120 protein-coding genes, 1 tRNA gene, 3 pseudogenes and 1 other annotated feature (1 of these 125 cut by a window edge) are annotated in these 109,960 nt (G+C 61.8%); of the genes and pseudogenes, 51 read left to right on the top strand and 73 right to left on the bottom strand.

The window, feature by feature from the left end; translation table 11 throughout:
- Window positions 1–190: 190 nt before the first annotated feature.
- The 10 genes and pseudogenes from C1A13_RS13920 to C1A13_RS15155 all read right to left on the bottom strand — a co-directional run.
- A complete protein-coding gene (locus C1A13_RS13920; RefSeq protein WP_101553026.1) occupies window positions 191–1,135 on the bottom strand; it encodes an L-lactate dehydrogenase in 945 nt (314 codons plus the stop codon).
- 291 nt (window positions 1,136–1,426) lie between these two features.
- The gene (locus tag C1A13_RS13915) at window positions 1,427–2,572 is read right to left on the bottom strand and encodes a DUF6070 family protein (RefSeq protein ID WP_101553024.1); all 1,146 of its coding nucleotides are present in this window, start codon (window positions 2,570–2,572) and stop codon (window positions 1,427–1,429) included.
- Between the two features lie 138 nt (window positions 2,573–2,710).
- Complete coding sequence (locus tag C1A13_RS13910; protein ID WP_101553022.1) at window positions 2,711–4,033, bottom strand: pyrimidine-nucleoside phosphorylase; 1,323 nt, start codon at window positions 4,031–4,033, stop codon at window positions 2,711–2,713.
- An 84-nt stretch (window positions 4,034–4,117) separates the two neighbouring features.
- A complete protein-coding gene (locus C1A13_RS13905) occupies window positions 4,118–5,293 on the bottom strand; it encodes a phosphopentomutase (RefSeq protein WP_101553020.1) in 1,176 nt (391 codons plus the stop codon).
- A gap of 309 nt (window positions 5,294–5,602) precedes the next feature.
- Complete coding sequence (locus C1A13_RS13900) at window positions 5,603–6,160, bottom strand: hydrolase (protein ID WP_347295209.1); 558 nt, start codon at window positions 6,158–6,160, stop codon at window positions 5,603–5,605.
- 141 nt (window positions 6,161–6,301) lie between these two features.
- Window positions 6,302–7,264, bottom strand: coding sequence for a ketopantoate reductase family protein (locus tag C1A13_RS13895; protein ID WP_101553016.1), 963 nt, complete (start codon window positions 7,262–7,264; stop codon window positions 6,302–6,304).
- Entirely contained in the window at window positions 7,261–7,527 is a 267-nt protein-coding gene (locus C1A13_RS13890; protein WP_101553014.1) for a TfoX/Sxy family protein, read from the bottom strand. The genes C1A13_RS13895 and C1A13_RS13890 overlap by 4 nt, the downstream gene beginning before the upstream one ends.
- The gene (locus tag C1A13_RS13885; RefSeq protein ID WP_101553012.1) at window positions 7,511–8,386 is read right to left on the bottom strand and encodes a patatin-like phospholipase family protein; all 876 of its coding nucleotides are present in this window, start codon (window positions 8,384–8,386) and stop codon (window positions 7,511–7,513) included. The genes C1A13_RS13890 and C1A13_RS13885 overlap by 17 nt, the downstream gene beginning before the upstream one ends.
- Before the next feature lie 182 nt (window positions 8,387–8,568).
- Window positions 8,569–9,114 carry a GNAT family N-acetyltransferase gene (locus tag C1A13_RS15160; RefSeq protein ID WP_172439321.1) on the bottom strand — a complete coding sequence of 182 codons (546 nt, stop codon included), beginning with the start codon at window positions 9,112–9,114 and terminating at the stop codon, window positions 8,569–8,571.
- Between the two features lie 81 nt (window positions 9,115–9,195).
- Window positions 9,196–9,447, bottom strand: a pseudogene (locus C1A13_RS15155) (GNAT family N-acetyltransferase); the annotation flags it as partial.
- Window positions 9,448–9,643: 196 nt separating this feature from the next.
- Between C1A13_RS15155 and C1A13_RS13875 the strand changes: the two are divergent.
- A complete protein-coding gene (locus C1A13_RS13875) occupies window positions 9,644–10,399 on the top strand; it encodes an exodeoxyribonuclease III (RefSeq protein WP_101553007.1) in 756 nt (251 codons plus the stop codon).
- A 42-nt stretch (window positions 10,400–10,441) separates the two neighbouring features.
- Here the strand turns inward: C1A13_RS13875 and C1A13_RS14965 are convergent, their stop codons facing one another.
- Window positions 10,442–10,600, bottom strand: a complete 159-nt coding sequence (locus tag C1A13_RS14965) for a hypothetical protein (RefSeq protein ID WP_158595580.1) — start codon at window positions 10,598–10,600, stop codon at window positions 10,442–10,444.
- 119 nt (window positions 10,601–10,719) lie between these two features.
- On the opposite strand from C1A13_RS14965, the gene C1A13_RS13870 reads away from it, so the two are divergent.
- Window positions 10,720–11,025, top strand: coding sequence for a helix-turn-helix domain-containing protein (locus C1A13_RS13870; protein ID WP_101553004.1), 306 nt, complete (start codon window positions 10,720–10,722; stop codon window positions 11,023–11,025).
- Between the two features lie 49 nt (window positions 11,026–11,074).
- Here the strand turns inward: C1A13_RS13870 and C1A13_RS13865 are convergent, their stop codons facing one another.
- From C1A13_RS13865 to C1A13_RS14960, 10 genes are all read right to left on the bottom strand, one after another.
- Window positions 11,075–12,109 carry a polyamine ABC transporter substrate-binding protein gene (locus C1A13_RS13865; RefSeq protein ID WP_101553003.1) on the bottom strand — a complete coding sequence of 345 codons (1,035 nt, stop codon included), beginning with the start codon at window positions 12,107–12,109 and terminating at the stop codon, window positions 11,075–11,077.
- Window positions 12,110–13,170: 1,061 nt separating this feature from the next.
- Complete coding sequence (locus tag C1A13_RS13860) at window positions 13,171–13,950, bottom strand: ABC transporter permease (RefSeq protein WP_101553001.1); 780 nt, start codon at window positions 13,948–13,950, stop codon at window positions 13,171–13,173.
- Window positions 13,947–14,807 (bottom strand): ABC transporter permease, encoded by an 861-nt coding sequence (locus C1A13_RS13855; protein WP_101552999.1) that lies wholly within the window; start codon window positions 14,805–14,807, stop codon window positions 13,947–13,949. The genes C1A13_RS13860 and C1A13_RS13855 overlap by 4 nt, the downstream gene beginning before the upstream one ends.
- Complete coding sequence (locus C1A13_RS13850; RefSeq protein WP_101552997.1) at window positions 14,791–15,882, bottom strand: ABC transporter ATP-binding protein; 1,092 nt, start codon at window positions 15,880–15,882, stop codon at window positions 14,791–14,793. The genes C1A13_RS13855 and C1A13_RS13850 overlap by 17 nt, the downstream gene beginning before the upstream one ends.
- A gap of 33 nt (window positions 15,883–15,915) precedes the next feature.
- On the bottom strand, window positions 15,916–16,587 hold the full coding sequence (locus tag C1A13_RS13845; protein ID WP_101552995.1) for a pentapeptide repeat-containing protein: 672 nt from the start codon (window positions 16,585–16,587) through the stop codon (window positions 15,916–15,918).
- A complete protein-coding gene (locus tag C1A13_RS13840; RefSeq protein WP_101552993.1) occupies window positions 16,584–18,179 on the bottom strand; it encodes an N-acyl-D-amino-acid deacylase family protein in 1,596 nt (531 codons plus the stop codon). The genes C1A13_RS13845 and C1A13_RS13840 overlap by 4 nt, the downstream gene beginning before the upstream one ends.
- A 5-nt stretch (window positions 18,180–18,184) precedes the next feature.
- Complete coding sequence (locus C1A13_RS13835; RefSeq protein WP_101552991.1) at window positions 18,185–19,129, bottom strand: DMT family transporter; 945 nt, start codon at window positions 19,127–19,129, stop codon at window positions 18,185–18,187.
- Complete coding sequence (locus C1A13_RS13830; RefSeq protein ID WP_101552989.1) at window positions 19,126–20,163, bottom strand: threonine aldolase family protein; 1,038 nt, start codon at window positions 20,161–20,163, stop codon at window positions 19,126–19,128. The genes C1A13_RS13835 and C1A13_RS13830 overlap by 4 nt, the downstream gene beginning before the upstream one ends.
- Window positions 20,164–20,200: 37 nt before the next feature.
- Window positions 20,201–20,749, bottom strand: coding sequence for a GNAT family N-acetyltransferase (locus tag C1A13_RS13825; protein ID WP_172439298.1), 549 nt, complete (start codon window positions 20,747–20,749; stop codon window positions 20,201–20,203).
- Window positions 20,746–20,910, bottom strand: a complete 165-nt coding sequence (locus C1A13_RS14960; protein WP_172439297.1) for a hypothetical protein — start codon at window positions 20,908–20,910, stop codon at window positions 20,746–20,748. The genes C1A13_RS13825 and C1A13_RS14960 overlap by 4 nt, the downstream gene beginning before the upstream one ends.
- A gap of 108 nt (window positions 20,911–21,018) precedes the next feature.
- On the opposite strand from C1A13_RS14960, the gene C1A13_RS13820 reads away from it, so the two are divergent.
- The gene (locus C1A13_RS13820) at window positions 21,019–21,678 is read left to right on the top strand and encodes an HD domain-containing protein (protein ID WP_101552984.1); all 660 of its coding nucleotides are present in this window, start codon (window positions 21,019–21,021) and stop codon (window positions 21,676–21,678) included.
- Here C1A13_RS13820 and C1A13_RS13815 read toward each other — a convergent pair.
- Window positions 21,656–21,985 carry an MGMT family protein gene (locus tag C1A13_RS13815; RefSeq protein ID WP_101552982.1) on the bottom strand — a complete coding sequence of 110 codons (330 nt, stop codon included), beginning with the start codon at window positions 21,983–21,985 and terminating at the stop codon, window positions 21,656–21,658. The two genes, C1A13_RS13820 and C1A13_RS13815, sit on opposite strands and share 23 nt — an antisense overlap.
- Window positions 21,986–22,064: 79 nt before the next feature.
- On the opposite strand from C1A13_RS13815, the gene C1A13_RS13810 reads away from it, so the two are divergent.
- Together C1A13_RS13810 and C1A13_RS13805 are read left to right on the top strand one after the other, a co-directional pair.
- Window positions 22,065–22,634: a tRNA (mnm(5)s(2)U34)-methyltransferase gene (locus C1A13_RS13810; RefSeq protein ID WP_101552979.1), complete on the top strand. Its 570-nt coding sequence runs from the start codon at window positions 22,065–22,067 to the stop codon at window positions 22,632–22,634.
- 259 nt (window positions 22,635–22,893) lie between these two features.
- The gene (locus C1A13_RS13805) at window positions 22,894–23,709 is read left to right on the top strand and encodes a MerR family transcriptional regulator (RefSeq protein ID WP_101552977.1); all 816 of its coding nucleotides are present in this window, start codon (window positions 22,894–22,896) and stop codon (window positions 23,707–23,709) included.
- 63 nt (window positions 23,710–23,772) lie between these two features.
- Here the strand turns inward: C1A13_RS13805 and C1A13_RS13800 are convergent, their stop codons facing one another.
- The 7 genes from C1A13_RS13800 to C1A13_RS13770 form a co-directional block, all read right to left on the bottom strand.
- Complete coding sequence (locus C1A13_RS13800; protein ID WP_207654198.1) at window positions 23,773–24,489, bottom strand: alpha/beta fold hydrolase; 717 nt, start codon at window positions 24,487–24,489, stop codon at window positions 23,773–23,775.
- 164 nt (window positions 24,490–24,653) lie between these two features.
- Window positions 24,654–24,995, bottom strand: coding sequence for an arsenate reductase family protein (locus C1A13_RS13795; RefSeq protein ID WP_101552975.1), 342 nt, complete (start codon window positions 24,993–24,995; stop codon window positions 24,654–24,656).
- A complete protein-coding gene (locus tag C1A13_RS13790) occupies window positions 24,992–26,143 on the bottom strand; it encodes an alanyl-tRNA editing protein (RefSeq protein ID WP_101552973.1) in 1,152 nt (383 codons plus the stop codon). The genes C1A13_RS13795 and C1A13_RS13790 overlap by 4 nt, the downstream gene beginning before the upstream one ends.
- Window positions 26,140–26,496, bottom strand: coding sequence for an arsenate reductase family protein (locus C1A13_RS13785; protein ID WP_101552971.1), 357 nt, complete (start codon window positions 26,494–26,496; stop codon window positions 26,140–26,142). Before C1A13_RS13785 ends, C1A13_RS13790 begins: the two co-directional genes overlap by 4 nt.
- Window positions 26,493–26,699 carry a YwbE family protein gene (locus C1A13_RS13780; RefSeq protein WP_101552969.1) on the bottom strand — a complete coding sequence of 69 codons (207 nt, stop codon included), beginning with the start codon at window positions 26,697–26,699 and terminating at the stop codon, window positions 26,493–26,495. Before C1A13_RS13780 ends, C1A13_RS13785 begins: the two co-directional genes overlap by 4 nt.
- Window positions 26,700–26,804: 105 nt before the next feature.
- Entirely contained in the window at window positions 26,805–27,818 is a 1,014-nt protein-coding gene (locus C1A13_RS13775; RefSeq protein WP_101552967.1) for an ABC transporter ATP-binding protein, read from the bottom strand.
- Window positions 27,815–28,813, bottom strand: coding sequence for an ABC transporter ATP-binding protein (locus tag C1A13_RS13770; protein WP_101552964.1), 999 nt, complete (start codon window positions 28,811–28,813; stop codon window positions 27,815–27,817). The genes C1A13_RS13775 and C1A13_RS13770 overlap by 4 nt, the downstream gene beginning before the upstream one ends.
- A 462-nt stretch (window positions 28,814–29,275) precedes the next feature.
- Here C1A13_RS13770 and C1A13_RS13765 point away from each other — a divergent pair, with 462 nt between their 5' ends.
- The 7 genes from C1A13_RS13765 to C1A13_RS13735 all read left to right on the top strand — a co-directional run bounded on the left by C1A13_RS13765 (window position 29,276) and on the right by C1A13_RS13735 (window position 38,007).
- Entirely contained in the window at window positions 29,276–30,829 is a 1,554-nt protein-coding gene (locus C1A13_RS13765; RefSeq protein ID WP_101552962.1) for an ABC transporter substrate-binding protein, read from the top strand.
- 119 nt (window positions 30,830–30,948) lie between these two features.
- Window positions 30,949–31,866: an ABC transporter permease gene (locus C1A13_RS13760; RefSeq protein ID WP_101552959.1), complete on the top strand. Its 918-nt coding sequence runs from the start codon at window positions 30,949–30,951 to the stop codon at window positions 31,864–31,866.
- Window positions 31,867–31,871: 5 nt separating this feature from the next.
- A complete protein-coding gene (locus C1A13_RS13755; protein ID WP_101552957.1) occupies window positions 31,872–32,771 on the top strand; it encodes an ABC transporter permease in 900 nt (299 codons plus the stop codon).
- 67 nt (window positions 32,772–32,838) lie between these two features.
- Window positions 32,839–33,843, top strand: a complete 1,005-nt coding sequence (locus tag C1A13_RS13750) for a proline racemase family protein (protein WP_101552955.1) — start codon at window positions 32,839–32,841, stop codon at window positions 33,841–33,843.
- A gap of 35 nt (window positions 33,844–33,878) precedes the next feature.
- Entirely contained in the window at window positions 33,879–34,904 is a 1,026-nt protein-coding gene (locus C1A13_RS13745; protein ID WP_101552953.1) for a dipeptidase, read from the top strand.
- A gap of 25 nt (window positions 34,905–34,929) precedes the next feature.
- Window positions 34,930–37,035, top strand: coding sequence for a CocE/NonD family hydrolase (locus C1A13_RS13740; RefSeq protein ID WP_101552951.1), 2,106 nt, complete (start codon window positions 34,930–34,932; stop codon window positions 37,033–37,035).
- A gap of 150 nt (window positions 37,036–37,185) precedes the next feature.
- A complete protein-coding gene (locus C1A13_RS13735; RefSeq protein ID WP_101552949.1) occupies window positions 37,186–38,007 on the top strand; it encodes a MerR family transcriptional regulator in 822 nt (273 codons plus the stop codon).
- A 55-nt stretch (window positions 38,008–38,062) separates the two neighbouring features.
- On the opposite strand, the gene C1A13_RS13730 is transcribed toward C1A13_RS13735, so the two are convergent.
- The 7 genes from C1A13_RS13730 to C1A13_RS13700 all read right to left on the bottom strand — a co-directional run bounded on the left by C1A13_RS13730 (window position 38,063) and on the right by C1A13_RS13700 (window position 42,522).
- Window positions 38,063–38,830, bottom strand: a complete 768-nt coding sequence (locus C1A13_RS13730; protein WP_101552946.1) for an AAA family ATPase — start codon at window positions 38,828–38,830, stop codon at window positions 38,063–38,065.
- Window positions 38,831–38,862: 32 nt separating this feature from the next.
- A complete protein-coding gene (locus C1A13_RS13725; RefSeq protein ID WP_101552944.1) occupies window positions 38,863–39,570 on the bottom strand; it encodes an MBL fold metallo-hydrolase in 708 nt (235 codons plus the stop codon).
- A 3-nt stretch (window positions 39,571–39,573) separates the two neighbouring features.
- Window positions 39,574–39,828 carry a helix-hairpin-helix domain-containing protein gene (locus tag C1A13_RS13720; RefSeq protein WP_101552942.1) on the bottom strand — a complete coding sequence of 85 codons (255 nt, stop codon included), beginning with the start codon at window positions 39,826–39,828 and terminating at the stop codon, window positions 39,574–39,576.
- The gene (locus C1A13_RS13715; protein WP_101552940.1) at window positions 39,825–40,157 is read right to left on the bottom strand and encodes a winged helix-turn-helix transcriptional regulator; all 333 of its coding nucleotides are present in this window, start codon (window positions 40,155–40,157) and stop codon (window positions 39,825–39,827) included. Before C1A13_RS13715 ends, C1A13_RS13720 begins: the two co-directional genes overlap by 4 nt.
- A 187-nt stretch (window positions 40,158–40,344) precedes the next feature.
- Window positions 40,345–41,436 (bottom strand): FAD-binding protein, encoded by a 1,092-nt coding sequence (locus C1A13_RS13710; RefSeq protein ID WP_101552938.1) that lies wholly within the window; start codon window positions 41,434–41,436, stop codon window positions 40,345–40,347.
- 4 nt (window positions 41,437–41,440) lie between these two features.
- Window positions 41,441–41,854, bottom strand: a complete 414-nt coding sequence (locus C1A13_RS13705; protein WP_101552936.1) for a DUF3842 family protein — start codon at window positions 41,852–41,854, stop codon at window positions 41,441–41,443.
- A gap of 155 nt (window positions 41,855–42,009) precedes the next feature.
- Window positions 42,010–42,522 carry a COG2426 family protein gene (locus C1A13_RS13700; protein WP_101552934.1) on the bottom strand — a complete coding sequence of 171 codons (513 nt, stop codon included), beginning with the start codon at window positions 42,520–42,522 and terminating at the stop codon, window positions 42,010–42,012.
- Between the two features lie 187 nt (window positions 42,523–42,709).
- On the opposite strand from C1A13_RS13700, the gene C1A13_RS13695 reads away from it, so the two are divergent.
- A complete protein-coding gene (locus tag C1A13_RS13695) occupies window positions 42,710–43,333 on the top strand; it encodes a DUF4190 domain-containing protein (protein WP_101552932.1) in 624 nt (207 codons plus the stop codon).
- Between the two features lie 66 nt (window positions 43,334–43,399).
- Here the strand turns inward: C1A13_RS13695 and C1A13_RS13690 are convergent, their stop codons facing one another.
- The 11 genes from C1A13_RS13690 to C1A13_RS14695 form a co-directional block, all read right to left on the bottom strand.
- Window positions 43,400–44,146 carry a hypothetical protein gene (locus C1A13_RS13690; RefSeq protein WP_101552930.1) on the bottom strand — a complete coding sequence of 249 codons (747 nt, stop codon included), beginning with the start codon at window positions 44,144–44,146 and terminating at the stop codon, window positions 43,400–43,402.
- Window positions 44,147–44,379: 233 nt separating this feature from the next.
- Window positions 44,380–44,853, bottom strand: coding sequence for a thioredoxin-dependent thiol peroxidase (gene bcp, locus C1A13_RS13685; protein ID WP_101552928.1), 474 nt, complete (start codon window positions 44,851–44,853; stop codon window positions 44,380–44,382).
- Window position 44,854: 1 nt separating this feature from the next.
- The gene (gene yaaA, locus C1A13_RS13680; protein ID WP_101552926.1) at window positions 44,855–45,604 is read right to left on the bottom strand and encodes a peroxide stress protein YaaA; all 750 of its coding nucleotides are present in this window, start codon (window positions 45,602–45,604) and stop codon (window positions 44,855–44,857) included.
- Between the two features lie 10 nt (window positions 45,605–45,614).
- Window positions 45,615–46,115, bottom strand: a complete 501-nt coding sequence (locus C1A13_RS13675; RefSeq protein ID WP_101552924.1) for a DUF6933 domain-containing protein — start codon at window positions 46,113–46,115, stop codon at window positions 45,615–45,617.
- Between the two features lie 4 nt (window positions 46,116–46,119).
- The gene (locus tag C1A13_RS13670) at window positions 46,120–46,578 is read right to left on the bottom strand and encodes a metallophosphoesterase family protein (RefSeq protein ID WP_101552922.1); all 459 of its coding nucleotides are present in this window, start codon (window positions 46,576–46,578) and stop codon (window positions 46,120–46,122) included.
- Between the two features lie 133 nt (window positions 46,579–46,711).
- A complete protein-coding gene (locus C1A13_RS13665) occupies window positions 46,712–47,122 on the bottom strand; it encodes a peptide deformylase (protein WP_101552921.1) in 411 nt (136 codons plus the stop codon).
- 45 nt (window positions 47,123–47,167) lie between these two features.
- Complete coding sequence (locus C1A13_RS13660; protein ID WP_101552919.1) at window positions 47,168–47,611, bottom strand: DUF2871 domain-containing protein; 444 nt, start codon at window positions 47,609–47,611, stop codon at window positions 47,168–47,170.
- A 1-nt stretch (window position 47,612) separates the two neighbouring features.
- Window positions 47,613–48,275 carry a hypothetical protein gene (locus tag C1A13_RS13655; protein WP_101552917.1) on the bottom strand — a complete coding sequence of 221 codons (663 nt, stop codon included), beginning with the start codon at window positions 48,273–48,275 and terminating at the stop codon, window positions 47,613–47,615.
- A 70-nt stretch (window positions 48,276–48,345) separates the two neighbouring features.
- Window positions 48,346–48,873 (bottom strand): TetR/AcrR family transcriptional regulator, encoded by a 528-nt coding sequence (locus C1A13_RS13650; RefSeq protein WP_101552915.1) that lies wholly within the window; start codon window positions 48,871–48,873, stop codon window positions 48,346–48,348.
- A 206-nt stretch (window positions 48,874–49,079) separates the two neighbouring features.
- The gene (locus tag C1A13_RS13645) at window positions 49,080–49,829 is read right to left on the bottom strand and encodes a hypothetical protein (RefSeq protein ID WP_101552913.1); all 750 of its coding nucleotides are present in this window, start codon (window positions 49,827–49,829) and stop codon (window positions 49,080–49,082) included.
- 353 nt (window positions 49,830–50,182) lie between these two features.
- Window positions 50,183–50,761, bottom strand: coding sequence for a hypothetical protein (locus C1A13_RS14695; protein ID WP_146021734.1), 579 nt, complete (start codon window positions 50,759–50,761; stop codon window positions 50,183–50,185).
- Window positions 50,762–51,481: 720 nt separating this feature from the next.
- Here C1A13_RS14695 and C1A13_RS13630 point away from each other — a divergent pair.
- Window positions 51,482–51,838, top strand: coding sequence for a hypothetical protein (locus C1A13_RS13630; RefSeq protein WP_146021733.1), 357 nt, complete (start codon window positions 51,482–51,484; stop codon window positions 51,836–51,838).
- Window positions 51,839–52,229: 391 nt separating this feature from the next.
- On the opposite strand, the gene C1A13_RS13625 is transcribed toward C1A13_RS13630, so the two are convergent.
- The 6 genes and pseudogenes from C1A13_RS13625 to C1A13_RS13600 all read right to left on the bottom strand — a co-directional run bounded on the left by C1A13_RS13625 (window position 52,230) and on the right by C1A13_RS13600 (window position 57,543).
- The gene (locus C1A13_RS13625) at window positions 52,230–52,808 is read right to left on the bottom strand and encodes an AAA family ATPase (protein WP_101552905.1); all 579 of its coding nucleotides are present in this window, start codon (window positions 52,806–52,808) and stop codon (window positions 52,230–52,232) included.
- Window positions 52,801–54,219, bottom strand: a complete 1,419-nt coding sequence (locus C1A13_RS13620) for an MATE family efflux transporter (RefSeq protein ID WP_101552903.1) — start codon at window positions 54,217–54,219, stop codon at window positions 52,801–52,803. Before C1A13_RS13620 ends, C1A13_RS13625 begins: the two co-directional genes overlap by 8 nt.
- Window positions 54,216–54,836 (bottom strand): TetR/AcrR family transcriptional regulator, encoded by a 621-nt coding sequence (locus tag C1A13_RS13615; protein WP_101552902.1) that lies wholly within the window; start codon window positions 54,834–54,836, stop codon window positions 54,216–54,218. Before C1A13_RS13615 ends, C1A13_RS13620 begins: the two co-directional genes overlap by 4 nt.
- Before the next feature lie 170 nt (window positions 54,837–55,006).
- On the bottom strand, window positions 55,007–55,588 hold the full coding sequence (locus C1A13_RS13610) for a LysE family transporter (RefSeq protein ID WP_101552900.1): 582 nt from the start codon (window positions 55,586–55,588) through the stop codon (window positions 55,007–55,009).
- A 33-nt stretch (window positions 55,589–55,621) separates the two neighbouring features.
- Window positions 55,622–56,990: pseudogene (locus C1A13_RS13605) on the bottom strand (sodium-dependent transporter).
- A 16-nt stretch (window positions 56,991–57,006) separates the two neighbouring features.
- Entirely contained in the window at window positions 57,007–57,543 is a 537-nt protein-coding gene (locus C1A13_RS13600; protein WP_418427972.1) for a hydrolase, read from the bottom strand.
- Window positions 57,544–57,714: 171 nt separating this feature from the next.
- Between C1A13_RS13600 and C1A13_RS13595 the strand changes: the two genes are divergently transcribed.
- A complete protein-coding gene (locus tag C1A13_RS13595) occupies window positions 57,715–58,257 on the top strand; it encodes a helix-turn-helix domain-containing protein (protein WP_367379713.1) in 543 nt (180 codons plus the stop codon).
- Between the two features lie 748 nt (window positions 58,258–59,005).
- Here the strand turns inward: C1A13_RS13595 and C1A13_RS15275 are convergent.
- Window positions 59,006–59,230: a helix-turn-helix domain-containing protein gene (locus C1A13_RS15275; RefSeq protein ID WP_101552894.1), complete on the bottom strand. Its 225-nt coding sequence runs from the start codon at window positions 59,228–59,230 to the stop codon at window positions 59,006–59,008.
- Window positions 59,231–59,374: 144 nt separating this feature from the next.
- Between C1A13_RS15275 and C1A13_RS13585 the strand changes: the two genes are divergently transcribed.
- The 5 genes from C1A13_RS13585 (at window position 59,375) to C1A13_RS13565 (ending at window position 65,597) form a co-directional block, all read left to right on the top strand.
- Window positions 59,375–60,553: an AIPR family protein gene (locus C1A13_RS13585; protein WP_101552892.1), complete on the top strand. Its 1,179-nt coding sequence runs from the start codon at window positions 59,375–59,377 to the stop codon at window positions 60,551–60,553.
- Window positions 60,554–60,657: 104 nt separating this feature from the next.
- Window positions 60,658–61,725 (top strand): DNA sulfur modification protein DndB, encoded by a 1,068-nt coding sequence (gene dndB, locus C1A13_RS13580; protein WP_101552890.1) that lies wholly within the window; start codon window positions 60,658–60,660, stop codon window positions 61,723–61,725.
- Window positions 61,726–61,730: 5 nt separating this feature from the next.
- Entirely contained in the window at window positions 61,731–63,095 is a 1,365-nt protein-coding gene (gene dndC / locus C1A13_RS13575; RefSeq protein WP_242970880.1) for a DNA phosphorothioation system sulfurtransferase DndC, read from the top strand.
- On the top strand, window positions 63,085–65,223 hold the full coding sequence (locus C1A13_RS13570) for an AAA family ATPase (RefSeq protein ID WP_101552888.1): 2,139 nt from the start codon (window positions 63,085–63,087) through the stop codon (window positions 65,221–65,223). The genes dndC and C1A13_RS13570 overlap by 11 nt, the downstream gene beginning before the upstream one ends.
- Before the next feature lie 2 nt (window positions 65,224–65,225).
- A complete protein-coding gene (locus tag C1A13_RS13565) occupies window positions 65,226–65,597 on the top strand; it encodes a DndE family protein (protein WP_172439296.1) in 372 nt (123 codons plus the stop codon).
- Window positions 65,598–65,849: 252 nt separating this feature from the next.
- Here C1A13_RS13565 and C1A13_RS13560 read toward each other — a convergent pair whose 3' ends face one another.
- Window positions 65,850–66,896 (bottom strand): DUF6076 domain-containing protein, encoded by a 1,047-nt coding sequence (locus tag C1A13_RS13560; RefSeq protein ID WP_101552884.1) that lies wholly within the window; start codon window positions 66,894–66,896, stop codon window positions 65,850–65,852.
- Between the two features lie 136 nt (window positions 66,897–67,032).
- On the opposite strand from C1A13_RS13560, the gene C1A13_RS13555 reads away from it, so the two are divergent.
- From C1A13_RS13555 to mobP3, 4 genes are all read left to right on the top strand, one after another.
- Entirely contained in the window at window positions 67,033–67,242 is a 210-nt protein-coding gene (locus tag C1A13_RS13555; protein ID WP_101552882.1) for a helix-turn-helix domain-containing protein, read from the top strand.
- Window positions 67,239–67,832, top strand: coding sequence for a helix-turn-helix domain-containing protein (locus tag C1A13_RS13550; protein ID WP_101552880.1), 594 nt, complete (start codon window positions 67,239–67,241; stop codon window positions 67,830–67,832). The genes C1A13_RS13555 and C1A13_RS13550 overlap by 4 nt, the downstream gene beginning before the upstream one ends.
- Window positions 67,833–68,143: 311 nt before the next feature.
- Window positions 68,144–68,545 carry a hypothetical protein gene (locus tag C1A13_RS13545; protein WP_101552878.1) on the top strand — a complete coding sequence of 134 codons (402 nt, stop codon included), beginning with the start codon at window positions 68,144–68,146 and terminating at the stop codon, window positions 68,543–68,545.
- Window positions 68,545–70,506 (top strand): MobP3 family relaxase, encoded by a 1,962-nt coding sequence (mobP3, locus tag C1A13_RS13540; RefSeq protein WP_101552876.1) that lies wholly within the window; start codon window positions 68,545–68,547, stop codon window positions 70,504–70,506. Before C1A13_RS13545 ends, mobP3 begins: the two co-directional genes overlap by 1 nt.
- A gap of 18 nt (window positions 70,507–70,524) precedes the next feature.
- On the opposite strand, the gene C1A13_RS13535 is transcribed toward mobP3, so the two are convergent.
- Window positions 70,525–71,262: a metallophosphoesterase gene (locus C1A13_RS13535; RefSeq protein ID WP_101552874.1), complete on the bottom strand. Its 738-nt coding sequence runs from the start codon at window positions 71,260–71,262 to the stop codon at window positions 70,525–70,527.
- A 193-nt stretch (window positions 71,263–71,455) separates the two neighbouring features.
- Here C1A13_RS13535 and C1A13_RS13530 point away from each other — a divergent pair, with 193 nt between their 5' ends.
- Window positions 71,456–72,658, top strand: coding sequence for a tyrosine-type recombinase/integrase (locus C1A13_RS13530; protein WP_101552872.1), 1,203 nt, complete (start codon window positions 71,456–71,458; stop codon window positions 72,656–72,658).
- A complete protein-coding gene (locus tag C1A13_RS13525; RefSeq protein WP_101552870.1) occupies window positions 72,622–74,052 on the top strand; it encodes a site-specific integrase in 1,431 nt (476 codons plus the stop codon). Before C1A13_RS13530 ends, C1A13_RS13525 begins: the two co-directional genes overlap by 37 nt.
- Window positions 74,053–74,107: 55 nt before the next feature.
- On the opposite strand, the gene C1A13_RS14955 is transcribed toward C1A13_RS13525, so the two are convergent.
- The 4 genes from C1A13_RS14955 to C1A13_RS13510 form a co-directional block, all read right to left on the bottom strand.
- Entirely contained in the window at window positions 74,108–74,269 is a 162-nt protein-coding gene (locus C1A13_RS14955) for a hypothetical protein (protein ID WP_172439295.1), read from the bottom strand.
- A gap of 48 nt (window positions 74,270–74,317) precedes the next feature.
- The gene (locus C1A13_RS13520; RefSeq protein WP_101552868.1) at window positions 74,318–74,776 is read right to left on the bottom strand and encodes a hypothetical protein; all 459 of its coding nucleotides are present in this window, start codon (window positions 74,774–74,776) and stop codon (window positions 74,318–74,320) included.
- Window positions 74,777–75,158: 382 nt separating this feature from the next.
- Window positions 75,159–75,623, bottom strand: a complete 465-nt coding sequence (locus tag C1A13_RS13515) for a YaiI/YqxD family protein (RefSeq protein WP_101552866.1) — start codon at window positions 75,621–75,623, stop codon at window positions 75,159–75,161.
- Window positions 75,624–75,641: 18 nt separating this feature from the next.
- Window positions 75,642–76,370: an NERD domain-containing protein gene (locus C1A13_RS13510; RefSeq protein WP_172439294.1), complete on the bottom strand. Its 729-nt coding sequence runs from the start codon at window positions 76,368–76,370 to the stop codon at window positions 75,642–75,644.
- Window positions 76,371–76,484: 114 nt separating this feature from the next.
- Here C1A13_RS13510 and C1A13_RS13505 point away from each other — a divergent pair.
- Window positions 76,485–76,670 (top strand): annotated as a pseudogene (locus C1A13_RS13505) (glutamine amidotransferase); the annotation flags it as partial.
- A gap of 109 nt (window positions 76,671–76,779) precedes the next feature.
- Here the strand turns inward: C1A13_RS13505 and C1A13_RS13500 are convergent.
- From C1A13_RS13500 to C1A13_RS13490, 3 genes are all read right to left on the bottom strand, one after another.
- Window positions 76,780–76,855 (bottom strand) — tRNA-Pro (locus tag C1A13_RS13500).
- 317 nt (window positions 76,856–77,172) lie between these two features.
- Complete coding sequence (locus C1A13_RS13495) at window positions 77,173–78,564, bottom strand: glycine--tRNA ligase (protein WP_278277676.1); 1,392 nt, start codon at window positions 78,562–78,564, stop codon at window positions 77,173–77,175.
- Between the two features lie 126 nt (window positions 78,565–78,690).
- On the bottom strand, window positions 78,691–80,214 hold the full coding sequence (locus C1A13_RS13490) for a phosphomannomutase/phosphoglucomutase (protein WP_172439293.1): 1,524 nt from the start codon (window positions 80,212–80,214) through the stop codon (window positions 78,691–78,693).
- Window positions 80,215–80,405: 191 nt separating this feature from the next.
- Here C1A13_RS13490 and C1A13_RS13485 point away from each other — a divergent pair, with 191 nt between their 5' ends.
- From C1A13_RS13485 to C1A13_RS13475, 3 genes are read left to right on the top strand one after another with little or no spacing between them, the layout of a single operon-like run.
- Window positions 80,406–80,933 (top strand): phosphatase PAP2 family protein, encoded by a 528-nt coding sequence (locus C1A13_RS13485; RefSeq protein ID WP_101552860.1) that lies wholly within the window; start codon window positions 80,406–80,408, stop codon window positions 80,931–80,933.
- A gap of 4 nt (window positions 80,934–80,937) precedes the next feature.
- A complete protein-coding gene (locus tag C1A13_RS13480; RefSeq protein WP_172439292.1) occupies window positions 80,938–82,464 on the top strand; it encodes an ASKHA domain-containing protein in 1,527 nt (508 codons plus the stop codon).
- Window positions 82,465–82,479: 15 nt separating this feature from the next.
- The gene (locus C1A13_RS13475; protein ID WP_101552856.1) at window positions 82,480–82,941 is read left to right on the top strand and encodes a pyridoxamine 5'-phosphate oxidase family protein; all 462 of its coding nucleotides are present in this window, start codon (window positions 82,480–82,482) and stop codon (window positions 82,939–82,941) included.
- Between the two features lie 63 nt (window positions 82,942–83,004).
- Here C1A13_RS13475 and C1A13_RS13470 read toward each other — a convergent pair whose 3' ends face one another.
- From C1A13_RS13470 to C1A13_RS13460, 3 genes are all read right to left on the bottom strand, one after another.
- Window positions 83,005–83,532, bottom strand: coding sequence for a DUF6125 family protein (locus C1A13_RS13470; protein ID WP_207654197.1), 528 nt, complete (start codon window positions 83,530–83,532; stop codon window positions 83,005–83,007).
- A gap of 17 nt (window positions 83,533–83,549) precedes the next feature.
- Complete coding sequence (locus tag C1A13_RS13465; protein WP_101552852.1) at window positions 83,550–84,377, bottom strand: MYG1 family protein; 828 nt, start codon at window positions 84,375–84,377, stop codon at window positions 83,550–83,552.
- 88 nt (window positions 84,378–84,465) lie between these two features.
- Complete coding sequence (locus C1A13_RS13460) at window positions 84,466–84,756, bottom strand: GIY-YIG nuclease family protein (RefSeq protein ID WP_101552851.1); 291 nt, start codon at window positions 84,754–84,756, stop codon at window positions 84,466–84,468.
- 129 nt (window positions 84,757–84,885) lie between these two features.
- On the opposite strand from C1A13_RS13460, the gene C1A13_RS13455 reads away from it, so the two are divergent.
- The 4 genes from C1A13_RS13455 (at window position 84,886) to C1A13_RS15210 (ending at window position 87,616) form a co-directional block, all read left to right on the top strand.
- On the top strand, window positions 84,886–85,887 hold the full coding sequence (locus tag C1A13_RS13455) for a helix-turn-helix transcriptional regulator (protein ID WP_101552849.1): 1,002 nt from the start codon (window positions 84,886–84,888) through the stop codon (window positions 85,885–85,887).
- A 41-nt stretch (window positions 85,888–85,928) separates the two neighbouring features.
- Window positions 85,929–86,186, top strand: a complete 258-nt coding sequence (locus tag C1A13_RS13450) for a DUF1905 domain-containing protein (protein ID WP_101552847.1) — start codon at window positions 85,929–85,931, stop codon at window positions 86,184–86,186.
- 1,120 nt (window positions 86,187–87,306) lie between these two features.
- Window positions 87,307–87,438, top strand: coding sequence for a hypothetical protein (locus C1A13_RS15215; protein ID WP_256153209.1), 132 nt, complete (start codon window positions 87,307–87,309; stop codon window positions 87,436–87,438).
- A 49-nt stretch (window positions 87,439–87,487) separates the two neighbouring features.
- Window positions 87,488–87,616, top strand: a complete 129-nt coding sequence (locus C1A13_RS15210) for a hypothetical protein (RefSeq protein WP_256153210.1) — start codon at window positions 87,488–87,490, stop codon at window positions 87,614–87,616.
- 87 nt (window positions 87,617–87,703) lie between these two features.
- Here the strand turns inward: C1A13_RS15210 and C1A13_RS13445 are convergent, their stop codons facing one another.
- Window positions 87,704–89,086, bottom strand: a complete 1,383-nt coding sequence (locus C1A13_RS13445) for an MATE family efflux transporter (protein WP_242970879.1) — start codon at window positions 89,084–89,086, stop codon at window positions 87,704–87,706.
- A gap of 171 nt (window positions 89,087–89,257) precedes the next feature.
- On the opposite strand from C1A13_RS13445, the gene C1A13_RS13440 reads away from it, so the two are divergent.
- Genes C1A13_RS13440 through C1A13_RS13430 form a run of 3 tightly spaced genes read left to right on the top strand, consistent with a single transcriptional unit; the run spans window position 89,258 to window position 90,807 of the window.
- Window positions 89,258–89,674 carry a secondary thiamine-phosphate synthase enzyme YjbQ gene (locus tag C1A13_RS13440; protein ID WP_101552846.1) on the top strand — a complete coding sequence of 139 codons (417 nt, stop codon included), beginning with the start codon at window positions 89,258–89,260 and terminating at the stop codon, window positions 89,672–89,674.
- Window positions 89,675–89,678: 4 nt separating this feature from the next.
- Window positions 89,679–90,428: a nitroreductase family protein gene (locus tag C1A13_RS13435; protein ID WP_101552844.1), complete on the top strand. Its 750-nt coding sequence runs from the start codon at window positions 89,679–89,681 to the stop codon at window positions 90,426–90,428.
- Window positions 90,418–90,807 (top strand): secondary thiamine-phosphate synthase enzyme YjbQ, encoded by a 390-nt coding sequence (locus tag C1A13_RS13430; protein WP_101552842.1) that lies wholly within the window; start codon window positions 90,418–90,420, stop codon window positions 90,805–90,807. Before C1A13_RS13435 ends, C1A13_RS13430 begins: the two co-directional genes overlap by 11 nt.
- Window positions 90,808–90,870: 63 nt before the next feature.
- Here C1A13_RS13430 and C1A13_RS13425 read toward each other — a convergent pair whose 3' ends face one another.
- Both C1A13_RS13425 and C1A13_RS14690 read right to left on the bottom strand, forming a co-directional pair.
- Window positions 90,871–91,131, bottom strand: a complete 261-nt coding sequence (locus C1A13_RS13425) for a sporulation transcriptional regulator SpoIIID (protein WP_101552840.1) — start codon at window positions 91,129–91,131, stop codon at window positions 90,871–90,873.
- Between the two features lie 32 nt (window positions 91,132–91,163).
- A complete protein-coding gene (locus C1A13_RS14690; protein ID WP_146021732.1) occupies window positions 91,164–91,382 on the bottom strand; it encodes a hypothetical protein in 219 nt (72 codons plus the stop codon).
- Window positions 91,383–91,530: 148 nt separating this feature from the next.
- Between C1A13_RS14690 and C1A13_RS13420 the strand changes: the two genes are divergently transcribed.
- The 6 genes from C1A13_RS13420 (at window position 91,531) to C1A13_RS13395 (ending at window position 99,648) form a co-directional block, all read left to right on the top strand.
- Window positions 91,531–92,925, top strand: coding sequence for an ABC transporter substrate-binding protein (locus C1A13_RS13420; protein ID WP_101552838.1), 1,395 nt, complete (start codon window positions 91,531–91,533; stop codon window positions 92,923–92,925).
- A gap of 89 nt (window positions 92,926–93,014) precedes the next feature.
- Entirely contained in the window at window positions 93,015–93,860 is an 846-nt protein-coding gene (locus C1A13_RS13415) for a carbohydrate ABC transporter permease (RefSeq protein WP_101552836.1), read from the top strand.
- Complete coding sequence (locus tag C1A13_RS13410; protein ID WP_101552834.1) at window positions 93,860–94,717, top strand: carbohydrate ABC transporter permease; 858 nt, start codon at window positions 93,860–93,862, stop codon at window positions 94,715–94,717. Before C1A13_RS13415 ends, C1A13_RS13410 begins: the two co-directional genes overlap by 1 nt.
- A gap of 42 nt (window positions 94,718–94,759) precedes the next feature.
- Window positions 94,760–95,764 (top strand): LacI family DNA-binding transcriptional regulator, encoded by a 1,005-nt coding sequence (locus tag C1A13_RS13405; RefSeq protein WP_101552831.1) that lies wholly within the window; start codon window positions 94,760–94,762, stop codon window positions 95,762–95,764.
- Window positions 95,765–95,825: 61 nt separating this feature from the next.
- Entirely contained in the window at window positions 95,826–97,301 is a 1,476-nt protein-coding gene (gene malQ, locus C1A13_RS13400) for a 4-alpha-glucanotransferase (RefSeq protein ID WP_101553289.1), read from the top strand.
- A gap of 13 nt (window positions 97,302–97,314) precedes the next feature.
- A complete protein-coding gene (locus C1A13_RS13395; RefSeq protein ID WP_101552829.1) occupies window positions 97,315–99,648 on the top strand; it encodes a glycogen/starch/alpha-glucan phosphorylase in 2,334 nt (777 codons plus the stop codon).
- 253 nt (window positions 99,649–99,901) lie between these two features.
- Here the strand turns inward: C1A13_RS13395 and C1A13_RS13390 are convergent, their stop codons facing one another.
- Window positions 99,902–101,179 carry an adenylosuccinate synthase gene (locus tag C1A13_RS13390; RefSeq protein ID WP_101552826.1) on the bottom strand — a complete coding sequence of 426 codons (1,278 nt, stop codon included), beginning with the start codon at window positions 101,177–101,179 and terminating at the stop codon, window positions 99,902–99,904.
- 154 nt (window positions 101,180–101,333) lie between these two features.
- Here C1A13_RS13390 and spoVAC point away from each other — a divergent pair, with 154 nt between their 5' ends.
- The 6 genes from spoVAC to C1A13_RS13360 all read left to right on the top strand — a co-directional run bounded on the left by spoVAC (window position 101,334) and on the right by C1A13_RS13360 (window position 106,310).
- A complete protein-coding gene (gene spoVAC / locus C1A13_RS13385; RefSeq protein WP_101552825.1) occupies window positions 101,334–101,777 on the top strand; it encodes a stage V sporulation protein AC in 444 nt (147 codons plus the stop codon).
- A gap of 11 nt (window positions 101,778–101,788) precedes the next feature.
- A complete protein-coding gene (spoVAD, locus tag C1A13_RS13380; protein ID WP_101552823.1) occupies window positions 101,789–102,817 on the top strand; it encodes a stage V sporulation protein AD in 1,029 nt (342 codons plus the stop codon).
- A gap of 11 nt (window positions 102,818–102,828) precedes the next feature.
- Window positions 102,829–103,185 (top strand): stage V sporulation protein AE, encoded by a 357-nt coding sequence (gene spoVAE / locus C1A13_RS13375; protein ID WP_101553288.1) that lies wholly within the window; start codon window positions 102,829–102,831, stop codon window positions 103,183–103,185.
- Window positions 103,186–103,330: 145 nt separating this feature from the next.
- Window positions 103,331–104,581 carry a DUF1311 domain-containing protein gene (locus tag C1A13_RS13370; protein ID WP_101552821.1) on the top strand — a complete coding sequence of 417 codons (1,251 nt, stop codon included), beginning with the start codon at window positions 103,331–103,333 and terminating at the stop codon, window positions 104,579–104,581.
- Window positions 104,582–104,664: 83 nt separating this feature from the next.
- Window positions 104,665–105,831 carry a DUF6070 family protein gene (locus tag C1A13_RS13365; protein ID WP_101552819.1) on the top strand — a complete coding sequence of 389 codons (1,167 nt, stop codon included), beginning with the start codon at window positions 104,665–104,667 and terminating at the stop codon, window positions 105,829–105,831.
- 14 nt (window positions 105,832–105,845) lie between these two features.
- A complete protein-coding gene (locus tag C1A13_RS13360; protein ID WP_101552816.1) occupies window positions 105,846–106,310 on the top strand; it encodes a cupin domain-containing protein in 465 nt (154 codons plus the stop codon).
- Window positions 106,311–106,366: 56 nt separating this feature from the next.
- On the opposite strand, the gene C1A13_RS13355 is transcribed toward C1A13_RS13360, so the two are convergent.
- The 3 genes from C1A13_RS13355 to C1A13_RS13345 all read right to left on the bottom strand — a co-directional run bounded on the left by C1A13_RS13355 (window position 106,367) and on the right by C1A13_RS13345 (window position 108,746).
- Window positions 106,367–107,251 carry a MetQ/NlpA family ABC transporter substrate-binding protein gene (locus tag C1A13_RS13355; protein WP_101552814.1) on the bottom strand — a complete coding sequence of 295 codons (885 nt, stop codon included), beginning with the start codon at window positions 107,249–107,251 and terminating at the stop codon, window positions 106,367–106,369.
- Between the two features lie 83 nt (window positions 107,252–107,334).
- On the bottom strand, window positions 107,335–108,003 hold the full coding sequence (locus C1A13_RS13350) for a methionine ABC transporter permease (RefSeq protein WP_101552812.1): 669 nt from the start codon (window positions 108,001–108,003) through the stop codon (window positions 107,335–107,337).
- On the bottom strand, window positions 108,000–108,746 hold the full coding sequence (locus C1A13_RS13345) for a methionine ABC transporter ATP-binding protein (protein ID WP_101552811.1): 747 nt from the start codon (window positions 108,744–108,746) through the stop codon (window positions 108,000–108,002). The genes C1A13_RS13350 and C1A13_RS13345 overlap by 4 nt, the downstream gene beginning before the upstream one ends.
- Window positions 108,747–108,866: 120 nt before the next feature.
- On the opposite strand from C1A13_RS13345, the gene mscL reads away from it, so the two are divergent.
- Both mscL and C1A13_RS13335 read left to right on the top strand, forming a co-directional pair.
- On the top strand, window positions 108,867–109,292 hold the full coding sequence (gene mscL, locus C1A13_RS13340; protein WP_101552810.1) for a large-conductance mechanosensitive channel protein MscL: 426 nt from the start codon (window positions 108,867–108,869) through the stop codon (window positions 109,290–109,292).
- 113 nt (window positions 109,293–109,405) lie between these two features.
- Window positions 109,406–109,653 (bottom strand) — a binding site (T-box leader).
- A 176-nt stretch (window positions 109,654–109,829) separates the two neighbouring features.
- Window positions 109,830–109,960 carry the 5' portion of a prolyl-tRNA synthetase associated domain-containing protein gene (locus C1A13_RS13335; RefSeq protein ID WP_101552809.1) on the top strand. Its footprint extends 358 nt past the window's final position, so the window shows 131 of its 489 coding nt (coding positions 1–131); the start codon lies at window positions 109,830–109,832; its stop codon lies beyond the right edge, outside the window.

Raw genomic sequence — 109,960 nt, 5'->3', positions numbered from 1 at the left:
TTTTCGCGTTGTTTAACCCAACTCACGAGTTCTGCGAATGTTGCGGCACATGGCGATCATCTTCTTTCCCGGCGCCCGTGCCCGGCGCTCGTTCTTGTTTCATTGGCCTTAGTATAACCCGGGATTGTTACAAAGCAATGCATCATTTATGAATAAACTGTGAATTTTTAGCACTCACGATATAAGAGTGCTAATTCGGCTCAATCTCCGCCAGCACGTCGGAAAGCGCCGCCGCGGACGCCTCCAGCGCCCGGTGCTCCGCCTCGTCGAGCGGGAAGTCAAGGATCTGCTTGATCCCCTCCCTGCCGACGATCGCCGGCAGGCCGAGGCAGAGGTCATGCAGCCCGTAATGCCCGTCCGCCAGCCCCGAAACGGGCAGCACCGAGTTCTCGTCCCGCACGATCGCCTCCGCGATCCGCCGCACCGCTTTGGCGATCGCGTAGTTGGTCGCGCCCTTGCGCTCGATGATCCGGTAGGCGCTGTTCTTGACCTCCTCGTAGATGCCGTGCAGCCCCGCCATGTCGGCGCACTTGCCGCACACCTTGCAGAAATCCGCGAGGTCGATGCCCGACACGTTGGCCGAGCTCCACACGGGCAGCTCGGTGTCCCCGTGCTCGCCGATGATGAAGGCGTGGATGTTGCGCGGGTCGACCTCGAGGTGCTCCCCGAGCAGGTATTTGAACCGCGCGGTGTCCAGCACGGTGCCCGAGCCGATCACCCGGGAGGCGGGGAAGCCGGACAGCTTGAGCGTCACATAGGTGAGGATGTCAACCGGGTTGGCCACCACCAGCAGGATGGCGTCCCGGTTGCAGCGGACGATCTGGGGGACGATCGACCGGAAAATCTTCACGTTCTTGCGTACCAGGTCGATGCGCGTCTCGCCGGGGGACTGCGCCGCGCCCGCCGTGATGATCACCAGCCCGGCGTCGGCCAGGTCGGGGTAATCTCCCGCGTAGACGTTGACGGGACGCACGAAGGGGACGCCGTGGGCGATGTCCATCGCCTCTCCCTCCGCCTTCTTCTGGTCGATGTCGAGCAGCACCAGCTCGGAAAACAGTCCGCTGCCCAGCAGGGTGTAGGCGGTGGTCGCGCCCACCGCACCGCAGCCGATGACCGCGCATTTCTGTAGATTCATGAGGGTTCCTCCTTTGGGATGGTTAATATATACCGTTTTAGTATATTATAGCGCCTTCTGGGAGATCTGGCAAGCGCCGCCAATTGCTATTGTAAACGCCGCCCGCCCGAATATACCGCGCCCCGGCCCCGCGCGTCAAAAAGCGGCCGCGTGCCCCGGCCCCCGCGGCGAAAAAGCAGGGGTCCAAACGACGAACGTCGTTTGGACCCCTGTGCGCGTCTCCGACGCGCAAACCCGCCGTCCCGGCCGGAGGGCCGGGACGGCGGGTTCTTTTTCGCCGCGCGGGGCGGTTTACTCCGCGAAAAACGCAATGGGTTCGGGCGGCCAGCTGTGCACGATCTCATAGGAGCGGTAGAGGAAGCCGCCGCCCGGCTTCTTTTCAACCGTGAGGCGCCCGACATGCATCGGGTGGTCGGGCTGGTCGTCGGGTCCGTAGGACCCGACCGCGAGCTCGATCACGCCGTCCTGCTCCGCATAGTCCAGGACGGAGAGTCCGCCGCCCCCGCCGAAGCCGCCGATCATCTCGTAGCAGTCCCCGTCGGCGTGGTAGAACTGGGAGGTGCGCAGGTATTCCACGGACACGTCGAAATACTCCCGGATTGCCGCCTCCACCTCGGCGGCGGGAGCGGTCGCGCCCGGCGCGAAGCAGCCCTCGAAATCCTTCTCCATCCCCAAAAGGTTATTGAAGCAGAGATAGAAGAAGAGGTGGTCGGCCTCCATCTCCTCGGGCGAGCTCCAGTCGTATTGCAGGAGCCTGCCGCTGGGGATCATCGGATAGACGTAGGTTTCCGCGAGCTGCTCCCGCGTCTGCCCGTCGCCGCCGACGGGATAGAGCGGGTAGCGCATCTCGTTCTCCTCGTACTTCCAGCCGCCGTCGGGGGAGAGCCGGATTTTGACCGTGCCGCTCCAGATGACGGTGCCGTCCTCCCGGGGGCCGCAGACGTCGTAATCGAGCGTCAAAAGGCCGTCCTCGAGGGAGGCCTTATTCACCTGCGCGGTGCAGGTCGCGCCCAGCCCCTCAAAGCGGTAGGCGTTGGCCGCCTCGTCGTAGCGGACGTGGATGCGCATACACGAGGCGGGGTCGACGTCGAAGTACCGTCCGATGTATTCCTCGACCTCCCCGGCCGGGAATTCGGCGGGCGCCTGCTCGCCGAGGTCCTCCATGCAGTGCAGGGCGTAGTAGTCCACCAGCGCGTCCGCGCCGATGTTGAAGGGCGTCGACCAGGTGCGTCCCGCCGCCCCGGAGGCGAGCAGGCGGTCCACATACCGTTCGGTCAGGGCCGGGTAGTCCGACAGGTCGGGGGCGGCCGGTTCGGCCGGTTCGGCGGAAACGGCGGAGCTCTCCGCCGCGCTCTGCGGCTGCGGAGCCGCGGCCGGTTCCCGCGCGCACCCCGCCAGAAGGGCGAGCGCGACGCATAAAACAAGAGCCTTCTTCATTTCAATCCTCTCCTTTCCCTCTATAACCACCGGGGAGGCCGAAAAGGGACCGGCGTCCCTCCAAAATTCCCGTGCGCATGAAAAACCCGCCTCCCCAGCCGGTCAGCCGGGGAGGCGGGCGCCGTTATGCCGCGTCGGTCAGAATTTTTCCACCGCGTCCTTGGTGACGCGCGCGAGCACCAGCTTTTCGGGCGCGGGCCGCGCGTCGGAGAAGGTGACCGCCTCCAGAAGCAGGCGCTCCCCTTCGGGGACCAGCTCCTGCCGGGAGGTCAGCAGCCGCGCGATGGGCTCGCCCTTTTTCACCGCGTCGCCCGTCTTCTTGAGGAGCAGGATGCCCGCCGACAGGTCGATCGCGTCCTCCTTGCTGGCGCGGCCCGCGCCGAGCGCCACCGACGCGATGCCGCACAGCTCGGTCTGCATGTGGGAGATGTAGCCGTCCGCCGGGGAGAGCACCTCGTGCACGACCGGCGCCTTGGCGAATTTATCGGTGTCGTCGAGCACCGACACGTCGCCGCCCTGCGCGGCGACCATCGCCCGCAGCTTCCCGAAGGCCGCGCCGCTTCGGAGCGCCTCCTCCGCCATCGCGCGGCAGGCGGCGAGCTCCCCCTTGCCCGCCAGCACGAGCATGTTGGAGGCGAGCTGGAGGCAGACCTCGGTGAGGTCCGCCGGCCCCCGCCCGCGCAGCGTGTCCACCGCCTCGATGACCTCCAGCGAGTTTCCGATCGCGTGGCCGAGGGGGAGGTCCATATCGGTGATGAGCGCGATGGTGCGGCGGCCGTTGTGCTCGCCGATCGACACCATCGCCTGCGCGAGACCGATCGAATCGTCGAGCGACTTCATGAACGCGCCGCTGCCCGTCTTGACGTCAAGCACGATCGCGTCGGAGCCCGCCGCGAGCTTTTTGCTCATGATCGACGAGGCGATGAGCGGCAGGCTGTCCACCGTGGCCGTCACGTCGCGAAGCGCGTAGATCTTCTTGTCCGCGGGCGCGATGTTGCCCGTCTGGCCGATGACCGAGAGCCCGGCGTCCCGCACGATCTGGAAAAACCGCTCCCGCTCCACCGAGGTGCGGAAGCCCGGGATCGATTCGAGCTTGTCGATCGTGCCGCCCGTGTGTCCCAGCCCGCGCCCGCTCATCTTGGCGACCGGCGCGCCGCACGCCGCCACGACGGGCGCGACGATCAGCGTCGTCTTGTCGCCCACGCCGCCGGTGCTGTGCTTGTCCACCTTGATCCCGGGGATCGCGGAGAGGTCCACCATGTCGCCCGACCGCGCCATGCAGTCGGTGAGCACGGCGGTCTCGTGTTCGTCCATGCCTTTGAACCAGATCGCCATCAGCAGGGCGGAGGCCTGGTAATCGGGGATGCGGCCGGCCGTGTAGCCGTCGATGAAAAAGGCGATCTCCTCGTCCGAGAGGGTCCCGCCGTTGCGTTTTTTCATGATCACGTCGTAGATGCGCATGTTGCTCCTCCTTGTTCGTTCAGGTTATCGGGGCCCAAACCGCACGGCGGCCCCCGGTGGTATCCCGTTTTCGCTTCCGCGCGGTCAGCCCCGCGCGAGGACCAGCGGGCAGAGCGATTCGCCGTCGCAGCCCGCGTCGACGCCCAGCAGCGCCGCCGCCGTCTCGCCCGTGTCCGCGAAGGTCGGGCGGGTGCCGAGGTCCCGTCCCGCCGCGATCTCCTTCCCATAGAGGAGCAGCGGCACATATTCGCGCGAATGGTCGGTCGAGGGGGTGGAAGGGTCGCAGCCGTGGTCGGCCGTGATCATCAGCACGTCGTCCTCCCGCAGCAGGGGCAGCAGCTCGCCCAGCTGCCCGTCGAAGCGGTTGAGCGCCGCCGTATACCCCGGCACGTCGTTGCGGTGCCCGTAGACCATGTCAAAATCGACGAGGTTCACAAAGCAGAGCCCGTGGAAGTCCTTCTTCGCCCAGGCGATCGTCTGCTCCATGCCGTCCTCGTTATTTTGGATGCGGCTGGTCTGGGAAATCCCCTTGCCCGCGAAGATGTCGTAGATCTTGCCGACCCCGATCGTATCGAGGCCGGCCGCCCGCAGCTTGTCGAGGATGGTGTCGCGCGGCGGGGTCAGCGAAAAGTCGTGCCGGTTGGAGGTGCGCCTGTAATCGGGCCAGCTGCCCTCGAAGGGGCGCGCGATGACGCGGCCCACCCCGTGCTCGCCCTGGAGCAGCTTGCGGGCCGCCTCGCAGTACTCATAGAGCTGCTTGACCGGCACGACGCGCTCATGCGCCGCGACCTGGAAGACGCTGTCCGCGCTCGTGTAGACGATGAGCGCGCCCGTCTCCTCATGCTCGCGGCCGAAGTCGTGGATGACCTGCGTGCCCGAATAGGGCCTGTTGCAGAGCACCCCCCGCCCCGTCAGCCGTTCGTATTCGCGGATGATCTCGGGGGGGAAGCCGTCGGGGTAGGTCGGCATCGGCTTGGGGGAGATGATGCCCGCGATCTCCCAGTGGCCGATCGTCGTGTCCTTTCCGGCGGACGACTCGCGCATGCGCGCGAAGGCCCCGAGCGGCCGCTCCACCACCTCGCCGCAGCCGACCCCCTCGATGTTATAGAGCCCCAGTCTTTGCAGATTGGGCACCGAGAGCTTTCCCGACTGCCAGCAGGCGCGCAGCGTGTTGCTGCCCTCGTCGCCATAGGCGGCCGCGTCCGGTTCCTCGCCGATGCCCACGCTGTCCAGCACGATCAAAAACACCCGTTTTGCCATTGTTTTTCCCACCTTTCCAAGGCGGCCGCCGCGCTTGCCGGGCGGAAAACCGGCGCGCCCCGCGCGCCGCCCGCGCGGAGCGCGGGACAAATCCCGCCTGCGCGGATTTGGGTTTTCCGCCCTCCGCGCCCTCCCGCCGGCGGATACCGGGGATGGAGGGCCGCGCCGGGCCGCCTGATTCCTGTCCCCATTTTACCACACCGCGGCCCGCCGCACAAGGAAAGATGGCCGAAAACGGTCTCCCGTTTCCGGCCATCTTCAAGGGCGGTTCCCGCGGGCCCGAAGGCTGTCTCCCATCGCCCGGGCGGTTCAGATATCCATCGTGTCCATCAGGCTGCGCATGGCGAGGATCGTCCGCTCGATGAGCTCGTCGAGCTCCCATCCGAGCATCTCCGCGCCCTGCGAGATGACCTCGCGTGAGCAGCCCGCCGCGAATTTCTTGTCCTTAAACTTCTTTTTCACCGATTTGGTCTCGAGGTCGACGACGCTTTTGGAGGGGCGCATGATCGCCGCCGCGCCGATCAGTCCGGTGAGCTCGTCGGTGGCGAAGAGGATCTTCTCCATGACGTGCTCCGGCTTGATGTCGCAGCAGAGCCCGTAGCCGTGGCTCGCCGTGGAGCGGATGATCCCCTCGTCGAGGCCCTCTTCGCGCATCAGCTCCTGCGATTTGACGCAGTGCTGCTCCGGGTACGCTTCAAAGTCGAGGTCGTGCAGCAGGCCGACCACCTTCCAGTACTCCACGCGGTCGGGGTCGTACTCCTTGGCGAAATACCCCATCACGCCGCTGACGATCGCCGCGTGACGCAGGTGGAACGCCTCTTTGTTGTACTTTTCGAGCAGGGCCTGCGCCTCTTCCATCGTCGGGATCATAACACAGACTTCCTTTCCGTTTTTTCCCCATTATACTCCGCGCGGAAAAAAACGGCAAGCCGCTTTCTCACGCGGCGAACCCCTCCCCGCCCTCCTCACGGGACGCGCCCATGACGGCGCGGGTGCGGCCGGCCTGAATCAAAAGCTTTGAAGGGGGGCCGGGGGGAACTTTCTCGAAAGTTCCCCCCGGCTCGAAAGTTCCCCCAGGCGGTCCGCCGCCCGCTCGTAGCCCGGGGCGGAAAGCCCAAGCGCGCGGGCCATGCGCACCGGCTCGAAGACGAGCCCGTCGAGCTCGCTCGCGCCGCCCTTTTTGAGATCCTTCTGCATGGAGGCGGTCGTGTCGGGGCTCATGCCGTCGATGCGGCGCAGGCCGTCGGCGAGCATATCCACGGGATAGCGGTAGCCCTTGGCGTCCGCGATGGCCGCGAGCTCCCGCACGAGCGACTTGAAGAATTCACGCGGTTCCCCCGGCGCCTGCAGGCCGCCCATCGGCAGGTCGAAATAAGCGCCCGCAGCCGCCATCGGGGAGACGAGCATGAATTTGCGGAAGGCGTCGCGGCGGATGTCGTCCGACACCACCGCGTCGATGTCCGCGCCGCGCAGCTCCTCGGCGATCTCCTGGAGGCGCACCGCGCGGGCGTTCCCCTCCCGCTCGCCGTAGACGATCCGGAAGACCTCCCCCGACTGGGTGATCTCCCCGGGCGAAGAGATGTAGCCCACAATGTAGATGCAGCCGTCCGTCACCGTGCGGCCGGGCAGCCGGGCGGCCATCCGCTCCCCGGTGCCCAGGACGTTCAGGATGGGGATCACGACGGTCCGCTCATCCGACGCGCGTTCGACAAGCGGCAGGATCTCCTCCACCGAGTAGCCCTTGACGCAGACAAAGATCACGTCCGCGCGTCCGGTAAATTCCCCGGCGGTGCAGGCGGGGACCCGCACCCGCAGCTCCCCGCGCCGGGTGCCGTGCAGGACCAGCCCGTCCCTTCGGATCGCCTCCAGGTGCTTGCCGCGCGCGATCAGCGTCACGTCGCGGCCCGCGTCGGCCAGGTACCCGCCGATGCAGCCGCCCGTACCGCCCGCGCCGATCACCAGATACTTCATTTCCCCGCCCTCCCGAGCGATTTGTGAAAGGCCCTCAGCTCCGCCTTCACCTCTTCGGGCAGGGCGGTGTCCTTGACGCCGCGGATCGCGCCCTCGAGCGCGTAGAGCTCCCGGACGCACGCGCCCGGATCGGCTTTGCGCAGGCGGACAAGCGCCTCGCGGCTGCCCAGCTCCCGCAGCGTTTCGGGCGTGTCCACCCCCGCCTCGACAAGCCGCGCCTCCAGCACCTTCCCGATATTTTGCAGATCACTCAGCTTTGCCATCTTCCGCGCTCCTTTCCTGAACCCACTTTTGCAGGCGGGGCATCGCGAGCTGTGCGTCGAGCATCCCCGTCTTGTAGAGGTCCTCCAGCTTTTTCATATCCTTCTCAAACCGCCCGATCGTCACGGGCCGGTCGGGCGCGATCACGATCGCCCTGCCCTCCCGCTCGAGCCGCCGCACCTTGTCGAGCTCCCGGTTATAGACCTCGTGGCGGGTGTCGAGGGTGCGCACCATGCCCGGCGAGTCGTGGAAGATATGCCGGTAGACGGGGCGGATGCCCTCGGGCGATTTCTCGTAGGAGCGGTCGCGGGTCAGCACCACGACCACCCGGTCACAGCCGTCGTCCAGCGCCTTCTGCACCGGGATCGGGTCGGAGGTGCCGCCGTCGAGGTAGCGTCCCCCCATGAATTCCACAACGGGCGAAAACACCGGAATCGACGAGGAGGCGCGCAGCAGGGTGCTGTCCCCCGGCCGGACGGCCTCCTTGGTGAAATAGACCGGCCTTCCGGTATCCGCGTCGGTCACGCCGGTGACAAATTCCATCGGCGAAGCGAGAAACGCCTCGTAGTCGAAGGGGTCAAGATGATTCGGAATCTCGTCGAAGATGAAATCCATTCCGAACATCGATTTGGTTTTAACAAGGCTCTCAAAGCCCACATACCGCTTGTCGTCCACGTAGCCGGTATTGACCCGGTAGCTGCGCCCGCGCTGTCCCGACACGTAGCTGACCCCGCTGCACGCGCCCGCGGACACGCCGATCACGTAGTCCGCCTCAAAATGGTTGTCCATCAGGCAGTCGAGCACGCCGTTCGTATAGAGCCCGCGCATGCCGCCGCCCTCCAGGACCAGTCCGATCTTCATCACACTCTGCCTCCCCGCATGTGGAACTGATTCACCGCCCCGCGCCGCCGTCCGCCGCGCAGGGACCGCCCCGGGCGGAAAACGGCGCCCCGATGGGGCGCCCGCGCGAAAGCGCCGCTTTCGCGCGCGTGCGGCTTTGCCGCACGGTTTTCCGCCTCCCTGTGTTATGCACGCGCCCCGCGTCAGCCGTCCGCCGTGTCCGCGAGCGCCCTCATGGCGTCCCCCGTCAGGCGGTAGACGGTCCAGTCGTCCATCGCCTGCGCGCCGAGCGAACGGTAAAACCCGATCGAGGGCTTGTTCCAGTCGAGGCACCACCATTCGACCCGGCCGCAGCCGCGTTCGACGGCGAGCGCCGCCAGCCGCGCGAGCAGGGCCTTCCCGATGCCGGCGCCGCGCAGCGCGGGCAGTACGAAGAGGTCCTCCAGGTAGAGCCCCGCGCGCCCGAGGAAGGTGGAGAAGTTGTGGAAGAAGAGCGCGAACCCGGCGGGAGCCCCGTCCTTTTCCGCGATCAGCACCTCCGCCTTTTGCTTTTCAAAAATCCATTCGCGCAGCAGGTCCTCGGTGGCGACCACCTCGCCGAGCATCCCTTCGTATTCCGCGAGCTTTTTGATAAAGTCGAGGATGAGCGGCAGGTCGCCGATGCCGGCGAAGCGGATGCGGCAGCCCGCAATCCCCGTCTCATAGCCTTCTGCGGCGCGTTCCCCCTTCACCTGCGTGAGGTAAAGCATGTCGACGAGTTGACAGTCCCCTTCATAAATCGGCTCGGGGTAGTGGTCGGTAAAGAAATTCTTGACGACATGGCTGCGTTTAAATCCGCAGGACTCGTAAAACCCGACCGAGGAGGGGAAATCGCCCGTGCCGACCCACACCGCGGCGCCGTCCGGCAGCCGCGCGATCGCCGCGCGCACCAGCGCGCCGCCGATCCCACGGCGGTGGAAGGGCTCGGCGACGGCGAGGTTTTTGATCTCCCAGCCGCCCGCGGCCGGCACCGTCACGATCTCGCCGAGGACGGCGTCCCCCTCCCGCGCCGCGAGCATGAACCCGTGCGGCAGATAGCGCATGACCATCTCCCACGAGGGGTCCGCGAACAGCAGCAGGTCCCGGTAGCGTTCCCGTTCCCCGCGCACTTCAAAAATCTCCATTGCGACACCTCTTTCGGTAGACTATCATAACAGATTTTCCAGCCAAAGTAAATTGCGTTTTACCGCGGATTCTGTTATGCTGGGGGAAAGAAATCCCCCGAAAGGACTTTGCCATATGAAACTGATCTCCTGGAACGTCAACGGCCTGCGCGCCTGCCTGGGCAAGGGCTTCCTCGACTTTTTCAACGCGGAAAACGCGGACGTCTTCTGCCTGCAGGAGACGAAGATGCAGCCCGGCCAGGCCGACCTCGACCTGCCCGGCTACGAGCAGTACTGGAACAGCGCGGTGCGCAAGGGCTATTCCGGCACGGCGGTGTTCACCCGGATCCCGCCCCTCTCGACGGCCTACGGCATCGGGCTTCCCGAGCACGACGGCGAGGGCCGCGCCATCACCCTCGAATTCGAGGACTTCTACCTCGTCACCGTCTACACCCCCAACGCCCAGCGGGAGCTGACCCGGCTCGATTACCGCATGGAGTGGGAGGTCGCCTTCCGCGCCTATGTGAAGGCGCTCGACGAGAAAAAACCGGTCGTCATCTGCGGCGATCTCAACGTGGCGCACGAGGAGATCGACTTAAAAAACCCCAAGCCCAACCGGGGCAACGCGGGCTTTACCGACGAGGAGCGCCAAAAGCTCACCGAGCTGCTCGCCAGCGGCTTTGTCGACAGCTTCCGCGCCCTCTACCCCGACGCGGTGGGCGCCTATTCCTGGTGGTCCTACATGTACCACGCGCGCGCCAACAACGCGGGCTGGCGCATCGACTATTTCCTCGTCTCCGAACGCCTGCGCGGCGAAATCCGCGACAGCAGGATCCGCGCGGAAATCTTCGGCAGCGACCACTGCCCCGTGGAGCTCGACCTCTTCCAATAATCTCCGAGGGAACGACAAAGCGGCCGCCATCTGGCGGCCGCTTTACATTTCGTCGGGCGGAAAGAGCTCTTCGATCCGTTCCAGTTCCTTTTTCAGGTGCTCCGCCTGTTCGCCGACCAGCAGGCTCAGAATTTCCAGCGCGTCGGCGGCGGCAGCCGTTTTCCGAACGAGGGAAAAATACAACTCCTTATAGTCAGGCATAAAGTTCGCTCCCTCTGTGCACATTAACGACTGATCGTTAATATTATACGTCTAATTATTAAAGATTTCAACGCCTAATCGTAATAATATTAACGCATAAGCACAGAAGGAGGGGTTGGATGGACATCCTCGGGAAGATCCGCCGGCTGCAGGAGGAACGCGGCTGGAGTGAAAACCATCTCGCGGAGCAGGCGCATCTCAGCCAGTCCACCATCAATTCGCTCTACCGGAAGGGAAACGTCCCCACCATCCCGACGCTCGAAGCGATCTGCCGGGCCTTTGGGATGACGGTCTCCCAGTTCCTCGCGGAGGACAGCCTGCCGCCCGACCTCACCGGGGAGCAGCGTGAGCTGCTGTCCTGCTGGGACGCCCTCGCCCCGGAAAAGCGAAAAGCCCTGCTTGCCTTGATCAAGGTCCTCTGCTGAATAAAAGAAAAAGCGGCCGCCCGGAGGGCGGCCGCTTTTTTATGGGGGTTCAGCTCTGCTTGAATTCCGTCCAGATGTCGTTGAAGAGGGCGGTGGCCTCCTCGCCGACGTCTTTGATCGACTCGCCGCTGCGGATCGCATCGTCGGGGATGACCAGCAGGGGATTGGTGATATAGGGAGTCGCAGCCGAGTTGCAGCTCCCGTAGAAGGTCTGCTCGGTGATGCGCGCCGAACGCTCGCCGTCGAGGATGAAATCGAGGAAGGCGTGCGCATTGTCGGCGTGGGGGGCCTTGGCGGGGATAAAGACCGCGTCGATGCCGAATCCGACGCCCTCGGCGGGATAGACCGTCTTGAGCTCGGGATTCGCGTTGAGGGCGGTGATCACCTGGGAGGTGAACATGTAGCCGACCGCCGTCTCGCCCGAGATCATGAGGTTGTAGGGGGTGTTGTAGTCAAACGCCCGGATGTTCGGGCGCAGGGTCATCAGCTTCTCCTTGGCCTGCTCCAGCACGGCGGGGTCGGTCTCGTTGAAGCTCTTGCCCATCGTTTTGAGGGTGATGCCGATGATGTTGCGCGCGTCGTCCATCACGACGACCGAGTCTGCGAACGCCGGATTCCACAGGTCTTCGTAACCCTTGATCTCCACGCCGCCCGTCATGGCAGGGTTGTAGATGATCATTGGCACGCCCGCCGAATAGGGGACGACATACTGGTTATCCGGATCGAAGAAGGTGTTCTGGTAGGTCGGATTGATGTTTTTGAAGTTGGGGATTTTTGATTTGTCGAGCTCCATCAGCAGGCCCTGTCCCCGCGCGATATCGATGATGTAATCGCTCGCGAGCACGATGTCGTATTCGCCGCCCGATTCGAGCTTCATGAGCATCTCCTCGTTCGACTCAAAGGTGCTGTAATTCACCTTGATGCCCGTCTGCTCGGTAAACTCCGCGAGGATATCGTCGGGGAAGTAGGTCGCCCAGGTGAAGACGTTGAGCACCTTTTCATCCGCTTTTTTCCCGCAGGCGCCCAGCGAAAGCGCCAGCACTGCCGCAAGCAGCAGCGCGAGCGCACGTGTCCATTTCCGCATGGTAAGTCCCTTCTTTCTTTTCTGTTCACTCTGATCTATGATTGCAACCGCCGTTTGCGGTGAATCGGCTTCTGATTTTGCCGCCCGGCGGGGCTATCGCGGGAATTGCCGCTTTCCAAGCGGCAAGAAATACGAGCGCGTTCCGCCGCGCGGCAGTTTTAGATTTTCCGCCCAGCGGTCGGAGGGCCTTTTACGCGCCCCTCTGGGGCGCTTTAGGGGAGCCGCCTTCGGCGGCATAGATCGCCGGGTCCCGCCCCGGCAGGCGGGCCGACTTCTTGCGCGCCCAAGAAGTCGGCGGAAGAAGGGCGCTCAAGGGGGGCTTCAAGCGGCCTGCCCGGGCTACGCCCGGAGCGCGCTACGCGCGACGGCCGCTCAAAGGGCCTCGCCGGCCCTTTGGAACCCGCTTTGAGCCGCCTACGGCGGAATCTTTTGTAAGGAAGCGGGGCGCAAAGCTCGCCCCCCTTGAGAATCCCCCCACCGCTCACGTCCAGCCAGCCGCGAGTAGAAGGCTGGTACCGCTGCACCCAACAATCCTGCTGTCGGATGGCTCGCCGGGGACACCCGGCGGAAAACAACGCCCGGAACGGGCGTTCGCGCGCGCTGCGCGCGTGCGCGGCGAAGCCGCGCAGTTTTCCGCCTCCGCGTGGGCACTGCGCGCCACGCAAAAGCGGCCGTGCCTCCCCAGGCGCACTTCTGGTACGGTTCCGGAGACTCTCGGGCAGAGGCATTGCGCCTGCGGCGCGGCGGCTGGCGGGATGCTGTAAGCTCGTTCGCTGATCCGTGAAGAGGGCGCCGCCGACTTTGGCCGCAGGCCAACCGGAGGCGGCGCGGGGGTCAAGGGGGCGCAGCCCCCTGCGGCTTCTTTCCCCCATTTCTTGTCCGTACAAGAAATGGGGCCGCCTGCCGGGGCGGGACCCGGCAAACTATACCGCTCACTGAGCGGTGAACCTAAGGTCCACCGTCGGTCGACTACCGACAGGCCCTCCGCCCCCCGGGGCGGAATATCTAAAACGGCCGTCGGCCGTCCACCGACAAGCTCCGCCGCTCACTGAGCGACACACCTAAGCGCGCCTCTGCCGCCGGGCGGAAACAAGCCTCCCGACGGCGACGATCAGAAACACGGCGCCGAGCATGAGGGTGCACAGGGCATTGATTTCAGGGGTGACGCCCATCTTGAGCATCGAATAGATTTGCAGCGGAAGGGTGCTCGTCTGCGCGCCGGTGGCAAAAAAGCTGATGACCACGTCGTCCATGCTCATGGCAAAGGCGAGCAGCGCGCCCGACAGGATGGAAGGTGCGATGAGCGGCAGGGTGATGTCAAAGAAGGCGCGCGGCGCGGACGCGCCGAGGTCGCGGGCGGCCTCTCCGATGGCGGGGTCGAGCCCGGCGAGCCGCGCCTTGACGTTGATGAAGATGTACGGCACGCAGAAGGTGGTGTGCGCGAGCACGAGCGTCAGCATGCCGAAGGGCAGGCGCAGGAAGGAGAAAAACGCGAGGTACGCCATGCCGAGAATGATCTCGGGGACCATGATGGGGATGAGGGAAAGATTTTCGAGCGCGCCGCGGCCGCGGAAATGCCTGCCCGCGATGCCCACCGCGCCGACGGTGCCGAGCACCGAGGCGGACAGGCTGCTGAGCGCCGCGAGCTCGAGGCTGTTGAAGAAGGCTGTAATGATGTTTCGGTTGTGGAGCAGCTTTTGGTACCAGGAGAAGGTGAACCCCTCCCAGCTAAAGAGCTTGGTGTCGTTGAAGGAGTAGACCACGACGACCAGGATCGGCAGGTACATGAGAATGAGCAGGAGCGTCACATAGATTTCGGGGATTTTGGACCGCCGCCTCATACGATCCCCTCCAGACTCTTTTCACCTGACAGCTTCTGGTAGAGGCCGATCACCAGCAGGGTGGCGGCCATCATGACGACCGAAAGCGCCGCGCCCATCGGCCAGTTGCGGGCGGTGAGCAGTTCGTTTTTGATGAGGTTTCCAAGCAGCATCGTCTTTGCGCCGCCGAGCAGGTCGGAGATGAAGAAGAGCCCGACCGACGGGATGAAGACGAGCACGCACCCGGCCATGATGCCCGCCCGGGTCATCGGCACGGTGACGCTCCAGAAGGCGCGCCACTTGCCCGCGCCCAAATCGCGCGCCGCTTCGGTGAGCGACGGGTCGAGCTTGGAGATCGAGTTGTAGACGGACAGGATCATGAAGGGCAGCAGGGCATACACCATGCCGACCAGCACGGCCCCAAAATTATACAGGAGTTTAAGCGGCGTGTCAATGACGCCGAGCGCGATGAGCAGGGCGTTGACGACCCCCTGGCTGCGCAGGAGGATCATCCACCCGTAGATGCGCACGAGCGAGTTGGTCCAGAAGGGCACGATGACGAGCAGCAGCGCGAGGGAGCGCCGCTTGGGGGAGAGCTGCGCCGTGAAATAGGCGAACGGATAGCCGAGCAGCAGCGTAAAGCCGGTGGTGAGCACCGACAGCCAGAGGCTTTCCCCGAAGACGCGCAGGTAGGCGGGGGAGAGCATCTTGGCGTAGCTGCCGAGCGAAAACTCGGCGACGACCCCCCAGGTGGCCGCGCGCTTCATGAAGCTCATGCAAAGGATATAGATGAGCGGGATGGCGACGAAAAACGCCGTCCACAAGAGGAACGGGACGCCCGCGGCGGGAAAGCCGCGCCCCTTACGCGCGCGCTTCATGCTGGTCGCCCCTTTCCACGATGGCGGCGCAGGCGGGCTTCCAGTAGATGTGCACCGTCTCGCCGACCTCGGCGCGGTCGCCCCCGCCGCCCATGCCGCTCACGATCAGCTCCTGCCCGTCGGAAAGCCCGAGGGTCGTGCGCAGCATGCCTCCGGTATAGCTGTGCGCCCGGACAATGCCGGTGAGCGCGAACCCGTAGCGGCATTCCTCGCCGAACCGGATGCGCTCGGTGCGCACCGAAAGGGTCACCCTTTCGCCCGGCGTCCCCTCGCCGCACGCCTTGACGACGCCGCCCGCGTAGAGCAGCGTCAGCGTGCCGTTCGGCTCCCGCCCCGCGACCTCGGCGGTGAAGATGTTGCTCTGCCCGATGAACTCGGCGGCGAACCGCGTCTGGGGCCGCTCGTAGATCTCGTCCGGCTTGCCGAGCTGGAGGATGCGCCCCTCGTTCATGATGCCGATCCGGTCGCTCATGTTGAGGGCCTCCTCCTGGTCGTGGGTGATGTAGATGAAGGTGATGCCCAGATCCTTTTGCAGCGATTTGAGCTCGGTCTGCATCTGGCGGCGCAGCTGCAAATCGAGCGCGCCGAGCGGCTCGTCGAGCAGCAGCACCGCCGGGTCGTTCACGATCGCGCGCGCGATCGCCACCCGCTGCCGCTGCCCGCCCGAAAGCTGGTTGGGCATCCGCCCGCCGAAGCCGGGAAGCTGCACGAGGCCGAGCATCTCGTCCACCCGGCGGCGGATCTCCTCCTTGGGCGTCTTTTTGAGCCGCAGGCCGTAGCCGATGTTTTTCGCCACGTTCATGTGCGGGAAGAGCGCGTAGCTCTGGAACACCGTGTTGACCGGGCGGCGGTTGGGCTCCCAGCCGGTCATGTCCTCCCCCCGCAGCAGCACGCGGCCGCTGTCGGGGCTTTCCAGCCCCGCGATGATCCGCAGGGTGGTGGTCTTGCCGCAGCCGGAGGGCCCGAGCAGCGTCAGGAATTCCCCCTCGCGCACATCGAGGCTGACCCCCGCGAGCGCCTCGGTCTCCCCAAACGCCTTGCAGATCTCCTGTAATGATAATAGTACGTCCTCCATGCTGTTCCTCCTGTATGGTATCCGCAGATATCGCTATTTGATGATGATGCCGAGCAGCCTTGCCAGCCCCACCGCCTGCGCGGCGGTAAAGACGCCGCCCCGCAGGTCCTCCGCCGCGACGACGAGCCCGTCCGTCTCGCAGGTGGTGAAGTCCACCCCCGCGAGCTTCGTGTGGAAGAGCTCGGCCCCGGCGAGCTTACATTCCGAAAGGGTGAGGTCCCGCAGCTTCAGCTCCTGCATCGCCGCGCCCGAGAGGTCGCACCCCTCGAACCGCACCGCGCGCAGCCCCGCCTGGAAAAACTGCGCGTACCGCAGGCTGCACCGGGAAAAGCGCACGTCCCGCAGCACCCCCTCGGAGAAGTCCGCGCCCACGAGCTTGCAGTCGTCGAACCGCACCCGCGTGAGCGCCGCCTTTGAGAAGCTGGCGTTCGAGAGGTCGCACCGCCGGAAAACCAGGTCGGTGAGTCCCGTTTTGGAGAGGTCCGCCCCGGTCAGCCGCATCCCCTCGAAGACGCAGCCCTCGAAGCTCGCCTCCTCGAAGTCGAGCCCCGGAAAAACGCCGCGGAAGAGAAGCCCGCTCACCGCGTCTGCCTCCCCCGAGGCGTACCTTCCCGGTTCCTCCTCGAGCAGGCCCTCCGAAAGCTCCCGTTCCAGCTTCGGCTCCGCCGGCAGGGCCGGCGGCCGCTGTTCCCGCGCCGCCCTCATGCCCGCCTCAGCAGCCTGCCCGCGGGCGCGCGGGTCAGCTCGTCGTGGTCGACGGCGGCCCGGCCGTTCACGAACACATAGTCGAAGCCGGACGCGTACTGCGCGGGGTGCTCATAGCTGGCGGGGTTTTTCAGGTTTTCAAGGGAGAAAACGTTGATGTCCGCGTCAAAGCCCGCCCGCAGCAGGCCCTTGCTCCCGAGGCGGTAGACCCCGGCGGGCTTGGCGGTCATCTTGTGGACCGCCTCCTCGAGCGTCAGCAGCGGGCTCTCCCGCACATAGTCGATCAGCACCTTGGGAAAGGCGCCGTAGAGCCGTGGATGGGGCACCCCCCGCGAGGGGTAGACCGAATCGGAGATCACCGAGCTCATGGGAGAGCGCAGGATCGTGCGGACGTCCTCCTCCGAGGTGATGAAGTCGATCATCGCGACGTCGCACTCTTCGGCGGCCAGCAGGTCGCAGGCGCAGTCGCAGGGGTCCTGCCCCCTCCTCCGGGCGATCTCCGCCACCGATTTGCCGATGAACGGCTGGTTTTCGGGACGGCGCATCGAGGTGCAGCGGATATTCTCCCACCCGACCAGGTAGACGAGGTTTTCAAATCGGTCGGACGGGCCCGCGAAAATCCCCCGCAGCTCCTCCCGGCGCGCGGGCTCCCGCAGGCGGCGGATGATGCCGGGCGCGCCCCCCTCAAGAAAGTGGGGCGGGAGGATCTGGAGGAGCTGGGTCGACCCGGCGGTGTAGGGGTAGACGTCGCAGTCCGCCCGCAGCCCGCGGGCGCGCGCCTCCTCGAGGATCTCCAGCGCGCGCTTCGCCCCGCGCCCCCAGTTGCGCCTGCCGATGCACTTGAGGTGGCTGACGTGCAGCGGCGTCCCCAGCCGCCGCGCGATCCCGATGACCTCGCGCAGCGACTCGTGGAGGAGGTCCCCCTCCCCGCGGACGTGGGCGGCGAGCGGCACGGGAAATTCCCGCATCGGGGAGAGCACCTCGGCAAAGCCGTCCGCGTCGTAGTTGTATTCCGGCGCGTAGACGACGCCCAGCGTCACGCCGAGCGCGCCGTCCGAAAGCGCACCGCGCAGGAGGTCCCGCGCGGCCGCGAGCTCGCCGGGGGAGAGCGGCCCCTCCCCGTAGCCGCGCACTGCGGCACGCACCGTTCCGTTGCCGACGCACATGCCGACGTTCAGCGGGAGCGGCGCCCGCTCCGCCAGCGCCATGTATTCCGCGAAGCCCCCGAAGCGGGGCGCGCCGTCCGCGTCCCCCACGACCGGCGAAAGGAAATGCAGAATCTCCTCCCGCCGCGCGGCGGGGCAGGGCACGGCCGACAGCCCGCAGTTGCCGTTGACGATCGTCGTGAGCCCCTGCCGCAGCTCGGGCGCGCCGAAGCCTTCGGTAAAGAGGTTCAGGTCGGCGTGCCGGTGGATGTCGATGAAGCCGGGGGTGACGAGCCGCCCCGACGCGTCGACCGTGCGCGCGGCCGGGGCGGAAATCCCCGGCGCCACCGCCGATATCACGCCGCCCGACACCGCCACGTCCGCCGGGAAGGCGGGCGCGCCGCTGCCGTCGACGACGGTTCCGTTTTTGATGAGCAGGTCGAACATGGCTTTCACGCTTTCACAGAGGATGCGGGGCCGGGCGCGCCGTTCACGATGCAGATGCCCGCGCAGACGAGCAGCAGCGCCGCGAGGTTCCGGACATTCCAGATCTCCTCGCCCAGGAAGAGCCCCGAACAGAGGGTGCCGAAGACGGGGATGAGGGAGTTGAAGATGCTCACCCGCGCCACCGAATGGTATTTGAGCAGCAGCGTCCAGATGGTGAAGGCCACCGCCGAGAGCGCCGCCAGATAGAAAAGCAGGAGCCAGGCCGCGCCGCCGGTGGGGCGGATGCGCCCGCCGCCGAGTGCGCCGATGAGGAAGAGCACGCCGCCGCCGGCCAGCAGCTGCCAGCCGGTGACCGCCATCGGGTCGTTGCCGGGCGCGACGCGCGCGCTCACCACCGCGCCGAGCGCGGAGGAGGTGGCGGCCAGCAGCATGAACCCCTCGCCGGTAAAGGCGAACGCCCCGTCCAGCCCGCCGCCGAGGTTGAGCACGACCACCCCGGCGAACCCGGCCGCACAGCCGAGGGCCTTGCGGCGGGTCATGCGGTCCCCCCGGCAGAGAAAGTGGGCGAGGATGACGCCGATGAAGGCGGCGGACGCGTCGATGATCGAGCCGCGGCTGCCCGTCGTGTTGGCGAGGCCGACATAGAAGAAGACGTACTGCGCCGTCGTCTGCACGAGCCCGAGCAGCAGGACGCCGCCGTAATTCCTCCGCGCGGGCAGCGGCGCGCGCCGGCCCGCCGCGGCGCCGAACACGAGGGTCAGCGTCCCCGCCAGCAAAAACCGCGTCCCCGCGAAGAGCATCTGGGAGGCGGTCCCGCCGCTTTCGATCGCAAAGAGCCGGTACCCCAGCTTGACGCAGGGGAACGCCGTGCCCCACAGGAAGGTGGCGAGCACCGCGAGCGGCACGACCGCCCCGGCGCTTTGCAGGCGGCCTTTCGGCTGTGCGGTCATTCCGCCCCGCTCGCCAGCCGCCGCAGGTCGGCGGCGAACCGCTCGACCGCCGTCTCGTCGGTCGCCCACGAGGTCACGAACCGCACGACGGTGTGTCCGGCGTCCGGCTTGCCGTTTCGTTCAAACTTGTAGTGCCCGCCGAGCGCCTCCACCAGCGCGTCGGGCAGAACGGCGAACTGCTGGTTGGTGTACGAGTCGCTCGCGAAGGAAAAGCCCGCCTCGGAGATCGCCCGCTTCATCCGCATCCCCAGCCGGTTGGCGCGCGCGCCGAGCTCGAGGTAGAGGCCGTCCTCGAAGAGGCTTTCAAACTGGATGCCGAGCAGCCGCCCCTTGGCGAGCATGCCGCCCCGCTGCTTGATGAGGTAGCGGAAATCGGGCTTCAGCGCGTCGTTCACGATGACGACCGCCTCGCCGAAGAGCGCCCCGCACTTGGTCCCGCCGAGGTAGAAGACGTCGCACAGCCGCGCGAGGTCGGGCAGGGAGAGGTCGTTCGTCTCTGCGGTGAGCGCCGCCGAAAGCCGCGCCCCGTCGAGGAAGAGGTAGAGCCCCAGCGCCCGGCAGGTATCGTGCAGCGCCTCGAGCTCCGCCTTCCGGTAGAGGGTGCCCACCTCTGTCGAATCGGAGATGTAGACCATCTTCGGCTGGACCATGTGTTCGTCGGTGTGAAGGCCGCACGCCTCCTCCACCATGGCGGGGGTGAGCCTGCCGTCGGGCGAGGGCATCGACACCACCTTGTGGCCGGTCGCCTCGATCGCGCCCGTCTCATGCACGCACACATGTCCCGTGTGCGCCGCGACCACCGCCTGGTAGGGGCGCAGCGCCGCCGCCACGACCGTCAGGTTGGCCTGGGTGCCCCCCACGAGGAAATGCACGTCCGCCTCCGGGCAGGCGATCTTCTCCCGGATGAGCGCCCGCGCGCGTTCGCAGTGCGGGTCGGTGCCGTAGCCGTCCGTCTGGTCGAGGTTGGTGTCGAGCAGCGCCTGCATGATGCGGGGGTGCGCGCCCTCGCTGTAATCGTTCTTAAAGCTGTACATGTCCCGTCTCTTCCTCTCCTGAATTGAATCTCTACCATTATAGTACGGTTTCCCGCGAAAAACAACCTCTGCCGGACAAATCTTCCCGGGAAACGAGCCAGAGCCCATGCGGCGCCCCCCGGAATTCCATCTCCCGGACATACCGCATCCCGAGCCGACGGGCCACCCGCTCCGACGCGGCGTTCCCCACACGGATCATCGCGCAGGCGCGGGGCAGCCCAAGCGTCCCGAACCCGTATTCCAGACAGGCGCGACCCGCCTCGGACGCGTAGCCGCGTCCCCGCCGGTCGGCGCGCAGGATGTAGCCAAGCTCGTGCAGCTCCCCGAGCGGGGTGGGCATCCGGGCGAAGCCCGCCAGCCCCGCCGGCGTCCCCGTCTCCCGCTCCTCGACGGCCCAGCAGGCGGGCTCCCCCGTCCGGTACCGGCCGATCTGGCGGCGCAGCCAGGTCAGCGCCTGCTCCCGGTCCATCGCCCCGCCGAGCGCCGCCATCGCCTCGGCGTCCATCAGCGTCCCACCGAGCGAGCCGAGGTCCTCCTCCGAAAGCTCCCGCAGGAGCAGGCGAGGCGTCCGCGCGATCACCTTCATTCGGCCGCCCGGTAGGTGAAATTCTCCCATACGAGCCGCACGCCCTCGTCCGTCTCGGGCGGAAGCAGCGCCATCGCCACCGTGTTTTCGATCCCTTCGTCGGTCACCATGACCGCGTAATCCCCGTCGATGCGGGTCACCGTGTAACAGGTCGGTCCCATCGTTCGCCCTCCTGTAAAATTTTTATAAAATCCGCGCCGCCGCAATTGTATTTGCCCCGCATTCGGGATAGAATGATTCCATGAAACAAAAAACGAAAGGACGTAACCATGGTAACATTCGACCAGATCGCCCATAACGAATCCATCAAGACCTACATACGCAAGGCGGACGACGCGCTGCGGGTGCTGGGCTATACCGAACACAGCTTCGCGCATGTGACCAAGGTGGCCAGGAAGGCGCGGGAGATCCTGCTGACGCTCGGCTATCCCGAGCGCACGGCGGAGCTCGCACAGATCGCGGGCTACCTGCACGACATCGGCAACGTCATCAACCGCGCCGACCACGCCCAGAGCGGCGCGGTCATGGCCTTCCGCATCCTCGACAAGCTGGGCGCGGACGCGGAGGACACCGCCACGATCATCAGCGCCATCGGCAACCACGACGAGGGCACCGCCGTCGCGGTCGACGCGGTGGCCGCCGCGCTCATCCTGGCCGACAAGACCGACGTGCGCCGTTCCCGTGTGCGCAACCGCGACATGGCCACCTTCGACATCCACGACCGGGTCAACTACGCCGTCGAGGAGGCCTCCACCGAGATCTCCCCCGACAAGTCCATGATCACGCTGCGCATCCGCATCGACACCGCGAGCGCCGCGGTGATGGACTACTTTGAGATCTTCCTCCAGCGCATGCTCCTCTGCCGCAAGGCGGCCGAGCGGCTCGGCCTGCGGTTCGGGCTCGTCATCAACGACCAGGTGGTTCTGTAGGCCCGTACCACGCGTACCGTTCCATATCCACAAAGCCCTCATCGTCCACCGCGACGCCCTCCGCCTCGAGCAGACTCCGCTGGGCGTCCGGCCCGCCGAACGCGAAGGCGGGCGCGAGCCGCCCTTCGCGGTTCACGACCCGGTGGCAGGGGATCTCCTCCCCCGGGGCGGGGTTGCGGCGCAGCGCCCAGCCCACCGCGCGGGAGGCGCGCGGGTTGCCGCAGAGCAGCGCGACCTGCCCGTAGGAGGCCACCCGGCCGCGCGGGATCTGCCGCACGACGGCGTAGACCAGCTCGTCGAAGCGCATATTTGTTCCCTCCCCTCGGTTCTTTTTTATTGTAATGCCTTTTCCCGAATCCTGCAACTACATAGAAAGGGAGTTTCCCATGTCAAGACCGTTCGGCGCCCTTCAGGTGGCGCACCAGTTCATCGAATCCCATGTGAGGCCGGGCGCCTTCTGCATCGACGCGACCGCAGGGCGCGGCAACGACACCGTCTTTCTCGCCTCCCTCGTCGGGGAGACGGGGAAGGTGCTCGCCTTCGACATCCAGCCCGAGGCGGTGGAAAGCACCCGCGCCCTCATCGGGGAACGCGGGTGCTCCGGTTTTACGCGCGTCGTCCTGGACAGCCACGCCAATATGGCCCGTTACGCCGCGCCGGGGTCGGTCGACTGCATCGTCTTCAACTTCGGCTGGCTGCCCGGCGGCGACCACAGCGTCAACACCCGCGCCGAAAGCAGCATCGCCGCCATCGAAGCGGGGCTTACGCTCTTAAAGCCGCGCGGGGTCATGAGCCTCATCATCTATTACGGCCGGGATACCGGCTACGCCGAGCGGGACGCCCTGCTCGCCTACCTGCGCACGATTGATCACCGCGCCTTTACGGTGGTCGTCGCCGACTTCTGCAACCGCCCCAACGACCCGCCCCTGCCCGTCTTTCTCATAAAGGATGCGTGAGGAGGGGAACTTTTGTAAGGCGGGGAACTTTTGGAAAAGTTCCCCGCCACCCTTCAAAACGTTTGATCCCGGCCGGCCGCCGCCTTTTAACGGTGGTCGCGGGAGTGGGGACGCGGGGCGGGAAGGGAGCGGAACGAGGGATGAAGAGGAAGCAGGGACGCGGGGCGGCTTGAAAAAATTTTGTTTTTCCCTATTGACTCTCCCACTGTGGGATGGTGTAAGCTGACGGTGAGCTCAAAAACAGACGGGAGGACGTAACATGTTCAAGATCGGCGAATTTTCCAAGCTGACGATGATCAGCATCAAGATGCTGCGCCACTACGATGAGATCGGTCTGCTGGCCCCCGAGACGGTGGATTCCTTCACCGGCTACCGCTACTACAGTGCAAGGCAGCTGGAGGCGGCGGGTAAGATCCAGGCCCTCAAGTCGATGGGGTTCGGGCTGGCGACGATCCGGGAGATCCTCGCGCAGTACGACAATGCGGAAAGCCTTCGCCGCTACCTGGCGGTACGCCTCTCCCAGATGCGGGAGGAATCGCGGGACCTCGGCGCCCGGCTCGCGATCCTCGAAAACACCATCGAACGATTGGGAAAGGACGATAACAGTATGAAGTACGATGTAACCCTCAAGGAAATCCCCGCCATGCAGGTTATGAGCCTGCGCGACACGATGCCCTCCTACGACCGCGAGGGCGACCTCTGGCAGCGGCTCTACGGCGAAACGGCCGGCCAGCATGTCCAGATGGCCTCCCCGGCCTACGCCATCGCCGTCTTCTTCGACGAGGGGTTCAAGGAGTCGGACGTCGACGTGGAAATCCGCACGGCGGTCACCGGCAGCTATCACGACACCGAGCACGTCCGCTTTAAGGAGGTCCCGGCCGTGAAGGTCGCCTCCTGCGTCATCCGCGGCAGCTACGCCAGCGTCTCCGACGCCTGCGCCGCGATCGGCGAATGGATTGACGCGGGCGGCTGGCGGATCAGCGGCCCGATGTTCAATATCTACCATGTGAGCCCCGCCATGGACCCCAACCCCGAAAACTGGGTGACGGAGATCTGCTTCCCGGTGGAAAAGTAATCTGCGAGGAAAAATAGTCCGCGAGGACATGCGAAAGCGCCCCGGCTTTGCCGGGGCGCTTTTTTATCCGAGGAAGGCCAGAATTTCCCGGTTGACCCGTACCGGCTGGCGGTCGAAGATCCAGTGGTCGGAGCGGGGGATCGTCACGAGCTTCGCGTGCGGGAGCGACGCGGCGATGAGCGCCGTATGCGCCGGCCTGATGAGGTCGCGGTCGCCCGCGAGCACCAGCGTGGGCGCGGTAATCGCGCCGAGCATCCCGGGGGTATAGCGGGGCTCCTCGACCATGAGGCCGACGATCTCCGCGCGGCGGCGCAGCCGCTCGCTGAACCTCCCGCAGAGGCGCAGCGCGCGGTATTCCAGCTCGGCGGGGAGCTGGAACCGGGGCTTCACCCCCGCCGGGAAGAGGTTCGCGCCCGCGAGCGCCAGCTTTTCCACCATGCCGGGGTGGGAGAGCGCGAGGCCGAGGGCGGCGTTCGCGCCGTCGCTGAACCCCACGACCGACGCGCGTTCAATACCCAGCGCGCCGAGCACCGCCGCCGCGTCCTCCGCGATCTTCGCGATCGTCACGCCGCTGCCGGCGGACGACTCCCCATGTCCGCGGCTGTCCATCGCGATCACCCGGAAGCGCCCGGAAAAGGCCGCGACCTGCTTTTGAAAGCAGGTGTGGTCCTCGCCGTTGCCGTGCAGGAGCAGCAGCGCGCGCTCCCCGCCGCCGAAAATCCGGCAGACGATCCGCGCGCCGTCCGCCATGACCGCCTCGAACCGTTCGGGCGTTCCCATTCCGATTCCCTCCTTTTACACCGGCGGCCGCCCAAAGGGGCGGCCGCAAGGCTCCCCCGGTATTCGCCGCGGGGCCGGGGCGGAAAACCGCGCGGCTGCGCCGCGCACGCGCGCAGAGCGCGCGAACGCGCCCACGGGCGCGTTGTTTTCCGCCCGGAGCGCCCTCAGGTCCACTCCTTCCACACGTCGGGGCAGTAGCCGACGGTGGCCTGCTTTCCGTTTCGGACGATGGGGGTCTTGAGCACCGAGGGGTATTCCATCAGCTTGTCCGCGATGTTCTCCTCCCCGGCGAGGTAGGCGATGAAGGACTTGTCGTAGTCCTTCGACTTCTCGTCGACGAGCGCCTTCACGCCGCCGACGGCGCGCCGGACGCTCTCGAATTCCCCCCTGCTCATGCCATAGCGGATGAGGTCGACGCTTTGGAATTTGACGCCGCGCTCCTTAAAATAGCGCTCGGCCTTTTTGGTGTCGAAGCACTTGGCCTTGCCGAAAATCTGAATGTTCATACCCTGCTCCTGAAAAAGTTTTCGATCTCCTCCCGGCTGCCCGAGAGGGTCCCCTGCACGAGCTCGGGGCTTCCGCCGCCGCGCCCCGAGAAGGCGGCGTTCAGCTCCCTGCCGAGCGGGCGCACGTCGCTGTGCGCGCTGCCCGCCGCGTATTTCCAGCCCTCCCGTTCGCTCCCCGAGAGGACCGCTGCCACCCCGCACCGCTCACAGAGCGCGAGGCAGAACCGCCGCAGCGCGGGCGGCTCCATCGCGTCCTCGAAGAGGAGGGCGTAGGTCGCGCCCTCCTCGACCTCGCGGGCGCGGTAACGGAAGAGCTCCTCCTGAAGACGCGCGGCGCGCAGCTTCAGCGCGTCGTTTTCCGCCTGCATCCGCTCCACCGCCCCGGCGAGCTCCCCGACCCTGGCGGAGAGCATCCCCGAGACCGCGTAGGCCTGCGCGTTCTTCTCGTTGTAATCGGTGAGCGCGCGGTCCCCGCAGAGCAGCCACACCCGCACGCCGCCCTTGTACCTCTGGCTCGTCAGCAGCTTGATGACGCCGATTTCGCCCGTGCGCCGCACATGGGTGCCGCAGCAGGCGCACACATCGCTGCCCGGCACCGTCACGATGCGCACCCGGCCGGTGAGCTCCTTCTTGCTGCGGTAGTCGAGCGCGGCAAGCGCCTCGGGGGCGGGGTATTCCACCCCGACGGGCAGGTTTTCCCACACCGCCTCGTTGGCCAGCCGCTCGACCCGCGTAAGGTCGTCCGCCGTCAGCTCGCCGTTTAAATCGATCGTCACGGCGTCGCGCCCCATGTGGAAGCCGACATTGTCCAGCCCGAAAAGCCGGTGGATGACGCCCGAGACGATGTGCTCGCCGGTGTGCTGCTGCATCCGCGAAAAACGCGCCTCCCAGTCAATCGCGCCCGCCGTCCGATCGCCCACCGGAAGGGGCGCGTCGGTCGTGTGGAGGATTTCGCCCTCCTTTTCATGTACGTCGAGCACCCGCGCGCCGCCGAGGGTTCCCGTGTCGGCGGGCTGGCCGCCCCCCTCGGGGTAGAAGGCCGTCCGGTCGAGGGTCACGAGCCAGCCCCCCTCTGCCGGGACGCAGCCGGTCACCTCCGCCTCGAATTCGCGCAGGTAGGCGTCCTCCTCGTAGAGCTTGTCCGTCATGTTAACAGCCTCTCCCATTCCGCCGGACGGAAACCCGCCAGCAAAAAATCCGCTCCCACGACGAGCGGGCGTTTGACGAGCATCCCGTCGGTCCCGAGCAGGGCGAAAAGCGCCTCCTCGTCCATCTCCGGCAGGCGGTCCTTGAGCCCCAGCTCGCGGTATTTCATCCCGCTCGTGTTGAAGAGCCTTTTGACCGGCACGCCCGCGCGCGCCGACCACTCCCGCAGCTCCTCCGCCGTGGGATTCTCCCCGACGATGTGCCGGTCGGCGTAGTCCACGCCGTTTTCGTCGAGCCACCGCTTCGCCTTTTGGCAGGTGCCGCATTTGGGATATTCCAAAAACAGAACGCTCATTCGCTCTCCTCCCCGATGATCTCCTGCACCCGGCCCACCTGGCCGTCCTCCAGCATCACCTTGATGCCGTGCGGATGGGTGCCGCTTTTGGTGAGCAGCCGCCCGACCCGGCCGCGCGTGCGCCTGCCGGTCGGCTGGTCCTTTTTGAGCACGATATCCACCAGCATCCCCGGCCGGATATCCGCCCGCCTGTGTCCGTCCATCCTTCCACCCCCGTTTCACTGCCCTCTAGTTTACCACGGAAACGCCCCGCGCACAATGATTCCGCGCGCAAAAAGCGCCCCCTTCCCGGAAGGGGGCGCTTTCTCTCAGATCTCCCCGCGGACCGCCCGGTGGCAGGCCACCTGGCATCCGGGCGCCACCTCGGTGAGCGCCGGTTCGGAGGCGCGGCATTCGTCGGCGGCGAAGGGGCAGCGGGTGTGGAACCGGCAGCCCGCCGGCGGGTTCTTGGGGTTGGGCAGGTCGCCCTGCAATAAAATCCGCTCCCGGCTGACGGTCGGGTCGGGGATGGGGATGGCGGAGAGCAGCGCCCGCGTATAGGGGTGGCGGGGGGTGGTGTACAGCTCCTTCACCGGCGCCAGCTCCACCAGCTTGCCCAGGTACATCACGCCCACCCGGTCGGAGACGTAGCGGACCACGTTGAGGGCGTGGGAGATGAAGATGTAGGTGAGCCCGAACTCCGACTGGAGACTGCGCAGCAGGTTGAGGATCTGCGACTGGATGGAGACGTCGAGCGCGGACACCGGCTCGTCGCAGAGGATGAGCTTGGGCCGCAGGGCCAGCGCCCGGGCGATGCTCACCCGCTGGCGCTGCCCGCCGGAAAACTCATGGGGATAGCGGTGGTAATACCCGCGCTGGAGCCCCACCATCTCGAGGAGTTCCTTCACCTGCCGCTCCCGCTGGGCGGCGTCGGCCTCCCCGTGCACCCGCAGCGGCTCGCCGATGATCTGTCCGATCGTCATGCGCGGGTCGAGCGCGGCATAGGGGTCCTGGAAGACGATCTGCAAATTGCGGCGCAGGTGCCGCAGCTGGGCGGCCTTCATAGCCTGCATATCCTGCCCCTCAAAGAGAATCTGCCCTTTGGTGGGCTTTTCCAGCAGCAGGATGCTGCGGATGAGGGTGCTCTTGCCGCAGCCCGATTCCCCCACCAGCCCGAGCGTCTCGTGCTGGTTCACCGTAAAGGAGACGCCGTCCACCGCGTGGACGTAGCCCTTGACGGTGGAAAGCGCGCCGCCGTAGACCGGGAAGTAGGTGCTCAGGTCCCGGACCTCCAGCAGGGGCGCCTGCGCCCCCTGCCCGGCGGCGGAGTTTTGTGCCGTCATAATGCCCCCTCCTCTCTCCTGACGCGTTCCCCGGGGAGGAAGTGGCAGGCCACCAGCCGGCCGTCCGCCTCCCGGAGCTCGGGGGAAATTTCCTTACAGATCTGCTGGCGGTAGGGGCAGCGGGGATGGAACCGGCAGCCCTTGGGGAAGTCCGCCGGGTTGGACACCTGCCCCGGGATCGTGTAGAGCTCCTCCTCGTCCTGGTCCACGCGCGGCAGGCAGGCGAGAAGCCCCTCGGTGTAGGGGTGCAGCGGGGCGCGGAAGAGCGCGCCGACCTCCCCCTGCTCCACCACCTTGCCCGAGTACATCACCAGCACCCGCTGGGCCATCTCCGCCACGACCCCCAGGTCGTGGGTGATGAGCAGCACCGTCATGCCGGTCTTCTCCTTGAGCTGGCGGATGAGGTCGAGGATCTGCGCCTGGATGGTCACGTCAAGCGCGGTGGTCGGCTCGTCGGCAATGAGGATTTTGGGCTCGCAGGCCAGCGCCATGGCGATCATGGCGCGCTGGCGCATGCCGCCCGAAAGCTGGTGCGGATAGGACGCGGCGCATCGGGCGGGATCGGGGATCCCCACGAGGGAGAGCTTCTCCTCCACCTGCGCGCGGATCTCCCGGGCGGAGAGGTCCCTCCGGTGGATCTCCAGCACCTCCCCCACCTGGCTTCCGATCGTCTTCACCGGGTTCAGGGAGGTCATCGGCTCCTGAAAGATCATCGACATCTCATGCCCGCGGATGGGGATCATTTCCTTCGTGGAGAGGGGGAGCAGGTCCCGCCCCTCCAGCAGAATTTTCCCGCCCGCGTATTCCCCCGGAGGGGTGGGCACCAGCTTCATGACGGCCTGGACCGTGGCGCTTTTGCCACAGCCCGACTCCCCCACGATGCAGAGGGTCTCCCCCTCCTCCACCTGAAAGCTCACGTCGTCCACCGCGGGCACGTCCCCTTGCTGGGTGTGGAACAGCACCTTCAAATGCGAGACTTCCAACAGGCTGCTCATGGTCAGGACCTCCTACCTCCCGCGCCGGGCGTGTCCGCGAGGGAACGCGCCGGCCGGTATATATGCACGCCGGGAGCGTACATTTATGCATTTTATATTGTCCATCATTATAGCAAGGCGGCGGGATTTCGTCAACTAAAGCCCTAAAACTTTTGCAAAGCATTTCGGGGATTTCCTTCAATTACAATGCGCAATATGCTTCATATTGGTATTTTTGTAAATTTATGTCATATAATGTTTTCCCAATTGCAGGAACCAATTTTTTCACATGCATTGTTAAAACCCCATAACAGCACCCGAAACGTCCTCCCGCCGCGCCTCCCATTTGCAGAAATCCCGTATATTTATTGACAGTTTTCCGGCGGGAGGGTATAATCACATCAAAGTGGAAAAGTGTAAGGACCCGGCCAACGCGCCTTCGTTTTTCAACTCAAAACAAAATTGTGGAGGAGAGAAAGCCCAATGAAGAGACTTCTCAGTTTAGCTCTGGTCGTCATGCTCGTTCTTTCCCTGTTCACCGCCTGCGGCGGGGACAGCGCCGGAACCAATCCCGGCGGGGAGGCCGCTCCCGCGGCGCCCAGCGGCGAAAAGGATTCGGTCATCGTGGCCATGAACGCCGACCCCACCGGGTTCGACCCGCAGGTCACCCTGGACGCCACGGCCATGATGGTCATGTACAACATCTACGACACGCTCGTCGAGAGCGACGGCGCCTGCTCCAGCGACATCCGGCCCGGATTGGCCGAAAGCTGGGACATCAGCGACGACAACATGGTCTATACCTTCCACCTGAAGAGCGGCGTCAAGTTCCACAACGGCGAGCCCTTCACCGCCGCCGACGCCAAGTTCACCATCGAGCGCGCCATGGTGGAGCCCGCCACCGCCTCCTACTGCGCCTCGATCGACAAGGTCGACGCCCCCGACGACTCCACGCTGGTCGTGACCCTCAAGGTCCCCTTCGCCAATTTCCTCATGAACCTCGGCGGCAGCTTCTTCGGCGTCGTCAATGAGAAGGCCGTCACCGAATCGGGCGAGGACTACGGCCGCAACCCCGTCGGCACCGGCCCCTACAAGTTCGTCAGCTGGTCCTCCGGCGACAATGTGGTGCTCGCCTACAACGAGGATTACCACGGCGAGGCTCCCGCGATCAAGAACGTCACCTACCGGGTGCTCCCCGACACCAGCACCGCCCTGGTCGCGCTCCAGAACGGCGAGATCGACGCGCTGCCCAACAGCGCCCCCATCGACGCCCCGACCATTGAGGCGGACCCCAACCTGAACCTCTATTCGGCCCCCGGCGCCACCATCGCCTACATCGGCTTCAACACCCAGGCGGCCCCCTTTGACAACGAGAAGGTCCGCCAGGCGGTCAAATACGCGATCAACAAGGAGGAGGTCTTCATGGGCGCGCAGGACGGCGACGGCGTCCTCGCGAACAGCCCCCTCAACGAGGTCATGGACGGCTACAACCCCGACGACCCCGTGATGAACCCCTACGACCTCGAGAAGGCCAAGGCCCTGATGACCGAGGCGGGCTATGCCGACGGCTTCTCCTGCTCCATCAAGCTGGCCGCCGGCCAGAACCGCGAGAAGGTCGCGCAGGTGGTCCAGGCCCAGCTCAAGGAGATCGGCATCACCGCCAGCATCGAGACGCTCGAGAAGGGCACCTACTTCGAGCAGATGGCGGTGGGCAACTATGAAGTCTACGTGGGCGGCCTCAACTGGCCGGACGCGGACGACATGCTCACCTACCTCTTCGCGTCCGACGGCCCCTTCAACTGGGGAAGCGTCTATTCCAACCCCACCATCGACGAGCTGCTCGTCAAGGCCCGCCAGGAGAACGACGCGGCCAAGCGTTCCGAGATGTACCAGCAGATCGTGAAGATTACCGACGAGGACGCCAACAAGATCCCGCTCTATTTCCCCAACCAGTACTTCGCGGCCAAGAACAGCCTCAAGGGCGTCCGGGTCATCGACAACTGCTACTATCCCGTGGCCAGTTGGAGCTGGGAATAACCCCCTCGCCTGAACCCCTTCCCTGAGAAGGACCCATGAATTTATCGGGGATGCCGGCCGGGGCCCTGCTGTGAAGCGGGCTCCCGGACGGCGTCCCCCCGTTGTATAGGTGTGATGACATGCTGAAATTTGTCCTGAAACGGATACTGATGCTGATCCCCGTCATCCTGGGGATCGTCCTCATTGTCTTTACCATCATGTATCTGACCCCGGGGGACCCCGCCCGCCTCATTCTGGGCGAAAAGGCCCCCCAGGAGCAGGTGGACGTCCTGCGGGACCAGATGGGCCTCAACGACCCCTTTGTGGTGCAGTTCGCGCGGTATGTGGGGAACATGCTCCGCGGGGACTTCGGGCGGAGCTACGCCACCAACATCCCGGTCGCGGAGACCATCGCCGAGCGGTTTCCCAAGACGGCGGAACTGGCTCTGGCGGGGATGTTCCTGTCGGTGCTGATCGGCATGCCCATCGGCATCCTGTCGGCGGTGAAGCGGTACTCCATCCTCGACAACATCAGCATGATCTTCGCCATGCTGGCCACCGCCATCCCCGCCTTCTGGCTGGGCATGATGCTCATCATCGCGTTTTCCCTCAACCTCAAATGGTTCCCGTCCAGCGGCTTTGACACCTTCCGGCAGATGGTGCTCCCCACCATCACGCTCGCCGCCGTCAACGCCGCGGTCATCATCCGCATGACCCGGTCCTCCATGCTCGAGGTGGTCCGCCAGGACTACATCCGCACCGCGTGGGCCAAGGGCGCGGACCAGAAGCGGGTGGTGCTCGGCCACGCGCTGAAAAACTCGATCATCCCGGTCATCACCGTCATCGGCATCAACTTCGGCTCCCTGCTGGGAGGCGCGGTGGTCACCGAAACGGTGTTCGGCATCCCCGGGCTGGGGACCGCCATGGTCAACGCCATCCGGATGAAGGACAACCCCCTGGTGCTGGGCAGCGTGGTGTATATCGCGATCGTGTTCAGCCTGGTGAATCTTGCCGTGGATATCATCTATGCCCTGATCGATCCGCGGCTGAGGGAGTGAGGTGTATGACCGTGAAAACAGAGAAGCCGCTTTCCGCCCGCCCCGAGGGGGAGGAGAAGAAGGAGAGCCCGTTTAAGGAATTCTGCCGCCGGTTTTTCCGCAACAAGCAGGCGGTGATCGGGCTGGTGATCTTCGTGATGCTCGTGTTCGTCGCCGTCTTCGCGGACGTGCTGGTGGACTACGACAACCAGGTCATCAAGCAGGACATCGTCAACAAGCGCCAGCCCCCCAGCTCGGAGCACCTGATGGGCACCGACGACTACGGGCGGGACATTCTGGCGCGGGTAATCTACGGCACCCGCATCTCGCTCACCATCGGGCTGACGACGGTGGCCTGCGCCATGGCGGCCGGTATCGTGATCGGCGCCGTGTCGGGTTATTTCGGCGGGAGGCTGGACAACGTCATCATGCGGGTGATGGACGTCTTCATGAGCATCCCCTCGATGCTGCTGGCGATCGCCGTGGTCGCCAGCCTCGGGCCGGGCATCGTCAACATCATGATCGCGGTGGGGCTCGCCCTCGTGCCCGGCTATTCCCGCGTGGTGCGCTCGGCGGTGCTGTCGGTGCGCAATAAGGAGTTCGTGCAGGCGGCCAAGGCGGTGGGGGACAGCCATTTCAGCATCATCCTCCACCACATCATCCCCAACGCCCTCGCGCCCGTCATCGTGCAGGCGACGCTGGGCGTGGGCGAGGTGATCATCACCGCCGCGGGCCTGAGCTTTTTGGGGCTGGGCATCGCCCCGCCCATGCCCGAGTGGGGGGCCATGCTCTCGGAGGGCCGCGAGTTTATCCGCTACATGCCCCATCTCGTCCTCTTCCCGGGGCTGAGCATCATGATCACCGTGCTCGCCCTGAACCTGCTCGGGGACGGCCTGCGCGACGCGCTCGACCCCCAGATGAAATAACGACCGCCGACCTTCCGGCCGCCGCAGCCGCGGCGGCCGGACCGTTTTGGAAAAGAGGAAGCAGTTTATGATAGCAAGCCGGATGTTTACCGCCGTGGACACCCACACCGAGGGGGAAGCCACCCGCATCGTCACCGGCGGGATGCCCGCCGTCCCCGGCGCGACGATGGCGGAAAAGCGGGCCTATTTGCAGGAGCGCCTGGACCATGTCCGCCGGATGCTCCTTTTCGAGCCGCGCGGCCACAAGGACATGTTTGGCGCCTTCCTGCTGCCGCCCTGCCGCCCGGAGGCGGACGCCGGGGTGGTCTTCATGGATTCGGGCAGCTACCTCAACATGTGCGGCCACGGCAGCATCGGGGTGGTCACCGCCCTGCTTGAGACGGGCATGGTCCCCTGCGCGGGGGAGGAGGCGGACGTCACCCTCGACACCCCGAGCGGCCTCATCCGCGCCCGCGCGAAGCTCCACAACGGCCGGGTGCGGGAGGTGACGGTGCGCAACGTCCCCGCCTTCCTCTACCGGGAGGGGGTCCCCGTGGCCCTTTCGGACGGGCGGACGGTCCACGCCGACATCGCCTTCGGCGGAAACTTTTTCGCGCTGGTGGAGGCGGAGGAGGCCGGGGTGGCGCTCGACGCCGCGGACAAGGACCGGCTCACCGCCCGCGGGGCGGAGATCCGGGACGCGCTCAACGCGGCCGGCGGGATCGCCCATCCGCTCCTGCCCCACATCCGCACGGTCGACCTCGTGGAATTCTGCGGCCCCGCGCGGGACCCGCGCGCCGACGCGCGCAACGTCGTGGTCTTCGGGGACGGACAGATCGACCGCTCCCCCTGCGGCACCGGGACGAGCGCCAAGCTGGCCCTCCTGCGCGCCAGGGGGGAGCTTCCGCTGGGGAAGCCCTATGTGCACGAGAGCATCCTCGGCACCCTCTTCACCGGCGTGGCCGCCGAGGACACGGCGCAGGGCGGTTACCCCGCGATCGTCCCGGAGATCACCGGGCGGGCCTATGTCACCGGCCTCGCCCAATACCTGCTCGACCCGGAGGACCCGCTCGGCGGCGGGTTCCTGCTTTAACGGTCCGGCGAATTTGAAAAAAGGGAGAAACAGCTATGGAATCTTTGGAGGCCCTGCATCAGCGAATCCCCATCGTCGACGCCCACCTCGATCTGGCCTACGACCTCTACGCCAAGCGGCGCGACGGGCGCACCCATGTGATCCGCGACGAATATCTGGAGGACTTTCGGAAGGGCGGCGTCCGCGTGGTGGTGTCCTCCCTCTTCGTGGACGGCAGGGACCTGCCCGAGGGGGCCCTGCACCAGGCGCTGGGTCAGGTCGGCGCCCTCTACGCCGAGCTCCGGGAGACCCCCGAGCTGGCCCTCTGCCGCAGCTATCCCGAGATCGAAGCCGCGCTGGGCGCGGGGAAGATCGCCCTGCTCCTCTCCTTCGAGGGGGTGGAGCCGCTCGGGAACGAGGAGGAGCTGCTGCCGGTCTTTTATGCGCTGGGCGTGCGGATGGTGGGGCTCTGCTGGAGCCGCCGCAACCTTGCCGCGGACGGCGCCCTCTACAGCGACGAGCCGCAGGGGCAGAAGTCGGGGCTCTCCCCCTTCGGCTACCGGCTGGTGGAAAAGGCGCTCTCCCTCGGGATGCTGATCGACGTTTCCCACCTGAACGACGAGGGCTTCGCGGATGTGATGAAGCTCTCCGACCGGCCGGTCATCGCCTCCCACTCCAACACCCGCAGCCTCCTGCCCACCCCCCGCAACCTCTCCGACCGGCAGATCGAGGCGATCGCCGCCACCGGCGGGGTCATCGGCATCAACGGGGTCAGCTCCCTCGTGGGCGCGTCGGCGGAGGAGGCCACCCTCGGGCGGCTGGCCGACCACATGGAGCAGATCGTCCGGGTCGGCGGCGAGGACTGCCTCGGCCTGGGCTTCGACTTTGCGGAGAAGATCCTCGCGCCCGGGGCCTCCTTTGTCGTGGGCGGCAACGACGTGCGCGCCTTCGACATCCTCGGCACCCACGCCGGGCTTCCCAGGCTGACGGAGGAGCTGCTCCGCCGGGGCTGGAGCGCGCGGCGGATCGAAAAGGTCTACGGCGGCAATTTCCTGCGGGTCTACCGCCAGTGGTTCCAATAACGGACGGCCGGAAAGGGGCACGGATATGACAGAGCGCAGCTATACTTATTATAACCTCGGCGTCGCGATCGCCGGGTTCCTCACGCGCGGCGGGGAGATCCTCTGCCGCACACGGGATTTGGAGACGATGGAGTGGGGCCCCTACGCCCCCTTCGCGCCCCAGAGGGAGAGCTTTTCCTACCCCGACCGCATCGCAGCGTGGGAGTTCCTCTCCGCCGCCGCCAGGGGGGAGCGGCCGTTCGACCCGGCGGATTACGCCGAGGTCGATTCCCCCTACACGGCGGGCTCCGGCGCCCGGCTGTGGGTCCGGCGGCTGGGGGTCCACCCGGTCGACTACGTCCTCTGCGAAGGGCGGGCGGTGGCCGCGATCGGCGTCCTCCAAAAGCGGATCGACGTGCTCGTGGAGGACGGCTTCGAGGGGGTCACCCCCCTGCGGGACCACCGGGACCCGCTGCTCTCCCAGCCGGTCTGGGGCAAGCGGTGCCTTGGGACCTTCGACGTGCCCATGCGGGACGGCGTCACCCTCTCCACCGCGGTCTACCTGCCGCAGAACGGCCCCGCCCCCCAGACGCGCTTCCCGGTGGTGCTCATCCGCACCTGCTACGGCAAGCCCCGGGAGATCATCATGCACCCCTTCATCCACTACGGCTACGCCCTCGTCATTCAGGACACCCGCGGCCGGGAGGAGTCGGGCGGGGAGTGGAGCCCGATCGTCAACGAGATGGACGACGGCAAGGACACCCTCGACTGGATCGCCGCGCAGGACTGGTGCGACGGCAGCATCGGCATGATCGGCGCGTCCTATCTGGCCATCGTCCAGTGGAACGCCGCCGCCAGCGGCCACCCGAACCTCAAGGCCATGATCAGCCAGGTCACGGGCGGAACCCCCACCTATGAGTTCCCCCACCGCAACGGCATCCTCTGCTCGGGGACGCTGGCGTGGCTCTTCTCGATGTCCGGCCGGCGGATGGAGCAGGCCCAGATGGACCGGGACGACTGGGCGGACGTGGTAAAGCTCCTGCCCATCCGGGAGATCCCCCAAAGGGCGCTGGGGAAGGAGATCCCCTGCTGGCGGGAGTGGATGGACCACGAGAGCATGGACGACTATTGGGAGCGCTCCAACTGGGAGCGTTTCGCGGACAGGATCAACGTCCCCACCCTCTATGTCTCCGGGTGGTTCGACGACGTGGGCACCGGCACCAGCCAGGCGTGGCGCATGAACCGGCGCATGGGCCGGCCCGACCAGCGGATGATTCTCGGGGCGTGGCGGCACCAGTTCAACGTCTCGCGGGACATCCACGGGATCGACTACGGCGTGCGCGCGGTGCGCTACGACCTCTTCTACCAGTATATCCGCTGGTTCGACCGCTTCCTCAAGGGGGTGGAGAACGGCGCGCGGCAGGACCCGAGGGCGGAGTACTACGTCATCGGCAGCAACCGCTGGGCGCAGTCGTGCGACTGGCCGCCGAAGGAATCCGCCCTCGTCCCCTACTACCTCTCGGGGGGCGGCTCCGCCAACACCCGCCTGGGGGACGGCGTCCTGCGGGACGCGCCGCCCGCGGCGGAGGAGCCCGCCGACCACTACCTCTTCGACCCGAACGACCCGGCCCCCCACCTCATCGACATGAGCGAGAACGAGTGCATGGTGCCGGAAAACTACCGGGAGATGGAGCTGCGCCCCGACGTGCTCGTCTACACCTCCGCGCCGCTCGAAAAGGATTTGACGGTGGCGGGGGAGCTCTCCTTCGTCCTCTACGCCGCGACCGACCGGCCGGACACCGACTGGGTGGCCCGGCTCACCGAGGTGGACGGGGAGGGCAACTCCCTGCGGCTGAGCGACGGGGTGCTCCGGGCGCGCTACCGGGAGTCCCTCAAGGAGCCGAAGCTGCTCACCCCCGGCGAGGTGGTGCGCTATGAGATTCCCATGAGCTGGGTGGCCAACACCTTCCGGGCGGGGCACCGCATCCGGGTGGAGGTCACCAGCGGGGCGGAAAATTCCATCTTCCCCAACCACAACACCGGCAAACCGATTGCCGACGACACCGAGATGCTCGTCGCGAGCCAGACCGTCTTCCACGACGCGGCCCGGTGCAGCCACATCCTCCTGCCGGTGATCCCCGGCGAGAACTGATTCCGACGCAAACGGAGCGCCCTCCGGCAATTGGAAGGCGCTCCGATTTCTTTTTTTCAAAAAAGGGGTTGACTCTGCCCCAGGGGGAAGGCTTATGATGGACCTGTCGACAAGCTGCGCGCACTTTGAGGCGAAGAAGGAGAAAAAACTATGTACAGCATCGGAATGTTTTCCCAGATCTGCCGCGTCACCCCCAAGACGCTGCGCCACTATGATGAAATCGGCCTGCTCCGGCCAGCCCGCATCGACCGGTTCACCGGCTACCGCTACTATACGACCGGCCAACTCCCGCGGATGAACCAGATCCAGTCGCTGCGGCAGATGGGGTTCTCCCTCACCGAGATCATCGCCCTGCTCGACGGCGGCGCGGAGCCGGAGACGATCCGCGCCCTGCTGGAGCTGAAGCGAGGGGAGCTCGCGGCGCGCATCCGGGAGGACGGCCAGCGGCTGCGTCTGGTGGAAAACATCCTGCGGAAAGGAACCCTGATGATGGAAAATTACAACGTTACGATCAAGGAGCTTCCCGAGGTCATCGTCGCCTACCTGCGCACGGTCATCCAAAGCTACGACGACCTCTTCCACCTCATGCCCGAGGTGCTCGGGCCCGAGATGGAGCGCCTCGGCTGCAAATGCGCCGAGCCGGAATACTGCTTCAACGTCTACCACTACGAGGAATACCGCGACCACGACATCGACGTCTCCCTCTGCCAGGCGGTCACCGAGCGGAAGGAGGACAGCGACGTCGCCAAATTTCAGACAATCGCGCGGGTGCCGCAGGCGGCCTGCCTCCTCCACAAGGGGCCCTACAGGACCCTGCGGAACGCCTACACCTTCGCCGCCCAGTGGATCGAGCAGAACGGCTACCGGCTCGCCGGCCCGCCGCGTGAGAGCTACATCGACGGCATCTGGAACAAGGAGAGCGAGGAGGACTGGCTCACCGAACTGCAGTTCCCCGTGGAAAAGGCCGAATGATCCGTTCGGCCCAGGCCGCGGGACGGCCAAAAAAAACAGGAGCCCGGCGGGACGGTCAGCCGTCCCCGCCGGGCTCCTCTGCGAGCAGGTACCGCAGCATCCGCTCGGGATTTTCCAGAAAGGCGCGGGTGAGGCGGTAGTTTTCCGTCTCACGGTAGGGGGTGCGCGTAAAGCCCTCCCCCGTCAGCTGGTAGATGTCCGCGCCGGGACAGGCGGTGAGGATGGGGGAATGGGTCGCGATCACGAACTGCGCCCCCTCCCGCGCGAGGGCGTAGATCCGCGCGAGCAGGGTCATCTGCCCGGTGGGGGAGAGGGCCGCCTCCGGCTCGTCGAGCAGGTAGAGCCCCTGCGGGGAAAAGCGGTTGAGCGCCAGCGCGAGGAAGCTCTCCCCGTGGGACTGCTCGTGCAGCGACCTGCCGCCGTAGTAGTCGATGAGGCTGCGGCGGCCCGCCTTGATTTTATTGAGCTCGTCGAGGTTGGTGGCGACGTTATAGAAGCTCTCCGCCCGCAGGAAAAAGCCGTCGCGCGGGCGGCGCGGCCCTTTTGCAACGGAGAGGTATTTCCACAGCGGCGAGTGGGAATCGCTCGTCGAAAAGCTGAAGTTGCGGGTGCCGCCCTCGGGGTTGAAGCCGCTGCCGACCGCGACCGCCTCGATGAGCGTCGACTTGCCGGCGCCGTTCTCCCCCACGAGGAAGGTCACCTGCTTTTGGAATTCCAGCCGCCCGAGGCGCCGCACCATCGGGAGGGAAAAGACGTAGCTCTCCTCCCCCTCCGGGATCGCGCGCAGCTCCACCGAACGGAGATAGAGCGCGTCCTCCCACATGCCCCCGCCTCCATCCTCCGGCGCCGGCCTTTTCACAGCGTCACCCGCTCCCCGCGCCGGGAGTAGCCCGCGATCCGGGCGCGGTAGGGCGCGGCCGTCTCCTCCGCGCGCAGGCGGCCGATGAGGCCGTACTGTTCCCACAGGTGCATCGGCACCGCCATATCGGCGCCCGCCGCGCGCATGAAATAGTCGATCCCCCAGAGGTACTTGTCCTCCAGGCGCGGGTCGACGGGCAGGAAGGCGAGGTCGATCTTCTCCCCGCGCAGGGTGTCGATCTCGCGGCGGTAGTCGCGCGCCATCCGCGCGTTGTAGGAATCCGTCTCGCCGTTCCAGTGCCACCAGTTGAGGTCGCCCGCGTGAAAAATCGTCTTTCCGTCCGTCCTGACGAGGAAGGCGGCCCCCGCGTCGGTCGAGCGCAGCGCGCGCACCGAGAGGTCCCCGAGGTCGAGCGTCTCCCCGGGGCCGATCCGGAACGCCTCCTCCCGCGTCCGGATGTCGTCCGACAGGACGTACCGCACGCGGGGGAGCGCCCCGCGCCAGCCGAAGATGACGGGGCTGTAGTGGTCGCCGTGGCTGTGGGAGGCGAACACGACGACGTCCCGGCCGGAAATCTCCGCCGGGTCGATCACGCCGTCCGCGAGCTTCCCGCCGCGCGGCGTGTCCTTGTAATAGTCGAAAATCAGCAGGTGCGCGCCCGTGTCGACGGCGAACCCGCTGTGAAAGAGGTATCGGATTTCCATCGGCTACACCTGATCCTTCCAGTACCACCAGCTGCATTTCTCCCGTTCGGGACAATCGGTTTCCGCGAAGTAGACGGCACAGCGGTAGACGTAGAGCACGCAGCGGTCGAGCACGCCCCCGTGCAGCACGCAGTCCCGCTCGTAGAGCTCCTCCGGGTCCTGTCCGCGCAGCGACGCGACCGAGGAGACGCCCAGCCGCAGCAGGTGTTCCTCCATGTTGGACCCGACGCCGGGGATTGTCCGCAGGTCGCTTTTCATGCGACGCCCTCCCCCTGGTCCCGCTGGTACTGCCGGCCCCACACGGACATCGCGTCGAGCACCGGGCGCAGGCTTTCGCCCGTTTCGGTCAGCGAGTATTCCACCCGCGGCGGCACCTCGGCGTACACCTCCCGGTGCACCAGCCCGTCCGCCTCCATTGCGCGCAGCTGCTGGGTCAGCATCTTCTGGCTGATCGCCGGGATGCTCCGGCGCAGCGCCCCGAACCGCTTGGTCCCGGTCATCAGGTCGCGCAGGATCATCACCTTCCACTTGTCCCCGATGAGCAGGAGCGTCGTCTCCACAGGGCAGCAGGGCAGCGGCTTTGTCATAGGAATTCCCCCAATGCTTTCGTTTTGATACCAGAATTTCAAACTGCATGCAGTATTCGGAATCTTCTGTTGCTCCCATAGTAACCCATAGGCGCAAAAAAGTCCAGTCCCGGGGGAACGTTCCGGGAGGGCTTTGAAAAGCCCCCCGGCCCCCAAAACGTTTGACGCGGGCAGGGCGCCGCGCGCGTCAACGCCCGCCGGCCGTGGGGTGGGCCTGCTCGGGCCGCTCCACGCCGATCGCCTCAAGGCCGCTTTTCATCACGAGCCGCCGCAGGCCGGGGTCGTAGAGGAAGGGGCATTTGAGCAGCTTCAGCCACAGCTTGCGGCGCAGCGCGCGGCAGCCGCGCGCGTAAGCGCGGACCGGGTCGCCGTCCCCGTTCAGGGCGCGGGCGAGCCGGGAGCCGCTGAGGATCGCGCTGCTGATCCCCTCCAGGGAGCTCGGGCTGACAAAGCCCGCCGCCTCCCCCGCGAGGAACACGCCGTCCCTTCCCGTGCAGAATTGCCGCCGCCCGGCGGGCCGCAGCAGCAGGCAGGCCTCGGTTTTGACCGGCTCGCCGAACTGGAAGCCGAGCGCCGCGAGCTTTTCCTTCTGCCGCTCGAACCGCGCGCGGCATCCCCGGGCGGGATAGGCGCCCCCGAAGATGAACGACCCGTCCTTGCAGATCGACCAGGAGTAGCAGTCGGTGTTCTCCGGGTCGAAGACGCAGGAGTAGAAGGGGTTGGGGTTTTCGTCGGGGAACCACTGCTGGATCGCGACATACCTGCGGATGGAGACCTCCGGGAAGAAGGCCCGCCGCACGAGGGAACCCGCCCCGTCCGCGCCCACGAGGTAACGCGCGGTGATTTCGCGGAGCGCGCCCTCCTTTTCGTAGAGGACGCAAAAGCCCCCGGAGGTCCGCTCGACGCGCCTGCACACGCAGCCCTCCTCCACGCGCACCCTGGCGGGGATGAGCGACCGGAGCCAGCGGTCGAACCGGTGCCGGTCGAGGTTGAGGTACATCCGCTGGTAGTGGCGGGTGAGTCCCGATTTCAGGTCGATGGTACGCACCGCGAAGATCTGCGGGTCTACGAGCACCTCCTTGGGAAGGGTCAGGTCGAACCGCGCGAGCGCCTTCTGTGCGTCGGGTGCGAGCAGGCCGCCGCACGGCTTTTGGAAACCGCCCGCCGCCTGTTTTTGATCAATTGCGATCACCCGCAGGCGGCTGTCGAGCAGCCGCGCCGCGGTCGCGCCCGCCGGGCCCAGCCCGATGATCGCGACGTCGTATGGTCCCTCTGGCATACCGTCAATCCCTCCCGCAGAAATCCCGCACGCAGGCGACCGCCTCGTCGATATAGCGGGAGAGGGGCAGGTCCTCGATGCCCACGATCGTCATATGCTGCTTGGCGGCGGGGATGAGCACCTTTTTGGCGCGGCTGGCCGCCACGGCGCAGGCCATGCGCGGGGTGATCTCCCCGAGCATCGCGTCGGCCAGAATGATGCCGAGCGGCCCGACGATCACATCGGTGCGCGAGCAGTTGAAGACGACGGCGTTTTCCCCCGTCGCCCCCACGTTGGCGCCCGCCCGCATCATGTTCGCGGTCGCGGCCGAGTTGGTCCCCACCGCCACGAGCTCCGCCTCCGGCAGCTCCGCGCGCAGCTTTTCCGTCAGGCTGCGCCCGATGCCGCCGCCCTGTCCGTCAATCACAATAATCCGCATCCCGTATCCTCCGTTCAACGCTTCTCCGCCGGGCCCGCCCCCCGCGGGCGCGGGCCCTCGCAGGTCATAACAGCTCTGCGGATATTATACAACATTCGCGGGGAAAGAAAAAGGGCCGCTTCCCCATTTGGGGAAGCGGCCCTCCGCCTCAAGATTCATGCGGCCCGGGTGACACACCGGAAGAGCGTTTTCACGCCGACGATCACCCCGTAGGTGCACGCGGTGGTAAAGAGCCCCGAGATCACCGTGCCGACGAGGATGGCGGCCATCGAGCTGCGCCGGTCGAACCCGAGCGCGCCCGCGACGAAGGAGGCGATCCACACGCCGATCCCTGTGAAGGGGATGCCGACGAAGACGGCAAGGATGAACACGGAGCCGTTGCGGAAGAGCCCGGGGTGCTTTTGGGCGAACCGTTCGACCCGCCCGAGTCCGCGCTCGACAAAGCCGACCCTGCGGGCGCGGTCGGCCAGCGGCCCGCTGCCCTTCATCACATAGGGCACGGGCAGGAAGCTGCCCGCCGTCGTGCAGAGGAACGCCTGCTGCCACTTGAGGCGCAGCGCGGCGGCGACCGGGATGGCCAGGCGGTTCTCGGCGATGGGGACCATCGAAAGGAGCAGGACAAAGAGGTCTTTGAGCCAGATTCTCAGCGGCGTCAGCGCAGCGGCCATGATTGTTTCCCTCCCCGTTTTTGGATGGGCGGTGTCCCCTTTGGGCCCGCCGGAAGGTTTTCAGATTGTACCACCGTCATTATAGCATATTCCCGCGGGCAAACCAACCAGAAGGGAAAGATTCCATTTCGCGGGGAATTATGCTATGATTGACAGCAAGGTTCCATCAAAAAGAGGAGGCGTACATATGTCCAGATTCATTGCGGATTACCAGAGCGGCAAGCCCGACGACTTCATCAAGTTCGTCTCGGAGGACTTCTTCGCGAAGGAAGGCTTCCGGCAGGTCAACTACAAAGGCGAGACGGTCTGGAAAAAGGGCGTCGGGTTCCTGACCGCGCCGTCCTTCATCAGTTTTCGCTACTCGCAGGGAAATATTCACCTCGAGGCGTGGATCAAATCGTTCGGCGAGCACGGCCTCGACGGGTTTTACGGCGCGGTTCCCAAAAAGGCGCTCAAAAACCGCGTTGACGCGCTCATGAGCCTGCTCTCGCAGGACGTTCCCGTCCCGGAGGGCGGCGCCGCGCCGCAGCCGGACGCCGCCGCGGCCCCCGCGGCCCCCGTCCCCGTCGAGGTCCACAATCCCACCGGCAAGGCGACCGTCGCCCTCGTGACAGGCATCCTCGGCGTGCTGCTCGCCTTCTTCATCCCGCTGATCGGCGTCATCCTCTCGGCCGTCGCCGTCTCGAGCGGCGCGGTCGGGCGCAAGAGCACGAACAGCGGCCGCGCGACGGCGGGCTATGTCCTCGGCATCATCGGCGTCGTGGTCTCCATCCTGATGTGGCTGCTGAACATCGTCCTCACCGTCCTCTGATCTGATCCGCAAAGGGCGTCCCCGCCATACGGCGGGGACGCCCTTTTCTATTTGGAGGCACCCGTGTCAGACTGCGCGGACCTCGTCCGCCGCCTGCGCCTCCTCCCCGTCCGTCCGCGTCCCGCCGGGAGCCCCAAACGGCCAGCCCGCGTATTCCACCTCGCTGATCGCGTCCAACAGGTTCTGGTCCTTGAAATACCCGTCGGAATAGTAATCAATCTTGCTGAACAGCTTCGCCAGCCCGAAGACCAGCAGCCCCAACAGCAGCACCGACGCCGTTGCCACAGGCACCACACCGCTGTCCTGATAGATCAGGCCGGTGATCAGGGCGGCCACGGGCACGCTGATCAGCATGTCGGTGATGACCCGGTGAAACCTTGCGTATTTTTCTTCCCGCGCCTTCAAAAGCGTTTCGCATTCGGCCTTCAGCTTTCGCAGCTTCTCCGACCCGTCGATTCCGTGCTTGATCAGGACGGCCCGGATGCCCGCAAGGTATTCGATGTAGTCGCGTTGCTGCTCCGCCAGCTCCTTTTCCCGCGCGGGGAGGTGGTAAAAGAGCTTTTCCCGCGAAAACGACGCGACCAGCGACAGAAAAAGTACGATGACGGACAGTACCGGCACCAGCGGGCTTTGGGGCATGGTAAACAAAAGCCAGAGCAAGTAGACCGTCAAGCAGATACCCCCGATCCCCATGACCCACAGGGGCCACCTGATCAGCCGGGACATTTCCGACGGGCTCCGGAAGGACTTCAACCTTTTCGCGGGGTTGGCTTCGTACAGCTCCCGCCGGATATAACGGTATTTGTAGGTCATAAGCGCGCCTCCTCAATCATTCTGAAAACAGTCTACCATAAATTGACCGTCACAAACAGCCCGTCCAAAGCGGCTTTAATAATAAGCCCGGTACGCCCGGGTTTCGCCCCGCTTCCCGGGCTTTTTGCATCCGATTTGCAAAAATTGGACAGAAAAACTGTTGACTACACGACGCCGGAGGAATGCCGGCGGAAAGGCGGGAGGGGGCTGACGCGCCCTCCCGCCTGTTCTTTTTATTTCCCGCCGCGGCGATCCCGGAGATACGCGAGGATTTCCTCCGCGTTGGTGTCCGGCTTAACCTTCGGCATGGCCCTTTCGATCACGCCCTCCCCGTCGATGAGGTAGGTGCTCCGCACGACCCCCATGCTCACCTTTCCGTAGAGCTTCTTCTCCTGCCAGACGCCGTAGGCCTGCAGGACGGTCAGCTCCGGGTCGGAGAGAAGCAGGAAGGGCAGGCCGTGCTTTTCGGCGAATTTCCGGTGGGAGGCGGCGGAATCCCTGCTCACCCCGATGACCACCGCGTCCAGCTCCCGGAACGCGTCGTAGGCCGCCGCGAAGGCGCAGGCCTGACGGGTGCAGCCGGGGGTGTCGTCCCTGGGATAAAAATAGAGCACGACCTTTTTCCCCCGGAAGTCCGACAGGGAGACGGGCCGTCCGTCCTTGTCCGGCAGGGTGAAATCGGGCGCTTTGGTTCCGGCTTCCAGCATATCAGCCATCCTCCTTGATGAATACATAGTGATTTTCCCCGGAACAGCCGGCGTTATACCGGTATCCCAACTCGCGGAACTCCCGGATGTCCCCGGCGGCGGTGACGTTGTTTTCCGCCAGCCACCGCACCATCCGTCCCCGCGCCATCTTGCAGAGCGTCCCCTTTTCGATCACCCGCCCCTCCTTCCACTCCCCGAAGGTGCAGGTGAGGAACCGCACCCGGGGCGGCAGATGCGGCTTCACCGCCCGGCTGTACTCCGCCGATGCGAGGTTGACCAGAAGGTCCGTCTCCCCGGCCAGCGCCCGCGCGGGCTTGTCCCCCCAGAAGCCGTAAAGGTCCCGGTGCCCGTCGACCGGGAGCCTGGCCTGCATCTCGAGCCGGTAGGGGACCACCCCGTCGAAGGGCCGCAGCAGGCCGTAAAAGCCCGAGAGGATGCGCAGGTGCTCCTGAAGGTAGGCGAACTGCCCCGTCTCAAAGACGCCGGGGGCCATGTACTGGTACTGGATGCCCTCGTAGGAGAGGACCGCCGGGGTCAGCCGCCCGCGCAGGTCCATGCGGCGCAGCCGCTTCGCGTTGAGGGCGGCGATCGCGTCGCTGCACTGCCAGAGGGCCTTCAACTCCCGCAGCGGCATCGGGCGCAGGACGGACAGCAGGCGTTCCGCCTCCGGCAAAAACCGGGGCGGGCCGAGAGGTTCGAGACTGTCGGCGTCCTCATGCATTTTTTTCGCGGGGGATATGATGATCCGCATAGGCGCCTCCTTATCGCAGGCTCCGCGCCAGACGCTGCCGCGCCGGGCCCGTGCCGTCGCACCCGGCGCAGCGGCTGGGCTTTGCGTTGACTTCGCGGTCCAGAAGCGGCTGTTCCCGGCGGGCGGGGTCCAGCGCATGGTCCAGCGCCGTCACATCCTCCCACGCCCGGTTGAGAAAGGCGACCTCCCGCCGCCCGTGCGTCCTCGTCAGCCGGATTTCCCCCGCGCGGCGGAGGTACTCCCCGGCGGTCTCCGGCTCGACGCCGGCGGCGTCCAGGCTCCTGCGAAGCCCCTCGAGGAAGGTCGCGGGCAGCGCCTCCCACTCGGCGCCGCTCAGGCCGAAGAGGACGAAGGCGTAGCGGCTGCGGCAGTGGACCGCGAGCAGGCTCTTCCGCCCCCGGAGGGTGATGACGTGCAGGTCCCAGCAGGCCCCGCGGTCGGGCGTCTCTCCGTGGGGGAGGCTGTTCATCTTCAAATGCCGCCGCAGCGGGATCGTCAGTCCCAGTTCCATCGTTTCATCCCTCCCGGGGAAGAAAAATCTTTTCCACGCGGTAACGGCCCGCGTCAACCTCCATCAGGCAGAGGGTGAGCTCCAGGCCGAACCGCCGCCTGCCGCAGCCTCCGGGGTTGAGCCACAGCACCCCGCCCCGGTCCTCCGAGGCGTACTTGTGGGAGTGCCCGCAGACCACCACGTCCACGCCGTTCAGCCCGCGCGGCACGTCCCTCCGGTTGTGCGCCAGGAAGAAGCGCACCCCCTCGATGGTGAACGCGAGCGTCCGGGGAAGGTCCTCCGCCCACGCTCCGTCGTTGTTGCCCCGGACGAGGTGGGGCTCCGCGCAGGCGCGCAGCGCGTCCGCGACTTCCGGGGTGTCGAAATCCCCGGCGTGGACGACGGCGTCCGCCTCGGCCAGCAGGGCCCTGACCTCCTCCCGCAGGAGGCCGTGGGTGTCTGATAACAGGACGATTTTTTTCATGGCCGCCTCCCGCTCCGCAAGGTTCCCGCCGTTATTCTACCATATTCCGCGTTTTTTTGGAACGCCCCGCGTCCCCCGCCGCGGACAAAAAAACGCACCGCGGAAGCGGTGCGTTTTTCCGGGCCCGGAGACCTCAGATGAGGATCCCCTCGCAGTGGTCCACCTCGTGCTGGATGATCTGGGCGGTCCAGCCGGCGAAGGTCTTCAGGCGCGTCTGGAACGATTCGTTCTGGTAACGCACCTTGATGGATTTCCAGCGCTTGACCTTCCGGGTGCCGGAGAGGGAAAGACAGCCCTCCTCCGTCTCATAGGGCTCGGAACGCCTGATGATCTCGGGGTTAAACATCACCGTGTAGTTTCCCTCGTTTTCAAAGGCGATGATGCGTTTGCTGACGCCGATCATATTGGCCGCCATGCCCACGCAGCCCTGTCTGTGGGCCTCCAGCGTGTCCAGCAGGTCCCTCGCGGCGGGCAGGTCGGCCTCCTCGGCCGGTTCGGCCTTCCGCGCCAGGAACGCTTCGTCCCTCATGATTTCCCTTACCATCGGTCTTTCCCCTTTCTCTCCACGGATTCCCGCGCGCCGCGCCCGCTAACGGCGGCCCTGCGCCGCGGTCTCCGCGTGCCGCGCCGCTTTTTTCAGCGACAGAAGGAGCAGGACGACGCCCGTCCCGAGGAGGATATGCCCGATCCCGGCAATCCCGGAGATCGCCGCGTCCATCCCCTTGGAAAGCGGAAGCGCAAGCACCTGAGGGATCCCGCGCGCCACCATCATGACCGCCGTGAGCGGGAGCCCCACGTTGTAGAGATACAGGAAGGCGCGGAAGGATTTGTAACGCTCCAGGCCGTCCCCGCGCCCGGCAAAGAGCGCGACGATCAAAAAGAGGAACATCCCCAGGATAAACAGGTGGGTGTGCACCTTGCCCAGGGCCGTCGCGCCCGTAAAGGCGTTCCACTTGGTAAATTCGCGGTAAAATACGCCGCCCGCCATGGCGAGGATCGCATAAGCAAACGCGAAATTCAGGTATTTTTTCATATCAGCGTTCTCCTTTCATCGCCCGGAAACCCATTACGACCATCCAGACGTAGACGCAGGTTTTGGGGATCATCAGCATGCCGACCGGCGGCAGGGCGTCGGCAAAGAGCACGACCGGAAGGTAGAAGGCGAAGCTGAGCAGAACGGCGAGCCACAAGAAGCGAAACGCGCGGTCCCCGTGCCGCTTGGCGCTCCGGTAAAAGAGAAGCACGATCAGCAGCCCCAGCAGCGCGAAGGGGATGTTGCGGTAGATCCCCCAGCTGAGCGGCGCGTCGGCGCTGGTCCAGCGGTTCTGCGGCGCCAGGCAGAGGAGGATGCGGGAGAGCGAAAGCGCCCAGACGGCCGCCGTCAGCCCGGCCCGGCCGGTGATCCGGTACCGTGCCCGCCACACATAATAGAGCAGCAGGTAAAAGACGGTCATAGTGATCGAAGTGACCAGCTTCCCGATGCCCAGCGCCGCGGGATAGGATTCCAGCCCCGTGGTGCAGAGCGCGACGGCGCGGGGGATCAGATGGAAGGCGTCCCCGCAGCCGAGGACGACGGCCATGATCCCAAACAGCAGGTACTGTTTTTGACCTTTGCCGCCGCGGATCATCCGATATCCCAGCGTGATGACGGTGGACAGGTAAACGATGTCGAAGAGGGTTTCAAATACTGCCTGCATCGCGGCATCTCCTTTCAAGTTGAACGGCGTTCACAATAAGCGCTTTGAAAACCCGTCCTCAGACGGGCTTTCAGGCCGGATACAGGACCCGGCGGATCACTTCAAGCAGCACCTCGCAGTCGTCCTCCTGCCGGGCCAGCAGCGTCAGAAGGTTGGACAGCACGAAATCGATCAGGTCCGATTCCGAAAACGACGCGGAAAACGCGTCCCTTCTGACGGCCGGGTCCGCCCGGAGCGACTGCGCCATTCCCGCCTTCATGTGGGAAAAATACTGCTCCATGGTTTTGCGTGCCTGTTCCTTGGCGGAGCTGGCGACGCTGATGGAATGCGCCGTGAAAAAATGGGGATACTCCCTGGTCCCCTGCCGGACGCTGTCGAAGATCCAGCGGACATATTCGGGGAAGGGCTTCTGTTCGCAGCACTGCTCCATGTGGAAAATATCCTGCCAGACGCTCTCGATGGTCGCGGTGACCAGGGCGTCCTTCGAGGGAAAGTAGTTGTAGAGCGACCCGAGCGCCACATGGCACGCCTTTGCGACCGAACGCATGTCCAGGGCGGACAGGCCCCGTTCGGACACCATATCCCGGCAGGTTTTCATAATCGCTTCTTTCGACGTCACCACCGTGTTGACCGCAATCACCCCGCTTTCGTAACTGAACAATGTTCATTATAGCGCGCCGCCAGCCGTTTGTCAAGGCGCCGGAATGATTTGCCTCTTTTTTATCCGGTTTCGGGTACGCGGGCCTGTGTCGGAAAACCAGAGGAAGATTATCGTATACGAGAAAAGAATAAGCCGGAAATCCTTTAAGGCGTATCATTGCGCATCGGCTTCCAGCAAAGGTCGGCCGGTTTGACTGCCAGGTACGGCTCGGTCAGCTTGTCCCATTCCTCTTTTGAGATCCATTTGCCCTTATAGATATAATCATCCCGCTCATCATAAATTCCGTTTTCGTCTGTATCGCCTTTCGTGAACTCTATATAAAACTGTATATCGCCCCAAAAATCCAATACCCTATATTGATAGTCGATATGCGTGGGGGCCGCCCCATATCGGATATATCCCATCGCGCGGTTTTCAAGCGGATAGTTGTAATCGACTCCACGATACCAGAGCATGACCTCCTGATTATAATAAGTATAGATTTCGTAGCTGTTTCCATGACCGGTGGATAGATGCAGCTCGGGAATCCCATCCCCGTTCATGTCGAAAAAGGCATATTTCTCCCATTCGTAAAATTCCCCATCCTCCGTGCGATTGAATAAATCCTCAAAAGGGATCTCTCCTTCGTCGGACCTTGCGTTTCTGCTCCCATTCAAAACCTCAGCATATGCCGCCATCGACTCCTCCAATGTCGGCCATTCGACCTTGGCCCCGCCCTTTGGAGGCGCCTTTTCCGCGGGTACGGCGGGGGAGGCACTTTCCGGCGCTGTCGCCTCCAAGGATGGGCCGCTGGCGAACGGCGGCTCCGCCTGCGGCCCATCGGCGGGCGCAGCGCACGCGCCCAGCAAACAGATCAGTGCCAGAACCGGCACACCGTTCTTTACATGAAGCATGCACAGGCCGCCTTTCCATGCTTTTCTGTGATAATCCCAAATTGCCGCAGTTTGCGGTCAGCGAACTTCCAATCGCTCTATAAAATAATAACATTATAAATTGGTTCTGTCACTATCCACCCTCTTGCTCAGTTGCGGGTATGACGTGGCGGCATAAGTCAGCAAAATATAGTGCGTAGGTGCGGCGTAAGAGTCGGTTCCCCTGTGCTTGATCAGCTCAAAGTAAATCTCCAGCATTCCCTTCACCTGCCCCCGGAAGCGGAGGCTCTCCGGGAAATACTCCAGACCATTCAGAAATTTCTGAAATGCAGCATATCCCTCGGAGTTTACATCCAGCACTTCGGTCCCAAGTCTCATGGTTTACCGTAAGTTTGGGCATATATTTTATCCACATAATTTTTTGCAGCGATTATTTCTTTTTCATGTTCGTCATAGTCGTTAACTAAAACGCGGAGAATATCAAGCGGATCCAAATCCTGCCCGAGTATATCCTTTTTTAAAACAGCCAGAATTCTACACCATAAATAAAGTTCAGTTTCGCGCGGTTTGTCATCGTAAAATTTTTGTTGTAACTTGTTCTGTAATGCAAGTATTCGTCCAGTTTCTCTTCCGCCATATTTTAAGGTGTTCATTTTATACTGCGCAATTTTATCAACATAAACTAACTCGCTAAATTTTTTATTATACTTTTGACGTTCTTGTTCTGTTAAATGTAAGTTGTCTTTGATATGAGTAATTCTAACTACATCAAACCAATAATCAAAAATTCCTTTCAAATCTTTCTCATAGTTACTTTTATAGAATTCTAATTCTTTCATCTGATATAAGAATTCTCTATTGCGACTTTCTTCAATCTGCGAGACTTTAATTTGAACACCTGCGACCACTTGTTCTATTGCAGTGCTGATTAGACCCTCACCTGGGATTTCCATTATTTCACCTCCACATTCTAGCTATACCAGTAAAAAAATTTTCTTTGGAAAAGTATATCACATAAAAATAAAGAAAAAAAGGGTAAGTCTCATATGGACTTACCCTTGCAGCAATGCGGTAAAATCACTATTCAGGCAACAAGTTATCGGAGGGAGGAGGCGTGTCTGGGGGAACCGTCAGGGTTCCTACCGCACGCCGGGCGAGCGCAGCGAACAGAGTACCCGCCCGCACACCGAGCCACAGCGAGGCGTTTCGGAGGCCAACCGCCCGCAGGGCGGCTCTTAGGCCGGAGATGCGGCACCAACGGATTTTGAGTGCCTTTAACGAAAGAGAAGATAGCAGAACTGGTCGGAATCCAACAACCACTAAAAGTCTTTTCAACCCGCATGACATAAGGATTTCTGGAAAAACTGGGGGGTTCTCAAGTTCTTATCTTTTTTCAAAATCTCCAGCAGACAATGGTTCTAATGGCATAGCCGCTACGGATTTGACAAATCGAAACCCTATCTTCTTTAAGGCACCCGATTTCGGGTGCCTATTCTTTTGACAGCGAAGGCCGGAGAGGTGATAGAAATGCCTGACCTAATCAGCATCAATTCCAAAGGATACGGAAAAATCCATAAGGCGGTGATGCGCAATTCGGTGTTCCCCCTTCTCGCCAAAACCATCTACGCTTACATCTGCGCCTATGCCGGTTGCGGCTGCATGGCGTTCCCCAAGTGGGACAAAATCGTGAGAGACTTGCAGATCAACAAGGTACCTATACCAAGCACATGAGCCGCCTGGTGGAGAACGGGTACATCAGCAGGGAGCGTACCGCGAGCGGGAATCTCTATACCGTTCGGCTGTCCGTCCCTACTTACGCTTCCGCCGCTTCGACGGAAAGCGGCATGACGGGTCTTCTGGTATTTGAAAGCGTGGCGGCCCGCGGCTTCGACACCGTACCGAGGCTGGTCATGCCAGATCGGGACCTTACCGCCCAGGCGAAAGCAATCTACGTCTATTTCGCCTCGTTTGCCGGCGCCGGCATGACGGCATTTCCCCAAAGGGCCGCAATCATGTGGGAGACGGAATGAGATCCGGTGTGCCAAGGCCCATGTGGCTGCTTCGCTCAAAATCCTGCCCAATCAATCGCTTTGTCTCGGCCCCGTCTTGATCGAGGTACCGTTGTCATCGGAAACATTTTGGGGTAAAATGAAAAAAGTTAGTAATCGGAGAGGAGCGGAGCAGATCAAAAAGCTGCCCCCGTTGGAGAAAGTTAACGGTTGTCGTAGAGCGATAAAAGGAAATTCATTTGTAAATTCTATATTTGCGCCGAAAAAAGAACCCAGACAGCCCAAAACGCTGCCTGGGTTTGTTTTACCATGGTTTTGTCCGCGCAGACACCGCCTGCCGCTCCAGCATGGGCGGGACGGTGTGCAGAATTGCCCCAACTGATTTTCCGTTGCCAAAATGTTGCCGCAGAATTTAACGGTAGGCCGATAAAATAACCTGAACGGCCCCGTCGATTCCAAGGCTGCCGCTATCAATGCAGATGTCGAAATACTTTGCCCGTTCTTTTTCTTTCTTTTCATAAAAAGAATAATATGCCATGCGCTTTTTGTCGACCGCATAGAGCCGCTTCTCTGCATTTTCCGGTAGCTCCTGATATTCTTCCACCACACGCTGGATTTTTGTTTCCATATCCGCATAAATAAATACGCGCAGCAAAGGAAGTCTGCCCTTCAGCACCTCGCAGGCGCCGCGGCCCACGATCACGCAAGGCCCGCCGGCAGCCAAGTTACAGATCGCTTCGCGTTGGGCGAGGTACAGCGTATCTTTTACCGGCAGTTCAAAGGGTACGCCCGGGACAATCGAATAAAGACCGTTTCCCGCTCCCCTTAGATCTGCGCCGTCAAACTGTTCCGCGCAGAGGCCGCTTTGACAGACGGCCTCCTGGACGATCTCCTTGTCATAAAAGGGGATATGCAACTGTTCGGAGACAAGTTTTCCAATTTGCCTACCGCCGCTGCCGTGTTGCCGGCTGATCGCAATCACTTTATCCATCTTCACCGCGCCTCCTGGGGTCTGTTTCTTCCTGTCTATTCTCCGCCATTTTTCTTGACGCCGCGCGTTTCATCGGCCTTATCAAAATGACGCAGGTAAGTATCGTCAGTGCGTCGGCGGCCGGCTGTGAAAGGTAGATGCCCGACACGCCGAAAATGCGGGGCAAAAGCAGGATGAACGGGATATAGAACATCCCTTGCCGAATCAAGGATAGGAACAGCCCCATTTTAGAGGAGCCGATTGTCTGAAAGGTAATCGTCATCATGTAGCACAAACCGAAAGCGGGGTACAAAATCACCTGCGAAATCAGCAGCCATTTCCCGAACTCCACCACCGCCGGATTGCGGTTAAACAGCAGTATGAGCGGCTGGGCCAGCAGGATATACGCCGCCGCCACCGCCACGGTCAGCAGCAGCGAGCCTCTGAGCGCAAACCGCGCCGACTGATGAAACCGCTCCTCATTTTTTGCGCCGAAAGCGTAGGAGGCCACCGGCTGGTAACCCTGCATAAAGCCCATGACCACATAGCAGCCGATGAGGATCAACCGCTGCACCACGCCGTAGGCCGCAATGATGAGATCGGAATCCGGCAGGGGCTTTGCCGCGATATTGGTGAGCGAGGTAGCCACTGCAAGACAAATTTGGATGACCGCCGTGGGGATACCGATGGAGATCACACTCCATACCAGACCGCCGGAGGGCTTAAAATAACGGGGCTTCACTTTGATGATGGAACGGCCGCTCAGATAGAACCACAGCAGAATGCCAAAGGTCACAAACTGGGAAAGGGTGGTAGCGAGGGAAGCGCCCTCCACTCCCATGCCAAACCCCCAGGAAAACATGAACACCGGGTCCAGCAGCACATTCAGAAGCGCGCCGGCGATCACGGCGACGGAAGAAATTTTTACCGAGGATTCCGCTCTGGCCGCGCAGTTGAGGCTTTGGGCGGGAAGATTGAACAGCGCGGCGATAAACATCCAAAACGCATAGTCCTTTGCCTGGGGCAAGACCGCGTCTGAGGCGCCGAAAGCCCGCAGCAGCGGTTCCATAAACAGGAGCCCCAAAATGCAGAGGCCGACGCCGATCAGCATAGATAGCCCGACGATGGTGGTCACCGTTCGGTTGGCGCTCTCCCTGTCATTCGCCCCCAGCTGCCGGCCCGCCAATACCGCCGCGCCCGCCGCAAAAATGTTTTCCACCGAAACCATAATCAGCAGCAGAGGTAAGGTGACGCCCACGGCCGCGAGGGCGATGTCGCTGTCCAGCATCCCGATATACGCGGTGTCCACGATGTTATAGACCGCCTTTGCCAGAAGGGCCAGCGTTGCGGGTACGGCAAGCTTTACGATTGCCTTTTCGGGCGTTGCATCCGATAAAATGGATTCCCGGCCGTTCGTGGCTGTCCCGCTCATATCTCTTCCCCCCGCTCCACCACGCCGTACAGCAAAATATGCAGCGACCGCTTACAGACTTGCTCATGCTGTTTCCACCCGTCGGAATCAAGGTTCTCCATCCGGTACCGAGCGTTGATAAAATCTTGGTACAGCCGGAACACCCCCACCACCTCGTCCACTGTGACGCCGGGCTGGAGAGGTACCTTTTCCAGCAGTGCGGTCAGCACGAAAACATTCAGCGCGTCAAATTCCGCTTTGATTTCCTGAACGGCATTCTGCAAATGAGTGGGCGGCGAAATGACGGCTTCGCAAAAAAGAGGAAGCAGCTGGGGATTCTTTTCAAAGAAAGCCAGCCGTGTGTCAAAGTAAGATTCCAGGCACTCGCCGGCGGAGCCCTGGAGATCCGCGGCGCCTTCTCTCAGCGCGGCGGTCAAACGGTCAAAGCATGTCTGCAGGCAGGCCAGATAGAGTGCGTCTTTGTCTTTGAAATAGTGATAAAGGATCCCTTTTGAAATGCCGCCTGAATTGCAGATGGTATTGACGGAACTCAGGCCGTAGCCCTGCCGCGCAAACTCTTGCGTAGCGGTATCTAAAATTCTTTGCAGGCTGATGAAATTCTTTTCTTCGCGCTTCATAATGGATACTCCTTAAAGAAATAGACTTATTGGTCTGTTTTTAGCAGCATAACACAAACAGACCAATAAGTCTATTAAGTTTCTGTAAATCTTTTCAGCGGTGGGCCAATGTCTCCCAGGCTTTGGGCAATCTACGGGAAGCTCTCGCCCCTATGGTCGGCCCAGGCATTTTACAGGAACAAAGCGACTGCGCAGTAGACAAGCAGTAGAGCCATCACAAGATTGACCGCTTTTGTATGCCTTGAAAAGAACTTACAGAAGGCCGACCCGAACAGCGCCCATACGAAGGAGCCGGACGCCCCGATCAGCGCCAGGAGGACGGTAAATCCAATCACCGCCCCGGTGGAGTGGTAGACCGGCAAAATGTAGAGCGTCATGGCGGTGATCGCGTAAATATAGATCTTGGGATTGGCGAATTGCAGGAGCATACCGGAAAGAAAGCTGGCCTCTTTCCCGCTGTCCGCCTCTATGTTGGCGGAGCTTTTCCACACCTTCCAGGCAAGATACAGCATATAAGCCGCCCCTGCGAGCTGCATAAATATCTTCACTTTTGGGAGGTAGGCATACAGCGTGGTGCTGAACAGGGTGCAGACCGACATCACGACTGCAAACCCGGCCAGGATGCCCAGGTTGAAGTGGAAGCTGCGGCGGAAGCCCAGCCGGGCCGCGTTGCTCATGGACAATAGATTGTTGGCCCCCGGCGTGTAAGCCGTGATAAAACAGTAGATCAGGAAATCTGATACATGAAACAATTTAAAACCCTCCTATCCCACACGAGTGGAGAACTATTTCAAAAAGGACAAATAACCGCTGATGAAGATGACGAGGACGATCACCGGCAGAACATAGCTGATGTACGTTCTGGCGAAGCCGGGATAAGGCAGCCCCTTCCCGATGGTGGTCTCGTGATAGAAACGGTCCCATCCCCACCCATAACGGCGCGTACAAAACAGAAGGAATACCAGGCTCCCCAGGGGGAGCAGATTGTTGCTCAGAATGAAGTCCTCCAAATCCAGGACACTTGTTCCGTCCCCCAAAGGCTGGAACCCGCTCCATAGATTATAACCGAGGATGCAGGGCAGGGAGAGCAGGATCAGCAGCACAAAATTGACAGCCGCCGACTTTTTCCGGCTCCAGCCCGTTGCATCCATGACATAGGTAATGATGTTTTCGATTACCGCGATCACCGTGGAGACGGCGGCGAATACCATGAACAGGAAGAACAGCGTCCCCCAAAAACGCCCGCCGCTCATCGTGTTGAAAATGTTGGGCAGCGTGATAAAAAGCAGATTGGGGCCGCTGTCCGGCTGGACGCCGAAGCTGAAGCAGGCCGGAAAGATAATAAGGCCCGCCAACAGCGCCACCACCGTGTCGAGTACCCCCATGTAAAGGGCGTCGCTGGTCAGGGAATGGCTTTTGTCAATGCGGCTGCCAAAGACGGACAGCGTGCCAATGCCGATGCTCAGAGTAAAAAACGCCTGCCCCATGGCGGCGAAGATACATTCAGGAAGGCCGATCTCCCTCATGGCGCCGAAGTCCGGGAGCAGGTAGTAACGCAGCCCCTTTTCCGCTCCCGGCAGCGTGACCGAGCGCGCCGCCAGCACGAGCAGCAGGCCGAACAAGAGCAGCATCATCATTTTTGTGACCCGCTCCACGCCCGCCTGCAGGCCGACGGCGCAGACGGCAAAGGAGACGATGATCATGACCGCCGCACACAGAAACATGGTGCCGGGCTGTGCCAACAGTCCGGAAAAAATCCCATCTACTTCGGCGGAAGCGATCCCTTGGAACCGGCCCTTTGCCATCTCAATAAAGTAATAAAACAGCCAACCGCTGATGACGGTATAGAACATCATCAGCAGATAATTCCCGATGATGGTGGCGTACTTGAACCAATGCCATTTTGTCCCCTCCGGCTCCAGCAGGGAAGGAGAGGGCCGTGCTTCTCTGGCTGGCCCGCCCGACGGCGAACTCCATCACGACGATGGGCAGCCCCAGAATCACTAGAAAGACCATGTAAAGCAGGACGAAAGACGCGCCGCCGTATTTCCCTGTGATGTAGGGAAACCGCCAGATGTTCCCGAGGCCGATGGAACAGGCGGCGGTAATCAAGATAAATCCCAACCGGGAGGAAAAATGTTCTCGTTTCATCATTGCTTCCTCCCAGGCGTCAAACAGGAAGAACGTCAACCAGGGTTTTCATGGCGTCAAGCGTCTGCCGCATCAGTTCTTCCAGCGATACTCCCAGCATTTCCGCGCCCTGCACCAGATCTTCCCGGCAGCATCCGGCGGCAAACTCCTTCTTTTTGAACTTCTTCTTGATGGAGCTCATATCCATGTCCCGAACGCTTTTGGAGGGCCGCACCATGGCACACGCCCCGATCAGCCCGAACAATTCATCGGTGGCAAATAAGATTTTCTCCATCTGTAATTCAGGCTTGACCGTCACCCAGTCCAACCGGCCATAGCCGTGGTTCACGATGGAGCGGATTATGCCCTCGTCAATGTCGTGGGAGCGTAAAAGTTCAACGCATTTTGCACAATGCTCCTCGGGATAAAGCTCAAAGTCAATGTCGTGCAGCATACCCACCGCCGCCCAATATACCTCGTTCTGGGGGTCGTACTGACGGGCAAAGCAGCCCATGATGCCAGAAACCACCTCTCCGTGCAGCAAGTGAAACTCGCCGCTATTGTACTTTTTCAGCAAATCCCGGGCCTCTTGTAGATTTGGAACCATTTTCGTTCGCTCTCCTCTTTACAAATTTGAATCAAGAATTTATAATGGTACAAAGTGGACACTATATTGCACTTGTGCGATATAATAATACATCCTGTTCGTTATACTGTCAACAGAGAGGAGCGGATTTTTTTGGACTCCATGAATCAGATTGTCGCGAAAAACATTAAGAGGCTTCGTGAAAAGAATAAAATGAGCATGGACGAGCTGTCCAAGTTAAGCGGCGTCAGCAAAAGTATGCTTGCACAAATTGAGCGAGGAGAGGGAAACCCAACCCTCTCAACGCTGTGGAAAATTTCGAATGGAATGAAGGTGCCTTTTGACGCCTTGACCGTCCGCCCGGAAAACCCGTATGAACTTGTGAAAACATCAGAGCTACAGCCGCTGCTGGAAGATGGTGGTAAGGTCAAAAATTACCCGATTTTCCCCGACGATGACAACCGCAAATTTGCGGTCTACTATCTGGAACTGGATGCGGGGAGCTATTGGGAATCGGAACCGCATCTTAAAGGAACCACCGAATTTATTACGGTCTTCACAGGGCAGCTTGAAATTGATACAGATGGTCAACGGTTTTCCGTTGGAAAGGGGGAAAACATCCGGTTTAAGGCTGACAGCGTACACTCGTATCGAAACGTCGGGAATGAGGCCGCGATCCTGCACATGATTTTGTTTAACCCCTGAGCATTCCAGGGACATAATCCTCCTTTTTGTCTTACAGCAGGGAACGACGCCCCTTGTCTCCATAGAGCGGCGCTTGTCCGGTAACACGATAGCTTCTATTTTTTTCAGTTTTCCTACCAGAGCTGTTTTATTTCATCGTTAAAGCTCTTCTGGTTCATCGACACAGTAATTATTCACACAATAAAAAGCAGCGGCTGTCTTAGCCGCTGCTTTCAATGAGACACTGTGTTATTTTTTCTGATCGGAACTGCCCGCCGGTTCAACTCCCAGCAGAATGTGAATTCCTTGGACAAATGGCAAAGAAAAGAGGCTCTCAAGTATTGCTACTTAAGAGCCTCTCAGGGCGCATAAACACTGGTTTTTTACCCCCAATATCTATTTTACCCTATTGGTTTGGTCGGAGTGACAGGATTCGAACCTGCGGCATCCTGCTCCCAAAAATTTCTGGGAAGATTTTTGCGCTTATTTATAGCCATTTTTAGTGGTTTCCGCTCGGTTTCACTTACTCTTTGGCACTATTAAAACCACTGTTTCCGCGTGCTCCGCACCCGTCTGTGGTAATCAATGTGGTCAAAAACGCTTCCTATCCAAGGCCGGCACTCGTCGCAGCCCCCAGGCAGGAAGCGTTTCATATTCTGGTTTGGTTGGATTGTAACTCTGAGCAGACGGTTATGCAAGTGGTTTCTGCCCCAAGCGCAGTTCAAATCCTGCGCCGCAATAAACAAGGAATGAACAGATAATGATTTCATTACTCCTGCAGTTCCCCAAATAGATCTGTCAATCTGACATTCAGAGTAGTAGCAATCTTTTGGCATTTTTCTATAGTGAGGCTGTGTTCGCCGCGTTCGACTCGCCCGTAGTACGCACGGCTGAGGCCACAATATGCAGCGAATTCATCTTGAGTAAAACCACGTCCTTCGCGATATTTTCGCAGGACATTACCCAAGGCTACATTTACATTGTAAGCATACACGGCACTCACCTCAAAAATATTATACTACAAATGCAAAAAAACGCTATATATAGCGTTGAAATTTCTGAGATTTTTTGTAGAATAGACTCAGATGGTGGTTGTACCACGTATCTAATAAACTTTCTGAGTAAAGGAGTAATTACAATGACAAAGAGAACATTCAATATCCCCGTAGAATCCTTCCGCAAGATTCCTAACCCCTACAAAGAAGGGCCGAGCAGTGTATCGCAGATGTATACCGCTATTTGTGATGTCAAGGATTTGCCCGAAGATCTGATCGACTGGATGGAAACAAACCCCCGAAAACAGAATACCAACAGTGGCGTAGCGAAAAAAATCAGAGCATCTCTTGTTGAAGGCAAGGATTTTCATCTCCTGAACCGCGGTATTCTCCTTTCTGCCAATGATGTAACATTCAACAATTATGACAGCACCATGAAGTTAGTGTTTACGGACAAGGAATATCACGGCAATGTTGATGGCGGCCACACCTTGATGGTTATCCTTGAAAATCGTGATGATCTGGAACGCGGTCAGCAGTTTGTAAAACTTGAGATCTTGACGGGCGTCGAAGGCATTTTTGAGGATCTTGCTGCCGCCAGAAACACATCTACCCAGGTTCAGGACAAGTCCATTGCAAACTTGAGAGACTACTTTGACATCATCAAACAGGCTGTTTCGACCGAACCTTTCAAGGACAGAGTGTATTTCATGGAGAATGACGATGGAAATATTGACGTCGGTGATATCCTCGCAATCCTGAATATGTTTAATTTGGATACTTATCCCGGAATGGATAGCTGTCCTGTTGTGTCCTTCAGTAGTAAGAAGCGCTGCATTGATAACTACATTCATCTCTATGAACAGTATGGTGATAACCCCGAAAATCCCCATGTCAAAATGAAGCCGATTATGGTTGATATTTTTAAGCTCTACGACTATGTGGAGTCCCAAATTCCTGAATACTATCGTGTTAAGAATCCCAATGGTAAGTATGGAGCGATTTCTGGAGTTACTACTCCGAAGGAGAACCGCAAGGCACCTGTTTCTAAGTTCTATGAAAAGACTTTGTCCCATGGTTCGCCTAATGGATTTATTTACCCCATTCTTGGTTCGCTTCGGGCACTTCTCGAAGAAAAAAATGGTGTGTACAGCTGGAAGTGCAACCCCTATGAAGTGTTAGAAAAAATCGGACCTGAACTGGTATCTATTACAGTAGAAAGAAGCCGTAACTCCGGCAATGATCCTGTGAAGGTTGGCAAAGACTCAGTCAACTGGCAGACACTGTATATGCGTGTGATGCTTACCGCAATGGGCAACTAAACACTTTCGACCACCCAGTCATTGACTGGGTGGTTTTTTCTTGACTTTTTCACTACTTAAGTATATAATAAAAGTATACTTAAGTAGTTCCGGGGGGTGTCCATATGGACTTCTGTTACAGATTTCCTGCAGTAAAGGGATTGCAGGCCGGCAAGGAATACTATATCGCGATGATTCCCCTTAGAATCTTGAACAAAATTTTCGGAAATGATGATGAGTATATTCCGCCTGAGTATCGAGCCCAGCGGCGGCTGAATACTACCCGCATTCCTGTAATAAAAGACTATATTTTGGATAACCGTGATTCATATGTTTTCTCCGCCTTGGCTGCGGCAATTGATGGTGAGTACAACTTCGCCCCATCTATTGCCTCTGCAGATCTTGGAATTTTAGAAGTTTCCATGGACGCACGGTTCATGATTGTCGACGGTCAACATAGAAAAGCTTCAATTATCGAGGCTATCACCGAAGACGAGACGCTCAATACGGAAACCATTTCCGTCGTTTTCTACGAAGATAAGGGACTGCAACATGGGCAGCAGATGTTTACCGACCTCAATAAGCATGCTGTAAAAACATCTAACTCTATTGCCGAACTTTATGACTCTCGTGACGTTTTGGCTGTGGTGACAAGACGGGTTATCAGTGAAATTGAGTTTTTTGACCAGTATACAGACAAAGAAAAAGACATTCTTGGAAAGTTTTCATCGAACTTTTTTACGCTGAACACATTCTACAAGGCTAACAAAAAAATCTTAAAGCGTGCCGAATATAATGATGCTGCAGAGGCTTTTTTGAAACAGTATTGGTCCGCTGTGGTAAAGCACATTCTTCCGTGGAACGAATTGACCAATAAGGAACTCAGCAAAGTGGATTTACGCGAGAAATACATCATCACACAAGCCATTATTATTCAAGCACTTGGTGTTTTAGGCAATCATTTTCTAACGAACAATGACAAAGAGCTTGAGAAAAGTATCGCTGGGTTAGAAAAAGTTGATTGGCTTAGAAGTGCTGAATGTTGGAAAGGCAGGGTTATCCGTACCAACGGCAAGATCATCAACAGTAACGATGCAGCACGGCTGGCCTGCAATGTGCTGAAGGAAACTTTAGAAATTCCTTTGGATCCCGAAGACTTAGTATACGAAGAAAAATTTACTAAAGGAAAATGAGTCCTATGTTTACAGTATTTAACGATATTATTGCGGAGATGCGACTTGTCTACCAGCACGATCAGCGCCCGTGGATGCTTGGATTTAGTGGTGGAAAAGACTCTACCCTACTCTGTCAGCTCGTTTTTGAAATGCTCCACACTTTGAAACCAGAAGAAAGAACGAAAAAGATATATGTTGTCACATCAGATACTATGGTAGAGAACCCCATTGTAAAGGACTACATGTATCGTATGAATGCGGCGATCAATACCGCCAGCGAAAGTGAGCATCTCAATGTTGAAGCACATATGCTGCATCCAGAGATTCGACAAACTTTCTGGAGTTTGGTAATCGGTCTGGGATATCCGACCCCAGAAGCGCCTGGTTTCAGATGGTGTACCGAACGGCTGAAGATTAACCCTTCAAATAAGTTCACTTACGATACCATCAAAAAAGATGGCGAGATTGTAATCCTTTTAGGTGTTCGAAAGGCAGAAAGCGCTGCTCGTTCAAAAAGCATATCTTCCCATGAGATTGAAGGGAAGATATTATCTCCCCATACCTCAATTCCCAAGGCCTATGTATATAACCCCCTGACAGAAATTGAAAACTCCATTGTGTGGGAGTATCTTCTCAAAGACGATGCTCGTAGCGCATGGGGAACTGATAACAAGTATTTGTTCAGTCTTTATCAAGGCGAAACGCTGGGCGAAGAGCAAAGCGTAGTCGGTGAAGTGGATAAGGACAAGATCCCGATTACTGGTAATTCTCGTTTTGGGTGCTGGTGCTGCACTATGGTCAAAGAGGACAAGTCGCTGCAAAATTTCATTGATCACGGTGCAGAGAATCTGATTCCACTCCGAAGATTTAGAAACTGGTTGGTAGAGTTGAGAGCCACACCCGAGGCGCGAGATTGGCGCCGTAGAAATGGAGCTGTCTACTTCAATTCCGATGGCGACTTTGGTCGGGGACCATTCAAACTGGATACGCGAAAAGAAATCCTAAAGCGTCTTTTGCAATTGGAAGATGAAACAGGATTCGAGCTCATTACAATTGAAGAATTGAAAATGATCGATAAAATGTGGGAAGACGAAGGAGATCTTTCCAGACGGGCTCTCGTAGATATCTATTATGAAGTGCGAAATAAACGACTTCCTTGGGATCAATTTAAACACGCAAAATACAATAATGATACCGTTCAGCGGATTGATGCGTTGTGTCAGAAATATGAGGTTCCCTTCGAACTGGTTTCTAAACTTTTGATTGCTGTTGACAACACAAAATTCTATACCCGATCTGCTATAAGTGCTCGCGAGGTTGAAAAAATTATGAACCAGGGTTGGTTGCACTACAGCAATATCCAAGAAGGACTCGAAAATGAAGATTGAACGAATCGAATTAAATAACTTTGGATCATACGAAGATTTAAATTCCTTTGATGTCATGACCGATGATCAATCCAAACGAATTATCATCATTGGTGGAAAAAATGGTGCGGGAAAAACTACCCTTTTTACAGCCATACAGATTTGTTTGTACGGGCATGCATCTTTCGGCTTTAAAACTTCAGGGAAACGATATCTAAAGGAAATCTATGACTTAATCAACAATCAAGCTCGGTTGGACGAGACCAAATCTGCATATGTGAAGATTCGTTTTTCTGAAAGTCGGATTGATACTGATCATTATGAGGTAACTCGGTTTTGGACTTGGAGCAACAGCATAATTACTGAAATTTTTTCGGTAAGGCAGAATGGTGTATTGCTGGACGAAGAAGCCGCAATGAATTTCCAGAATTACCTCTTGCACCTCATTCCGCCAGAATTACACAAACTGTATTTCTTCGATGGTGAAGAAATTGCTGACTATTTTTTGGATGAGCAGCACAATAACATTAAAGACGCGTTACTTATCCTAAGCGGTAATGATACATATGAATTGCTATACAACAATATTCGACGACTTTTAAACGGAGTCGAATCCGGCAATGAATCCATTGCTCAAAATTATGCAGACCAGAGAGAGTCATTGGCAAAGTACTCTCAAGAAGAGGCGCAATTAATCGGTGAGATTGTCGAACTGCGTACAGATGTTGAGCGTCTTGAGGCTGATCTGAATCACGAAAACAAAGCATATGCCGCCAACGGAGGCGTTACACTCGAAGTTTGGAAAGATTTGCAGAACGCCCTAAAAGACGAAGAAGACCGGCGCGAGCGGATTAATTGGAAGTTGAAGAGTGCAGCGGCAGAGATCCTACCATTTATAATTGTGAAGGACTTGCTGGCAAATGTTAAAGAACAAATTTCGGCTGAGAAGGATCTTCAGGCCTATAGAATTCTACAGAGTTCTCTGAATACATCACAGTTCAAGCGATGCATCTCCAACATAATGAAGAAAACAAGTAGCCATAGCCCCGCTGAAGATACGACGCTCCTCGTAAATGCAATACAGTCTTTCTTTGAAAATCAAGACTTGGAGAACAAAACCCCAATTTTTATGCTGTCAGAGGATGACGGGTTCTCAATTCTTAACAAAATTGCGGCTGTGGAGGAATACAAGACCGCTACCTTTAGCAAAGACAGGCGGAGAATCGAGGACTCAATCCAGCGAAGCACCGAGATCAGAACACAATTGCAAAAGAGTTCCATCCAAAATTTTGAGAGCCATGTCAAATGTGTTTCCGACTTAACCAATCAGATTGAGCGACTCAAATCCGAGCTGACGGGCAAAGAGACCGCTCTACAAGAACTTCAAGATCGAACAGAAGAATTGAAAAAGGCACTGAATCACAGTCGAAAAGCATTGGAAACTGAACTGAAAAAACAATCTGTGTCAGCACTTTCCGATCGTATGCTTCTGCTGGTAGAAGAACTTCAGGAACAGCAATACAAAAAATTGATTGCAGATGTTGAGCACGATCTTAACCGAAAGTTTAGAGAACTTATTCGAAAAGATGATTTTGTCGATCAGATCTACCTTGACAAAGACTTCTCTCTGCACCTTGTCCGCAATCAGGCAGTTGAGGTCTCTGCGCTTAAGCTTACAGCCAAAAGGCATGGTGCCGCCACTCTGAAAGTGAGTCTGAAGCAGGCTGGATTCCAATCACTGATGACTCAGCTGAATACAACGGAAGAATCTCTCGGCTTTGCCTTGGCTGATTGTGATGAAGAGACGATGATCCTTCCTATAGAGCTTGACTATACTCGTTTCTCCAATGGTGAAAAGCAGGTCCTCGTAATGTCATTGTATTGGGCAATTATGAATCAAAGTCACAACAAGTTGCCATTTATCATTGATACTCCGTTTGCGCGCATCGACACTGAGCATCGCGCCAACATTACCGAAAAGTTCTTCAAAGAACTTCAGGGACAGCTCTTTGTGCTATCTACAAATGAAGAGATTCGACACGAACACATGGTCTCGCTTGACCAGCAGATCGCAAAAGTGTATATGCTCGAATACGGAGAGGACAAGCGTACTCGGATTTCCGAGGGAAGCTATTTCGAGGTGAAATAATGGTGTTTAAACTAAAAACATCCCGGAAAACGGAAGAAATCTTTAATCAAATTGAGGCAAGCGAAAAACTTCCGTGGCCTACCCTCATGAGACTTGCGTTATCTTTATCCATACGCCAGGGACCTTTGATGGAGGTCGAGTTATATTCCGATAGTCTGGGAAAAGAACTGAATCGCTCAACAATCACTGGAGACGCAGACAGCCTCTATAAATGCCTGATTGAATTACAAGAAGGCCGACATATTCCGGACAAAGAATACTTTCCCACTTATGTGAAAGGTCACTTGGAACGCGGCGCCAGTCTATTGGAACGAGAGAAAAAGTATTCAAGAGATTTACTTGTGCATTTGACGGAAGTGGACAAAGGGTTATAATTACCTTCAGGATTTTGATGAGAAACAATCGAGATCTTAGGTTTTTAGCAATAGACAAATTGAAAATCGAAATATTCGGAAATTCGGAGTAGTTCGAATCTGAGACGAGATGTAATAACCATACACTGCACGCACAAAAGTATTTGACCAAGGCACGGACAAATTGAAATAGCAGCATAAAATCCTGCGTTACATAAAACAAAGAAACACGGCGGACTGAATGTTAAAGCTCAGTCCGCCGTGTTTTTGTGCTCACAGCGCTTTCAACTGCCTGCGCAGATCCTCATCGCTCAGTTCCCCGCGCTCGTTCTGCGCCTTTAGTTCCTGGGCCTTGGCCACGGCGGCGTTCCACTCATCCGCACTGATTTTTCTTCTCTGTTTCCGCATCTTTAAGCGGTTATAGGCCTTCGCGTACTCCTTCTGGGCAGGAGTGGCAAAGGCACGCTCCCTTGCCTCTTTCCGATGGGCCCCCACCTTGCGGCAGGTGCGTTCGGTTTCGCCCGGCGCGATGTTGTTGCAGTAGCAGGTGTTATAGCCCTCGGTCAGCAGAAAATACCGCCCGCAGTTGTGGCAGCGGCGGGGAGCGTTGCCCACCCTCAGGCCACGATAGAAATCCGTGTAGAGGAAGTGAGACAGATAGGTAAACTCCGCCTGCTCCGCCAAGATGACCTTGCCGTCCTCGGTTGGGTGTTTCATCGGGACGAACTTTACCTGAACGGGAAAGCTCTGTTCAAAGTCATTCGCGTCAAACAGCATGGCTCCCGCCACTCTCATGTCTGAAAAATATTGTGCGTAGGCTGCGGCGTAAGCGTCGGCCCCCCTGCGCTTGATCGGCTCAAAGTAAAACTCCAGCATTCCCTTTACCTGTCCCCGAAAATTGCGGAGGCTCTCCGGGAAATACTCCAGACCATTCAGAAATTTCTCAAATGCAGCATGCCCCTCAGAATTTACATCCAGTACTTCGGCCCAAGCCTCATGGTCGCCGATCATGATAGTCAAAAGCTGATAGGCAAATTCCAAATCCATAGAAAGCTCCCGATAGAACGGCAACTGAAAAATCAGATCCCAGACAGTGTTCAGCTTCTCCTGAGAGGAGGCTGCGGCGCTGTCTGTTTTTTCCTGCATAAAAGGCAGAACCGTAGACAGGAAAGCGCCAATGCGCTGCTCAATCTCACTCAACTCGCGCTCGTCCAGATTCAAAAAGTCGGTGGCGAATTGCCCCAACGGATATGACCTGCCGTTCAGGAAGAGTTCCTGTTTGCCAAAGAGCACTGAAAAGCTATCAAAATAGTTTCCCACAGCCCGTCACCCCTGTACCCGATTGAAATTCGGCGTTTGCCCATTCAACGCCAGATCTGTTGAAAGCCGTATCTCGGTATGTTAGTCTCAGTGTAGCAGATGGAAAAAAGAAAATCAATCGCAAGGAGGTAACGCCGTGAAAGAATCCGTCTACAAAAGCTACGACGAGCTGCCGCTGTTCCTGAACGCCAGCATGGTGGCAGAAGTGCTGGGGGTGTCGCCGTCAACGGGATACGAGCTGATGCACGAAAAGGATTTTCCGATTCTGAAAATCGGAAACCGCATTGTCGTTCCCAAAGAAAAGTTCATCGCATGGGTAGAGCAGAACACAGGAGGTGTAACTTGAAGTACAGGCAGTACCCGAAGCGCAACGCAATCAGAAACTACTTTCCTCTGCCCAACGAGATTTTTATGCTGGGGCTGTGTGCCGGTGAGATCTCGGTCTACTCCTATCTTCTCTATCTGGAGAACCGAAAAACCTTTCAGTGCTGGCCCAGCTACAGGACCATCGGCAGGGCTGTGGGCATGAGCCAGAACACAGTGCGGAAATATGTGATGGCGCTGGAGGAGAAGAAACTTATCATGACGGAGCCCACCAGCATCCGCACCAAGGATGGACGTAAACGCAACGGCAGCCTGCTCTACACCATCTGCCCCATTCAGGAAGCGCTGGATTTATTCTACGAGCGGCAGATGGCGCGGGTAGAGTTGGCCGCACAGCGCCGACGTGCTGCGGACAAGCAGGCAAAGCCCGCCCCTGTCGGCCCCTGTGAGCCGCTGTGTGGGGCTTTGGAGCAGGCCGAAGGGAATGACCCCGCCCGGGGCGTTGAGGCCGAAACTGAGCCGCTTTCAAAGGATTTGCGGGGGGCGGCAATAGGGCTCCCACCGAAGCCCAGCGAAGCGGGTTCGGTGGGAAAAGGAGGAGCAGCGGAGTGAGCGATTTTTCGTCCATTAGGGCGGAAATGAGCGATATGGAGCTTGCGACGACGTCAAGCAGGATAAAGGGCAGGCGTCGCAAACGCACCCACCCGGTCACAACTGCCACGCACACCCCGCCGCAGCGGGGCGTTTCGGAGGCCAGCCGCCAGCAGCGCTGGCGGCTCTTAGGCCGGAGATGTAAGGGCAGTTTCGGGGGCTTCGGGCGGGGGTCTTGAAACGGAAAATACACGCCGCAAGGGGTCTGAAATTCAGAGAACCCCCGTGTGGACAGCATTTCCGCAGGGGTCTTACGGAGAAACGGAGGGAAAATGAGCGAAAGAGAAAAATTGGCGGTCCGGTTGGATCCGGAGCTGCGGGAGCGGCTGGACCGCTGCTATACCATGGACGGCAGCCGAAGCCGGCGGGAGTATATCGAAAACGCGATTCAATTTTATACGGACTATCTGGAGATGAGCGGTGGCAGCTCCCTGTTGCCAAAGGAGGTCACCTCCGCCATTAACGGTCGGCTGGGACTGTTCGAGGATCGCCTGTCAAGCCTGCTATTCAAGATGACAGTGGCGCTGGATATGAATGCGGGCATCCTCTCGGATGCCTATGAGTTCAGCGAGGAGAGCCTTCGCCAGCGCAGGGCGGAGAGTGTCAAAAATGTAAAACAGACCAATGGACTCCTCTCACTGGAGCAGCGGGCAAGGGATTCGGGTGAGATGTAATGGCAAAGCTGATCGTCAAAAGTCCCTACATCAAGTGCACCGGCGGCGGGAATGCTGCCGGCGCCGGGGGCTACCTGCACTACATCGGCACCCGCGAGCATGTGCAGAAGCTTACGGATGACCGCCCTCCCACACGAAAGCAGGAGCAGCTCATCGCAAAGCTCATGAAAGATTTTCCCGGCGTGAAACAGCTGGAGGAGTACGGCGGCTATGAGGAGCGCAAGACCAAGGTTACCGCCTCCGCGCTCATCACCATGGCGCTGGAGGAGAACTGGCAGGCGGTCAGTCAGATGGACGGCTATGTGAATTACATCGCCACCCGTCCCCGCGCTGAGCGGCTCGGCGCCCACGGCCTGTTCGGGGACGAGGACGGCATCAACCTAAAGGAAGCAATGGCGGAGCTCAACTCCTATACCGGTAACGTTTGGACGCACATCATTTCCCTGCACCGGGAGGATGCCGCCCGTCTGGGCTATGACAGCGCCCAGGCGTGGCGCAACCTCATCCGCGCCCACCGCAACGACATCGCGGCGGCGATGAAAATTCCGCCGAAGGACTTCCACTGGTACGCCGCATTCCACGACGAGGGCGAGCACCCTCACATCCACATGATGGCGTGGTCGGCAAAACCGGGGCAGGCATATCTCTCCCGTGAGGGCATCCAGCAAATCAAATCCGTGCTCATGAACGACATCTTCAAGCAGGAGCTGCTCCATGTCTACGAGCAAAAGTCCGCCAGCCGGGACGAGTTGGTGCGGGAGGCGCGGCGGGAAATACTGGAGTTGGTGTGCACCATGCAGACAGGTCTCTGCGACCACCCAGAGGTGGAAACGCTGATACTTCAGCTGGCTCAGGGGTTGGAAACGGTGCGGGGCAAGAAAAGCTACGGCTACCTGCCGAAGCCCTTGAAAGCTCTCACCGACCAAATTGTTGACCAGATGGAGCGCATTCCTGCGGTGGCACAGTGCTACGAAAAGTGGCTGACGCTCCAGGGACAGGTGGACAGCTACTACGGCGGCGACGAGCGCAAGCGGCTAAAATTATCCCAGCAGAAGGAATTCCGCGCCATCAAGAACGCGGTGATTCAGGAGGCTGAGCGCATCCGCGCCGGAGAAATCACCTTTGAGGATGAAAACTTATCGGCAGCGGACGAGCTGGAGAGCACCCGCTACAACGTAGAGTTCTACTGTCAGTATCGGGACAAGATCTACGACGCCGACCTGCCCTTGGACGAACGGGACTACGCCGCGGAGCAGATGGCGCGCGCCGCCCAGGCGGGCAACCCCTATGCCCAGCACCTCCTGGGTAAACTCTACCGGGACGGCACGGTGGTGATTCCCGATGCGGAAAAGGCGCAGGACTGGTTTCAACGGTCGGCGGAGCAGGGATTAAACGTCGCCCGATACGCCCTGGGCAAGCTGCTGCTCACCGATGATCCGCTGGTGCGGAATATCCCGACGGGGCTGTGCTGGCTGGAGCTGGCACAGCAAAACGGCCGTTCCTACGCCGGGTACCGGCTGGGCAAGGAGTATTTGCGGGGGAAAATCGTCCCGAGAGATGTGCCAAAGGCGCTGGAATATTTGAACGACGCGGCACAGAGGGGCAACCAGTTCGCCCAGTACACGCTGGGCAAGCTCTACCTGTTGGGGCGTGAGGTGCCGCAGGATAAGGCGCTGGCGGAGCAATGGCTGAAACAATCCGCCGCCCAGGGCAACGAATACGCACAGTTCTTCCTCGACCGGCTGGACCAGTTCCGCCCGCCCTCCGTGCTGCTGGCGGCCACCCATCTGCTGCGCCAGATCGGCAGTATCTTTCAGGACAACTCCCTGCCGAAGTCCAGTCCGGGTGGTATCCGCTACGTCGACCGCAAGCTCCGACAGCGGGAGCGGGAAAAGAAAATTGCCATGGGCCACAGGGCAGACGATCATGAGGAATATACAGGCCCCACCATGTCCATGTAAAAGGAAACGCGCCTCCCGTCAGCGGGAGGCGCGGGCAGACAATGTGCGAGGAATCATCGCATAGTCGTTAAACAAAAAGCGGAGCTTATCAATTTCCTTTTCAATGTGGTAGTGCCCGCAGTACCACCGCTCATAGTGCAGACGGCGCTCAATCTCGCCGAGCCATTGCTCGGTGGATTTATCCACCGTGGACTGATCAATCGAGGGGAGGAATGCCTCAATCGGTTCATAGCGCAACGGGCAGGTATGAGAGAGAACAATATCGACTTGCCAATCGCGCTCGGACAGGACCCGCTCCACCTTGGCCTTGACCTCCGGCGACGGCTGCTCATCCGCCCACCAGTTCCAGCCCCTGGTGAGCCTGTAATACTTGTCTACGCTGTACGCGCCGCCGATAACAAGACAGGCATGGCCGCAGAAATCATAGACTTCACCATCAATGGCAAACATGATATTGGGATAATCGGGCTGAACCCAGATCTGTCCGCCATGGTAGATGCGTAACTCATAACCGAGCTCAGGACCGGGGCGCATCTCATGGTTTCCGTGAAGGCAGAAGAAGGTGACCGGCAATTTGGAGAGAGCATCCTTGTTTAGCGTGTCCCGTCCGTCGCCGAAATAGTTCAACCCGGCATCACCGAGGATGATGAACGTGTTCTCGTGGGTGACTCCTTTGGATAAGCAGAAGTCTATCACACGGTCAAAGCGCCCATGGGTGTCGCCGGTCAGGTATACGGTGTTCTGTGCCTGCTCCATTTGAGCATGCCTCCTTGTGTTAGCCGATGCGTCAAGTATAGCTTGAAAACACTGATATTGCAAGGAATGATCGTCGGGCGGTATTACCCGAACGATAGTTGGAAGCAGTAAAAATTTAGTCACGAATTTGATAGCTTTCCGAGGCGGATTGTGGTATGTGTTGTGTTGCAAATCCCGAAACGAGGTGAAAACAATGGCAAAACGAAGACCGTCCGGCGACGGCATGGTGCGCAAGCGGGAGGACGGCCGCTGGGAGGGCCGCATCGTCATCGGCCACAAGCAAAACGGCGACTCCATCTTCCGCCATGTCTACGCCAAAACGCAGAAGGAGCTGCTGGATAAGCTCCACCGAAATATTGAGGACTATCACGACGTGGACCTGACCGAGGACAGCCGCATGACCCTGGGAGAATGGCTGGACCGCTGGATGGCGGAATACAAGGCGGACACCGTTCGCCCCGGCACCCTGCGCGGTTACCGGACTCTGATCGAGCAGTACATCAAGCCCCAGCTGGGCGGTAAGCAGGTCTCCCTCATCACCACGCAGGACGTTCAGCGAATGTACCGGCGGCTCAAAAAAGAAGGGCGCGTCAACGAGCACCCCGAAAAGGGCACCCAGCTTGCCGACTCCACGGTTCGCGGCGTCCACTGCGTGCTCCATCTGGCGATGAAGGACGCGGTGCAGGCGCATATTATCGCCAAGAACCCAACCGAGGGAGCCACCATCCCCAAGCAGAGCGGCAGCGCCAAGCGGGTGCTGAACGATCGGGAGCTGGATGCCTTCCTCGCCATCATCGAGGGGGACGAGATCTGGCACGACTTCTTCTACACCGACCTGACCACCGGCCTGCGGCGGGGCGAAATCTGCGGCTTGATGTGGCGGGACTTCGATGAAAAGGACGGCACGCTGAAGGTGAGCCGCACCCTCCACAGCAAGAAGCTGGGTGTGTTTTCCCTGGGCGACACCAAGACGGGAATGGGCATGCGCACCATCGTTCTGCCCCAGAGCACGGCGGAGCTTTTGCGGCGGCGCAAGGAAAAGTCCATCAGTCAGTGGATTTTTCCTAACCCCATTAAACCCGAGCTGCCCGTGTCGCCCAACTCGGCCTACGGTCGTTTGAAGACTCTGCTGAAACAGGCGGGCCTGCCTGACATCCGATTCCACGATCTGCGCCACACCTTTGCCACCCACGCTCTTGCCAGCGGCGTGGACGCCAAGACCCTGTCGGGCATCCTGGGCCACACTAACGCCAGCTTCACGCTGGACACCTACACCCATGTGACCCCGGATATGCAGAAGACCGCCAGCGGCATCGTGGGCGGCTTCATGGAAGACCTCTTCGGAAAGGAGCTGAAACCGTGGCAAGAAAACGAAAAAGCGGAGATGGAACCGTAAGACTACGCAAGGACGGACGCTGGGAGGGGCGCATCGTCATTGACTACGATGACAACGGCTACCCGAAAACCAAAAACGTCCTCGCCAAGACAAAAAATGAGTGCCTGGAAAAACTCCAGGCACTCAAGGAATCCTGCGGCGGGGTAAAATTAGGAAAATTGCGGCCCGAGATGCCCTTCGGGGACTGGCTGGAATACTGGTATGAAAACCATTCCAAGCCCAAGCTCCGTCCCACCACCCAGGCGGGCTATGAGGGCCGCATCCGCCTGCACATCATACCGGCGCTGGGAGATATCCCACTGAACAAGCTGACGCAGAACGACCTCCAGCAGTTCTACGCGCGCCTCAAGAAGACGGGGCGGAAACGCTTCACCGACCTGCATGGCGAGGGACTGTCCGACCGGATGGTCAGAATGTGCCACGCCACCTGCCGTACCGCGCTGGAAAAGGCGGTGCAGGAGGGGCTGATCCGCACAAACCCCGCCATCGGCTGTAAACTGCCGCCCAAGAAGGCGCGGGAGATGCAGGTGCTGGACCGGGAGGAACTCCAAAGGTTTCTCATCCAGGCCAAGACGGAGGGCTACTATGAGCTGTTCCTCCTGGACCTGGCCACCGGCCTGCGCCGTGGGGAGCTGATGGCACTCCAATGGGACGATCTGGACTTCAAGACCGGCGTGCTGAACGTGAACAAACAGATCTACGATGTGAATGGTGAACTCCAGCTCAGCACGCCGAAAACCAAGACCTCCATCCGCAAGCTGACTCTGCCGCCTGCGGTGGTGGCGGTGCTGAAGGAGTACCGTGAAACGGTGGACTCCCGCTGGATGTTTCCGTCCCCAGTGAAGGAGGACTGCCCTATGACACCCTGCGCGGTACGCAGGAGGCTCCAGCTCATACTGGAACACGCCGGGTGTAAGCACGTCCGCTTTCACGATCTGCGCCACACGTTCGCCACACTGTCCCTGCAAAACGGCATGGACGTGAAGACTCTCTCGGCCATGCTGGGGCATGTGTCGGCGGCAACCACGCTGGACATCTACACCCATATCACGGACGATATGCGGCACACCGCCGCCGTCAACATCGACCGGGGTATCGGCAAGGCGGAGGCACCAGAGGAAGAGTTACCCTCAGTCCAGACGGAACCGGCGAGGATGACCGACTTCAAGCCGTACTTAGGGCATAAGCGCAAGCCCGGTACGGGCTGTGTCAGCGAGATCAACGACCACCTGTACGAGGGCAGGTACTCTCCCATGTGGCCCGACGGCAAGAAGCATGCCCGGAATGTCTATGCTAAGACGAGGGCGGAGTGTGAGGAGAAGTTAAAAGCGCTGATCGTGCAGATGAAGGCGGAAATCTCCGAGGCGAAGAAAAAGGCGACAGAAAGAAAATAAGACAAATGCGCGGCAATGATATTTCCACATCATCGCCGCGCACTTGTCTCAAAACTTACGATTGCCTCTCCATTAAGAACTGGAATATTTGCTTGTTGGTCTCGCTGTCCCGGTGGAGCAGGCAGTAGAGCAAGTCGTTCGTGGCTCCCTGCACGAAGACAGTAACCAGCGGAGCCGTGAGAAACCGCTGTTTCAACCGCAGGTTGAGCATCTCCATCAGCGGCTCCCCGGCTGCATCTGAGATACGCCGGTATAGATCTGTCAGCTAAGGGATGTCGCAGTTATTACCGATCCTGCTCTCCGCCTCCCGCAGAAAGTGCTTCACCGCAAAGGGGAGAAACTCGTCGGCAAGGGAGGCGTACAGCAGGTTCATCCGCGTCTGGCGCTCCTGACAGCGCATGATGTCCACCCGGCCGATCTGGGCGTTCAGCGCCGTTTCATAGAAGGGGTGGTCCCTCTCCGTGCCGTCCCGGTCAAGCACATCGAAGCACAGGCTCCGCAATTCGCCGCCCCGCTCAAAGCCGTCGCTCCCCGCCTCATACGCCAGCATCGCGTTCGCCCCCTCCAGGAAAAGGGAGAGGTAGCTGTCCAGTAAGTAGCCCTGCCTGCCCAGTTTCAAGCGGATGTCCCCCGCCAGCGTGAGCAGGGACAGGAGCGTCCCGCCCGTGGAGTCCGGGTCGAAGCGCCCGGAGAACCCCTCGTGTGTCTCAAAAATGTTCATCATATCCCGACCTTTCAGAAAGAGTCGGGAATTTCCCGTATCGTCAAAAGCGCATGCAAAGGCGGGGGCCTCACGCCCCGGAACCCATGCACGCGCAAAGTTTGATACTTGTGCCGCCGCGACAAAAGCGGTATACTGGCCTTGTCGTGGCGCCGTTTTACGGTTGTGCAGGGTGGCTGATTCACCTTAGCGCAGGGCTGGTGTGGTGCGAACACATCAGCCTGCCATGACGTTTTTTATTGTCGGGGAAACCCCGCAAGTGTATGTAAGCTCTGGCGGGGCGAAAAGTCAAGTAGTCTTTTCAGGTAAAAATCTGCGTTGCTGTAAATAAAGAACAGATGGCTTCGAAACCACTCAAATTTGACAGTAGTATCAAATACAAAATCTATATTTTTTCACCCCAAAACCCTTGTCTTTGCCGACTTTGCACCAATTCCGTGAGCGCCTCTGAAAAGACCCTGTCCTGCGCCGCTGTGCGCTTGACGGGGCCTCTCAGCCTGCCTCCGGCACTGCGGATCTTCCTGGCGGTGTGCCGCACCAGCAGGAGGGCGTCGATGTTGTCCGCCGTGTACTCCATGCCGTCCTGATTCAGCGCCAGGGCACTACGGGCCAGGCACATGGCGGCCAGGCCATAGTCCTGGGTCACCACCACGTCGCCGGGGCGTAGCAGGTTCACCAAGGCAAAGTCCACGCTGTCAGCCCCCTTGGAGAACATCAGCGTCTGCGCGCCCTTCCGCTCAAAGCAGTGTGAGGTGTCGCAGAGGATCAGGCACTCCAGGGCAAATTGCTTTGCAATGTTTAGAGTCTCGTCTACAACGGGATAGCCGTCCGCGTCGATCAAAATACGCAAGCTTCAGTACCATCCTCCCTACTTCACTTGGCGGGTAAATTTGCACTTTGGGTATGTGCTGCATCCCCAGAAGGAACCATATTTCCCCTTTCGCAACACTAATTCGCTGCCGCAAAAAGGACACTTTGTGTTAATGGCTTCAATATGCTGCAGCTTCTCGGCTTCACTCTTATTTGTTAATCCGCTGAGCCTTTCTGTCATTGATCGAATCTCTTCATGAGAATAGATTGGTAGAGATTTATTTAACGTGGCGCGCAGTTTTTTCAGCATATTGGGACGACGTACAATGATAACGTCTGCGGTGTCGTCAGGAACCTTCTTCAAACTGCACCGCTCTGAAAAAACAATATAGGAAGTAAACGCTGAAATAGGCATCCCTAAGTATTCCGCCAGCGCTTTGATATGCGTACGGTTTTGACGAATCGGATTATAAAACCTGTGTTTTTCACCGTTTTGCAACGATTGTGTCCAATTAAGCTGCTCGGCATCGCCAAATATCCAGCCGCTGTAATTCTTGCTTTCAAACACAAAGATTCCTTTCTCGTGAACCAAAAGCAAGTCGATTTCCGTTGTTTTCCCTTTCATCGGGACGTAGATATTCTTTAATACAGAGAAGTCGCCGTCAAGGTTGTTGTTCGTCAAGGCAAATTCTGTTGAAAATTCACCAAACTGCCCTGCATTTTCATAGTTCAAAAGCGTCCGAATAATACCGGGCTGTTCGCCTTTTAGAATTTCAAAAAGACTCATAATATGTCCCCTCATACGCAAAATATCAGCGGCAGACCCGTGCTCTCATTTATGTGTGTACAGTTTATCATAGAAAGCCCCAGAGAACAACCTGAAAGCGCCATATCCGAGGCGGACGGCAACCTGATCACCGCCAGCGCCACCGGTGGCCTGCTGTGGGCAAAGCAGATCCTTGCGCATCTGAACGTCTTTCAGGAGGACACACTGGAAGCGTGGTATCAGTATTTCAGCACCGGCAGACCCGAGCAGTTCTATGCCCTCATGCAGACGCTGCCGACCGCAAATTCTGCGTTGCAATAAACAAAGAAAAGCCAGATTTGACGGCCCTCAAAGCCGCTGACAGGCGCTCGTATAAAACCGGACTATTTAATGCAAAACCCCACTGAAATCATTGATTTCAGTGGGGTTTTGGTCCGAGTGGCGCGGCTCGAACGCGCGGTCTCCTGGTCCCAAACCAGGCGCGATACCAACTTCGCTACACCCGGATATTTGATTTTTCCGTTTCCGGAAATTCTGCTGTCTGTGGTCAAAGCTGTGGTCAGATGCAATTTTGAGGCGCTTTTCAAGCAACGGTTTAGTCCCGCAACCGCCCGTGTCCCAACGGCTTTCGGCGTTTCGCTTTCTCCCGCCCCGGATAGCGGCACGGCACTCCCAAAGCAGGCGCGCTACCAACTGCGCTACACCCCGAAAAATGCTTGCGGCACGCGACAAAGTCGCGTGCCGCAAATGTCATCATAGCATACCGCGCGGCGGGTGTCAAGGCGGCGCGCCGGGCGGATTGGGGCCGGCCCGGCGGCGGGGATCAGAACGCAAGTTTCGCCTTGAGGTAATCGCCGAGGGAGGAGACGGGGATGCGCTCCTGCTCCATCGTGTCGCGGTCGCGGACGGTCACGCAGCCGTCCGTCTCGCTGTCGAAATCGTAGGTGATGCAGACGGGCGTGCCGATCTCGTCCTGGCGGCGGTACCGCTTGCCGATCGAACCCGCGTCGTCGTAGTCGACCATGAATTCCTTCGAGAGCGACTCGTAGATCTTTCCGGCGCCCTCGGCGAGCTTTTTGGAGAGGGGCAGCACGCACGCCTTGAAGGGGGCGAGCGCCGGGTGCAGGCGCATGACGACACGCACGTCCTCCTTGCCCTTCGCGTCGGTGCCGACGACCTCCTCGTCGTAGGCGTCGCAGAGGAAGGCGAGCGCGACGCGGTCCGCGCCGAGCGACGGCTCGACCACATAGGGGACGTACCGCTCGTTCGTCTCGGGGTCGAAATAGTCGAGCGCCTTGCCCGAGCACTCCGCGTGGCGGGAGAGGTCGTAATTGGTGCGGTCGGCGATCCCCCACAGTTCGCCCCATCCGAACGGGAAGAGGTACTCGATGTCGGTGGTCGCCTTGGAGTAGAAGGAGAGCTCCTCCTTCGCGTGGTCGCGCAGGCGCATGTTGTCCTTGGCCATGCCGAGGGCCAGGAGCCAGTTTTCGCAGAAGCTGCGCCAGTACTGGAACCATTCGAGGTCGGTGTCCGGCTTGCAGAAGAACTCCAGTTCCATCTGCTCGAACTCGCGGATGCGGAAGATGAAGTTGCCGGGGGTGATCTCGTTGCGGAAGCTCTTGCCCACCTGCGCGACGCCGAAGGGCACCTTTTTGCGGGTGGTGCGCTGGATATTCATGAAGTTCACGAAGATGCCCTGCGCCGTCTCGGGGCGCAGGTAGATTTCGCTCTTGGCGTCCTCGGTGACCCCCTGGAAGGTCTTGAACATCAGGTTGAACTTACGGATTTCGGTAAAATTCGCGCTGCCGCATTCGGGGCAGGTGATGCCGTGCTCCTTGATGTAGTCGTACATCTGCTCGTTGGACCAGCCGTCGGCGATCTCGCCGGTGGCGTCCTCGATGAGCTTGTCGGCGCGGTGGCGGGTCTTGCAGTCCTTGCAGTCCATCAGCGGGTCGGAAAAGCCGCCCACATGCCCCGACGCGACCCACACCTGCGGGTTCATCAGGATGGCCGAGTCGAGCCCGACGTTATAGGGGCTCTCCTGGACGAATTTTTTCCACCAGGCGCGCTTGACGTTGTTTTTGAATTCCACGCCGAGCGGGCCGTAGTCCCAGCTGTTGGAAAGCCCTCCGTAGATCTCCGAACCCGGATAGACAAAGCCCCTGCTTTTGCAGAGGTTGACGATTTTCTCCATCGTTTTTTCACTGTGATTCAACGTGACGACATCCTCTCGTACTCATATGGGTCCCTAAAGCCCTATTATATCGGGATCCGCGCCCAAAATCAAGGGCCGCGCCGCGGGAAACGGCGGCGAAATTGTCCGCCGGGACGCGTCCGGGCCCTATTGATCGAGCGGGGACAGGTCGAGCCGGTCGTAGCCCGCGAGCAGCTCCTTCACGACCGCGACGAGCCGGTCGCAGTCGCCGGGGCGCTCCCCCTCGAGGTTGAGCGGCATGAGCGGGTCGTGCAGCGACAGCCTGAGCAGCAGCCAGCCCTTCACCTCCGGGCCGGAGAAGGAGAGGCGCACCCCCTCGTAGGAGTTGGGCGCGACCGCGTAGCCGGCCGCCCTGGCGCGCGCCTCGAACTGGGCGAGCACGTCGAGCCCGTAGGCCTTGAAGTCGTCGCCGAGCAGGTTCATGCGGTATTCCCGCGTCTCGTACGCGGAGGGCAGCTTTTCGATCAGCGCGTCGATCCTTTTGCCCTCCCGCCTGGCGCGCGCCGCCGCGATCAGCAGCTTGACCGCCATGTACGCGCCGTCGTCTAGGTAGTAGTTCTCGCTGAGCGCGCCGTGGCCCGAGGTCTCGATTGCCAGCGGGCAGGAGACCCCCTCGGCGTTGAGGCGCTTCTGCTCGTTGATGACGTTCTTGTAGCCGCGTTTGAAGCGGTGGTGCCTGAGGTGCAGCGTGTTTTCCAGAAAGCCGGTCAGCCGGTCGGAGGTGACCGAGTCGGTGACGATCGTCCCGCCCGGATAGTCGGGCGCGAGGATGGCCGCCATCATCGCGATGATCGCGTCGCGGTTGACCTCCGAGCCGTCCGACAGCACCGCCGACATCCGGTCGACGTCGGTGTCAAAGATGATGCCGAGGTCGGCGTGGTTTTCGACCGTCGCGGTGCGCACGGCGTCCATCGCCGCGGCGTTTTCCGGGTTGGGGATGTGGTTGGGAAAGGTGCCGTCCGGCTCGAGAAACTGGCTGCCCGCGGTATCCGCGCCCAGCGGGGCGAGCACCTGCTCGGCGAAGAAGCCGCCCGCGCCGTTGCCCGCGTCGACCACCACATGCAGGCCCGCGAGCGGATTCTCATAGTCCTCCGCGCCGACGCCCAGGCGGATTTTTTCCCGCAGGCTGTTCGCGTAGAGGGAGAGCAGCGGGGTCCGCTGCACCTTGGAGAGGTCCGCCCGGGCGGGCGTGAGGGAGGCGGCGGTGAGCAGCAGATCGGTGATGTCGCGGCTCTCCAGGCCGCCGTCCGCGTCGAAAAACTTGAGCCCGTTGCGGTTGTAGGGCAGGTGGCTCGCGGTGATCATGACGGCGCCGTCGTACTGCGTCTCGGGGAAGACGATCGACATGAACATCGACGGGGTGGACGCGAGCCCGCAGTCGTAGGCGGCGGCGCCCTGCGCGGCGAGTCCCTCGAGCACCTGCGCCTTCAGCGCGGGCGCGGAGACACGCGAGTCGTGCCCCACGCCGATCTTGAGGGCGGAGGGCGCGGCGTTTTTCTTCTGCGCGAGCCACAGGGCGAACGCCTGCGCGATCAGGTTGACGGCCTCGCCCGTCAGGTTGACGTGCTGACCCTCGACCCCTTCGGTGGCGATTCCGCGCACGTCGCTGCCGTTTTGCAGCTTGAGCATGGCTTCCTTGGCGATGGACATGGCTGTTCCTCCAGACACGATAAATTCTTTTCAGCGGGCGGCGGGCTTTGGACGCGCGGCGCGCGCCGCCGTCCGGTTCACAGGCGCCGCCCGGGTGAATACCTGTTTATTATACCAACAAATCTCCCGTTTGTCATTGATTGTTTTACCGTTCCCATGATAAAATAGAGGGACTGCTAGGAGGTGCGAACATGGACCTTACCATCGTCCGGTGGGCCGCGGAACATCTGCACGGCCCCTTCCTCGACACGGTGATGCCCTATATCACCGCGCTCGGGGACAGCGGATTCATCTGGGTGGTGATCTGCTTTGTGCTGCTCGCCCGCAAAAAGACCCGCCGCGCGGGCATCTTCTGCGGGCTGTCGCTGCTGATCGCCTATGTTTCGGGCGAAGTCGTGCTCAAAAACCTGATCCAGCGGCCGCGCCCCTTCACCCTGCTGCCCGGCGTTTCGCTGCTCATCCCCCCGCCCGGCTCCTCCTCCTTCCCATCGGGGCATACGGGGTCCTCCTTCGCGTGCGCGGCCGCGATCTTCCTGCTCAACAAAAAGTGGGGCGTGCCCGCGCTGGCGCTGGCCGCTCTGATCGCCTTTTCCCGGCTCTACCTGTCGGTCCACTATCCGACCGACCTGCTCGCGGGCGCGCTGCTCGGGGTGGGAAGCGCGCTGCTCGCGCGCTGGCTCTGCCGCAGGCTGCTGCCGCGGACGCCCGGGGAGGGATGAGCCGGTGAAACGGATTTGCGCCACCCTCGGCGGCCAGCGGTTTGAGATCCCCTGGGAGGGCCCGGCGCTCCTCTCCGATTTGCTCGCGCCCCACGGGTTTTCGCTGCCCTGCGGCGGCGCGCACACCTGCGGGGCGTGCAGGGTGACCGCCTACGGCGAGCTCTCCCCCCTCTCCGCGGAGGAAAAGCGGCTGCTCACGACCGAGGAACAGCTCTCCAACGTGCGGCTCGCCTGCTGCGCGCGGGCGCTCGGGAGCTGCACCGTCCACGCGCTTTCCCCTCCGCGCCCGCGGGTGCGGAAGGGCGGGACGCTCCCCGCCGCGGCGGGGGAGTCCCCCTTCGGGCGGGGGCATGTCCTCGCCGCCGACATCGGCACGACGACGGTCGCCGCGTATCTCTGCGACCCGCTGCGTCCGGACAGGCCCGCCGCAGCGGGGGAGCTGAACGCGCAGGCCCCCTTCGGCGCCGACGTGATCACCCGCATCGGGAAATGCGCCGAAATCGGCGTCCGCCCCCTGCGGGAGGCACTGGCCGGCCAGCTCGACCGGCTCTTCGCCGGGCTGCTGCGCGGGCGCGGCGTGCGGCCGGACAGGGTGCGCGGCGTGGTGCTCACCGGCAACACGGCGATGCTCCACCTCTTTGCCGGGCTCGACCCCGCCGGGCTCGCCGCGGCGCCCTATACCCCGCAGAGCTTATTTGGGGTGCTCTATAACGCGCGGGGATATTTCCCCACGCTGCCGCCCGCTGCGCCCGTCTATCTCGCGCCCTGCGTGGGCGCGTTCGTCGGCGCGGACACCGTCTGCGCCCTGCTCGCCTGCCGCCTCGAGCCCCGCGAGCTGCTCCTCGACGTGGGCACCAACGGCGAACTCGCCCTCATGACCGAAGAGGGCGCGCTCTGCTGTTCCGCGGCCGCGGGTCCCGCCTTCGAGGGGGCGGGGCTCCGGTGCGGGATGGTCGCCGCCGACGGCGCAATCTGCGCCGCCGCCGTCAGGGACGGCGGAATCGTCTGCAGGACGATCGGCGGCGGGCCGCCGCGCGGCGTCTGCGGGACCGGCGCGGTCAGCCTGCTCGCCGCGCTGCTCGAGCTGGGCGCCGTTGACGAGACCGGCCTGCTCGACGAGCGCTGGGAGGAGGGCTTCCCGCTCGGCGGCGGGGTAGTTTTCACCCAGCGGGACATCCGGCAGCTCCAGCTCGCCAAGGCCGCGATCGCGGCGGCGATGGACGCCCTCTTCGACGCGGCGGGCCTCTCGCCGTCGGACGTCAAGACCCTATACATCGCGGGGGGCTTCGGCAGCGCGATCGACCCGCAGGCCGCCGCGCGCGTCGGCCTCATCCCCGCCGCGCTCGCGGGCCGGGTGTCCGCGGCGGGCAACGCCGCCGGGATGGGCGCCTGCATGATCGCCGCCTCCCAGCGGGCGCTCGACGACGCGGAGGCGCTCGCGCGGGACGCGCGGGTGCTTGACCTCACCGAGAGCCCGGTTTTCAGGGAGCGGTTCGTGGAGGAAATGATTTTTGGAAGCCCTGAGGGGTGAAAGGAGCGGAACGCCATGGCTGGAAACCGGTTTTTGGACGAGCGGGAGGCCTACCGCATCCTCGCGGAGGGGGAATACGGCTTCCTCTCCCTCGTGACGCCGGAGGGCGGGCCCTACGGCATCCCGCTCAACTATGTCTGGCTTCCGGAGGAGCGGTGCGTCTTTTTCCACTGCGCGAAAAGCGGGCGGAAGCTCGACTGCATCAGGGCGCGCCCGGAGGTCTGCTTTACGGTGGTGGGGCCGGCGAGGGTGATCCCCGAGCGGTACAACACCCGCTATGAGAGCGCGGTCTTTACCGGGACCGCCTCGATCGTCACCGACCCCGCCGAAAAGCGGGAAAAGCTCGACCTGCTGGCACGGCGGTTTTCCCCGGGCGACCCACGCAGGGAAGAGGTCGTCGAAAAATATCTGCCCGCCGTCTGCATCTGTAAGCTCGCCGTGCGCACGGCGAGCGCCAAACGGAACCCGGGAGATTAAAACGGGAGGCCGCAAAGCGGCCTCCCGTTTTTCGCAGGTTATCCGGACATTAAGCGGCCCGCCTCAGGCGTTTTGGGGGTCCAGGGTGAAGCGCCACACGCAGCGGCTCGATTCGTCGGTCATGTCGGGGTAGCAGCTGACCGCCTCGGTGGTGATGCGCGGGTCGATGACCCGGGCGAAATTCGTGTACTCGACGAGCCCCACCGGCTTGCAGGGGTGGTAGGGCATCCCCTTGCGGGCGCGCGCGTCCTGCACGCGGCAGGACCGCACATGGAAGGTGAGGGTATTGCCCTCGAGCACCGTCTCGTGGCGGTTGAGCGGCGCGTAGAGCCGGAAGGCCAGCGCGCGCCGCAGGCCCTCGAGCCCCGCCAGCTCGGGCAGGCCGAGAAACTCCTTGATCCGCCGCGCCTCGGTTTCGGTGAAGCGCGCCCACGCGTTCACGTCGTGCCCGACCGCCTCGTCCATGCCGCGCTTGTGTTCGATCGACTGGAACCACAGCCCGTCTAGCGCAAGCCAGTTCTTGGAAAACATTTCGCAAAGCTCGAGCAGCTTTTCCCGCGGCAGCTCCTGAATGGATTCATATTCCGTCATCATCGTTTCCTCCGTCTCTATTTTTCCCGCCGCGCGGCTTCGCACGCGCGGACGGCGTCCTCCAGCGTTCCCGCCGCGATCAGAAACCGGTTGTTGTGGCAGAAGCGCAGCGTTTCGATTCCGGAAATCCGGGGAAGCTCCTCCTCGGAGCGGCCCGCCCACCCGGCGGGAAAGGGGTGCTTGAGGCTGTGCGTCTCGTCGTCGTTCGGCACCGCCTGCGCACTGTATCCGCCCCGCTGGGAGGGATAGACCACGAACTCCGCCGGGGAGGGCACGAGCGCCATTTTCCAGGGGGCGAAGGTGGGCAGGATCACGATCCCGTCCCTCATTTCGCCGAGCGCGCGTTCCACGAGCGCGCGGGCGCGCTGGATGCTCCAGATGCCCTCGAACCGCTTCTCCAGAATCACCTCTGCAAAGGCGACCGCCTCCGCGAAGCAGTCGTCGGGCGACCTGTCCGAATCCCAGCTCGGGTTGAACGCGCCGATCAGCCCGGCGATCTCGCTGCCGCAGCCGGTGTTGTCGTCGAGGTCGAGCGGCTGGATGAAATGGAAATCGAACCGTTCGGCCTCCTCGGGGCCGACCAGCCCCGCGCCGAATTCCTTCCACAGCAGGCCGAACGCCGCGTAGGGCACGCCGTTGGGCCGCACGGGCGCGTTTTTCTGGTGGTGGTCGAATCTTCCCCATCCGATGTCGAAGACGAGCCCGTCGAAGTTTTCGGGTACGTCGAACACCCGGGTGATTTGGACGGATGGGTTGAGGAGCTTTAAAAGCGCGGCCGAAAAAACGTCGTCCGCATGGAATCTTCCGCCGTGCGTCAGGGCGGTGTCGGGGATGCTTGCCGTCATTCGTGTTCCTCCCATGGCACAGGGGTGCGGGGCGCCCGCCCATGCGTCCCGAAGGGACGCATGGCCCGCGCTTTGCGCGGGCGTCGTCTCAAAAAGCCCCTTTTTGAGACGACGGCGGGCGCTCGGCCCCGTGTGCGATCAGCGCGAGCTTTTGGGCCCGCGTCATCTGTTTGAGTTCCCACTCGCGGCGCATGGCTTCGGCTTTGGTCTCGAACGCCTCGCGGTAGACCATCTCCACCGGAAGCCGCCCGCGGGTGTATTTCGCGCCGCGGCCGTCGTTGTGGGCGGCGAGCCGGGCGGCGGGATCGTTCGTCCAGCCCGCGTAAAGGGTGCCGTCGGCACAGCGCAGCAGATATGCATAGCATGTCCCGTTTTCCATCCCGAAAGCCTCCCCCCGGTTCGCGCTGTTACTATGATACCACGCGGGACCCGCCCCGGCAAGGGTAAAAAGAGGGCTGTTTATTGGACAGGAAATTTGTTACAATGGGACTGTAAAGGGGGCGGGAAAATGCCGAAAAATCCGAATCAGAAGCTGAAGCTGCTCTATCTCATGAAGATCCTGCTCGAACGCACCGACGACGAGCACGGGCTCACGCTGCCGGAGATCCTCGACGCGCTCGGCGGTTACGGCGTCACGGCGGAGCGCAAGAGCATCTACGACGACCTCGAAATGCTGCGCGTTTACGGGCTGGACGTCGAGCGCACGGGGCACAAATACTTCATCGCGAACCGGACCTTCCAGCTGCCCGAGCTCAAGCTGCTGGTCGACGCGGTGCAGTCCTCCAAATTCATCACCCACAAAAAATCCACCGAGCTGATTAAAAAGGTGGAAAGCCTTGCGAGCGTGCACGAGGCGCGGCTGCTCCAGCGGCAGGTGTTTGTCACCAACCGCATCAAGACGATGAACGAAAGCATCTACTACAACGTCGACAAGATCCATGCGGCAATCACGGCTGGCGTAAAGATCAGCTTCCGCTACTTCGAGTGGGCGGTCGACTTTTCGGAGGAGGGCGGGCCGCTCAAAAAGCAGTTCCGCCGCAATGGAAAACGCTACCGCATCAGCCCGTGGGCGCTGACCTGGGACGATGAAAACTATTATATGATCGGGTTCGACAGCGAGGCGGACATCATCAAGCACTACCGTGTCGACAAAATGGCTGAAATCCAGCTCACCGCAGAACGGCGGGACGGGCAGGAGCATTTCGACCGGTTTGACATGGCGCTCTATTCCAAGCGGGTGTTCGGGATGTTCGGCGGCGAGGAGGAAACCGTCCGGCTGCGGTTCGTCAATCATCTGGCCGGCGTGGTGCTCGACCGCTTCGGCAAGGACGCCTTCCTCTCACGGGCGGACGACGCGCACTTCAACGCCACCGTCAAGGTGCAGGTGAGCCCTCAGTTTTATTCGTGGGTCTTTGGGTTCGGAGGGGAGGTCAAAATCCTTTCCCCTGGCCATGTGGCGCAGGGGCTCTGTGCCGCCGCGCGGGAGGTCCTCGCTCTCTACAGCGAATAGCCCCGCGTCCCGCCGGGTATCTTATCCGTGGAGGCGGTTGGATGAAACGGACCTTTACGGCGATCATCAAAAAAGTCCCGGATATCGACGGCGCGTATGTCGAAATCCCCTTCGACGTGCGCGCCGTATATGGAAAGGGGCGCGTCAGGGTGCGGGCCGCCTTCGACGGCGAGCTGTACGAGGGAAGCCTCGTGCGCATGGGGACGCCCTGCCATATCCTTGGCCTGCGTAAGGACATCCGCGCGAAAATCGGCAAACAGCCGGGCGACGCCGTGGTCGTCACGGTGGAGGAGATTTAAATTGGATTTATAGGTAAGCGGCTGCCCGAAAGGGCGGCCGCTTTTTTGCCGCGCGGGAACGGCTGGGTTTGCCGCTCAACGAGCGGCGGAGGTTGCCGGCGGCCGGCCGATGGCGGTCCTTAGGCATACCGCTCAGTGAGCGGTGTAGTTTGCCGGGTCCCACCCCAGAGTGGGCTTAGATTTGCCGCTCAGTGAGCGGCGGAGTTTGTCGGTGGTCGACCGACAGCGAGTTCCTTTCTTGCTTGCCCAAGAAAGGAACCAAAGAAGGGCACGAGGGGCTTTGCCCCTGCGACCCCCGCGCCGCCTCCGGTTGGCCTGCGGCCAAAGTCGGCGGCGCCCCGTCACGGATGAGCGAACGAGCCTACAGCAGCCCGCCCGCCGCCGCGCCGCGGGCGCAATGCCTCTGCCGGTGAGTCTCCGGAACCGTATCGGAAGTGCATCCGGGGAGGCACGGCCGCTTTTGCGCGGCGCGCAGCGCCCACGGGGAGGCGGAAAACTGCGCGGCTTTGCCGCGCACACGCGCAGAGCGCGCGAACGCCCGGAACGGGCGTTGTTTTCCGCCGCGGGTCCCCGGCGTGCCATCCGGCTTCGGTCGTTGGGAGCGCAAGGCGCACGTCAGTTGCGGCCCCTGCCCGCAACTGACCCCGCGATCGGTCAAGCCGATGCGCGTGCGCCTCACGGGCGGAGGGTCAGCGACCCTCCCCCGTGTGCCCCCACCCGGCAAGTTCGCCGCACCGTTGTTTCCATCGTTGGGTGCACCCGCAACCTGAATTGAGCCTTCAGCTGGTGTACCCGTGGGGAGCGGCGGTAACCTGCGGGTACTGGCAAGGTACTCCCGGAGATTCCTAAGAACCCGGCGGAGGGTTCTTAGGCGGACTTTTGGTTCCTTTTCGTCCGTCCGAAAAGGAACCCGTGACGCGCGGCGGAACGCGCTCGTGATTCTTGCCGCCCACGGGCGGCAATTCCCGTGAAAGCCCCGCCGGGCGCAGCGCGGCAAATCCCAAACCGCCGCCGGGGCGGGACCCGGAAATCTCTGCCGCACGCAGAGTGAAAGCCCCTCAAACTGTCCGTTATATTGGACACTCACCCTATTATAATAAGGATGGAAGGAGGGAAAAAGATGCTGGGAACAATCGTCTGGCTGGCGGGAAGCTACGGGTTTTACCGCTATATGATGGGACAGTGCCGGAAGGCCGCCCGGGAGGGTTACCGCACCGAAAAGCGCTACCTCCAGGCCGTCCGGGAGGACTGAACGAAACACGGGAACAGGACCGCGCACAACACGGAAAGGAGTGTCGGCAATGGCGGATTATCAGATCAGGTGGGTGCAGGGGCACGTGGAAGTGTACGACCGGCTTGGAAGGTTCCAATTCTCGGCCGACACCGAACAGGAGGCGCTTCGGGACCTCGAGGACGGCTGGGCCGCGTGAGCGCCCCGGCGTTTCCCACCGCTCAGGCGCAATGACAAAGCCCGCCGGCTTCGCGGATGCGAAACCGGCGGGCCGTTTTGATGGCGTTTACTGCTCCTGCGGAGGAGTTTCCGGGGCGCCGTTCAGCAGCCGGCGGCACTTCCAGGCGAAGAGCGCGCAGCAGGTGAGTGCGGCGGTGATGTCGGCGATCGGCTCGGCGATGATGACGCCGGTCGTCTGCGGGGTGATGAAATGCGGCAGGATCAGCACGAGCGGAATCAGCAGAATCAGCTTGCGCAGCATGGCGATGAAGATGGAGACCTTCGCCTGGCCGAGCGCGATGAACACCTGCTGGAAGGACATCTGGAAGCCGAAGACCACCATGCCGAGGAAGAAGATGCGCATCAGCCGGGAGGTGAGGGCGATGACGGCGGGGTCGCCGGTAAAGATGCGGATGGGCAGCTGCGGGAAAAAGACCATAATGATCCACAGCAGCATCCCGAAGGTCACGCAGAAGGCGGTCATGTACTTGATCGCCTGCTTGACGCGCCCGTGGTTCCCCGCGCCGTAGTTAAAGCTGATGATCGGCTGGGAGCCCTGCGCGAGGCCCATGATGGGCATCATAAAGAACTGCATGACGCTGCTCATGATGACCATCGCGCCGACGTAGGCGTCGCCGCCGTAATTCTGGAGCGAGGAATTGAAGGTGACCTGCACAAGGCTTTCGGTGCTCTGCATGATGAAGGGGGAAAGCCCGAGCGCCAGCACCGGTCCCGCGACCTTGGGGCTCACGCGGAAGTTGCGCGCCCGCAAACGCAGGTTGGAGCGCTTGGAGGAGATGAACAGGAGCACCCACACCGCGGAGACCGTCTGGGAGAGGATGGTGGCGAGCGCCGCGCCCCGCACGCCCATATCCAGCGCGAAGATGAAGATGGGGTCGAGGACGATGTTGAGCGCCGCGCCGATGCAGACGGTGAGCATGGCGGTCTTGGCAAAGCCCTGCGCCGAGACGAACTGATTCATCCCCAGCGCGATCTGCACGCTGATCGTGCCGATCAGGTAGATCTCCAGGTAGCTGTCCGCGTAGGGCAGCGTGTCGGGGCTCGCGCCGAAGAGGTTCAGGAGCGGCGTCTTGAAGATCATCAGCACCACGGTCAGCAGGACCGCGACGCCCACGAGCATGGTAAAGCAGTTGCCCATCAGCTCCTCCGCCTTGTCGCGCCTGCCCTCGCCCATCTTGATCGAGGCGAGCGGCGCGCCGCCGTACCCGACCAGCGCCGCGAACGCCGAAATGACCATGATGATCGGGAACGCCAGCCCCACGCCGGTCAGCGCGACCGTGCCGTTCCCGGGCATCCGCCCGATGTACATCCGGTCGACCACGTTGTAGAGCGCGTTGATCACCTGCGCCGCGATCGCCGGCGCGGAAAGCGATAAGATCAGTTTTGGAATGTTTTCATTGGCAAATCGGTAGTCCATATCCTGCTTCATGGCGGACTCCCACTCCCCCTCTGTCGTTCATATTTAAAAGACCATCATAGCGCAAGAATATGAACAAACTGTGTCCTCACTGTGGCCGGGATTGTGAACAAAAGATGACCGGATGCGACGTTGTACCGGCCGGGGACGCGTGTTATAATAAATGCAAAGGGGGCGCTGCCGATGAAATCCTACCGCAAGGAGCTGCATTTCCGCCTGCCCGCCCGGCGCGGGCTCGTCAACATCACGCCGCAGGTTGAGGAGGCGCTGCGGGAGAGCGGGATCAAAGAGGGCCTGCTGCTCGCAAACGCGATGAACATCACGGCAAGCGTCTTCATCAACGACGATGAAAGCGGGCTGCACCACGACTATGAGGTGTGGCTGGAAAAGCTCGCGCCCGAAAAGCCCTACGCCCAGTACCGCCACAACGGCTGCGAGGACAACGCCGACGCGCACCTCAAGCGGACGGTCATGGGCCGGGAAACGGTCGTGGCCGTGACGGACGGCAGGCTCGATTTCGGGACGTGGGAACAGATCTTCTATTTTGAATTCGACGGCAAACGCGACAAGCGGGTGCTGATCAAGATCATCGGGGAGTGAGGATATGACCGACCTGGAGGCCGTCGAGCGGCGGATTTCCCGCCGCAGCTATCTGGAGACGCCGCTGGAGCCCTTTACCTCGGGCGCGCTGCTCACGCTGGTGGGGGAATACAACCGGCGCGCCGGGCTGCGCGTCGAGCTTGTCCGGGAGGGCGCGGAGGCGTTCCGGGGCTTTCGCCGCAGCTACGGCATGTTTTCGGGCGTGAACAGCTATTTCGCGATGGCGGGCAGGCGCGCGGACCTCTGCCTGCGGGAGAAGGTGGGCTACTGGGGGGAGAAGCTCGTCCTGGAGGCCACCAGGCTCGGGCTCGGCACCTGCTGGGTGGGCGGCACCTTCGACCGGGCGGCCTGCCCCTGCCGCCTGCTCCCCGACGAGGAGCTCGTCTGCGTGATTACGGTCGGGCACGTGTCCGCGGAGCTTGGCGGGAAGGAGCGGTTCATCTACCGGATGGTCCACCGCTCGACCAAGCCGCTGGAGGCGCTCTACGACGCGGGCGGGGAGACGCCGCCCGACTGGTTCGCGGCGGGGATGCGCGCCGTCCGGCGCGCGCCCTCCGCCCTCAACCGGCAGCCGGTCCGCTTTGTCTGGCGGGACGGCGCGGTCAGCGCGTCGGTCCCCGACTACGCCTCCCAGGCGGTCGACCTCGGCATCGCGAAGCTGCATTTCGAGATCGGCGCGGGCGGCGGAAGCTGGAAGCCGGGCAGCGGCGGCGCGTACCTGCGCGGAGGGGAGGCGGGGACGGATGCTCTGTGAATACACGCTCCAGACGGGGCGGCAGGGCTTTTACAACGTGACCGCGCGGGTGTGCGAGGCGGTCGAGGCCTGCGGCGTCACCGACGGGGCCTGCCTCGTCTACTGCCCGCACACGACCGCGGGAATCACCGTCAACGAGAACAGCGATCCCGATGTCGTGTCCGACATGCTGCTCGGGCTTGAGCGGGCCTACCCCGACCGGCCGGAGTTTCGCCACGCGGAGGGCAACTCCGCCGCCCATCTCAGGGCGAGCGCGGTGGGCCCGGGGGTGCTGCTCCCGGTCGAAAACGGGCGGCCGGTGCTCGGCGTGTGGCAGGCGGTCTACTTCTGCGAGTTCGACGGCCCGCGCACCCGGCGGTTCTACGTGAAACTGCTCTGAAAAAAGAACACGGCCCGCCGCGGATGCAGCTGCATCCGCGGCGGGCCTTTCGTTTGCGTTTGATCAGGCGTGGGTTTTGAGGCGCGCGTATTTCTCCCGGGTGGCGATGCCGCCGCGGATGTGGCGCTCCGACTTGTTGCGGTCGAGCACCTCCTTGACCTGCGCGTATACCAGCGGGTTGATCTTTTTGAGCCGGTCGGTTACGTCCTTATGTACCGTCGATTTCGATATATGAAATTCCTTGGCGGTAGCCCGTACGGTGGTATTGTTGTCAATGATATAGTGGGCGAACGTGATCGCGCGCTCCTCCGGCAAACCTTTCAAAGCGAAACCTCCCCTGCGTTCTGTCTACTAATCTATATGCGGCTGTATTTTGTAAAAGAACGCGGGCGTGCGGCGAAAAAGCCGCGTTTTTCCGGGGCAGGCTGCATGAAAATTTGCTTTTCGATCAATAATTCCTTCGGCATGGCGTAAAATAATCCACAGGCGCCGCGCTGACGCGCGCGGCCGGCGGGGAAATTGTGCACGTCACCTAAAAGGGGCCGGATATGTTTAGGTATCCTGCTATTTTTCATCAAATGCTCTTGCACTTTTTTTCCAGAGAGGATATATTGAAAGCGTCAACTGGAAACGTTTCCGGTAGCGTTACCGGAAACGTTTCGGCAAACATTTGCAGCCTATGGTTTGATCCGTACACACAACCGATAACAGGAGGAAACCAGAATGAAAAAATTATTGGCACTGATCCTTGCGATTGCGATGCTCGCCACGCTGGCGGCCTGCGGCTCCACCGGCGGCACCGGCACGCCGAGCACCCCCGCGGCCGACCCCAGCGGCACGACCTCGGGCGACCAGGCCACCCAGCCTGCCGCGGGCGGCGAGCTCTACTACCTCAACTTCAAGCCCGAGATCGCCCCGGTCTATGACGAGATCGCCGCGGCCTACGAGGCGGAGACGGGCGTCAAGCTGCACGTCGTGACCGCCGCGTCGGGCACCTACGAGCAGACCCTCAAATCCGAGATCGCCAAGGCGGACGCCCCCGTCCTCTTCCAGATCAACGGCCCCAAGGGCTACGCCAACTGGAAGGACTACTGCGCCGACCTCTCGGGCACCGAGCTCTACCAGCACCTGACCGACAAGGGCCTGGCCATCACCGACGGCGACAAGGTCGTCGGCATCCCCTACGTGGTCGAGGGCTACGGCATCATCTACAACAACGCGATCATGGAGAAGTATTTTGCCCTCGACGGCGCGAAGGCCAAGTCGATGGATGAGATCCGCAGCTTCCAGAAGCTCAAGGAGGTCGTCGAGGACATGACCGCCAAGAAGGACCAGCTCGGCATCAAGGGCGTCTTCGCCTCCACCTCCCTCAAGCCCGGCGAGGACTGGCGCTGGCAGACCCACCTGGCCAACCTGCCGGTCCACTATGAGTTCGAGGCCAACAACGTCGACCTCTCGACCGACGCCACCAAGGAGATCACCTTCCAGTACGGCGACAACTACAAGAACATCTTCGACCTCTATCTGAACAACTCGACCGTCGATCCCAAGCTGCTCGGCAGCAAGCAGGTCGCCGACTCGATGGCGGAATTCGCGCTCGGACAGTGCGCGATGGTCCAGAACGGCAACTGGGCGTGGAGCCAGATCGCCGAGGTCGAGGGCAACACCGTCAAGGAGGAGGACATCAAGTTTATGCCGATCTATATCGGCGTGGACGGCGAGGAGTCCCAGGGAATCTGCGTCGGCACCGAAAACTTCTTTGCAATCAACAGCCAGGCTCCCGCCGAAAAGCAGAAGCTGGCAGCCGACTTCATCTACTGGCTCTATTCCTCCGACACGGGCAAGGATTTCGTCACCAACAAGCTCGGCTTTATCGCCCCGTTCGACACCTTTGCCGAGGATGAGCGCCCGACCGACCCGCTCGCCAGGGAAGTCAGCGCCTGGATGAGCAAGGAGGGCGTCTCCTCCGTGCCGTGGAGCGCGTTCCTCGTCTTCCCGAGCCAGACCTTTAAGGACGACTTCGGCGCCGCGCTGCTCCAGTACGCGCAGGGCACCAAGACGTGGGACGACGTCAAGACGCTGGTCGTCGACGAGTGGAAGGCTGAAAGCAACCTGTAACAGCGGGCGCTGTCCCATCCGCTGATCTTCCCGCCGTCCCGCACCCCGCGGTGCGGGACGGCATTTGTTATCCGACAGGAGGGGATGTCATGTCAAAAACGCTGAGAAAGTATTTCGCCTTCTTCGCGCTGCCGACGTTCATCGCGTTCGCCATCTCGTTTCTCATCCCGTTCGTGATGGGCGTCTACCTCTCGTTTACCGAGTTTACAACGGTGACCAACACCCAGTGGGTGGGGCTTGCCAACTACGTCAAGGCGTTTACCGGCAGCAGAGACTTCCTCAACGCCCTGTGGTTCACCGTGAAATTCACCGTCGTCTCGGTGATCACCATCAACCTGCTCTCCTTCGCGCTCGCCATGCTGCTCACCCGCGCGATGAAGGGCACCAACCTCTTCCGCACCGTCTTTTTCATGCCCAACCTCATCGGCGGCATCGTGCTCGGCTATATCTGGCAGATCATCATCAACGGCTTTCTGCTCCGCTTCGGGGTGGACATCACCTTCTCGGCCAAATACGGCTTCTGGGGGCTGGTCGTGCTGATGAACTGGCAGCTTGTGGGCTATATGATGGTCATCTACATCGCGGGCATCCAGAATATTTCGGGCGAGCTCACCGAGGCGGCGGCCATCGACGGCGCGTCTGGCTGGCAGTCGCTCATCCACGTCACGATCCCCAACGTGATGCCCTCGATCACCATCTGCACCTTCCTCACCCTCACCAACTCCTTCAAGCTCTTTGACCAGAACTTCGCCCTCACCGGCGGCGCGCCGGCCAAGGAGACCCAGATGCTCGCGCTCGACATCTATAATACCTTCTACGGGCGCGTCGGCTTCGAGGGGGTCGGCCAGGCCAAGGCGACCGTCTTCTTCATCGTCGTCGGCGTGATCGCCTTTACCCAGCTCATGCTCACCCGCCGGAAGGAGGTCGAGAACTGATGGCAGTCAAACGCAGGTTCGCAAACGCGGCCATCTTCATCCTGCTGCTCATCCTCGCGCTGCTGGTGCTCGCGCCCATCCTGGTCGTGCTGATGAACTCCTTCAAGGGGCAGTTCTTCATCTCCGACGCGCCCTTCAAGCTCCCGACCCTCACCGAGACCGCCGACGGCCCAGCCACCTTTGTGGGATTCAAAAACTACCTGAGCGGCATCGAGAAGGCGGGCTTCCTCTCGGCGTTCGGCTACTCCCTCTTCATTACCGTCTTTTCGGTGGGGGCGATCATCCTCTTCACCGCGATGACCGCCTGGTACATCATCCGCTCGAAGGGGAAGTTTTCCGGCGCGCTCTATTACCTCTTCGTCTTCAGCATGATCGTCCCCTTCCAGATGGTCATGTTCCCGATGTCCAAGGTCGCCAACATGCTCCACCTCGATAACCCCGTGGGCATCATCGTCATCTACCTCGGTTTCGGCGCGGGGCTTTCGGTCTTCATGTTCAGCGGCTTCGTCAAATCGATCCCGCTCGAAATCGAGGAGGCCGCGATGATCGACGGCTGCAACCCCATCCAGACCTTCTTCCTCGTGGTCTTCCCCATCCTCCGGCCCACCGCGATCACCGTCGCGATCCTCAACGCCATGTGGATCTGGAACGACTACCTGCTGCCCTACCTCGTCATCGGCAACAAGTACCGCACCATCCCCATCGCGGTCCAGTATCTGCAGGGCGGCTACGGCTCCCGCGACATGGGCGCGCTGATGGCGGTGCTCGTGCTGTCGATCATCCCGATCATCATCTTCTATCTCATCTGCCAAAAATATATCATCAAGGGCGTTGTCGCGGGCGCGGTAAAGGGGTAGAATAGGAATCAGCGAAACGACGTGTGAAGGGAGGCCGGCGACGTGACGATCAAGGACATTGCCAGGGAATCGGGGTACGCGGTGAGCACCGTCTCCCGCGCGCTCAACGACCACCCCGACGTCAGCGCCGAAACCAAGGCGCGCATCCAGGCGGTCATCGACGCGCATGGCTTTATCCCCAACAACAACGCCAAGCACCTCAAGCAGACGGCCACCAAGAGCATCGCGATTGTCGTGAAGGGCACCTCCAACATGCTCTTCGCCCCCATCGTCGAGCGGATGCAGGACCTCATCAAATCCGCGGGCTACACCGACGTGGTCTACTACCTCGACGAGGACTCGGACGAGGTGCGCCACGCGCTGCTCCTCTGCCGGGAGCAGAAGCCCCTGGGGCTCCTTTTCCTCGGCGGGAACCTCTCCTATTTCCGCGAGAACTTCAGCCGCATCCGCGTCCCCAGCGTGCTCGTCACCAACCCGGGCGGGGCGCTCGGCTTTCCGAACCTGTCGAGCGTGTCGACCGACGACGCGGCCGCGGCGGGCCGCGCGGTCGATTACCTGATCGACCGCGGGCACACGAAGATCGGCGTGATCGGCGGAGACGTCGGGCGCTCCTATACGAGCCAGCTCCGCCTCGAGGGGTGCCTGCGCAGCTTCGCGGCGCGCGGGGTCTCCTTCGAGCCGGAAAAGCAGTACGAGAAAGCGCGCTTCGCCTACGCGAGCGCCTACCGCGCGATGGGCCGGCTGCTCGACCGGGCGCCCGGGCTCACCGCCGTCTTCGCGATGAGCGACGTGATGGCCGTGGGCGCCGTCCGCGCCCTCCGCGACCGGGGGCTTGAGGTCCCGCGCGACCTTTCGGTCGTCGGGTTCGACGGCGTGGAGCTGGCGGAATACTACAATCCCAAGCTCGCCACCGTCAAGCAGTCGCAGGAGCGGCTGGCGGTGCGCGGCGTGGAGATCCTCATCAACAGCATCGAGAACGGCGGCGACGCCGTCCACGAGACCGCCCCCTTCGAGCTCATCGAGGGGGAGAGCGTCCGGACGCTCTGACCGGGCGAAAGCAATCCACCAAACGGAGGCGGAACGATTGAACATCCGAAAACAAAAGCCCATGCGCCGCGGCGCGGGCGTCCTGCTGCCGGTGACGAGCCTGCCCTCCCCATACGGGATCGGCACCTTCGGCCGCGCGGCCTACGCGTTCGTCGACTTTCTGCGCGACGCCGGCCAGCGCTACTGGCAGGTGCTGCCGCTCGGGCCGACCAGCTATGGCGACAGCCCCTACCAGAGCTTTTCCGCCTTCGCGGGCAACCCCTATTTCATCGACCTCGACCTGCTCGAGCGGGAGGGGCTGCTGACCGGGGCGGAGATCTCCGCCTGCGGCTGGGGGGACGACCCCGCCGCGGTCGACTACGCCAGGATCTACAGGCACCGCTTCACCGTGCTGCACGCCGCCTTCCGGCGCAGCCGCCACGCGGATACCCCCGCCTACCGGGAGTTCTGCGCGGAAAACGCCGTCTGGCTGGAGGACTACAGCCTCTATATGGCGGTCAAGATGCACTTCGGCGGGCACGAGTGGCTCCGGTGGCCGGAGGACATCCGCATGCGGGAGCCGGAGGCCCTCGCGCGCTGCGCGCGGGAGCTCGCGGAGGAAATCGACTTCTGGAAGTTCTGCCAGTTCAAGTTCTTCGAGCAGTGGCGGGCGCTCAAATCCTACGCCAACGGGCTCGGCGTCGAGATCATCGGGGACATTCCCATCTATGTCGCGCTCGACAGCGCCGACGTGTGGGCGCATCCCGAGCAGTTCCAGCTCGACGGGCAGCGCCGCCCCAGCAGGGTGGCGGGAGTGCCGCCCGACATGTTTTCCTCCGACGGCCAGCTGTGGGGCAACCCGCTCTACGACTGGGAGCGGATGGCGCGGGAGGACTACGCCTGGTGGAAGCTGCGGATGAAGTTCTCCTCCGAGCTCTACGACGTCGTGCGCATCGACCACTTCGTGGGCATCGCCCACTACTATTCGATCCCCGCCGGGGACGACACCGCCAAAAACGGCGTGTGGGTCGACGGACCGGGCGAGGGGCTTATCGCGGCGATCTCCGGCGTCATGGGGGGCAAGCGGGTCATCGCCGAGGACCTGGGCATCGTCATCCCCGAGGTCGGCCGCATGCTCAAACGGAGCGGCTACCCCGGCATGAAGCTCATGCAGTTCGGGTTCGATTCCGGCCCGGACAACGAATACCTCCCCTGCCATTACGACAAAAACGTCGTCGTCTACGGCGGCACCCACGACAACGAGACGCTGGCGGGCTTTTTCGCCCACCAGCCGCGCGGGGTGCTGCGGTTCGCGCGCGCCTACCTGGGCGTGCGCACCAGCCGGGAGATCCCGTGGGCGCTCATCCGCGCGGGCTACGCAAGCAGCGCGGACACCGCCGTCTTCCAGATGCAGGACCTGCTCGGGCTCGGTAACGAGGCCCGCATGAACACCCCCTCGACGATCGGGGAAAACTGGCGCTGGCGGCTCGCCGAGGGACAGCTCACGTCCGGGACCGCGCGCAAACTCCGGGAGCTCGCCGAGCTCTACGGGCGATAACAGGAGGAACCGTATGGACCGTTTTGAAGAAAAGATCGGCGAGCTTCTGCGGCTCGACTTCGGCGTGACGCCGGACAGGGCGGACGCGAAGCAGCTTTACACGGCGGTGTCGCAGGCCGCGATGGATTCCCTGCGCGACGGCTGGAAAAAGCCCGCGGGCAAAAAGCGCGCCTGCTATTTTTCGGCCGAGTTTCTGATGGGGCGGCTGGTGAACAGCAACCTCATGAACCTCGGCCTGCTCGAGGAAGCGGACCGCTGCCTGAAGGCGCACGGCAGGAGCGTGGCCGACTTCGAGCAGATCGAGGACGACGCGCTCGGCAACGGCGGACTGGGCAGGCTCGCGGCCTGCTTCCTCGATTCCGCCGCGACCCACGGCATCCCGCTCGACGGCTACGGCATCCGCTACCGCTACGGGCTCTTCCGCCAGTATTTCGAGGACGGCTTCCAGCGGGAGCGCGCCGACGACTGGCTGCGCTTCGGCGACCCGTGGAGCGTGCGCCGGGAGGAGGACGCGGTCGAGGTGCGCTTCGCCGACCAGACGGTGCGCGCCGTGCCCTACGACATGCCGGTGATCGGCTACGGCGGAAAGACGATCAACACCCTGCGCCTCTGGCAGTCGGAACCCCTCTCCGCCTTCGATTTCGACCTCTTCAACCGCCAGGAGTACGACCGCGCGGTCGCCGAAAAGAACCGTGCCGAGGAGATCTCCTACGTCCTCTACCCCAACGACGACACCGACGCGGGCAAGCGCCTGCGCTTGAAGCAGCAGTATTTCTTCTCCTCCGCGTCGCTTCAGAGCATCCTGCGGGAGTATCTCGGGCGGCACGGGGAGGATTTCTCCGCCTTCGCGGACGAATACGCCGTCCAGCTCAACGACACCCACCCCACCGTATCGATCCCCGAGCTGCTCCGCCTGCTGATGGAGGAGCACGGCCTCTGCTACGACGAGGCGTTCTCCATCGCGCAGCGGGTCTTCGCCTACACCAATCACACGATCATGGCCGAGGCGCTCGAAAAATGGGACGTGGGGCTTTTCCTCTCGGTCATCCCCGAGGTCTACCCCTATGTCGTCATGCTGCAAAACGGCCTCAAGCAGGCCCTCCACAACAAGGGGATCAACGGCGCGGACCAGATCCCCTACTACCTCGTCGACGACGGCCGGATCCACATGGCCCGCATGGCGATCTTCGCCGCCCATTCGACCAACGGCGTCGCGCGCATCCACACCGAGATTCTGAAGGAGACGGCGCTTCGGGAGTGGTACGCCGTCTGGCCCGAGCGGTTCAACAACAAGACGAACGGCATCACCCAGCGCCGCTGGCTCGCGCTCTGCAACCCCGAGCTGTCCGGATTCATCACCGAGCGGATCGGGGACGGCTGGGTCACCGAGCTCGACGAGCTCAAAAAGCTCGCGCCCTATGCGGACGACGAGCGCGCCCGCGAGCGGTTCCTCGCAATCAAGCGGGAGAAAAAATGCCAGCTCGCCGCATATGTGAAGGCGCGCGAGGGGGTGGAGCTGAACCCGGATTTTCTCTTCGACATCCAGGTCAAGCGGCTGCACGAGTATAAGCGCCAGCTCCTCAATGCGTTCTCCATCCTGGACATCTACTTCGCCCTCAAGGACGGGCGGCTCACCGATTTCTATCCGACCGTCTTCCTCTTCGGCGCGAAGGCCGCGCCCGGCTACTACCGCGCCAAGGGGATCATCAAGTATCTGAACGAGATCGCGAAGCGGGTGAACGACGACCCGGACATGAAGGGCCGCATGCAGGTGGTCTTTGTGCAGAACTACGATGTCTCCTACGCCGAAAAGCTCATCCCCGCCGCCGACGTCTCCGAGCAGATCTCCACCGCCGGCACCGAGGCGAGCGGCACCAGCAACATGAAGTTCATGCTGAACGGCGCCGTCACCCTCGGCACCCTCGACGGCGCGAACATCGAGATCGTCGAACAGGCGGGCGCGGAAAACAACTTCATCTTCGGCGCGACCGTCGATGAGATCGCTTCCGCCGCGTCCACCTACGACCCGAAGGCGCTCTGCCGCGACAACCCCCGCGTCAGGCGGGTGGTGGACACCCTCGTGGACGGTACCTTCTCGGACGGCGGCACCGGCATGTTCCGCGAGCTCTACGACTCGCTCATGACCGGCGCGAGCTGGCACCGCCCCGACCAGTATTACCTGCTGCTCGACTTCGAGAGCTACTGCGACGCCAAGCTGCGCGTCAACCGCGCCTACCGCGACCGCGCTTCCTTCGCCGGCAAATGCCTCCTCAACACCGCCAACGCCGGCAAATTCTCCTCCGACCGCACCATCTGCGAATACGCGCGGGAGATTTGGGGCGTTTGAGTTCGGGGGAAACGGAAAAGAAAAGGTCGCCCGCAAGGGCGGCTTTCTTTTTTGCCGCTTTTGAAAAAGCGGCGCAAAACGTTTGACGCAGGCAAAACGCCGCCCATCGGCGCAGGCGCCTCCCGTGAGGCGGGGCCACGGGACGCGGCCGCGGGAAGAATCCGCGGAGGGCCTGAACCAAAAGTTCTTTGTCCGCTTTCTTTCAAGAAAGCGGGAAAAGGAAAAGCCGCCCTTGCGGGCGGCCTTTCTTTTTTTACGCCCTCTCGAGGTTCTGTGAGCGGGCGGGGCCGACGCCCACCATTTTGATGGGGCATTCGCACAGGCGCTCGAGCTCGGCGATGTAGCGCTTGCAGGAGGCGGGCAGCTCGTCGAAGGAGCGGCAGCCGGAGAGGTCGCCGTCGAAGCCCTCGAGCTCCTCGTAGACGGGCAGGCACTCGGCGAGCTCGTCGATCGTGGGCGGGAAGTCGCGGATGACGGTGCCGTCCGCCTTCCTGTAGGCGGTGCAGACCTTGAGCGGCCCCATGCCCGAGAGGGTGTCAATCTTGTTGATGGCGAGCGCGGTCAGGCCGTTGACGCGGACCGAATGGCGCATGATGACCGCGTCGAACCAGCCGCAGCGGCGGGGTCGTCCGGTGACGGTGCCGAACTCATGCCCGCGGTTGCGCAGCTCGTCGCCGGTCGCGTCGAGCAGCTCGGTGGGGAAGGGACCCGCGCCCACGCGGGTGGTGTACGCCTTGGCCGCGCCGACGACCTCGTCGATGAGGGTGGGGCCGACGCCGCTGCCGACGCAGACGCCCCCCGAGACGGGGTGGGAGCTGGTGACAAAGGGGTAGGTGCCGAAATCGATGTCGAGCAGGGTGCCCTGCGCGCCCTCGAAGAGCACCTCCTTGTTTTCCCGGACCGCGTTGTAGGCGAGCACCGACACGTCCGCGACATACTGCCGCAGGCGGTCGCCGTAAGCGGTATACTCTTCGATGACCGCGTCGAGGTCGAGCGGTTCGGCGCGGTAGAAGTCGGTGAGCAGGCGGTTTTTGATTTCGCCCGCGAGCCGCGCCTTTTCCGCGAACACCTCCGGGTGCACGAGGTCGTAGATGCGGATTCCCGAACGCTCCGCCTTGTCCATATAGCAGGGGCCGATGCCCTTGTTGGTGGTGCCGATCATCGCGCTGCCGCGCATTTTTTCGCTCAGTCCGTCGAGCAGCAGGTGCCAGGGCATGATGACGTGGGCGCGCGGGTCGATGCGCAGGTTTTTGCAGGAGACGCCGCGCGCCTCCAGCCCGTCGATCTCCCCGAGGATGCCCTTGGGGTTGATGACCACGCCGCTGCCCAGCAGGCAGAGGGTATCCGGATAGAGGATGCCCGAGGGGATGAGCTGCAATTTATAGACCTCGCCGCCGTTCTCCACCGTGTGCCCGGCGTTGTTGCCCCCCTGCGAGCGCACCACGACATCGGCGCGCGAGGCGAGAATATCGATGATTTTTCCCTTGCCCTCGTCGCCCCACTGGACGCCGACAACCACTCTAGCTGGCATCGAAAAGCCCCCATCCTAATATTTTCCAGAAAAAGGATTCTGTTAGACCACTGGTTAGTATAGCAAATTTCGCGCGGAAATGCAATTGCCGCATAAAATTTTGTTTGGTGCAAAAGCTAACTGCGAGATTCTTTGTGAAATGAGGGATTTTTTCATGAAAATGACGCCCGAAGAATACGGCAGGATGGCGAAAAAGGCTTCCCCCGGCTCGCCCTTTCCCAAAAACTGCCTCCTGGCGTTTTTAATCGGCGGGCTGATCTGCACGCTGGGGCAGGTCTGCATCGAGCTCTACCAATACGCGGGGCTGGAGCAGGAGGTCGCCTCGACCGCCGCGTCGGTGACGCTGGTGTTTTTGGCGGTGCTGCTCTCCGGCTTCGGCGTATATGACAACATCGCCAAATATGCCGGCGCGGGCACCCTCGTGCCGATCACCGGCTTTGCGAACGCGGTCGCCTCGCCGGCGCTCGAATTCAAAAGCGAGGGCCTCGTGCTGGGGCTGGGCGCCAAGATGTTCATCATCGCGGGCCCGGTCATCGTCTACGGCACCGCGGCAAGCGTCGTCTACGGCCTGATCATCTACCTGTTCAGGTTATATTAGGAGGGTGTCACATGGCTAAACGCAAGGGAAAATACACGGTGGTCTTCGACGATCCGCCGGGCGTGCGGGAGTCGGCGGCCGTCGGCTCCAAGAAGGAGTCCGAGGGCCCGCTCGCGCAGGCGTTCGACGTGATCAACGAGGACAGCTATTTCGGGGAGAAGACGTGGGAAAAGGCGGAGAGCCGCATGCAGGAGACGGCGATCAACAAGGCGCTTGAAAAGGCGCAGCTCTCCTCGGCGGACATCGACTGCATCTTCGCAGGCGACCTGCTCAATCAGTGCGTCGGCTCCACCTACGGCATCCGCGCGCTGGGCATGCCCTTCATCGGACTGTTCGGCGCCTGCTCGACGATGGCCGAAAGCCTCGCCGTCTCCTCCGTCTTCCTCGAGGCGGGCGCGGTCACGCGGGCGGTCGCCTGCACCTCGTCCCACTTCTGCTCGGCGGAACGGCAGTTCCGCCTGCCGCTCGAATACGGCGGCCAGCGCACCCCCACCGCCCAGTGGACGGCGACCGCCGCCGGCGCCGCCGTCCTGGAAAAGGGCGAGGTCGGGCCGTTCGTCCGGGCCGTGACGATCGGCACGATCGAGGACCTCGGCATCACCGACGCGAACAACATGGGCGCGGCCATGGCTCCCGCCGCCGCCATGACCCTCAAGCACTTCTTTGAGGACACGGGGACCAACCCCTCCAACTACGACCTAATCATCACGGGGGACCTCGGCAAGGTGGGCACCGACCTGCTGCGCGAGCTGACGCTCAAGGACGGCTACGACCTCGAGCACCACCACACCGACTGCGGCCTGATGCTCTACGACCTCGAAAAGCAGGACGTGCACGCGGGCGCGAGCGGCTGCGGATGCAGCGCTTCGGTCATGTGCGGACACATCCTGCCGCTCATCCGCAGGGGAACCCTGAACGAGATCCTGTTCGTCGCGACGGGCGCGCTCATGAGCCCCACCGTCGTGCAGCAGGGGGAGAGCATCGCGTCGATCGCGCACCTCGTCTACCTCTCCTCCAAAAAGACGGGAGGGCGCGTGTAATGGAACTGTTTATGACCCTGCTCAAGGCGTTTCTGGTGGGCGGCGTCCTCTGCGCCATCGGCCAGATCTTCATCGACTACACCAAGCTGACCCCCGCGCGCATCCTCACCGGATATGTGGTCGCGGGCGTGGTGCTCGGCGGAATCGGACTCTATCCCAAGCTGATCGAGTTCGCGGGCGCGGGCGCCTCTGTGCCGCTGCTCGGCTTCGGAAGCCTGCTCGCCAAGGGCGTCAAAAAGGCCATCCAGGCCGACGGGCTGCTCGGCGTGCTGACCGGCGGCCTCACCTCGGCCGCCGCGGGCATCACCGCCGCGCTCTTCTTCTCGCTCATCGTCGCACTGATCTTCAAGCCCAAGGACAAGGGCTGACAAAGGCGCGCCGCAAATTTTGCGGCGCGCCTTTTTGCGGCTTTTGTCCCGGGCCCGCGCGGCGCCGGAAAACGGGTTGCGCTCTTCGTCGAAGGGAGATAGAATAGAGGCGGAGGATCCACGCGGATGGATGGGAGGGACGAACATGAAGCGGATCGGAATCCTGATCGCCTGCCTGCTGGCGCTCGCCTGCTGCGCGCCCGCCCCGGCTGAAACCGTCCCGGCCGCCGGGGAAGGCGCGGCGGCGGACCCGTGGGAGATTCCCGCGGACAACCCGATCGACGCGGCGATCCCGGTCCCCCGGGCGGACGGGGATAACGGACCGGAACTCCTCGCGGCGCGGCTCCGGCTGGCGGACGCGTGGCGCGGCGAGATGGTCCACGCCTACCGAACCCTGCGGGAGCTGCTGCCGGACGACCGGGCCGGGGCGCTGATGGAGGCGCAGTATGGGTTTGAAGCCTACCTGCCCGGGGCGGTGGAGGTCTACGCCGCGGTGTACGACCCGCAGCGAGAACCCGGCGAATCCGCGGCGGCCGCCGGCTACGAGGCGGAGCTCTGCCGGCGGCGTGTGGCGGAGCTGGCCGCGCAGGTCCAACGGCTGACGGGCGCGCCCTACGCGTTCCGTTACCCCGGGACGGAGAAGACCGTTTTGAACGCGCGGGGCCTGCCCATGACCTATACGCGGGAGGACTTCGCCCTCGTCCGGGAGACCAACGACGCGTTGGACCCGGCCGGGCTGGCCCAGAGCCTCAAAAGCTATTACTGGACCGAGGGGGACCGGGGCTTTCTGGGGATTGACGAGACGGCCGGGCGGCTCGAAAATTATTTGGAGATCGTGCTGCGGGAACAGCGGGACCCGGAGAAGGGAATCCCCGGGCTGACGGACGAGGTGGTCTACCGGGCGGCGGTGTCCAACGCGCCGGACATCTACCCGTTTGCATTCGCGCCGTTTCTCGAGATGATCCCGGGCGGCTCCACCCGCTTTTCCAAGGAGCGCATCACGCAGACCGCCAAGCTCCTCTTCGGCTGGGATTGCGAGATCGATTTTGAAAACCTGGGCGACACGGGGAGATACCCCTTCCATCCCTATTTCGGCGTGGCGACGCTGGAGGGTGGCCTCGTCAAGACGGGGACGACCCCGGTGGTGACGGCGTATGAGGCCGGAGAGGGGTTCTACGAGGCCGACGTCGTTTTCCTGCACTGGGACACGATGGGGGCGGCGGACTATGTCTATAACGATGGGAAAAAACTCGTCGAGCTGACCGAGGAGGAGGCGAGGGAGGCCTGCCGCGGGCTGCTGCCCGTATACCGGGTCCGCGTGAAGCGGGAGCCCTACGACGGCAATCTCCGCAACGAGAGGCTCTATTTCGTTTCCCTGCTCGGGAAGGACGCCTGACCGCCCGGACGCCGCGGGACAGGCGGGGCGGTGGCAATGCGGCCGCCGTTGTGGTAGAATCAGAGACAGAGGGGGGACGCCTGATGAAACGGGATTTTATGGCGCTGCTGTGCGGGCTGCTCGCCTGCGCGGCGCTGCTTGCGGGCTGCGCGGGCCGGGAGGCGCGGGAGACGGAGCCGGCGCCCGGCGCGGGATCCGGCGAGGCGGCTTCGGAGGAGCCCGCCGAGCGCGGGGAACCCGCGGAACCGTCCGACGGACCGGCGGAAGCGCTTTTGGCGGAGATCGGGGCGGTACGGGACGTGATCCGGCCGATCGCGGCGCAGGTGGAGTCGCCCAACGGCTACGCCGAGCCGACCGGCGGGCAGTACCGCGGGATGGTGGACGCGGCGGCGGCGCTCGGCGTGCCGGCGGTATACGAGGATTTCGACATGGAAAACGGGGAGCTGGCCGTCTCCTTCTGCGAGGCCGCCGAAGCCGGGCGGGACGGGACGCTCACCATCTACCGGCTCATCGGCTCCATGCTGAACGCGGAGACCTTCCGCAGCGAGGGCGGGACCGTGACCCTCACATCCTCCTACTGGGAATACGGCATGGGGACGGACGCCCCGATCACCTCCGAGCCCGCGCGGGCGCTCGACCAGTTCGAGCTCCAGCCGGGCGGGCACCTCGTCTACAGGCTCGAGGAATACCCCGATGCGCAGATGGGCTTCCGGGTGCTGCCGCTCGGGGAGGAGAACCGCGCGCTCGCCCGGAAATACGTCCTGCCGGTGTGCCACACCCGGTTCGGGGTGACCTCCGCCGACTGGGATGAGACCAACCTGTCGCCGATCCACTGGGAGTGGACCTTCGAGGGCCTTTTGACGGCGCGGACGGGCAGGACGATCATGGACGCCTATCCCGAGCCCTACACGCCGGGGACCGAATACCCCTACGCGGTGCCGGCGGAGGAGGTGGACGGAACGCTGACCGCCCATTTCCCCGTGACGGCGGAGCAGCTCCACCTTCTCTCCGCTTACGACCCGCAGCGGCAGGTGTACGCGTGGCAGGGCTTCTGGGGCGGCACCGACTTCCGCGTGCCGGAGGTGGTTTCCAAAACCGACAACCCGGACGGGAGCTTTACGCTCTTGGTCGACTTTGTCGGCATGGGCTTTTACGAGACGGGGGAGCGCTGCGAGTTGACCGTCCGCGACCGCGCGGACGGCGGCTGGGAGTATCTCTCCAACCGGCACCACCCGGCGCCTGAGGAGTGAGGAAGGGAACAGAAATGCAGCTACAAAACGTAAACCATATTGGGGAAGAATTCGTCTTGCGCAGCGCGGGGGAGCTGCGCACGTTGCTGCTCGGCGCGGCCGGGGGCGGCCGGAGACTCTACGTCAACGTCGACCGGGTACCGCCGGGCCGGTGGAGCACCAAGTACCACAGCCATTCCCGGCAGGAGGAATTCTTCCTCCTGCTGCGCGGCAGCGGAACGCTGCGGCTCGGCGGGGAGACGGTCCCGGTCGAGGCGGGAGACTTTTTTGCGAAGCCCGCGGGGATGGGGCTGGCCCACGCGTTCTACAACTCCGGGACGGAGGAGCTTGAAATTCTCGACGTCGGCACGGTGGAGGATTCGGACGTCTGCGACTACCCCGACGAGGGGGTCCGCCTTGTCAAGGCGGACGGGTCCCGCCGCTGGTTCCGTGGCGGGGAGGAGCTTACCGACTGGTCCTCCGATCCGAACGGGCCGTGACAAAAAAAGAGCCGCCCGGCGGGATTTCCCGCCGGGCGGCTTTTCTGTGGGGTTTCTCAGAACACGGGGATGACGGTGCCGCTGTACTTCTCGATGATGAAGGCGGCGACCTCGTCGCTCTCAAGGGCGGCGACCAGCTTTTTGATGTCGTCGCGGCTTTCGTCGCCGTTGCGCACGGCAATGATGTTCGCGAACTCCTGCGCGGCCTCGGAATCCTTGTCCTCGGTGGTCAGCACCGAGTCGGCGATGCCGGCGCCCACCGCGTAGTTGCCGTTGATGACCGCGAGGTCGACATCGGGCAGCACGTTCGGGAGCTGGGCGGCCTCGAGCTCCTGGAACTTGAGGTTCTTGGTGTTCTCGGTGATGTCGAGCGGGGTGGCCTCAAGGCCGGCGCCTTCGGTCAGCTTGATGTAGCCGAGCTTCTCGAGCAGCAGCAGCGCGCGCGCCTCGTTGGTGGGGTCGTTCGGGACGGCGACCGTCGCGCCGTCGGCCAGCGCGTCGAGGGACGCGGTCTTGCCGGGGTAGACGCCGAGCGGCTCAAAGTGGATCGCCGCGGCGGAGACGAGGTCGGTGCCGTTTTCGGCGTCGAAGTTTTCGAGGTAGGGGAAGTGCTGGAAGTAGTTCGCGTCGATGTCGCCCGCGTCGAGCGCCTTGTTGGGCATGACGTAGTCGGTGAACTCGACGATCTGCAGGTCGATGCCCTGCTCGGCGAGGGCCGGCTTCACCTGCTCGAGGATCTCGGCGTGGGGCGCCGGGGAAGCGCCGACCTTGAGGACGGCCAGTTCGGCGGCGGGCTCGGCGGCGTCCTCAGAGGGAGCGGCCTCGGCGGGGGCTTCGGACGAGGGGGTCCCGGCGGGGGCGGGTTCGCCGCCGCACGCGGCGAGCGAGAAGGCGAGCGTCAGCGCCAGCAGGAGCGCCAGCAGTTTCGCGAGCTTTTTCATATTCATTTCTCCTTTTCAATCAGCAAAAAAATGGGATTTATATCATACCGGGAGCGGCCGCATCCCGGTTGATCACGCAAAAGTTAACGGTTGCGCTTGTCCACCCGGCTGGCCAGGTGGTCGAAGACGATCTGGATGATGCAGACGATGATGACGAGCAGGACGATCGTGATCATCATGACGTCCGCCTGATAGCGGTGGTAGCCGTAGCGGAGCGCCACGTCGCCGAGCCCGCCGCCGCCGACCGCGCCCGCCATGGCGGAGTAGCCGATCAGCGTGATGGTGGTGATCGAGAGCCCCCGGATGAGGGAGGGAACCGCCTCGGGGATCATGACGCGGGTGATGATCTGCCAGTTGGTGGCGCCCATGCACTTGGCGGCCTCGATGACGCCGTTGTCGATCTCGGAGAGCGAGCTTTCCACGAGCCGCGCCACGAAGGGCGCCGCCGCGATGATGAGGGGCACGCAGGCCGCCGCCGGGCCGATCGCCTTGCCGACGATCAGGCGGGTGAGGGGGATGAGGGCGACCATGAGGATGACGAAGGGGAGCGAGCGCAGGATGTTGACGATCCAGCCGAACGCGGAGTTGAAGGCGCGGTTTTCCATGATGCCGCCGCGGTCGGTGACCTTGAGGAGCACCCCCATCGGCAGGCCGAAGACGTAGGCGAAGAGGGTGGCCGCCGCCACCATCAGCAGGGTGATATAGGTGTTTTCCCACAGCAGGGGGCCGTATTTTTGCAGCAGCTCGATCATTTCTTCATCACCTCGTATCCCAGCAGGAGCCTGGTCATGTCGCTCCTGGGGTTCTTGAAGATCTCGGCGGTGTCGCCCCACTCGACGAACTCGGCGGTGTCGATGACCGCGACCTTGTTGCAGATCGCCTTGACCACCGCGATCTCGTGGGTGATGATGACGATCGTGACGTTGAGCTTCTTGTTGATGTTGTGCAGCAGCTCGAGGATGTTCTTGGTGGTCAGGGAGTCGAGCGCGGAGGTCGGCTCGTCGCAGAGCAGCACCTCGGGGCTGGTGGCCAGCGCGCGGGCGATCGCCACCCGCTGCTTCTGTCCGCCCGAGAGCTGGGAGGGGTAGCTCTCCGCCTTTTCCGAGAGGCCCACCAGCTCGAGCAGCTCGTCGACGCGGGCGTTCACCCCGGCCCTGTCGGCGCGCTCGAGCGCGAGCGGGAAGGCCACGTTCTGGCGCACGGTGCGCTGCATGAGCAGGTTGTAGCCCTGGAAGACGACCCCCATCTTGCGGCGGGTGTCGATGAGCTGCTTGCCCGTGAGGGTGGCCAGGTCGACCCCGTCGAGGGTGATCGCGCCCGAGGTGGGCTTTTCGAGGGTCGAAAGGCAGCGCAGCAGGGTGGATTTTCCCGCGCCGCTCATGCCGATGATGCCGAAGATGTCCCCCCGGCCGATTTCGAGGTTGACGTCGTGCAGCGCGACGACCTCGCCCGATTTGTCGTTGAAGATTTTGGTGAGATGGCTGATCTGGATCACAAAGAACCCTCCTGTACTGTAACGCGCCGCCCGGCGAAACTGGTTGACATCCGCGGGAATTCCGATTACACTTTTCTGCGGGGGAACGCCCAATATGGAACCGAAAAAGGAAGTGCTTTTATGAAAGAGGAAAAACAGGGATTCTGGAAGGATTTCAAAGCGTTTATCGCGCGCGGCAACGTCGCGGACATGGCTGTCGGCATCGTCGTCGGCACCGCCTTCACCGCGATCGTCAACTCGCTGGTGCAGGAGGTCATCATGCCGTTCGTGGGCTGGCTGATCGGCGGCGTGAACTTCTCCGACCTGCGCATCGTGCTGGCGCCCGCTTCCGGGGAGATCCCCGAGGTGGCCATCCGCTACGGCAGCTTCTTAAACCAGATCATCAACTTTCTGATCATTTCCTTCACCGTCTTTGTGATGATCCGGCTGCTCGGCAAATTCCGCCGCAAAAAGGAGGAGGCGCCCAAGGCCCCGCCCGCGCCGCCGGCGGATGTGGTCCTGCTGACCGAGATCCGCGACCTGCTCAAGGCGCGGGAGGAAAAATGATCTCCGCCGCCCGCCGGCCCCGGCCCGCGGGCAATTTAACGTCCCGGCGGGAACAGTCCGGACGGGATTTATTGCAAAGCAATAAAAAAAGCCTCCGCCGCATGGACATCCCGTCCAAGGGCGAAAGCGCGTGCTTTCGCGGTACCACCTTGATTCGCCGCCGCCTTGCGGCGGAGGCCTCACCGGCGTCCGGCTCGATACCGACCGCCTGTCACTGTAACGGGTGAACCCGTCGCGAACTAAAAGCTTTCGCCCGCGAGACTCCAAGACCATCTTCAGCCGCTTCCGCCACGCCCCCTTTCACCTGACGGGGCTCTCTGTGGTAGCTTTCGCGGCCTACTCTTCTTTTCAGCGTCTTTCACAATTTTTATAAAAACATTTTGTAGATGCTATTATACCCATTCTTTCGACGTTCGTCAAGGGGTCGGCAAAATTTTCCCGCCGCAAATCCCCGCACGGCGGGATTTCCCCGCGGGCGGCTTGCCAGACGGGGGCGCGCCGTGCTATAAATAGGGTAGCCTGAAAGGGGGAAACGACATGACGGAACGTGAAAAGGTGTTCGCCCGGCTGGAGGAGCTGGGCGTCTCCTATGAGGTCACCGAGCACCCGGCGGTCTTTACGATCGGCGAGATGGATGCACTCGGCCTCACGGCGAAGGGGGAGGTCTG

It is taken from the genome of Anaerotruncus massiliensis (ex Togo et al. 2026), assembly GCF_900199635.1.
Classification (GTDB): Bacteria; Bacillota; Clostridia; order Oscillospirales; family Ruminococcaceae; genus Anaerotruncus; species Anaerotruncus massiliensis.
This window is presented reverse-complemented; position numbering and strand designations above follow the sequence as displayed.

Coding starts and splice junctions, on each gene's coding strand:
- C1A13_RS13920 (WP_101553026.1), bottom strand. CDS start 1,135: ATGAATCTACAGAAATGCGCGGTCATCGGCTGCGGTGCGGTGGGCGCG.
- C1A13_RS13915 (WP_101553024.1), bottom strand. CDS start 2,572: ATGAAGAAGGCTCTTGTTTTATGCGTCGCGCTCGCCCTTCTGGCGGGG.
- C1A13_RS13910 (WP_101553022.1), bottom strand. CDS start 4,033: ATGCGCATCTACGACGTGATCATGAAAAAACGCAACGGCGGGACCCTC.
- C1A13_RS13905 (WP_101553020.1), bottom strand. CDS start 5,293: ATGGCAAAACGGGTGTTTTTGATCGTGCTGGACAGCGTGGGCATCGGC.
- C1A13_RS13895 (WP_101553016.1), bottom strand. CDS start 7,264: ATGAAGTATCTGGTGATCGGCGCGGGCGGTACGGGCGGCTGCATCGGC.
- C1A13_RS13890 (WP_101553014.1), bottom strand. CDS start 7,527: ATGGCAAAGCTGAGTGATCTGCAAAATATCGGGAAGGTGCTGGAGGCG.
- C1A13_RS13885 (WP_101553012.1), bottom strand. CDS start 8,386: ATGAAGATCGGACTGGTCCTGGAGGGCGGCGGCATGCGCGGGCTCTAT.
- C1A13_RS15160 (WP_172439321.1), bottom strand. CDS start 9,114: ATGCTTTACCTCACGCAGGTGAAGGGGGAACGCGCCGCAGAAGGCTAT.
- C1A13_RS13875 (WP_101553007.1), top strand. CDS start 9,644: ATGAAACTGATCTCCTGGAACGTCAACGGCCTGCGCGCCTGCCTGGGC.
- C1A13_RS14965 (WP_158595580.1), bottom strand. CDS start 10,600: ATGCCTGACTATAAGGAGTTGTATTTTTCCCTCGTTCGGAAAACGGCT.
- C1A13_RS13870 (WP_101553004.1), top strand. CDS start 10,720: ATGGACATCCTCGGGAAGATCCGCCGGCTGCAGGAGGAACGCGGCTGG.
- C1A13_RS13865 (WP_101553003.1), bottom strand. CDS start 12,109: ATGCGGAAATGGACACGTGCGCTCGCGCTGCTGCTTGCGGCAGTGCTG.
- C1A13_RS13860 (WP_101553001.1), bottom strand. CDS start 13,950: ATGAGGCGGCGGTCCAAAATCCCCGAAATCTATGTGACGCTCCTGCTC.
- C1A13_RS13855 (WP_101552999.1), bottom strand. CDS start 14,807: ATGAAGCGCGCGCGTAAGGGGCGCGGCTTTCCCGCCGCGGGCGTCCCG.
- C1A13_RS13850 (WP_101552997.1), bottom strand. CDS start 15,882: ATGGAGGACGTACTATTATCATTACAGGAGATCTGCAAGGCGTTTGGG.
- C1A13_RS13845 (WP_101552995.1), bottom strand. CDS start 16,587: ATGAGGGCGGCGCGGGAACAGCGGCCGCCGGCCCTGCCGGCGGAGCCG.
- C1A13_RS13840 (WP_101552993.1), bottom strand. CDS start 18,179: ATGTTCGACCTGCTCATCAAAAACGGAACCGTCGTCGACGGCAGCGGC.
- C1A13_RS13835 (WP_101552991.1), bottom strand. CDS start 19,129: ATGACCGCACAGCCGAAAGGCCGCCTGCAAAGCGCCGGGGCGGTCGTG.
- C1A13_RS13830 (WP_101552989.1), bottom strand. CDS start 20,163: ATGTACAGCTTTAAGAACGATTACAGCGAGGGCGCGCACCCCCGCATC.
- C1A13_RS13825 (WP_172439298.1), bottom strand. CDS start 20,749: ATGAAGGTGATCGCGCGGACGCCTCGCCTGCTCCTGCGGGAGCTTTCG.
- C1A13_RS14960 (WP_172439297.1), bottom strand. CDS start 20,910: ATGGGACCGACCTGTTACACGGTGACCCGCATCGACGGGGATTACGCG.
- C1A13_RS13820 (WP_101552984.1), top strand. CDS start 21,019: ATGGTAACATTCGACCAGATCGCCCATAACGAATCCATCAAGACCTAC.
- C1A13_RS13815 (WP_101552982.1), bottom strand. CDS start 21,985: ATGCGCTTCGACGAGCTGGTCTACGCCGTCGTGCGGCAGATCCCGCGC.
- C1A13_RS13810 (WP_101552979.1), top strand. CDS start 22,065: ATGTCAAGACCGTTCGGCGCCCTTCAGGTGGCGCACCAGTTCATCGAA.
- C1A13_RS13805 (WP_101552977.1), top strand. CDS start 22,894: ATGTTCAAGATCGGCGAATTTTCCAAGCTGACGATGATCAGCATCAAG.
- C1A13_RS13800 (WP_207654198.1), bottom strand. CDS start 24,489: ATGGGAACGCCCGAACGGTTCGAGGCGGTCATGGCGGACGGCGCGCGG.
- C1A13_RS13795 (WP_101552975.1), bottom strand. CDS start 24,995: ATGAACATTCAGATTTTCGGCAAGGCCAAGTGCTTCGACACCAAAAAG.
- C1A13_RS13790 (WP_101552973.1), bottom strand. CDS start 26,143: ATGACGGACAAGCTCTACGAGGAGGACGCCTACCTGCGCGAATTCGAG.
- C1A13_RS13785 (WP_101552971.1), bottom strand. CDS start 26,496: ATGAGCGTTCTGTTTTTGGAATATCCCAAATGCGGCACCTGCCAAAAG.
- C1A13_RS13780 (WP_101552969.1), bottom strand. CDS start 26,699: ATGGACGGACACAGGCGGGCGGATATCCGGCCGGGGATGCTGGTGGAT.
- C1A13_RS13775 (WP_101552967.1), bottom strand. CDS start 27,818: ATGACGGCACAAAACTCCGCCGCCGGGCAGGGGGCGCAGGCGCCCCTG.
- C1A13_RS13770 (WP_101552964.1), bottom strand. CDS start 28,813: ATGAGCAGCCTGTTGGAAGTCTCGCATTTGAAGGTGCTGTTCCACACC.
- C1A13_RS13765 (WP_101552962.1), top strand. CDS start 29,276: ATGAAGAGACTTCTCAGTTTAGCTCTGGTCGTCATGCTCGTTCTTTCC.
- C1A13_RS13760 (WP_101552959.1), top strand. CDS start 30,949: ATGCTGAAATTTGTCCTGAAACGGATACTGATGCTGATCCCCGTCATC.
- C1A13_RS13755 (WP_101552957.1), top strand. CDS start 31,872: ATGACCGTGAAAACAGAGAAGCCGCTTTCCGCCCGCCCCGAGGGGGAG.
- C1A13_RS13750 (WP_101552955.1), top strand. CDS start 32,839: ATGATAGCAAGCCGGATGTTTACCGCCGTGGACACCCACACCGAGGGG.
- C1A13_RS13745 (WP_101552953.1), top strand. CDS start 33,879: ATGGAATCTTTGGAGGCCCTGCATCAGCGAATCCCCATCGTCGACGCC.
- C1A13_RS13740 (WP_101552951.1), top strand. CDS start 34,930: ATGACAGAGCGCAGCTATACTTATTATAACCTCGGCGTCGCGATCGCC.
- C1A13_RS13735 (WP_101552949.1), top strand. CDS start 37,186: ATGTACAGCATCGGAATGTTTTCCCAGATCTGCCGCGTCACCCCCAAG.
- C1A13_RS13730 (WP_101552946.1), bottom strand. CDS start 38,830: ATGTGGGAGGACGCGCTCTATCTCCGTTCGGTGGAGCTGCGCGCGATC.
- C1A13_RS13725 (WP_101552944.1), bottom strand. CDS start 39,570: ATGGAAATCCGATACCTCTTTCACAGCGGGTTCGCCGTCGACACGGGC.
- C1A13_RS13720 (WP_101552942.1), bottom strand. CDS start 39,828: ATGAAAAGCGACCTGCGGACAATCCCCGGCGTCGGGTCCAACATGGAG.
- C1A13_RS13715 (WP_101552940.1), bottom strand. CDS start 40,157: ATGACAAAGCCGCTGCCCTGCTGCCCTGTGGAGACGACGCTCCTGCTC.
- C1A13_RS13710 (WP_101552938.1), bottom strand. CDS start 41,436: ATGCCAGAGGGACCATACGACGTCGCGATCATCGGGCTGGGCCCGGCG.
- C1A13_RS13705 (WP_101552936.1), bottom strand. CDS start 41,854: ATGCGGATTATTGTGATTGACGGACAGGGCGGCGGCATCGGGCGCAGC.
- C1A13_RS13700 (WP_101552934.1), bottom strand. CDS start 42,522: ATGGCCGCTGCGCTGACGCCGCTGAGAATCTGGCTCAAAGACCTCTTT.
- C1A13_RS13695 (WP_101552932.1), top strand. CDS start 42,710: ATGTCCAGATTCATTGCGGATTACCAGAGCGGCAAGCCCGACGACTTC.
- C1A13_RS13690 (WP_101552930.1), bottom strand. CDS start 44,146: ATGACCTACAAATACCGTTATATCCGGCGGGAGCTGTACGAAGCCAAC.
- bcp (WP_101552928.1), bottom strand. CDS start 44,853: ATGCTGGAAGCCGGAACCAAAGCGCCCGATTTCACCCTGCCGGACAAG.
- yaaA (WP_101552926.1), bottom strand. CDS start 45,604: ATGCGGATCATCATATCCCCCGCGAAAAAAATGCATGAGGACGCCGAC.
- C1A13_RS13675 (WP_101552924.1), bottom strand. CDS start 46,115: ATGGAACTGGGACTGACGATCCCGCTGCGGCGGCATTTGAAGATGAAC.
- C1A13_RS13670 (WP_101552922.1), bottom strand. CDS start 46,578: ATGAAAAAAATCGTCCTGTTATCAGACACCCACGGCCTCCTGCGGGAG.
- C1A13_RS13665 (WP_101552921.1), bottom strand. CDS start 47,122: ATGGTAAGGGAAATCATGAGGGACGAAGCGTTCCTGGCGCGGAAGGCC.
- C1A13_RS13660 (WP_101552919.1), bottom strand. CDS start 47,611: ATGAAAAAATACCTGAATTTCGCGTTTGCTTATGCGATCCTCGCCATG.
- C1A13_RS13655 (WP_101552917.1), bottom strand. CDS start 48,275: ATGCAGGCAGTATTTGAAACCCTCTTCGACATCGTTTACCTGTCCACC.
- C1A13_RS13650 (WP_101552915.1), bottom strand. CDS start 48,873: ATGAAAACCTGCCGGGATATGGTGTCCGAACGGGGCCTGTCCGCCCTG.
- C1A13_RS13645 (WP_101552913.1), bottom strand. CDS start 49,829: ATGCTTCATGTAAAGAACGGTGTGCCGGTTCTGGCACTGATCTGTTTG.
- C1A13_RS14695 (WP_146021734.1), bottom strand. CDS start 50,761: ATGGAAATCCCAGGTGAGGGTCTAATCAGCACTGCAATAGAACAAGTG.
- C1A13_RS13625 (WP_101552905.1), bottom strand. CDS start 52,808: ATGGATAAAGTGATTGCGATCAGCCGGCAACACGGCAGCGGCGGTAGG.
- C1A13_RS13620 (WP_101552903.1), bottom strand. CDS start 54,219: ATGAGCGGGACAGCCACGAACGGCCGGGAATCCATTTTATCGGATGCA.
- C1A13_RS13615 (WP_101552902.1), bottom strand. CDS start 54,836: ATGAAGCGCGAAGAAAAGAATTTCATCAGCCTGCAAAGAATTTTAGAT.
- C1A13_RS13595 (WP_367379713.1), top strand. CDS start 57,715: ATGAATCAGATTGTCGCGAAAAACATTAAGAGGCTTCGTGAAAAGAAT.
- C1A13_RS13585 (WP_101552892.1), top strand. CDS start 59,375: ATGACAAAGAGAACATTCAATATCCCCGTAGAATCCTTCCGCAAGATT.
- dndB (WP_101552890.1), top strand. CDS start 60,658: ATGGACTTCTGTTACAGATTTCCTGCAGTAAAGGGATTGCAGGCCGGC.
- dndC (WP_242970880.1), top strand. CDS start 61,731: ATGTTTACAGTATTTAACGATATTATTGCGGAGATGCGACTTGTCTAC.
- C1A13_RS13570 (WP_101552888.1), top strand. CDS start 63,085: ATGAAGATTGAACGAATCGAATTAAATAACTTTGGATCATACGAAGAT.
- C1A13_RS13545 (WP_101552878.1), top strand. CDS start 68,144: ATGAGCGAAAGAGAAAAATTGGCGGTCCGGTTGGATCCGGAGCTGCGG.
- mobP3 (WP_101552876.1), top strand. CDS start 68,545: ATGGCAAAGCTGATCGTCAAAAGTCCCTACATCAAGTGCACCGGCGGC.
- C1A13_RS13535 (WP_101552874.1), bottom strand. CDS start 71,262: ATGGAGCAGGCACAGAACACCGTATACCTGACCGGCGACACCCATGGG.
- C1A13_RS13530 (WP_101552872.1), top strand. CDS start 71,456: ATGGCAAAACGAAGACCGTCCGGCGACGGCATGGTGCGCAAGCGGGAG.
- C1A13_RS14955 (WP_172439295.1), bottom strand. CDS start 74,269: ATGGAGATGCTCAACCTGCGGTTGAAACAGCGGTTTCTCACGGCTCCG.
- C1A13_RS13520 (WP_101552868.1), bottom strand. CDS start 74,776: ATGATGAACATTTTTGAGACACACGAGGGGTTCTCCGGGCGCTTCGAC.
- C1A13_RS13510 (WP_172439294.1), bottom strand. CDS start 76,370: ATGAGTCTTTTTGAAATTCTAAAAGGCGAACAGCCCGGTATTATTCGG.
- C1A13_RS13490 (WP_172439293.1), bottom strand. CDS start 80,214: ATGTCCATCGCCAAGGAAGCCATGCTCAAGCTGCAAAACGGCAGCGAC.
- C1A13_RS13485 (WP_101552860.1), top strand. CDS start 80,406: ATGGACCTTACCATCGTCCGGTGGGCCGCGGAACATCTGCACGGCCCC.
- C1A13_RS13475 (WP_101552856.1), top strand. CDS start 82,480: ATGGCTGGAAACCGGTTTTTGGACGAGCGGGAGGCCTACCGCATCCTC.
- C1A13_RS13470 (WP_207654197.1), bottom strand. CDS start 83,532: ATGACGGAATATGAATCCATTCAGGAGCTGCCGCGGGAAAAGCTGCTC.
- C1A13_RS13465 (WP_101552852.1), bottom strand. CDS start 84,377: ATGACGGCAAGCATCCCCGACACCGCCCTGACGCACGGCGGAAGATTC.
- C1A13_RS13460 (WP_101552851.1), bottom strand. CDS start 84,756: ATGGAAAACGGGACATGCTATGCATATCTGCTGCGCTGTGCCGACGGC.
- C1A13_RS13455 (WP_101552849.1), top strand. CDS start 84,886: ATGCCGAAAAATCCGAATCAGAAGCTGAAGCTGCTCTATCTCATGAAG.
- C1A13_RS13450 (WP_101552847.1), top strand. CDS start 85,929: ATGAAACGGACCTTTACGGCGATCATCAAAAAAGTCCCGGATATCGAC.
- C1A13_RS15215 (WP_256153209.1), top strand. CDS start 87,307: ATGCTGGGAACAATCGTCTGGCTGGCGGGAAGCTACGGGTTTTACCGC.
- C1A13_RS15210 (WP_256153210.1), top strand. CDS start 87,488: ATGGCGGATTATCAGATCAGGTGGGTGCAGGGGCACGTGGAAGTGTAC.
- C1A13_RS13445 (WP_242970879.1), bottom strand. CDS start 89,086: ATGAAGCAGGATATGGACTACCGATTTGCCAATGAAAACATTCCAAAA.
- C1A13_RS13440 (WP_101552846.1), top strand. CDS start 89,258: ATGAAATCCTACCGCAAGGAGCTGCATTTCCGCCTGCCCGCCCGGCGC.
- C1A13_RS13435 (WP_101552844.1), top strand. CDS start 89,679: ATGACCGACCTGGAGGCCGTCGAGCGGCGGATTTCCCGCCGCAGCTAT.
- C1A13_RS13430 (WP_101552842.1), top strand. CDS start 90,418: ATGCTCTGTGAATACACGCTCCAGACGGGGCGGCAGGGCTTTTACAAC.
- C1A13_RS14690 (WP_146021732.1), bottom strand. CDS start 91,382: ATGAAAAATAGCAGGATACCTAAACATATCCGGCCCCTTTTAGGTGAC.
- C1A13_RS13420 (WP_101552838.1), top strand. CDS start 91,531: ATGAAAAAATTATTGGCACTGATCCTTGCGATTGCGATGCTCGCCACG.
- C1A13_RS13415 (WP_101552836.1), top strand. CDS start 93,015: ATGTCAAAAACGCTGAGAAAGTATTTCGCCTTCTTCGCGCTGCCGACG.
- C1A13_RS13410 (WP_101552834.1), top strand. CDS start 93,860: ATGGCAGTCAAACGCAGGTTCGCAAACGCGGCCATCTTCATCCTGCTG.
- malQ (WP_101553289.1), top strand. CDS start 95,826: ATGCGCCGCGGCGCGGGCGTCCTGCTGCCGGTGACGAGCCTGCCCTCC.
- C1A13_RS13395 (WP_101552829.1), top strand. CDS start 97,315: ATGGACCGTTTTGAAGAAAAGATCGGCGAGCTTCTGCGGCTCGACTTC.
- C1A13_RS13390 (WP_101552826.1), bottom strand. CDS start 101,179: ATGCCAGCTAGAGTGGTTGTCGGCGTCCAGTGGGGCGACGAGGGCAAG.
- spoVAC (WP_101552825.1), top strand. CDS start 101,334: ATGAAAATGACGCCCGAAGAATACGGCAGGATGGCGAAAAAGGCTTCC.
- spoVAD (WP_101552823.1), top strand. CDS start 101,789: ATGGCTAAACGCAAGGGAAAATACACGGTGGTCTTCGACGATCCGCCG.
- spoVAE (WP_101553288.1), top strand. CDS start 102,829: ATGACCCTGCTCAAGGCGTTTCTGGTGGGCGGCGTCCTCTGCGCCATC.
- C1A13_RS13370 (WP_101552821.1), top strand. CDS start 103,331: ATGAAGCGGATCGGAATCCTGATCGCCTGCCTGCTGGCGCTCGCCTGC.
- C1A13_RS13365 (WP_101552819.1), top strand. CDS start 104,665: ATGAAACGGGATTTTATGGCGCTGCTGTGCGGGCTGCTCGCCTGCGCG.
- C1A13_RS13360 (WP_101552816.1), top strand. CDS start 105,846: ATGCAGCTACAAAACGTAAACCATATTGGGGAAGAATTCGTCTTGCGC.
- C1A13_RS13355 (WP_101552814.1), bottom strand. CDS start 107,251: ATGAAAAAGCTCGCGAAACTGCTGGCGCTCCTGCTGGCGCTGACGCTC.
- C1A13_RS13350 (WP_101552812.1), bottom strand. CDS start 108,003: ATGATCGAGCTGCTGCAAAAATACGGCCCCCTGCTGTGGGAAAACACC.
- mscL (WP_101552810.1), top strand. CDS start 108,867: ATGAAAGAGGAAAAACAGGGATTCTGGAAGGATTTCAAAGCGTTTATC.